Source organism: Streptomyces sp. NPDC107765, from assembly GCF_055657085.1.
Genome location: NZ_JBVKBL010000003.1, coordinates 112,027 through 221,795, shown reverse-complemented (window position 1 = coordinate 221,795; position 109,769 = coordinate 112,027). Strand labels below are relative to the sequence as shown.

Genomic DNA, 109,769 nt, shown 5'->3' with positions numbered 1-109,769 from the left:
GGGTTCTGTTCGAGCATCCCGTAGGGGTTCCCAGGTCCCCTTGCATGCCTCAACGCCCGCCCCCACCACCGCATTCCTTCTTCCACAACGGGAGGGGACGGGCCGGAGGGGCCGGTTGTGTGGGCTTCGCTTCCGAGGGCTCGATAAAGAGCGAAGGCGGAGCGCAGCGGAGCGTAAAGCGACAGCAGTCCACACAACCGGCCCCGGAGGCCCGTCACCGCACCCAACACCCACCCAGCCCGCCGCAGGCGCAACGGCGAGACGACCCGCGGCGGGACAGACAACTACGTGCGGGGGCGCCGCAAAGCGCAACGGCGAGCGAGCCCCGCGGCGGGACAGACAGGTACGTGGGAGGCACCGCCAAGCGCAGCAGACAACTACGTGGGCAAAACCGAAGTCGCCCCCGCCGTCACCGTTTCGTAGACCGCGAGGATGTCCGCGCCGACCGTGGACCAGTCGAAGCGGCGGACGTGGCGGGTGCCGCGGGTGCGGAGTTCGGCGAGGCGGGCCGGGTCGCCGAGGAGCCGGACCGCCGCGGTGGCGAGGGCGTCCGCGTCCTCGTTGGTGAAGAGTTCGCCGGCCTCGCCCTGGTCGAGGACCTGGGCGAACGCGTCGAGGTCGCTGGCCAGTACGGGGGCACCGGCGGACATGGCCTCCACGAGGATGATGCCGAAGGATTCGCCGCCCGTGTTGGGGGCGACGTAGAGGTCGACGCTGCGGAGCAGGCGGGCCTTGTCCTCGTCGCTGACCATGCCGAGGAATTCGACCCGGGAGCGGAGTTCGGCGGGGAGGGAGGCGACGGCCTCTTCCTCGTCGCCGCGGCCGGCGACGAGGAGGCGGGCGTCGGGGACCTCGGCGAGGATCTTGGGCAGGGCCTTCATCAGGACGGGCAGGCCCTTGCGGGGTTCGTCGATGCGGCCGATGAAGCCGATCGTGCCCCCCCGTCGGCCACCGCCGTCCTTGCCGGAGCTGCGCACCCCTTCCGATTGCCAGGCGGCCTTGGGTTCGGCGCGGGCGAAGAAGTCGACGTCGACGCCGTTGGGGATGACGACCGCGTCGCCGCCGAGGTGTTCGACCAGGGTGCGGCGGGCGTATTCGCTGACCGCGATGCGGGCGCTGATCTTCTCCAGGGCGGGCTGGAGGATCGGGTAGGCGGCGATCATCGCGCGGGAGCGCGGGTTGGAGGTGTGGAAGGTGGCCACGATCGGGCCCTGGGCGGCCCAGCAGGCGAGCAGGCCCAGGGAGGGTGAGGCCGGTTCGTGGATGTGGATGACGTCGAAGGCGCCGTTCTGCAGCCAGCGGCGGACCCGGGCAGCGGAGAGGAAGCCGAAGTTGAGGCGGGCGACCGAGCCGTTGTAGGGCACGGGTACGGCGCGGCCGGCGGAGACGACGTAGGGCGGGAGCGGGGTGTCGTCGTCGGAGGGGGCCAGGACGGAGACCTCGTGGCCGAGCCGGATGAGGTGCTCGGCCAGGTCGCGGATGTGGAACTGCACGCCGCCGGGGACGTCCCAGGCGTAGGGGCAGACGATGCCGATCTTCACGCCGTCTCCGTTCCGGGCTCGCGGGCCTCCAGGTCGGCGAGCCACAGGCGCTGGAGCATGTGCCAGTCCTCGGGGTGGTCGGCGATGCCGGAGGCGAAGGCGTCGGCGAGGGCCTGGGTCATCTGGGCGGCTTTCTCGGTGCGGGTGCCGGTCTCGGGGACTTCAATCTCGGGGTGGACCCGGCCGCGCATGACGGGGGTGTCGTCGTACCAGAGGGTGACGGGCAGCAGCATGGCGCCGGTCTGGAGGGCGAGCATCGCCGGGCCGGCGGGCATCTTGGTCTCCTCGCCGAAGAACTTGACCGGTATGCCGGAGCTGGAGAGGTCGCGGTCGGCGACCAGGCAGACCAGGCCGCCGGCCCGCAGGCGGTGGGCGAGGGTGCCGAAGGCGGCGCCGCCGGTGTGCGGCAGGACCTCCATGCCCAGGCCCTCGCGGTAGGCGACGAAGCGGTCGTAGAGGGATTCCGGCTTGAGGCGTTCGGCGACGGTGGTGAAGGGGGTGTTGAGCTTGGTGGTGACCCAGACGCCCGCGAGGTCGTAGTTGCCCATGTGGGGCAGGGCGAGGATGACGCCGCGGTCGCTCTTGAGGCCGTCGGTGAGGTGGTGGACGTCCTCGGGGACGAAGCCGTTCCTTATGCGGTCCTTGCTCCAGGCGGGGAGGCGGAAGGACTCCATCCAGTAGCGCATGTACGAGCGCATCCCGGCGCGGGAGAGCTCGGCCAGGCGCTGGGGGGAGGCGTCGGGGACGACCCGGGCGAGGTTCGTCTCCAGGCGGCGTACGCCCTTGCCGCGGCGCTTCCAGGCGGTGTCGGCGATCTGCCGGCCGAGGCGTACCGCGACGGCTTCGGGCAGCCGTTTGACGGTGCTCCAGCCCAGTCCGTAGAGCGCGTCGGTGAGTGTGCCGGTGTCGATCCGCGGCAGCCGCGGGCTCATGCGCTGTTCCCCCCTTGTGCGATGGCGTCGGCCTCGGCCGATTCGCGGCGTACCGTCACCACGCGCTGGCCGAGGGTGACGGTGCTGCCGATGGCGACGATCCACAGGGCGATCGGCAGCAGTGCTTCGACTCCGGGTACCCCGAATGTGTGCAGACCCGAGAGACCGCAGGCGACGAGGGTGATGACCAGTCGTTCGGCGCGTTCGACCAGGCCGTTGACGGCCACCGGCAGTCCGATGGCCTCGCCGCGGGCCTTGGTGTACGAGACCACCTGGCCGCTGGCCAGGCAGAAGATCGCGATGGCGCAGAGCGTCAGGCTGTTGCCGCCGCCGGCGTACCAGAGGGCCAGCCCGCCGAAGATCGCCGAGTCGGCGACCCGGTCGAGGGTGGAGTCGAGGAAGGCGCCCCAGCGGCTGGAGCGGCCCAGCTGCCGCGCCATGTTGCCGTCGACGAGGTCGGAGAAGACGAACAGCGTGATGACGACCGTTCCCCAGAAGAACTCGCCCTGCGGGTAGAAGATCAGCGCGCCGGCCACCACGCCGCCGGTGCCGATGAGGGTGACCGCGTCCGGGCTGATACCGAGGCGGATGAGCAGGGCGGCGAACGGCGTGAGAACACGCGTGAAGAAAGCACGCGCGTACTTGTTCAGCATGGCCTTCCCGAAGGTCGATACGGGCCGCGCGGTCAAGGGGCCACCGGCTGGCCCATCGTAGCCAGGAGGTCTGCGGCCACCACGAAGGCATCGCGGCGCAGGGTGCATCCCGCGGCTCGGGCCGGACGGCGTGCGCCTCCGGGCGCGCGTGCGGGCCCCTTCGACCCCTTGGGAGCACGGGGGCGCTGTGCCATCTATGGACGGCTGATGACCACGGTGGAAAGCTCGAATCACCGCAAAGTGTCGACCTGGAGGCGAGACACATGAGCGAGAAGACGAGTACACACCCGGGAGCCGCCGGAAGGGCGGTAACGGCCGGCCGGCCCACGGCCCTGCGGAACGTGGTGCTGGTCGGCCACAGCGGATCGGGAAAGACCACCCTGGTCGAGGCGCTCGCGCTGGCGTCCGGCGCGGTCAACCGGGCCGGGCGGGTCGAGGACGGCGGCTGTCTGTCGGACTACGACGAGATCGAGCACCGCCAGCAACGTTCGGTACAGCTGTCCCTGGTCCCGGTGGACTGGGGCGGAATCAAGATCAATATCCTGGACACCCCCGGATACGCCGATTTCGTCGGGGAACTCAGGGCCGGTCTGCGCGCAGCGGACGCGGCCCTTTTCGTTGTCTCGGCGGCCGACGGCGTGGCCGGCGCGACCCGCATGGTGTGGGACGAGTGCGCGGCGGTCGGGATGCCGCGGGCGCTGGTCATCACGCACCTGGAGGCGTCCCGGGCCGACTTCGACGAGATGACCGAGCTGTGCCGGACCACCTTCGGCGGGGAGGATCCGGACGCCGTGGTCCCGCTCTACCTGCCGCTGTACGGGACGCCGGGTGCCGACGGCCACGCCCCCGTACGCGGTCTGATCGGCCTGCTGTCCCAGCGGGTCTTCGACTACTCCTCCGGGGAGCGCACCGAGCGGGAGCCGACCGCCGAGGAGCTGCCGCTGATCGAGGAGGCCCGGGGCCGGCTCATCGAGGCGATCATCGCCGAGAGCGAGGACGAGTCCCTGATGGACCGCTATCTCGGTGGTGAGGACATCGACATCAAGACGCTCGTCGGGGACCTGGAGACGGCGGTGGCCCGTGGCACCTTCCACCCCGTGCTGGCCGCGGCTCCGGCCGCGGAGGGTTCGAAGCAGGGGCTGGGGACCGTCGAGCTGCTGGAGCTGATCACGGGCGGTTTCCCGACGCCCGCGGAGCGCGAGGCGCCCGCGGTGACCACTCCGGACGGCAGTCCGCGCCCGGTGCTCGCGTGCGATCCGGACGGTCCGCTGGCCGCGGAGGTGGTCAAGACCTCGTCCGACCCGTATGTCGGCCGGATCTCGCTGGTCCGGGTCTTCTCCGGCACGCTGCGTCCGGACGAGACGGTGCACGTCTCGGGCCACGGCCTCGCGGACCGGGGGCACGAGGACCACGATGTCGACGAGCGGGTGGGCGCGCTGTCCGCCCCGTTCGGCAAGCAGCAGCGTCCGCTGCCGCAGGCGATCGCCGGTGATCTGGCGTGCGTGGCGAAGCTGACCCGTGCCGAGACCGGCGACACCCTGTCCGCCAAGGACGATCCGCTGCTGATGGAGCCCTGGTCGATGCCGGACCCGCTGCTGCCGGTCGCCATCCAGGCGCACAGCAAGGCCGACGAGGACAAGCTGTCCCAGGGCCTGGCCCGTCTGGTCGCGGAGGATCCGACGATGCGGCTGGAGCACAACCAGGACACCCACCAGGTGGTGCTGTGGTGCCTGGGCGAGGCCCATGTGGACGTGGCGCTGGAGCGGCTGCGGGCGCGGTACGGCGTCCAGGTCGACACCGTGCCGCACAAGGTGCCGCTGCGGGAGACCTTCGGCGAGTCCGCCGCGGGCCGCGGCCGGCACGTCAAACAGTCCGGCGGGCACGGCCAGTTCGCGATCTGCGAGATCGAGGTCGAGCCGCTGCCGGGCGGCTCGGGCATCGAGTTCGTGGACAAGGTGGTGGGCGGTGCGGTGCCGCGGCAGTTCATCCCGTCCGTCGAGAAGGGGGTGCGCGCCCAGGCCGCGCGCGGGGTCGCCGCCGGGCATCCGCTGGTCGACATCCGCGTCACGCTGCTCGACGGCAAGGCGCACTCGGTCGACTCCTCGGACGCCGCGTTCCAGACGGCGGGTGCGCTGGCGCTGCGGGAGGCGGCCGCCGACGCCCGGATCGATCTGCTGGAGCCGTTCTGCGAGGTCAGTGTGATGGTTCCGGACGAGTACGTGGGGCCGGTGATGAGTGATCTGTCGGGGCGCCGCGGCCGGGTCGTGGGCACCGAGCAGTCCGGGGCCGGCCGCACCGTCGTCCGCGCCGAGGTGCCCGAGATCGAGGTCGGCCGGTACGCGGTCGACCTGCGGTCGCTCTCGCACGGCACCGGCCGGTTCTCCCGGGTGTACCTGCGGCACGAGCCGATGCCGCCGCAGCTCGCCGCGAAGGTGCGGGAAGCGGCGGGGAACGGCGGGTAGTTGACGCCGGGTCAGCCCTGGAAGCGCCCTGAAAGCGCCCTGAAAGGGTCCTGACACAGCCCGGAATCAGCCGTCGTCCGGCTCAACTCCCTTGGGGTGGACGGCGGCTGTACGCTGAGTTCCTGCCGCCGACCAGGGTGCCGGACACCTGTTCGGCGGCGGCGACGCAGGGTCACAGGTGTGCCGCCGGCGGAAGTCGGGAAGAGCCGCATCATCGGATGCGAGCGGTGTGGGGGGCGGTAGTGGCAGACGGCTTTGACTTCAGTCCTGGGGCGCAGGTGCCGCTCTCGGGGAGCGCCGGTCAGACGGCGGCGACCCAGGCACTGGCCTCGGCCGCCTACCGTGACGATCCGCTGGTCGCCATCAGCAAGGCCGACTCCGACACCGCCAAGTCCGAGATCAAGAAGCCGAAGCTGTCGCTGTTCGAGCCCAATCTGGGGGAGGCGTTCGCGCGGGCGGTGCAGGTGCGGATGCTCGGTGGCGGGCGCAAGCCGCTGATCCAGTCGTTCGGCATCGAGCCGCAGACCGTCGTCGAGCACTGCCTGTCGGCCACCCGCATCCGCAAGCAGCGGGACTCCAAGCTGACGGTGCTGATGGTGCTGTTCGGCGTGGTGTTCCTGCCCGGTGTGCTCCTGTGGCTGGGCGTCTTCCAGCTGCGCAAGATGCTCTCCAAGGACGGTGCGGGCAACGGCGTCTCGCTGCTCGGCGCGACGCTGCTGACCGTGCTGGCCGGTCTCGGGCTGTTCTTCATGATCAAGCTGCCGATGACCGGCTTCTGGCCGATGTACGCGCGGGCCATGGTGATCGTGCCGATGATCGGCTGGTGGTGGGCCAAGCAGATCTGCGAGAAGACCGCGGTGGCCATGCGGGAGTCCTGGAAGGGGCTGCTGGAGGGCGGCGGGGTGGCCGCGAAGATCCCCGAGGCGGTGCCGCAGGACCCGAACCAGACCGCGGCGGAGACCCTCCGTCAGAACCTCGCCATGATCACCGCCGAGCAGAACAGCAACGTGGTCTTCTACGCCGGTCCCAAGGGCATACTCGGCATGGGTACCCGCTGGGGCAGCTGGCAGCTGGCCGAGGAGCTCAAGCCGGTCCAGGAGGGCACGGAGATCCATCCGTTCCGCAGCTGGGACGTGATCCGGGCGATCCACGACAAGCTGCGGCTGCTGGAGCGCAGCCCGCTGCACACCGGCGGTTTCCCCACCCCGTCCGTGCGCCATTGGATCGTCTCCCCGGTCGGGGAGAAGGCCGCCGCCGTGGCCCGGCCCGAGGGCGCGCACGTGGAGGCGTACCAGATCCGCGGGCACGAGATAGAGCGGATCTGCAACGAGCAGCAGTTCGGCAGCGGCAACCGCCACTACCTCGGTGTGCAGTTCGTGCTGTGGGACGGCCAGCTGGTGATCACGCTGATGATCACCGTCACGGTGCTGCACGAGACGCTGCGCATCGAGGTGACCGGTCACGCCCTCGGTCCGGTGAACGGCCTGTTCACGACCAAGCCGGAGCCGAAGACCAAGGACGTCGCCAAGGTCGTCAAGTTCTGGGAGACCAAGACCCAGCACCTCCCGCTCATCGAGCCCAAGGAGGTGGTCCGGCTGGCCGCCCGGGCGCCGCTGACGTGGTTCCCGCCGGTGCTGGACTTCCTCGGCGGGAAGCTGACCCTGCCCGAGCCGTTCGGTCTGCGGCACGTCTGGGCGGACAAGCCCTGGCGGCACCGCTTCATGGCCGATGACGCGCTGCGCGCCGCGACCCCGGTCCTGCGCACGGTCCACGCCGCCGCCATGGGCGTCCTGGCGGAGCACGGCGTGGACACCGAGCGCTTCACCAACCGTTCGCTGGTGCTCAGCGGCATGATCCAGGGCGTGGAGCCGCAGAAGGCCGACGAGTACAACGCCTAGCCGGGTGCCGGGCCGTGGGGCCGGGCGGCCCCAGGTCACCGGAAGATGCCGGTGTGCCCCAGGGAGTACCGCCCGGGCTGCGGGTAGACGGCCAGGCCGTGCGGGCCCTGGCCGACCGGGATCTTGGCGAGGGTCTTGCCGGTCTTCGTGTCGAGCGCGTAGACCTCGGAGTTGTACCGGCCGGACAGCCACAGCACCTTGCCGTCGGTGGACAGTCCGCCCATGTCGGGGCTGCCGCCGCCGCGGATGTGCCACTTGTCGACGAGCTCCCCCGTCTTGAAGTCGAGCAGGGAGATCGAGCCCTCGCCGCGGTTGGAGATGTACATGTACCGCGAGTCGCGGCTGACGTAGAGGCCGTGGGCGCCCTTGCCGGTCGGCATGAGCCTGGGCCGGTCGAAGGTGTCGCCGTTCATGACCCAGATGCCGTCGGCCATCATGTCGGCGATGTACCAGGTCCTGCCGTCCGGGGAGATCTTCACGTCCTGCGGCATCGCCCCGTCGAACGGCAGTTTCTCCTGGCCGATGACCTTCATCTTCTCGGTGTCGACCTTGAGCAGTTCCCCGGAGAACTCGCAGGAGACGATGAAGTACCGGCCGTCCGGCGAGAAGTCGGCATGGTTGACGCCGGCGCAGTTGACCGGGAGGGTCTTGCGGATCTCCATGGTGTGCGGGTCGCGGAAGACCAGCTGCCGGTCCATCGAGGCCATCACGACGGCGTACCTGCCGTTGGGCGTGAAGTAGAGGTTGTACGGGTCGTGCACCTTGACCGGCTGGCCGGCCTTGCCGGTGGCCGGGTCGATCGGAGTCAGGTCGTGCCCCCGGTTGTTGTTGACCCAGAGCGTCTTCAGGTCCCAGGACGGCACGACGTGCTGCGGCTGGACGCCCACCGGGATGGTCTCGATGACCTTGTACGTCTTCGGGTCGATGACGCTGACGGTGTCGGAGCCGGTGTTGGGCACGTAGATCCGCGGCGGGAAGTCCTTGACCTCGGGCACCAGTCTGCCCGGCCGGTCGGCCGCGTACAGGTCGTGCTCGTCGAGCAGCGGCGGCATACCCGGCAGTCCCGGCTTGGCGGCCTTGACCGGTGCGCGTTCGACCGGCCGGGGGCTCTGCCCGGCCGGCTTGCCCTCCCCGCTGCAGGCCGCCGCCACCAGCGCGCAGGCCACGGCGAGCAGCGCGGACGCCCGGCGGCGGACGCGGGGGCTCTTTCGGTCGTGGGTACGGTTGCGGTCAGCCATCAGGTCACTAGCTCCGTTGTCGTCACCGCGCGCAGTCCGCGCCCGCGGAGGCCGTCGAGGATCGGGGGCAGCGCGGCCACCGTGCCGGCGTGCCCGAGGTGGAGGCTCACGACCGAGCCCGGCCGGACCGCGTCCAGGACCGTGCGCCGGACGGCGGGGGCACCGGGGTCGTTCGCGTCGAGGGAGTCCACGTCGTAGGAGAGGACGTGCGGATAGCCGGCCTTGCGGGCCAGCCGGGTCACCAGGTCGGTGGCGCGCCGGGTCTGTGAGGGGCGGAACCAGCTGCCGATGGTCCCGGTGAGCCGGCGGAGCCGGTCGGCGCAGCCGGTGATCTCGGCGTAGGCGTCGGCGGCCGGCAGGGCGCAGATGTCGCGGTGGTGCAGGGTGTGGTTGCCCAGCTCGTGGCCGCCGTCGAGGATGCGGCGGGCCATCTGCGGCTGGGCGTCGAGCCAGTCGCCGACGACGAGCACGGTGATCCGGGCGCCGGCCCGCTCGGCCTCGCCCAGCAGGGCGGTCGCCAGCTTCGGGTCGCCCCGGCCGTGGAAGGTGAGCGCGACCGCGCGGGCGTCGCGCGGGCCGTTCTCGATCTGTACGGGCAGGCCGGGCACCCGGGTGGGCGGGCGCGCGGCGTGGGCCGGCCGGTGGGTTCCCCGGCCCGCCGGGGACGGGCTCGGGCCGGCGGCCCGTACGGGGCCGTGCTCCTCGTCCCGGTGGGGGTCGCAGCCCGACATCAGCGCACCCGCGGCCGCGGCCGAGGCGGCCGCGCGCAGCACCGAGCGACGATCTGGGGAAGTCACCACCCCATTAGAGAGGCAACTAATCCGAATTAGGGCGATCTATCTGATTCGCCCTCGTACGTGTCGCCTCCGGGCCGGCCCCGGCGGGCCTCCCGGGCGGCGGGCAGGCGCCCTACGCGGGCCAGGCGGCGGCCAGCATCGCCCGGGTGTCGGCGAGGAGTTGCGGCAGCACCTTGGTGTGCCCGATGACCGGCATGAAGTTCGTGTCGCCGCCCCAGCGCGGGACCAGGTGCTGGTGCAGATGGGCCGCGATGCCCGCACCGGCCACCGAGCCCTGGTTCATCCCGATGTTGAAGCCGTGCGCCCCCGACGCGGTCCGCAGCGCGGTCATCGCCCGCTTGGTGAACTCCGCCAACTCCGCGGTCTCCGCCTCGTCCAGCTCGGTGTAGTCGGCCACGTGCCGGAACGGGACGACCATCAGGTGACCGCCGTTGTACGGGTACAGGTTCAGCACCGCGTAGACGCGCTCGCCGCGGGCGATCACCAGCCCGTCCTCGTCGGACTTCGCCGGGATCGTGCAGAACGGGCAGCCGTCGTCGGCCCCCGGGCCGCTCGGCTTGTTCTCGCCCTGGATGTAGGCCATCCGGTGGGGCGTCCACAGGCGCTGGAAGGCGTCCTGCGTCCCGACTCCGATCTGCTGCTCCGGCTCGCTTGTCATACGGGCCAGCATATGGCGTCGCCCATTGGCAGCGTGTCGTTGGGGCGCATCGCACCGGCCGCTGACCGATGCTGGGCCGGTGGACAGGGAAGCGCGGCGACGGGACTGGGAGCGGGCCGCCGGGCCGTACCTGCTCGCCGCCTCGCTGCTCTTCCTGGCCTCCTACGCGGTCCAGGTCCTGGTCCCCGGGCTCTCCCCCGGCTGGCGGGCCTTCTGGAGGCTGGTCACCGTCGTCACCTGGAGCCTGTTCGTCGTCGAATACCTGGCCCGGCTGCTGCTCAGCGACGACCGGCGGCACTTCGTCCGCACCCACTGGCTGGACCTGATCGTGACCGCCCTGCCGCTGCTCCGGCCGCTGCGGCTGGTCCAGACGCACGACCGGATGCAGCGCCGCCGGGACCGCCCCCGGCTCGCCCTGGAGGCCCGCGTGATGGCGTACGCGAGCCTGACCGCCCTGCTGCTCGGCTTCGCCGCGAGCCTCGCCGTCTACCACGACGAACGGCACGCCCCGGGCACCACCGTCCGCACCTTCGGCGACGCGGTGTGGTGGGCTTGCTCGACCCTGACCACCACCGGTTACGGCGACATCACCCCGGTCACCCCCCGCGGCCGGGTCACCGGCGCGGTCCTGATGTTCGTCGGCGTCGCCCTGGTCGGCGCGGTCGTGGGCACCTTCTCCTCCTGGCTGCTGCGCCGCTTCCGCCGGGAGGGCGAGACGTGAGAGGGCCCCGGGGAGCGGGTGCTCTCCCGGGGCCCTCCGGTCACGCTGTGGGCGTCACACCTGCACGCGGCGCTCCACCACGTCCAGCAGCTTGGCGATCGCCTGGTCGCGCGGAATGCCGTTCTCCTGCGACCCGTCGCGGTAGCGGAAGGACACCGCACCGTGCTCCATGTCCTCGTCGCCCGCGAGGATCATGAATGGCACCTTGCTGCGCTGGGCGTTCCTGATCTTCTTCTGCATCCGGTCCGAGGACGAGTCCACCTCGATCCGCAGCCCCTTGGCCTTCGCCTGCGCGGCGAACTCCTCCAGGTACGGCACGTGTGCGTCACCGATCGGGATGCAGGTCGCCTGCACCGGGGCCAGCCATGCCGGGAAGGCACCCGCGTAGTGCTCCAGCAGGACCGCGAAGAACCGCTCGATCGAGCCGAAGAGCGCACGGTGGATCATGACGGGCTGCTGCTTCGAGCCGTCCGCCGCGGTGTACTCCAGGCCGAAGCGGGCGGGCTGCTGGAAGTCGACCTGGATGGTCGACATCTGCCAGGACCTGCCGATGGCGTCCTTCGCCTGCACCGAGATCTTCGGGCCGTAGAAGGCGGCGCCGCCCGGGTCCGGCACCAGCGGCAGCCCCTGCTTCTCGGCCGCCTGGCGCAGCGCCTCGGTGGCCTCCTCCCACTCCGCGTCCTCGCCGATGAACTTGTCGGACTCCGGGTCGCGGGTGGAGAGCTCCAGCTCGAAGTCGGTCAGGCCGTAGTCACGCAGCAGATCGAGGACGAAGGTGAGCAGGTTGTCCAGCTCGTCCGCCATCTGCTCCTTGGTGCAGTAGATGTGCGAGTCGTCCTGGGTGAAGCCGCGCGCCCGGGTCAGGCCGTGCACCACGCCGGACTTCTCGTAGCGGTAGACGGTGCCGAACTCGAAGAGCCGGAGCGGCAGTTCGCGGTACGAGCGGCCGCGGGCCTTGAAGATCAGGTTGTGCATGGGGCAGTTCATCGCCTTGAGGCGGTAGTTCTGCCCGTCGAACTCCAGGGGCGGGAACATCGCCTCGCCGTAGTTCGGCAGATGCCCGGAGGTCTCGAAGAGACTCTCCTTGGTGATGTGCGGGGTGTTGACGAACTCGTAGTCCGCCAGCTCGTGCCGCTTGCGGGAGTAGTCCTCCATCACCCGGCGCACGACGCCGCCCTTGGGGTGGAAGACGGCGAGACCGGAGCCCAGCTCCTCCGGGATGGAGAACAGGTCCAGCTCCGCCCCGAGCTTGCGGTGGTCGCGCTTCTCGGCCTCGGCGAGGAACTCCAGGTACGCCTTGAGCTCGTCCTTGGTCGGCCAGGCGGTGCCGTAGATCCGCTGGAGCTGCGGGTTCTTCTCGCTGCCGCGCCAGTACGCGGCCGCCGAGCGCATCAGCTTGAACGCCGGGATGGCGCGGGTGCTGGGCAGGTGGGGACCGCGGCACAGGTCCTTCCAGCACAGCTCGCCGGTCTTCCCGTCGAGGTTGTCGTAGATGGTCAGCTGGCCGGCGCCGACCTCGGCGGAGGCACCCTCGGCGGCGTCCGCGGCGGAGCCCTTGAGGCCGATCAGTTCGAGCTTGTACGGCTCGTCGGCCAGCTCCTCGCGGGCGGCCTCGTCGCTGACCGCGCGGCGCGCGAACTTCTGCCCGCGCTTCTGGATCTCCTGCATCTTCTTCTCGATGCGCTTGAGATCGTCCGGGTGGAACGGGGTCTCGACGTCGAAGTCGTAGTAGAAGCCGTCCTTGATCGGCGGGCCGATGCCGAGCTTCGCCTCGGGGAACAGCTCCTGCACGGCCTGCGCCATCACGTGCGCGGTGGAGTGCCGCAGGATGTTCAGGCCGTCCTCGGAGGAGATCTCGACCGGCTCGACCTCGTCGCCGTCGGCGACCTCGTAGGCCAGGTCCTTCAGCTCCCCGGCGACCCGTGCGGCGACGACGCTGCGCTCACCCTGGAAGAGGTCGGCGGCCGTAGTGCCCGTGGTCACCACGCGTTCTTCCCGCTCGGAATCGCGTTGGACGGTCACACGGACGTCTGACACCGGTCTCTCCTGACTCATGTCTCTTTCGCGTCAGCGTTTGCTGCGCAGCCGAATCGTACCGAGCCGCCGCACCCGACCGCGAAACGGTTTCCCCGGCGCCCGGCTACTCCCCGTCCAGCGGCCCGCCGCACGCCTCCTCGAAGAAGTCGAGATTCTCCTGCAGCGACTTCAGCAGCCGGTCCCGCTCCGCCTCGTCGACCTGCACCGGCGTGACGTCGTGGCCTCCGGTGATCCGGCGGAAACCGCCCCGGCTCTCCAGTCTGCCGCTGACCCGGATCGGCAGCCCCACGAGGTGGGCGTGGCCCGCGATGCGGTAGTCCTCCTCCCCCAGCGCGACCCGCACCTGGACCACGTCGGCGCCGGTCAGCACCCGCAGCCGGACCGTGCCGGGGCCGCCGGGCCGCTCCCGGCGCAGCCGTACGACCGCGCCGGTCACCCGGACCGGCAGCGAGGGCTCGTCGCGGACGTAGCGGCGGGCGGCCTGCTCCAGCGCCGGGAGGTCGCCGGGCGAGAACTCGACCGGTTCCGGGCGGGCCGGGCAGCCGGCCGGCGGACCGGCCGCCGGTGACCACTCGACCGAGATCCGCACCCCCTCCGCGTCCCGTACGAGCGCGATCAGCGCCTGCACCAGCTCGTGGCAGACGCCCAGCTCGACGGCCGCGTCGTAGGCCTCCATGCCGCCGGTGGCGCGCTGGTAGTCGGTGGCGTCCCGGGCGGCGTGCAGGGCCCGCTGCAGCCCGGCGACCGCCGCGCGGCCGCCGTCGGCCGGGACGAAGGCGGTCAGCCGCCGGCCGGCGGTCGCGGGCCCGACCAGGACCTCGCCCAGGAACCCTTCGGCCTGCCGCTTGTGCCGGGCGCCGTAGTAGCCGGCCCGGCCGTACGTGCCCAGCGCCCCGGCGACCAGCATCGCGCGGGCCGCGCCGCGCAGCTGCTCCTGGGCGACCCAGCGCGCGGCGACCGAGCCGCCGTCGGGGACCTCGCGCTCCCAGCAGACCTCGTCGCTGGGCACCGCGAGCCCGGTCAGCACCTCGCGGGCGGAGGGCGCGGCGGACCGCGAGAGCGCCGCCAGGGCCTCGGCGAGCAGCTCCGCGCTGTCGGGGAAGCGGCGGTCGTGCGGGACCAGCAGGCTGGTCCCGCCCAGGCCGCCGGGCGGGGTCCACCGGGCGTAGTGGCCGGCGGCCCCGCCCCGGCGGCGCCAGCCGTGCCGGGCCAGCAGTGCGCTGAGGACGGCGGGGTCGAGCCGCGCGGGGTCCAGCGGCCGCGCAGGGGGTTCGTCGATCGGCCGGTACATCACGGTCTCCCTCCCGCCCCGACCCGGGTCATGATTTCGCAGAGCGCGCGGTCGTCGAAGATCCGCGTGGTCGGGATCCGCACAGTGGTCCTGCGCCGGCCGGTCACCGGATGGCCGGCCAGGTTGATCCAGTAGCAGCAGTGGCGCAGTTCGAGCCGGTCGTGGGAGGCCCGCAGCCACTCCTCCTGGGTCCGCGGGACGAGCATCACGACGAGGATCTTGTGCACCGACACGGGCGTGCGGGCCAGCTTCACCAGGTGGTCGTTGTCGAGGGTGAAGGCGAAGGTCGGGCCGGGCGGGCGCGGGGCGGTCTGGTAGGTGCACTTGAGCTGCACCTTGATGGTGACCTCGTCGTCGACGGTGTGGCCGGGTGCGCCGTGGCTGACGTGCCAGTCGATGCCGTTGTCCGGGAAGGGCTGGGCCAGCGAGCAGCCGGAGGCGGCCGCGACCGCGTGCAGATAGCCCACCTGGAGCGTCTCCATGCAGGCGGTCGTCGCGAGTCCGCCGCGCTGCGGTGTGGTGGCGGGCGGGGGGTACCTCCCGCTTGCGGGGGACAGCCCGCCCGGTTCGGGCTGCGCGATGGTCATCGCGGGCGTGCCTTCCGGGCTCGGTGGGTGCGCGCAGAGGAATGCGCCGGAGATGACGGGGAACCAGCGGATCGCGTGGCCCGTCCCTGTGGTTGTCTCCGCGTCAAGTGGTCCGCAAACAAGGACGGTTCGACCACCGGTGTGCTCGGGTATCACCTGCTCGGGTGGTATTGCGCCACCATCCCCCGTACGAGCGCGAGGAGTTGGGATGATGCCGTGCTGGTATGACGGCCCTCTTGCCGCCTTCGACACCGAGACGACGGGGATCGATGTCGAACGGGACCGCATCGTCTCCGCCGCGCTGGTGGTCCAGGAGACCCCGCGTTCGGCGCCCCGCATCACCCGCTGGCTGGTCAATCCCGGCGTCGAGATACCGGAAGCCGCCATCGCGGTGCACGGTCTCACGGCCGACCACCTCGCCCTGCACGGCCGCTGGCCGGCGCCGGTGGTGGAGGAGGTGGCGCGGGCCCTGGCCGCCCAGTCGGTGGCCGGCCGTCCGCTGGTGGTGATGAACGCCCCGTTCGATCTCACCCTGCTGGAACGCGAGTTGAAGCGGCACCGCGCCAGCTCGCTCAACGCTTACCTGGGCGCCCATCCGCTGCGCGTGCTGGACCCCCGGGTGCTGGACAAACATCTGGACCGCTATCGCAAGGGCCGCCGCACGCTCGCCGATCTGTGCGCGCAGTACGAGGTCGAGCTGACCGAGGCGCACGACGCGGCCGCGGACGCGCTGGCCGCGCTGCAGGTGGTGCGTGCGCTGGGGCACCGGTTCGCGGACCGCCTGGGGAACCTGCACCCGGCGGAGCTGCACACCCGGCAGGCGGTCTGGTACGCGGCCCAGGCCCGTGGGCTGCAGGCGTGGTTCGCGCGCAGCGGCAGTCCGGAATCGGTGGATCCGCACTGGCCGCTCCGTCCCGAACTCCCCGCCGCGGCCTGATTCGGCATCAGGAATTCCGCACGCCGACCGGCAACGGCCGACCGGCCCACCAAGAAAGAAACGGACGGAATTCCGTTTCCGGGTCGCTTCCCGTCGCGGCGGAACGCACCGGCAAGGAACTCCGCCGCACGGAACTCCCCACTACGAAACTCCGGCTCCGCTCGACTCGACGCAGCACTCAACAAAAAGAACCGGGCCACCTTTTGGTGGCCCGGTTCTTGATCCCGGTGGGCGATACTGGGTTCGAACCAGTGACCTCTTCGGTGTGAACGAAGCGCTCTCCCACTGAGCTAATCGCCCGGGTGTCCGGTGAGGTTTCCCTCGCGAACGACCTGAACAATACAGGCCGCGCGGGCCTTCCATCAAATTTCCTCAGGCCCGGGCCAGCCAGCGGGCCAGCCCGCGCCGCCCGGCCCGCATCATCAGGGCGTGATTGGCGCGGAACAGCGGCCGCGCCGGCAGCCCGACCCGGCGCATCAGCGGTTTGCAGACCTCGACGTCCTGCTCGAAGACGACGCGGGTGCCGCCGGCGCCGGGCACCACGGTCCAGCGCGCCCAGCCGGCCAGGTCGCCGCGCATCGCGATCTCCAGGACCCCCGCGCCGGGGTCCCGCACTTGCTCGGCGACCACCACCGTGAGGTCGTACGGCAGCAGGGAGCGGAAGCGGGCGGTCCCGCTCCGGTCGTCGATGCGGGTCACCTCGCGCACCTGCGGCCACCACTGCGGGTAGCTCTCGGCGCGCTCCAGGACGGCGTAGACGACGGCCGGCGGGGCGCGGAGCAGCCAGACGCTGCGGAAGCGGTAGCGGTGCAGCCGGCGGGACCAGTCGGGCATGATCCCAGTGTGCGCCCCGCACGGCCGTGGGCGCCCAACAACGGCGAGGGCCCGGGGACTTGGCATCCGGCGGGCCGCCGTGCGGGGGAACACGCAAAAGGGGCGGCGGGCCCCGCATTGCCTGCGAGTTTCCGCCGCCCCCTGTGACGTGGGCGATACTGGGTTCGAACCAGTGACCTCTTCGGTGTGAACGAAGCGCTCTCCCACTGAGCTAATCGCCCGGGCGCATCGCCAACATTACCCCACGTCGGCGGGCACTTGTGACCACGTTCCGGTCACTCGGTGACGTTCCAGGGCAGCACCAGGCCGAACTTCCACGCGTAGACCGCGACCCCGGCGGCGATGATCGTCACGCCGAGGACGGTCAGGATGATGTTGCGGCGCCGCACCTTGGGATCGAGCGCCTTCTGGGCGGCTTCGGTGACCTTGCGCTTGGTCCAGCGCAGGACCAGCTGGGCCCAGACGAATTCGGTCGCCCAGATCGCCATGCCGGCGAAGATCACCAGCCAGCCGGGGCCCGGCAACGGCAGCAGGACCACTCCGCCGGCGACCACCGCGAGACCGACGACGAAGACGCCGACCTGCCAGCTCAGGTGCAGCGGCCGGGAGCGCTTGATGAAATGCGGCGCTCGCGAGCCGAGCGGCTGCTCGGGCGACACGGCCTCCTCCTCGAGTACTCCCGTCCCCCCGTTACTCACCGTATTCATACGGTCAAACTTACCGGACGGGAGGGGTCCGCGGAATTACCGACGGGGACGATCTCGCAATCCGCCGTCAGAGGTACCTGAAGCCACCCAAAACCGTCAGAGGGGTTTACAACGGCACCGTAGGTGGCATGTCGATTTCGCCGACGTGCGAATCCCCGAGCGCACACTGAGCGAAAGGCCCTGGCGCTTATGAACACCACGGTCAGCTGCGAGCTGCACCTGCGCCTCGTTGTGTCGAGCGAGTCCTCACTGCCTGTACCCGCGGGCCTGCGGTATGACACGGCCGATCCCTATGCCGTGCATGCCACCTTCCATACCGGAGCCGAGGAGACCGTCGAGTGGGTGTTCGCCCGCGACCTCCTCGCCGAGGGCCTGCACCGGCCCACGGGCACCGGAGACGTCCGCGTATGGCCGTCCCGGAGTCACGGGCAGGGCGTGGTCTGCATCGCCCTGAGCTCCCCGGAAGGCGAAGCCCTGCTCGAAGCCCCCGCACGGGCTCTCGAGTCGTTTCTCAAAAGGACGGATGCCGCCGTACCGCCCGGTACGGAGCACCGGCATTTCGATCTCGACACAGAGCTGTCCCACATCCTCGCGGAAAGCTGAGACGCAGCACGGTTACCGAAAGCACCCATCCGCTCACACTTGCGCCCGTCCGACTCGGGGAGACGGCGCAGGACCGACAAGTTCATACGGCAGAGATCGGCGTCGTCGCCGCGGAGCCACCGCGGGGGACGGCGCCGACGCTTGTCCCAGGCGCTAGAGTCGGCGACCATTCGGCCACGACACCCGGGGGCGGTACCCGTCCGGCCCCACCCTGCCAGGGAGCGGAACCGTGATGATCACCCATGACACCCGGTGCGCGCTGGACGCGGTCGTCGATCTGCTGAACACCGCTCCGGAGGGCGAGGCGCCGGGCGCGCCGGACAGCCTGACCGCCGTCCCGGCCGTCGAGGACTTCGCGCGCCGCAACAACTTCAGCGACGTGGGCACGCTCGGGCCGGACGACCTGGCGGCGGTACGCAGCGTCCGGGCGCGGTTCGCCGAGGTCTTCGCCGCCGGGGACGACCGCACGGCGGCCGCGCGGCTCAACGCGCTGGTCGCCTCGGCGGGCACCACCCCGCAGCTGACCGACCACGACGGCTACGACTGGCACGTGCACTACTTCGCGCCGGGCGCCTCCGTGGCCGACCGGATGGCCGCGGACGGCGGGATGGCGCTCGCCTTCCTCGTCGTGGCCGGTGAGCGCGAGCGGCTGCGGCGCTGCGAGGCGCCGGACTGCCGGCACGCGTTCGTCGACCTCTCCCGCAACCGTTCGCGCCGCTACTGCGACAGCCGCACCTGCGGCAACCGGCTGCATGTCGCGGCGTACCGCGCGCGGCGCCGGGAGGCCGCGGGCTGACGGCCGGTGCGGACCGGCCGACGGCTGCCACGGTGGGTGCGGACGGGCCGTACGCCGGCCTCACAGGATGAAGAGGTCGTGTACGGCGCCGAGGAGGAGCAGGCAGCCGATGACGGCGAGGAAGAGCATCAGCGGCGGCTGGGACAGCGCGAAAAGGCAGCCGCGGGGTTCGGGGGACGGGGCGTCGTCTTGGGCGAGGGCGCACTCATCGTTCATCTCGCGCGCATCATGGCGCACGTGATCTTCCGAGGGCGCCCAAAGGGGGCCTCAGCAGCGGGAGTTCATCAGATCCCGTGCTTTTTCAGGATCGCTTCGATGTCCGAGAAGTCATCCTTGGGAGCGCTGCCGGCCTGCGGCGCCTTCCCCTTGCCGGCCGGCCGGTCCGCCGTACGTCCCGCGCCGAGGGACGGTATCGAGGCACCCGGAGCCACCGCGTCGGGCGTGGCGCCCCCGGCCGCCTTGCGGTCCTTGCGGGCTCCGATCCCGCCGCGGCGGCGCTCGACGGCCCGGCTGATCATGAAGAGCAGGAACGAGAGCGCGAGCAGGCCGAAGCCCGCCCAGACCGTGGGCTTGAAGACGATGTTGGTGACCCAGTCGATGACGCCGGTCATCACCAGGCCGATCGGGATCAGGGAAAAGGCGGCGATGCGGGTCGCGGCGAGGAATCGCTTGCGGTACGCCGTCAGCGCGGCGATGCCCAGGCCCGCTGCCGACACCGCGGCACAGACGGTCGAGGTCAGCATCCGGTCCTCCTGCCGATGGAAGGGCGAGCAGTCCCTCTGCTCCCCTCCATCCTGCCCTGTCCGGACCCGCCCGGGCCATGTTCCGGCACCGGCTTCAGGGTCTTCTCGGGGTCACTCTCCTCCCCAGGTCCGGGTTCGGCCACCCGGGGGCGGGCTGGAAGACTGGACCCATGAACGACGCCACCACCCCCGCCCCCGCCCTCCCCCAAGCTCTCGGCTTCGCTCAAGCAGGGGGTACCCCCATCGTCCTCGACGTGTGGTGCGAGCTGCAGTGCCCGGACTGCCACACCGCGCTGGCGGACCTGCGGGCGCTGCGCGAGCGCTACGGCGACCGGCTGGACATCCGGCTGCGCCACTTCCCCCTGGCGAAGCACAAGCACGCCTACGCCGCGGCCCAGGCCGCCGAGGAGGCGCTGGTGCAGGGGCAGGGCTGGCCGTACGCCGAGGCGGTGCTGGCGCGCACCGAGGAGCTCGCGGCGCGCGGCGAGAAGCTGCTGCTGGAGGTCGCCGGTGAGCTGGGGCTGGACGCCGAGGAGCTGGACACCGCGCTGATCGACGGGCGGCATCTGCTGATCGTGGACGCCGACGAGGCCGAGGGGAAGGCGATCGGCGTGACCGGTACCCCGACGTACGTGATCGGCGGGGAGCGGCTGGACGGCGGCAAGAGCCAGGAGGGGCTGCGCGCCCGGATCGAGGAGATCGCCGACCGCCTGCTGGCCGGCCAGGACTGAGCCGGGGCGGGAACGAGCCGGCCGGGACGCCAGGGAACTTCGGAGCGCGGCCGGCCGCCCTACAGGATCGGCTTCCACAACAGGTAGCCGGTGGGCCGGTAGCCCAGCGATCCGTAGAGGCCGAGGGCCGGTGCGTTGCCCGCGTAGACGTTGAGGCCGAGGGTGGTGCGGCCGGCCGCGAGGCTCTCGCGCTCGGCGATCAGCATCAGGGTGCGGCCGTGCCCCCGCCCCCGGTGGCCGGGGTCCACCCGCACGTCGACGACGTAGCCGCCCGGCTGCTCCGGCATCCGCAGGGCGAGCCAGAGGCTGCCGACGTCCGCGCCGTCGTGGGACAGGATCCGCAGGACCTGGTCGGGGGTCTCCGCCCCGTCCGGCAGCAGGGCGTGGTGGCCCTTCACCGCGGTGTCCTCGGCGCGGGCCGGGGACATCCCCTGGCCGGTCTGGGTACGGATGTACTCGGCGAGCGCGGCGTCCCGCCAGGCGGGGTACTCCGCCTCGCCCAGCGGCCGGTCGGTGACGTCCCCGGGCAGCCGCGGCGGCGTGTCGAGGGGTTTGGACAGGGTGCGGCTGCGCTCGGTGTAGCCCAGGGCCGCCGCGAGCCGCAGCGCGGCCTCCGCCTCGGCCGGGACGGTCACCTCGATCTGGCGGCATCCCCAGCCGCGCAGCACCTCCTCGGCGGCGAGCGCCGCGACCGTGGCCCGGCCGCGGTGCCGGTCCGGCGGGTCGATGGCCAGGTAGGTGATCCGGCCGGCCGTCGGGCCGAAACGGGCGTCGGTCGCCAGCCGGACCGTGCCGACCCGGCGGCTGTTGACGCAGACGTCGTACGGGCGGGCCCGGGTGCCGTCGTGGTGTTCCTCGGGTCCCGCGGGGCGCAGCGTAGTGGTCACGGGGACTTTCTACCCGCCCGTATACGGGCCCGTCATCACCCCGTACGGGGGCCGGTCGTCACCGCGGGTCGACGTCGGCGGCGGACTGCTCGTCGAAGATCCGCATGGCCTCGGCGGTCACCGGGCCCGGTACGTCGGGCAGTTGGCGGCCGTCGATCCGGGTCACGGCCTGCACGTCGCGGAGGGTGGACGTCAGGAAGATCTCGTCGGCCCGCTCCAGGACGTCCAGCGGCAGATCGGTCTCCTTCGCGCCGGCCCAGGCGACGGTCAGGGCGCGGGTGATGCCCGCCAGGCAGCCGGCGGAGAGCGGCGGGGTGTGGAGTTCGCCGTCCAGGACGACGAAGACGTTGGAGCCGGTGCCCTCGCAGAGCGCGCCGACGGTGTTGGCGAACAGCGCCTCGGTGGCGCCCTGTTCGTGGGCGCGCGCCAGGGCGACCACGTTCTCGCCGTACGAGGTGGTCTTCAGGCCGGCCAGCGCGCCGCGTTCGTTACGGGTCCAGGGGACGGTGACGGCGGCGGTGGTGTCGGGGCGGCGGGTGGTCGCGGAGAGCGCGACGACCAGCGTGGGGCCGGCGTCGCCGCGGTCCGAGCCGAGCGGGGACTCGCCGCCGGTGTAGGTGATGCGCATCCGGCCCAGCGGCACGGGGTTGGCCTCGAGGACGGCCTCGCAGCCGCGCCGCACCTCGTCGAGGTCGGGCTCGGGCAGGCCGAGGCCGCGGGCGGAGGTGGCGAGGCGCTCCAGGTGGCGGGTGAGGGCGAAGGCACGTCCGTGGTCCGCCTTGACGGTCTCGAAGACGCCGTCGCCGACCGTCAGCCCGTGGTCGAAGACCGAGACCCGGGCGTCGTCGGCGTTCCGCAGTGCTCCGTCCAGCCAGATCCTCATCGCTCTCCTCCGCTCGGCTCGTTGCGTCCCGACGCTACCGCGAGCAGCCGGCTCGCCTTCAGCTCGGTCTCCGCCCATTCCCGCTCGGGGTCGGAGTCCCAGATGATCCCGGCTCCGGCGCCGAAGCGGAGGAGCGGACCGTCGGCGGCGGTGCGGTCGATCCAGAAGGTCCGGATGCCGACCGCGAGCTCGCCGGTGCGGCGGTCGGCGTCGACCCAGCCGATGCCGCCGCAGTACGGCCCGCGGGGCGCGGTCTCCAGTTCGTCGATGATCCGCAGGGCGCTGGACTTGGGGGCGCCGGTGACCGAACCGGGCGGGAAGGTGGCGTCCAGCAGATCGGCCCAGGCGCTCTTCTCGTTGGCGAGGTCCAGCTCGCCGCGCACCGTGGAGACGAGGTGCACCAGGCCGGGGTGCTCCTCGACCGCGCAGAGTGCCGGGACGGTGACGGTTCCGGTGGCGCAGACCCGGCCGAGGTCGTTGCGGACCAGGTCCACGATCATCACGTTCTCCGCCCGGTCCTTGGCCGAGAGGTCCGCGGCGGTCCGTCCGGTGCCCTTGATGGGGCCGGACCACACGGCCCGGTCGTCCCGCCGCAGATAGAGCTCGGGGGAGGCGCTGGCGATCTCCACGCCGTGGCCGGGCAGCCGGATCGTGCCGGCGTACGGGGCGGGGTTGCCGCGGGCCAGTACGGCGGACAGCGCGTCGACGTCGGCCCGGTCCGGATCGGGAAGCGGGGCGCTCAGCACCCGGCAGAGGTTGACCTGGTAGACGTCGCCGGCCGCGATGTGTTCCCGGACCCGCCGTACGCCGCGGACATAGGCGTCGCGGTCCAGGGCGCTGGTCCAGGCGCTCCGCGCGGGGCCGTGCCAGGCGCCGGGGGCGGGGGCGTCGGCCGGGGTGGCGGGGCGTACGTCGGCGAAGCGGGCGCAGACCACCTGGCCCTCGAAGTCGGCGGCCACCGCCCACCAGCCCGTCGAGTCGAGGGCCGCGGGATCGCTGGTCACGTCCCGTAGATCGGTGGCTATCAGGCCGCCGAAGCGGGCCATGGGAGCGAAGTCGTGCACGTCAGCGAGTCTATGGCGGGGCCCCCGGGCGCGCCTGTGCCGGGCGAGCAGCGCAGCACGCTGCACAAACGCGTTTTTGTACTGGCCCCGGAATCCGCTAGAGTTCAACACGTCGCCGGGACGCGGAAGCGCCACGGGGGCCCGGTAGCTTCCCGGACGTAGTCTGGGAGAGTCACCTGCGGACGTAGCTCAGTTGGTAGAGCACCACCTTGCCAAGGTGGATGTCGCGAGTTCGAGTCTCGTCGTCCGCTCGATGTGGGGGATCTTCCCGACCCCCCTCACTCCTGGTGGAGTGGCCGAGAGGCGAGGCAACGGCCTGCAAAGCCGTCTACACGGGTTCAAATCCCGTCTCCACCTCCAAGGACGATTAGCTCAGCGGGAGAGCGCTTCCCTGACACGGAAGAGGTCACTGGTTCAATCCCAGTATCGTCCACTGGTCCGGCTCCACCCGGGCCCCCGCGCGATTAGCTCAGCGGGAGAGCGCTTCCCTGACACGGAAGAGGTCACTGGTTCAATCCCAGTATCGCGCACGCAACTGTGGGTCTTCGTGATCCATGGTCCCGAGGACGATTAGCTCAGCGGGAGAGCGCTTCCCTGACACGGAAGAGGTCACTGGTTCAATCCCAGTATCGTCCACACACAGCCCGAGGGCCGGAGCGTTTCGCTCCGGCCCTCGGCTTTTTGTGCCGTGCGCCGGTCACGGGCTCCGGTCGCCGGCCGGCCGGTTGTGGCCGTGCCGGCCGGACCGGGTGCGACGGTTCAGGACGAGAACAGCATGTGGCCGAGGCCCCGGTGATGACCGTGGTGTCCATGGTGGCCGTGGTGGCCGTGGTGCGGGGCGCCCCAGGCGGGCGCGGCGGGGTACGCCTGCGGGGCGGGCGGCGGCGGGGCCTGCTGGACCCACTGCGACTCCAGGCGGGTCAGCGCCTCCAGCTCCCCGTAGTCGAGGAAGATCCCCCGGCAGCCGGCGCACTGCTCGATCTGGACACCATTGCGGTTGTACGTGTGCATCGGTGCATGGCACTTGGGGCACTGCATCGTCGGCTCAACTCCTGTCGTTCGCTGCCGCTCGGCGCGGCGCCACCGGAACAGCCTTCCGGTGGCGTGGGGTTCAGCGTACGACGGGCCCGCCGGGTGCCAACTGCTGCGGCAGGGACACCATCCGGGCGCAGGCGTCGATGACGGCGGTCGCGGCCTCGTCCAGCGCCCGCTCCCCGGTGACGGCCTTGGCGACGGCGAGCGCGGCGGTCTGCACGGTCAGGGCGCGGGCGGGGACCTCCAGTTCGGCCCAGGGGTCCCCGTGCGGGGGCAGGGCCGGCCCGCCCGCCGCGCGGTAGGCGGTCAGGAAGCGCGTCCAGATGTCCGGGGAGAGCAGGCCGGTGGCGAACCAGGCGGCGGGACGGGCCAGGTCCCAGGCCGCGTCGCCGACGCCGAGGTCGTCGACGTCGATCAGCAGCCAGCGGCCGCCGGTGGCCGGGTGGCGGACCAGCTGGCCGAGGTGGAGGTCGCCGTGGCAGAGGGCTGCCGCACGCGGCGGCGGCACCTCGCCGCGGGCCCAGGGCGGCAGCCCGTACCAGGCCCGTTCGACGGCCGCGGCAGCCGCGCGCAGGGACCGCGGAACGGCGGTCGCAGGGCCGTCGTGGCCGTCGTCCAACGCGGCGCGCAGCCGGGTCAGGGCGCGGGCGGCCTTGGCGGGGCCGCGCATCGGCGGGACCGGGCCGGGGAATTGGCGCGGATCGACGGAGTGCAGCCGGGCCAGCAGGCGGGCGGCGTCCTCCCAGGGCGCCGCGTCGGGGTCGTCGGGCGCGACCGGGCTGCCATACGGCCAGCGGGTCAGCGCCCGGCCGTCGTCGGCGAGGAGGAGGAAGCCGCCGGGGGCGGTGAGCGGCAGCGGGGGCAGCAGGATTCCGTGCAGGAGGGGGTGCGCGGCGATCCGGAGGCGGGCGGCGAGGTCCTGCGGGTCGGCGTCCGGGGCGTGCGCCTTGGCGACCGCATGGCCACTGCGGACGACCGTGCCGTCCGGGCGGTCGGCGAGGACCTGGGGGTGGTCGGCGGGTGGGTGGGGATGACCTGCGGGAGTTTCAGGGGCCGGTGGTGCGGGTGGGGAGCCGTCGGGGACGGGGGATGCGGCGAGGGCGGCCAGGCGGACGGCCAGCGGCGTGGTCATGGCTCCCCTCCCCCGGGCCTGCGTCGGTGTGCGGCCTCGCCCGGTCGCTGGTCGGGCCCTAAGGGGATCGTACGCGGCGGGGGATCGTATGCGGCGGGGCAGGCGCGGCAGGCGGGGCGTCAGGCGGGCCGTGCGTATGCGGGAAGGGGCGGGGCGTGGCGGCGGCCCGCGGGGTGGCGGGGTGTGTGCGTACCGGGCAGGGGGCGGGGCGCGGGCGTACGCGGCCGGGGGCGCTCGGTGGAGTCGTGGTTCGGTGGGTGGGGGCGGAAGCTCGACGGCCGGGCATCTCCCCAGATGCCCGGCCGTTCGTGCCGTCCGCCGCACCCCCGTCCCCACGGGGTATTCAGCCGGAGGTCCCCGTCCCGGGCCGCTCTCCCGGGACCGGGGCGCCGCTCAGCGCCCCAGCATTCCGGCCACGGACGACGCCTGTGTGATGACGGCTTCCCAGCCGCCGAACACCACGGCGAGCAGGATCGCCAACGGCAGCACCATGGCCACCGCGACGAGCGGATGGCGGGTGCCCGAGGACTGGTGGCCGCCGAGCGCCGCGGCGGCCTTGCGCCCCTGCGCCCGAAGGGCCGTCCGTCCTGAGGTCCGATCCATCGTCCGCTCCCGTCGTCTCTGGAGCGGCGGGCGTCTGACCTCGGGGGACGAGCGCTGCGCCCGCCGCTTGATGACAACACTAGGCACGCGGCGCAGGACAGGCGTCATGCCGTCGTACCTATTGGGCGGCCTCCAGGAGGATGACGGGACCGGGCGTCACGTACTCCCCTGGGTGGAGAACACCCCTGAGGAACCCGGGACATCCCCCAGGGGTGCCCACCGGGACGCAGGTCCCGCCGGCCCGCATGGGTGACCTCGCTCACGTCGGCGGCTACGCCCCACCCCACCGTCCGGCAGCCGCATACGCCGCCGCCGTCCGCCGCCGGGAGCCGTGCCCCGCATCTCCGGCATTCGCCCTCGATCACCTTTCGTCGTGTCAATCCCCCTTATGTGCAAGATCATTGAGCGCGCGGGCGGAAACCCGGGACGCCCGCGCGCCCTTTTCCCCTCCCGCACTCCGAGGATCGCACCCGCCACCGACAATCCGGTTGCCGACGCATGCGCGGCCTCTCAGCACAGCGAGCCGTCAATCCGTAAGCTGTGCCACGTCAGACGGTTGGCAGCGGAGGGGCCTCCCACCGCAGGTAGGGGACGGACATGGCGATGATGCGGCTCCGGCGCGAGGACCCGCGTGTCGTCGGGACCTTCCGGTTGCACCGCCGGCTCGGCGCAGGCGGGATGGGCGTGGTCTACCTCGGCTCGGACAAGCGCGGTCAGCGGGTGGCGCTGAAGGTGATCCGGCCGGACCTGGCGGAAGATCAGGAATTCCGCTCGCGGTTCGCCCGCGAGGTCTCCGCCGCCCGCCGGATCCGCGGTGGCTGTACGGCGCGGCTGGTCGCGGCCGATCTGGACGCGGACCGCCCGTGGTTCGCCACCCAGTACGTCCCCGGCCCGTCGCTGCACGACAAGGTCAACGAGGAGGGGCCGCTCTCCCCCGCCCAGGTCGCCTCCGTCGGCGCGGCACTGTCCGAGGGGCTGCTGGCCGTCCATGACGCGGGCGTGGTGCACCGCGACCTGAAGCCGTCCAACATCCTGCTGTCGCCCAAGGGCCCGCGCATCATCGACTTCGGCATCGCCTGGGCGACCGGCGCCAGCACGCTCACGCACGTCGGTACGGCCGTCGGGTCGCCGGGCTTCCTGGCACCGGAACAGGTACGCGGGGCCGCGGTGACCCCGGCCACCGACATCTTCGCGCTGGGCGCCACGCTGGCGTACGCCTGCACCGCGGACTCCCCGTTCGGACAGGGCAGTTCGGAGGTCATGCTCTACCGGGTGGTGCACGAGGAGGCGCAGCTCGCCGGGGTGCCGGACGCGCTGGCGCCGCTGCTCGCGTCGTGCCTGGCCAAGGATCCGGCGGACCGGCCCAGCACCTTGTCGCTGTCGTTGCGGCTCAAGGAGATCGCGGCCCGTGAAGCGCACGGCCTGTCGGGCGGTCCGTCGGGTGGTGTGTCGGGCGGTCTGTCGGGCGGTCTTCTGCAGAACGGGCCCGGTAGCGGGGCCGGATGGAGCCGGGCGGAGCGCCGTCCGTCGGACCGGCCGACCGGGCAGCGGGCCGAGGAGTACGCGCGCCAGCGCACCGAGCGGCGGACGGCGGGCGGCTCCGCCCCGCGCCCGCACGCGTCGCGTCCGCCGGCGCCGCGGGACGGGGCCGGTGGGCGGCCCGGAGGACCGGCTTCCGGTGCGGGTACGGGCGCAGGCGCTGGTGCGGGCACCGGCGCGAGGAAGAATCCGCGTACCACGGGGCGGAACGCCCGACGCGGTCCGGCGGCCCGGCCGACGGGGCGAAACGGTTCGCGCACCCCGGTCCGTACGACCTCCGGCGGGCGCCGGCCCGGCCCCGACCGCCGGCTGCTGCGCCAGCGGGTCATCGTGTTCGTCGTGGTGACGTTGCTGGTCGCGCTGGGGATCGCGGCGGCCCAGGGCTGCCAGGGCCCGGCCCGCGGGATGGGGGCCGAGGGCTTGGAACGGCTGGCTCCGCTTGCTCCGGCCGGGAGCCCGGCCGCTCCGGGTGGAGGTCAGTGGGCGCCGGGCGGGGGCTCGGACGCTGGGGGCTCGGACGCCCGGTAGATGGGGCGTGCGGGCGGACGGTGGGCGGGCGGAAGGTGGGCGGGCCCTTAGGGGATAGGGGAACAGATCCCCTAAGGGTCGCGAGAGCCCCCTCGGGGCCGACAACGTGGCGGGGCTGGGCGGTATTCCCCGGGGGACGGCGTAACCACGCCGGGGGGACGGCGTAACCACCCCCGGGGGACGGCGTAACCACCCCCGGGGGACGGCGTAACCACCCCCCGGGGGACGGCGTAACCACCCCCGGGTGGGGACCGCGTGACCACGGGAGGAACACCACGGTGGGAACCGTGTGCGGTTCGGCCCGTATGACCCGTAGCCCCCTACCCCCTACCCCCTAAGCCGGTCGCCCCGACGTCACCGCGTAGAACGCCACCGCCGCGGCTGCGCCGACGTTGAGGGAGTCGACGCCGTGGGCCATCGGGATGCGGACCCATTCGTCGGCGGCGCGCAGGGCACCCGTGGTGAGGCCGCCGCCCTCCGCGCCCAGCATCAGGGCGACGCGGTCCAGCGTGTGCGGGGCGGCCTCGTCGATGGTGGAGGCCTTTTCGGCGGGGGTGAGGGCGAGCAGTTTGAAGCCCGCTTCCCGTACGACGGACAGGTCGCGGGGCCAGCTCTCCAGGCGGGCGTACGGGACGGAGAAGACCGCGCCCATGGAGACCTTCACCGAGCGGCGGTAGAGGGGGTCGGCGCAGTCCGGGGAGAGCAGCACCGCGTCCATGCCGAGGGCCGCCGCGCTGCGGAAGATCGCGCCGATGTTGGTGTGGTCGTTGACGGCCTCCATGACCACGATGCGGCGCGCCCCGGCGAGGAGTTCGGTGGCCGCGGGCAGCGGGGTGCGCTGCATGGAGGCGAGCGCGCCGCGGTGCACGTGATAGCCCGTCACCTGTTCCGCAAGGGCCGGGCTGACGGCGTAGACCGGGGCCGCGACCTCGTCGATGACGTCGCGCATGACGTCGACCCACTTCGAGGAGAGCAGCATCGAGCGCATCTCGTAGCCGGCGTGCCGGGCGCGCCGGATGACCTTCTCGCCCTCGGCGATGAAGAGTCCCTCCGCGGGCTCGCGCCGGCGCCGCAGTTCGACGTCGGTCAGGCCGGTGTAGTCGGCCAGCCGCGGGTCGTCCGGGTCGTCGACGGTGATGATTTCTGCCACGGGGAGATAGTGCCTTGTCGGTGTCGGGGTTCCAATGCCGGGGGAAGGCCCGGGGAAACGAATCAGCTAGCCGGCCGTGGTCGTCGCGCCGACGGTGACGACGGCGCCGATGACGATGACCGCCGGCGGCCGGACGCCCTCGGAGCGGACCGTCTCGCCGAGGGTGGCGAGGGTGGCGTCGACCCGGCGCTGGGTGGCGGTGGTGCCCTCCTGGATGACGGCGGCCGGGGTGTCGGCGGGGCGGCCGTGCTCGATGAGCTTGGCGGCGATGGCTCCGCTGTTCTCCACGCCCATGAGGACGACGAGGGTGCCGCGCAGCTTGGCGAGGGCGGGCCAGTCGACCAGGGAGCGCTCGTCGTCGGGGGCGACGTGGCCGCTGACGACGGTGAATTCGTGGGCGACGCCGCGGTGGGTGACGGGGATGCCGGCGGCGGCGGGCACCGAGATGGTGCTGGAGATGCCGGGCACGACCGTGCAGGGGATGCCGGCCTCGGCGAGTGCCTGGGCCTCCTCCATGCCGCGGCCGAAGACGAACGGGTCGCCGCCCTTGAGGCGGACCACGGCCTTGCCGGCCTTGGCGTGCTCGATCAGCGCGTTGTTGATCGCCTCCTGGGCCATGAACCGGCCGTAGGGGATCTTCGCGGCGTCGATGACCTCGACGTGCGGGGGCAACTCGGCCAGCAGGTCGCGGGGGCCGAGGCGGTCGGCGATGACGACGTCGGCCTCGGCGAGCAGACGGCGGCCGCGGACGGTGATCAGGTCGGGGTCGCCGGGGCCGCCGCCGACCAGCGCCACGCCGGGGGTGTGCGCGCGGCGGTGGTGCGGGGCGGCGATGCTGCCGTCGCGCAGGCCCTCCACGATGGCGTCGCGTACGGCGGCCGAACGGCGCGGGTCGCGGCCGGTGAGGACGGCTACGGTCACGCCCTCGCTGCGGCCGGTGGCCGGGGTCCAGGCGGTGGCCGCCTCGGCGTCGTCGGCGCGTACGCACCACACCCGCCGCTCCTCGGCCTCCTGGGAGGCGGCGGCGTTGGCCTCGGGGTCGTCGGTGGAGATCAGCGCGTACCAGGCCTCGGCGAGGTCACCGGCCCGGTAGCGGCGGCGCTCCCAGCGGATCTCGCCGGCGTCGGCCATCGCCTCGACGGAGGGGGTGGCGGACGGGGAGACGAGCACGACGTCCGCGCCCGCGGCGACGAGCGAGGGGAGGCGGCGCTGGGCGACCTGACCGGCTCCCAGGACGACCACCCGGCGGCCGGACAGCCGCAGTCCGACGGGGTAGGCAGCGTGTTCGGCGACGTGCTCGGCCATGGCGGGGCGGCTCCTTGTGCGGATGGTGCGAGTTCGAGACCGGATCGGTCGCTGCGGCTCTGGAGCGGCTGATCAGGGAGGATACGACGCTTGAGGGCGTACGGCCCCGGCCCACAGCCTAGGGGGCTGCGGGCCGGGGGTCATGCGGGGCGGCCGCGTTCCGGCCGCACCGCCTCAGCTCTTCTCCGTCACTCCGGCGGAGTCGAAGGTGGCGACCTCGTGCATGGCGCGGGCGGCGCTCTGCACGACGGGGAGGGCCAGCAGGGCGCCGGTGCCCTCGCCGAGGCGCAGGTCGAGGTCGATGAGCGGGCGCAGGCCGAGCTTGTTGAGGGCCGCGACGTGGCCGGGCTCGGCGCTGCGGTGGCCGGCGATGCAGGCGGCCAGCGCCTCGGGGGCGATGGCGCGGGCGACCAGGGCGGCGGCGCCGGCGCTGACGCCGTCGAGGATCACCGGCGTGCGCAGCGAGGCGCCGCCGAGGATCAGTCCGACCAGGGCCGCGTGCTCCAGGCCGCCGACCGCGGCGAGCACGCCGACCGGGTCGGACGGATCGGGCTGGTGGAGTTCCAGGGCGCGGCGGACCACGTCGACCTTGCGGGCGTGCGTCTCGTCGTTGATGCCGGTGCCGCGGCCGGTGACCTCGGCCGGGTCGACGCCGGTGTAAACGGCGATCAGCGCGGCGGAGGTGGTGGTGTTGGCGATCCCCATCTCGCCCGTGAGCAGGGCCTTGTTGCCGGCCGCGACGAGGTCGCGGGCGGTCTCGATGCCCACCTCGATGGCCTTGAGGACCTCCTCCTGGGTGAGCGCGGGGCCCTGGGTGAAGTCGGCGGTGCCGGGCCGGACCTTGCGGGGCAGCAGGCCGGGGGTGGCGGGGAGTTCGCTCGCCACGCCGACGTCCACGACGCAGACCTCAGCGCCGACCTGGTTGGCGAAGGCGTTGCAGACCGCGCCGCCGCCCAGGAAGTTGGCGACCATCTGGCCGGTGACCTCCTGCGGCCAGGGGGTGACGCCCTGGGCGTGCACGCCGTGGTCGCCGGCGAAGATCGCCACGGCGGCCGGCTCCGGGATCGGCGGCGGGCACTTGCGGGACAGGCCGCACAGCTGCGCGGAGATGATCTCCAGCATGCCGAGCGCGCCGGCGGGCTTGGTCATCCGCTTCTGGCGCTCCCACGCCTCGCCGAGCGCCTTGGCGTCCAGCGGGCGGATGCCCTGGAGGGTCTCCTGGAGGAGGTCGTGCGGGTTCTCCCCGGGCAGCGCGCGGCGGCCGTAGGTCTCCTCGTGGACGACCCAGGACAGCGGGCGGCGCTTGGACCAGCCGGCCTGCAGCAGCTCGGGCTCCTCGGGGAACTCGTCGACGTAGCCGACGCACAGGTAGGCGACGACTTCGAGGTGCTCGGGCAGGCCCAGTTCGCGGACCATCTCGCGCTCGTCGAAGAAGCTGACCCAGCCGACGCCGAGGCCTTCGGCGCGCGCCGCGAGCCAGAGGTTCTCGACGGCGAGCGCGGAGGAGTACGGGGCCATCTGCGGCTGGGTGTGCCGGCCGAGGGTGTGCCGGCCGCCGCGGGTGGGGTCCGCGGTGACGACGATGTTGACCGGTGTTTCGAGGATCGCCTCGATCTTCAGCTCGCGGAACTGCTTGGCGCGGGCCTTGGGCAGCGACTTGGCGTACGCGTCGCGCTGCTGCATCGCGAGCTGGTGCATCTTCTCGCGGGTCTCGGCGGACCGGATGACGACGAAGTCCCAGGGCTGGGAGTGGCCGACGCTGGGGGCGGTGTGGGCCGCCTCCAGGACGCGCAGCAGGACCTCGTTGGGGATCGGGTCGCTGCGGAAGCCGTTGCGGATGTCGCGGCGCTCGCGCATCACGCGGTGGACGGCGGCGCGCTCGGAGTCGTCGTAGCCGGCGGCCGGGGGCCTGGCCGGGACCTCTTCCGCCTCGGGGGCTGCGTCGGCGGCGTCGGTCTCCTCGGCGGCGGGCTGCTCGTCGGCCTGCTCGCCGGGTGTCTGCTGGTCAGCGGCCTGCGGCTGGTCGGCCGCCGGAACCGCGTCGAGCTCCTGCGGCTGGTCCTCGTCCGCGCCCTCACCAAGCTGGAGGAGCGCCTCGGCGTCCTGCTGGTGGGGGGCCTCGTCGGCGGTGGCCTCCTCGGGCACCTCCACGGCGGCCGGGGTGCCGGCGGGGTCCTGGGCCTGCGGAACGGTGTCGTCCGCGGCGGCCTGCGGCTGCGGTTCGACGGCCGGCTGCTGTTCGGCGGCCGGCTGCTCGGCGACTTGCTGGGCCGGGATGTGGACGGTGCCGGGCTGGGCCGCGGGGGTGCCCTCTGCGGGGGCGTCGGCCGGGGTGGCGGGCTGCTCGTCGGCGGCCTGCGGCTGCTCGGGCGCGGGGGCCGGGTCTGCTGCCTGCACCGGCTCCATTGCCTCTTCCCCTGCCACTGCTACCGCTTCTTCGGTGACGGCCGGTTCCGCGGCCTCTGCCGTTGCTGCCTGCTCTGCGCTCGCGGGGGCTGCCGAGGTCTCCGGGGTGGCTGCGGCGGGCTCCGGAGCCGGGGTGGCCTCGGGAGTCGCTGCGGCCTCGGGCGTCACTGCGGCCTCAGGTGTCACCGCGGCCTCGGGGGACGCGTCGGCAGGGGTGGCCGGCGTGGCGTCCGCGGCGGGTGCTGCGGACTCGGCGGCCGGGGTGGCCTCTCCCTCGGGAGCGGTGTCAGGGGTGACCGCCTCGGGCGGCTCTATGACGGCCTGCTCCTGCTCGACGGGGGCGACCGGCTGCTCGACGGGGACGCCGTCCTCGTCACCGGGCAGGGCGACGGGGCCCTGCGGCGTCGCGGCGGCCTCGGGGGCGACGGCTTCCGGCGCGGCGGCCTCGGGCTGCGGCTGGACGGCGGCGTCGGCCGTGACGTTGTCCTCCGTGCCCTCGGCCGCGCCCTGCTCGGAAACGTCCTGCTCGGAAACGGCCTGTACGGGCACTTCCTCTACGGGCACTTCCTGAGCGGGCACTTCCTGTACGGGCGCGTCCGGAGTCTGGGCGTCCGGGGCCGGTCCGTCCGGGATCTGGGCGGTCGGCGTCTGTTCGGTCGGCTGCTCCGCCGTCGGGGCCTCGACGGGCTCGGCCGGTACGGTCCCGTCCGCGGTGCCCTCCGCGGGCTGCGCCACCGGCTCGGGCTGCGCCTGCGGCTGGGGCTGTGCCTGCGCCACGGGCGGCTGTTCGGCGGCCTGCGGTTGTTCGGCGGGCAGTTCGGGGTCCTGGGCGACGGGCTGCGCGACCGGCTGCGCGGTTTCGTCAGCCGGCGCGGCGGGGGCCTCCGCGGGCGCGGCAGTCTCCGCCGCCGGTGCCGCGTCGACAACGGGGGCCGCTTCCGCGGCCGTTGCGGTCTCCTCGACCGGCGGCATCTGATCGGCCACCGGCGCCGGCGCCGGCGCGGCGACCGCGGCCGGCTCGGGAGCCGGTGCCGGCTCGGGGGCGGGGGCCGGTGCGGCCTGGGCCGTGGCGTCGTTCCAGGCCGGCATCTGGGCCGGGATCTCGCCGAGCTGCGGGCCCGGCAACGGGCCCTGGCCGGCGGCGCCGTAGGTCTGCTCGGGGGACAACTGCCCACCGTAGGACTGGCCGCCGTAGGACTGGCCGCCGTAGGACTGGCCGCCGTACGTCTGCTCGGCGTACGGCGCCGCCCCGGCCTGCGGCTGCGGTTCGGCGTACGCCTGGGCCGGGGCCGGCTGGGCGTCCTGGGGTGCGGCGGGGGCCTGCTGGACGGCCGCGGCGGCTTCCGGGGCCACGGGGGCCTGGGCGGGGGCGGCGGCGTCGAAGTATTCGGGGGCACCGGCGGGCGGGGCGGCGTGCCGGGCGGGGGCGTCTGCGGGGCCGCGGTCGGCGAGCGAGCGGACCACGCCGCCGGTCGCGTCGGGCACCGGCGGGCCCATGTGCAGCGGGCGGCGGTTGGGCGCGGCCGCGCGGGCCCGCTCCGGCTGCTGGGGCGCCGCGGGCTGCGGGATGCGGACCGCGCTCAGGTCGACGGAACCGGAGTCCCGGCCGCCGCTCTCGTGGTCGCCGGCCTGGGCGGGCATCGCCTCGTAGCCGGTGGCTCCCTGGGCGGCGGCGTCGAACGGCACGCCCGGCTGCGGCTGCCGGTCCGGGCCCTGGTGGGTCTCGTGCGGCAGCGGCTGGGCCGCGGACTGCTCGCTCCAGGCGCCCTGGGCGCCCGGCATGAGCAGCAGGTCGTCGTCCTCGACGCCGGGATCGGTCTGGTCGAGGTAGGGGTAGTCGCCCTGAGGGGTCACCATGCCCGGCAGCTCCGTGGGTCCGGCGTCGGCAGGGGAGGGAGCGGCCGCCGGCTGCGGCTGCCCGGGATGTCCGCCTGCGTTCTCCGGCTGTCCCTCGCCCGGGACCTGGCCGGTGTCGGTCATGCGTACCCCTCGCCCATTGGTAGTGCTCCTTCCAACCGCTCGTGCGACACGCTCGACCGGGGCGCCCCGACGCCCCGATAGCTAGAACGAGCGAGCACGCCTCGCGGCACGTCCACGCTCACAGCTTCATATTCGTCCAAAACCAGGGCATTTTCCGGATATTGGCGTATGAAGCCGAACGTGGAACGGCGGCGCAACGATCCGCCAGCCTACCTCGCGCGGGTTGCCTTCCTGGTCACGGGTGAGGAACGCGATACCCGCTGAGCAAAAACACCACGGACCGCTCGCGTTCGACCCAGACGGAGGTGTCCAGGTCCACGGACTGCAGCAGGGCGCACTCGACGTCGTACCCGCCGTCCGCCAGTGCGCGCCCCAGCAGCTCGGCCTCGTCGCGGGTGGCGGCGTGGGTGACGATCCGTTCGGGACGGCGGGCGGCGCAGGCGGTGACGACCTCCACTCCCCCGCCGCCGATCCGTACCACGTCGGGCTCGGGCAGGTCCTCCAGGATCTGCGGCGCCCGCCCGTGCACGACCTGGAGTTGGACGCCGTGCCGGCGGGCGACGGCGGCGGTGCGTCCGCAGGCGTCCGGGTCGGCGTCCACCGCGATGACCGCGGCGCCGAACCGCGCGGCCTCCACGGCGGCGGCTCCGCTGCCGGTGCCGATGTCCCAGACCAGGTCGCCCACCCGGGGCCCCAGGCGGGCGAGTTGGGCGGTGCGCAGCTGGACGGTCTCCCCCTCGGCGAGGGCTCCGCCGTAGGCGCGGTTGGGCAGTCCCCAGCCACGCGGTCCGGTCGGGTGGCCGACCTCGTGGCCGGCGATCCAGCCGGTGCCCTGGGCCGCGGCGCCGCCGGGCGAACCGCCGACGACGATGACGACGTTGGGGTCGCGCCAGACGTGGTCGGCGGCCTTGTCGGAGGTGAGGACCGTCACCTGCTCGCGTTCGGTGCCCAGTTCCTCGCAGATGACGAAGGTGCGGTGGACGCCGCCGAGCAGCAGGGCGAGTTCGGCGGGGCCGGCGCCGGGCGAGGTGAGCACCGCGACCTTGGTGTGGGCGCGGCAGACGTTGACCGCGCGGCGCAGGTCGCGGCTGTGGGCCACCACGATCTGGGCGTCGTCCCAGGGCATGCCGGCACGGGCGAAGGCGGCCGCGACGGAGGAGACGGCCGGGACGACCTCGACCTCCAGGCCGTGCTCGGGGGCCCGCAGGGTGCGGACGACGCCGAAGAAGCCGGGGTCGCCGTCGGCGAGGACGACGGCGGTGCCGCGGTGCTGGGCGATCCGGCGGGCGGCCAGGGTGACGCTGCCGAGCCGGATCCGCTCGGCGTGCGGCGGGACTTCGGGCAGTGCGAGGTGGTGGGCGGCGCCGGCCACCAGTGTGGCGGCGCCGAGGGCGGAGCGGGCGGCGGCGGTCAGCGGAGAGCCGTCCCATCCGATCACCGTGACCCGGTCGGCCATGCTCGTCAGTCTCCTGGGGCTGCTGTGGGTACGCGGGCGGTGGCGGCCGCGGGGCGACCGCGGGCCGGTGGCGCGCCGCTGTGGGGCGCCGGACGCAGGTCCGCGCTGGTCGCGCGGGTGCGCGGCAGGCCGAGGGTACCCCGAGAGGTACGGACCTGGGCGCGGGCGTGGGTCAGTTCCACTCGGGGTAGGTGAATCCGTTCGCGTCGGCCATCCGGCCGGGGACCCCGTCGAGGTCCTCGGGCAGCAGGCTCCAGACGATCTGATCCGTGCGGATGTCGGCCCAGCCGCCGTCCTCCGTACGGCTGCGGGCTATGCAGGCGTTGCGCAGCACGCCCTCGCTGATGCAGCCGATCTTCTGGGCGACCTGCTGGGAGGCGGTGTTGCCGGCGGCGGTGCGCAGTTCGAGGCGTTCGAACTGCTGGTCGTGGAAGAGCCACTGTGCGGTGGCGAGCGCCGCCTCGGAGGCGTAGCCCTCACCGCGGGCCCAGGAGGCGACGATGTACGAGAGCTCGGTGGCCCGCAGCCGCCAGTTGGTGTTGCCCAGCTGTACGACGCCGACCAGCCGCTGGGTGAGGAATTCGGTGACGGCGAAGTCGATGCCGCGTCCGGCGGCGCGTTCGGCGGGCGCGTACTCGGTGGCCCAGGTACGGGCGGCGGCCTCGGTGTAGGGCTGCGGTACGGCGGTCCAGGCGGCGACCAGTTCGTCGTTCATCATCGCGGCGAGGGCGGGGATGTCGGCCTCTTCGAAGGGGCGCAGCACCAGCCGGTCCGTGCTGAGGGAGATGTCCGGAAAGGTGGATGTCATGCCGCTGCTCCAACGCCGTTGACCGTGGGTGCTCCGGGACGTCGCGGGATGGTTCACCACGAGGTCACGGGCCGTCTGACCGTCTTGAATGCACCAGCATGCAGCATGGGCGGGTGGGTGTGCCACGCGCCCGGGCCCCGGCCGCGCGGGGTGCGCTGCCGGGGCCCGGTGGTGGCTTGGGGGGTCAGGCCTTGGCGGGACCGAAGGCGGGGATGACCGAGCCGTCCGTGTACTTGTCCTCGATGAACTTCTTGACCTCGGGGGAGTTCAGGAGCTTGGCCAGCTTCTTGATCCGCGGGTCGTTCTCGTTGCCCTTCTTGACGGCGAGGAAGTTGGCGTAGGGGTTGTCCTTGGCCTTCTCCAGCGCGAGGGCGTCCTTGGAGGGCTTGAGGTGGGCGCCGATGGCGAAGTTGCCGTTGATGATGGCGGCGTCGACGTCGTCGATGCGCGGCGCGGTCTGCGCGGCCTCCAGCTCGGTGATCTTGATGCCCTTGTCGTCCTTGACGTCGGTGAGCTTGGCGTCGGCGCCGACGCCGGGCTTGAGGGTGATCACGCCGTTGTCGGCGAGCAGCTTGAGCGCGCGGCCCTCGTTGGACGGGTCGTTGGGGACCGAGACGGTCGAGCCGGACTTGAGGTCCGAGAGCTTGTGGATCTTCTTGGAGTACAGGCCGAGGGGCTCGATGAGCACGTTCTGGACCGGCACGATGTGGGTGCCGTTCTCCTTGTTGAAGGTGTCCAGGAAGGGCTTGTGCTGGAAGAAGTTGGCGTCGACCTGGCCGTCGTCGGTGACCTTGTTGGGGATCTTGTAGTCGTTGAACGGCTTGACGACGAGCTTGAGGCCCTCCTTGGCCGCCAGCTTCTTCGCGACGAAGTCGAGGATGGTGGCGTGCGGGGTGGGGCTCGCGGCGACGACGAGGGGGGCGTTCTTGTCGCTCTTGTCGCTGCTGGCGGTGGTGTCGGAGGGTGCGGAGCAGGCGCTCGCGCCCAGGGCGACGGCGGAGGCGGCGGCGACGGCCACGGTGATCTTGACGGTGTTACGCACGAAGAGTGCCTCTTTCTTGTTGCCACACGGGGTGTCCGTGTGCTGTCCGCCCGGCAAAGGGTCCGGGCTCTTGGGTGGTGCGGGTGACGCGGGTGGCTTATGGGGTCAGGCGGCCTCGGTGACGGCCGCCGGCTCCTCGATGCGGGCGCGGCGCAGGCCGACGCGTACGGATGAGGAGGGTCGGGTGCCGCGGCCGGCGAGCCGGCGGACGATCAGGTCACCGAGCAGCTGGATGACGGTGACGATGACGATCAGCTCGACGACGGTGATGACCATCAGCCTGGTCTCGTACTGCAGGTAGCCGTAGTTGTAGGCGAGGGAGCCCAGTCCGCCGCCGCCGACCGCACCGGCGATCGCGGAGTAGCCGATCAGCGTGATGACGGTGGTGGTGACGGCCGCGACCAGCGCGGGCAGGGCCTGCGGCAGCAGCACCTTGAAGATGATGGTCCAGGTGCCGCCGCCCATGGCGTGGGCGGCCTCCACCAGGCCGTGGTCGACCTCGCGCAGCGCGGCCTCGACGAGGCGGGCGAAGAACGGGATCGCGGCGATGGCGAGCGGGACGACCGCGCCGGTGGGGCCGATGGAGGTGCCGACGACGAGCCGGGTGAAGGGCAGCAGCACGACGATCAAGATCAGGAACGGGAAGGACCGTCCGATGTTCACGATCGCGCCGAGGACCTTGTTCACCACGACGTTCTGCAGCAGGGCGCCGCGGTCGGTCAGATGCAGCAGGACACCGACGGGGATGCCGACCAGGACCGCGTAGAACGTCGACCACCACACCATGAAGAGGGTGTCGAGGGTCGCGTCGTACAGCAGCGGCTGCATCTCGGTCCAGCTCACTTGGCACCTTCCTTCAGGAGCGGGGCGGCGGCCGGCGCCGGGACGGCCGCGGCGGCGGTGGCGGGGGCGGTGTCGGCCACGTCAGCGACGTCAGCCACGTCAACCTGAAGGCCCTGCTCGCGCAGGAAGCCGATGGGGACGACGTTCTCCTCGAAGCGGCCGGGCAGCTCGATCCGCATCCGGCCGATCTGCTTGCCGCCGACGGTGTCCATGGCGGCGCCGAGGATCGAGATGTCGACGTTGTAGGTGCGCGCCAGCTCGGAGATCACCGGGCGGGTGGCGGCCGAGCCGTGGAAGGTGATGTCGACGACGGTGCGGTCGTCGGCCGAGGGCTCGCCGCCGACCGGGAAGAGCTCGCGGGCGAGTTCGGAGCCGGGGGTGGCGAGCAGTTCGGCGACGGTGCCCTGCTCGACGACGCGGCCGTTCTTCATCAGGGCGGCCGAGTCGCAGATGGTCTTGACGACGTCCATCTCGTGCGTGATGAGGACGACGGTCAGGCCGAGCTGGCGGTTGAGGTCGCGCAGCAGGGTCAGGATGGAGCGGGTGGTCTCCGGGTCGAGGGCGCTGGTGGCCTCGTCGGAGAGCAGCACCTTGGGGTCACCGGCCAGGGCGCGGGCGATGCCGACGCGCTGCTTCTGGCCGCCGGAGAGCTGGGCGGGGTACGCCGCGGCCTTGTCGGCGAGGCCGACCAGGTCCAGCAGTTCCAGGGCCTTGCGGGAGCGTTCGCGGCGGTCGACCTTGAGGATCTCCAGCGGCAGTTCGACGTTGTCCTGGACGGTGCGCGAGGACAGCAGGTTGAAGTGCTGGAAGACCATGCCGATGTGGCTGCGGGCGGCGCGCAGCGCTGCGCCTGCGCGCTGGCCCCGCCCGGCGAGGGCGGTCAGGTCCTGGCCGGCGACGGTGACCGTGCCGGAGGTGGGGCGCTCCAGGAGGTTGAGGCAGCGGATGAGGGTGGACTTGCCGGCGCCGCTCTGGCCGATGACACCGTACACCTCGCCCTCGCGGACGTGCAGGTCGACGCCGTCCAGGGCGGTGACGTCGCGGTCTCCTGAACGGTAGACCTTGGTCAGGCCCGTTGTGGTGATCACAGGGAATTCCGTCACTGTCGAGTGCTCGGCGGGGTCGCCGCCGGCACGGGGCATTCTTGCGAGTGCGGCAGGGGGGAACGGGAGCGGCGGCGGGCGCGGGGCCCGGCTCCTGGTTCCGGTGACGCGGGGCGGCCGTCGCGGTCGGGGACCGGTGCACGGCATGGGGTCTCGCTTCGGGGCGCGAGGCTCAGGCGGGGGCCCTCAGCGGTCACACATTCGACACATGCAACGAGCACCGGGCGTCAGGTACGCCTCGGTCGCAGGGGTGCGGTTGCTCGTCGTGGTCATGGCGGCAAGTAAACCAGACGGCTGTGCGGGCCGATCAAACGTGTCCGTATTGCGGACAGGACTGACCGGCCCGTGGACAGCGCCTCATCCGGCCAGGCTGATCTCCACCGCCCCGTCCGTGGCCTGCGCGGATACCGCCGACAGGTCGGGGACGACGAGGTCGGCGGAGAGCTCGGCGGCCGGGTGGGTTGTGGTCAACGCCACGGTCGTCATGCCGGCCGCGCGGCCGGCCGCCAGCCCGGCCGGGGCGTCCTCGAAGACGACGCAGCGGGCCGGGTCCACGCCGAGCCGGCGGGCGGCCAGCAGGAACGGCTCCGGGTCGGGCTTGCCGCGGGTGATGTCGTCGGCGGCTATCAGCTTCTTCGGCCGGATGCCGACCTCACCGAGGCGGGCCTCGGCCAGCCGCCGGGTGGCGGAGGTGACCACCGCCCACCGCTCGGGAGGCAGGCCCGCGAGGAGGGCGCGGGTGCCGGGCAGCAGGGTCACTCCCCCGGCGACGTCCTCGACCTCCAGCTGTTCGATCCGCGCCAGCGCACCGGGCACCTTCCCGGCCGGGAGCAGATCGGCGGCGATCTCGGCGGCCGGACGGCCGTGCAGCTCGACCCGGGCGAATTCCTCGGGGGCGATGCCGTACTCCTTTGCCCAGCGGGTCCAGCAGCGGTGGACGGAGTCGAGGGAGGAGATCAGGGTGCCGTCGTTGTCGAAGAGGAGTGCGTCCGCGTGGATCTTCATGGGGACCGAGCGTATGTGCGGTCCGGGGGCGGGCGCATCGGGTCTTTTGGCCCGTAATAGGGTCTCGGCATGCTTGATGCCCTGACGATCGCGACCGGTGTGGCCGCGCTCGCGCTCGCCGCCTGGTGCGGTTTCGCCGCCTACCGGGACCAGCGGACCATGGACTGGCATTTCCTCGGCATGGCCGTGGTGACGCTGCTCGCCGTGGTGCAGCTGGTCGTCGGCATCGTCCAGCTGGCGCGCGGCGAGAAGCCCGCACAGGGCACGGCGATCTTCGTGGCGTATCTGCTCGGCGCGTTCGCCTGTGTGCCCGCCGCGGGCTTCATGTCCCTTGCGGAGCGCAGTCGTTGGGGCTCGCTGACGGTCTCCGCCGGCGGCGTGGTGCTGGCCGTGCTCGAAGTGCGGCTGTTCGACATCTGGGGAGGCTGACATGACGGCGACCGGTGAGACCGACGTGGCGGCGACCGAGCGCACCGCCGAGGAGGGTGCGCCGGGCACCCGCCGGAAGCTGATCACCGGCCCGGGGATCCTGCTGGTCTGGCTGTACGGCGTGATGGTCGTCGGCGCCGTGTCGCGCTCGGTCTTCCAGATCGCCACGGACTTCGACCGGGCCCCGCTGGCGTACTCGCTCTCCGCGCTCGCCGGGGTGGTCTACGGCTTCATCACCTACTCGCTGGTCCGCGGCGGCGACCGGGCCCGCCGGGCGGCGCTGGTGTGCTGTGCGGCGGAGCTGGTCGGCGTGCTGACCGTGGGCACCTGGACGCTGGTGGCGCCGTCGGCGTTCCCCGACGCCACGGTCTGGTCGGACTACGGCATGGGCTACCTCTTCATCCCGGTCCTGCTGCCGGTCACCGGGATGCTGTGGCTGCGCCGGGCGCGCACGGCGTAACGGCCGCCCCGGGGCACGTGCGGCACCTCGCCGGTGGACGGGCCCGCCCTTGCGCGGGCCCGTTCCCCTGCCGCGACGTCCGCGACGCGCGAGGTGCGAGCCGCTACGCCTGGGCCACGAACTCCTCGGCGACGGCCTCCTTCTCCAGCGTGACCAGGCTCAGCCGCCGGCTGCGCTCCTCGGTGCCCACGGGCGCGTAGCCGTGGCTGCGGTACAGCCGCAGATTGCCCTCGCTGCGGTGGCCGGTGAAGAGGCGGAAACGGGTGGCCGAGCGCTCCTCGGCCAGCCGCTGCTCGACCGCGGCCAGCAGCCGGCCGCCGAGGCCGTGCCGCTGGAGCCGGGGGTGCACGATGAGCTTGGCTATCGCCGCGGTGCCCGAGGCGTCGACGGTGCCGCGCACGGATCCGACCACCTCGTCGCCGAGCCGGGCCACCAGCACGCAGCCCTCGCTCAGTTCGGCGCGCAGCGCGGCCAGCGTCTGGGTGAGCGGCTCGATGCCGTAGTCGTCGTACAGCGCGGCCTCGGACTGGTAACAGAGGTACTGCAGTTTGAGGATCTGCTCGGCGTCCTCGTCGGTCGCCGCAGAGATGGTCACGCTCGTGCCCATGCGCGTATGCCTCCCCTTATTCGGTTGGCCCGGGCGCGCGAGGGTGAGAGGGGTGTGCGCCCGGACGTGGTGCCCTGACTTCCGGACTCCCCGGAATGTGGCGGCGGCAATCGCCGCCGGGAGCATTCTGCGCAGGCAATTGGGGCAAGCGGAACGGACCGGCACCGAGCTCCTCTGTGACATTCCCAACTCAGATGAGAGTGCGGGAAGACCAGGGGCCCGGTGCCGGTACGCGGCCGGCCGGCCGGGCGGGCCGGTCAGGGGGTCCGGAACTCCGCGGCGGCCAGCAGCGCGGTGTCGGGGTTGTCGGAGAACAGCCCGTCGATGCCGGTGCCGAGGTACGCCTTGAAGACGCCGAGGGAGTCGCCGTAGGCGTTGGGGTCGGTGCCGCGGCGGAAGTCGGCCGGCAGGAACGTGTTCTCGTTACGGACCGTGTACGGGTGCAGGACCAGCCCCGCCGCGTGCGCGTCCTTGACGACGGAGGTGGGCGTGCCGAGCCTGCCGTCCTTGTCCCGCGGGATGATCACGGTCAGGTCCGGGCCGATGCCCTCGGCGAAGCCGGCGATCCACCCAAGGCCCTCGGGCGTGACCAGGTCGGCGACGGTGCGCGGGTCGCCCGCCTCGGTGAAGTCCCAGGGGCGGTCCTTGAGCGTGCCGAGCAGGACGACCTTGGGGCAGTCGACGAGCTCGCCGAGGCGCCGGATGCTGCTGGGCTCGAAGGACTGCAGGAAGTTCGGGGAGTTGCGGCGGTGCCGGCCGTGCGCGCGCAGGGCCTTGGCGAGGCGCTCCTCCAGGCCGAGGCCGAGCTTGCGGAAGTAGGTGGGGTGCTTGGTCTCGATGTGCAGCCAGACCCGGCGGCCGCGCTTGCGGCCCTCCCGCTCGGCCCACTGGAGGACCTCCTCGAAGGTGGGCACCTGCCACCGGCCGTCGTAGAGGGTGTTGTGCTGCCGGGTGCCCGGTATGCGCTCCTTGGCGCGCAGGGTCTTGAGTTCGGCGAGCGTGAAGTCCTCGGTGAACCAGCCGGTCAGCTGCTGTCCGTCGACGGTCTTGGTGGTCCTGCGGTCGGCGAACTCGGGGTGTGCGGAGACGTCGGTGGTGGCGGTGATGTCGTTCTCGTGCCGGCAGACCAGATGGCCGTCCTTGGTGGGGACGAGGTCCTGCTCGATGACGTCCGCGCCCATGTCGAGGGCGAGTTGGTAGGAGCCGAAGGTGTGCTCGGGGCGGTAGCCGCTGGCGCCGCGGTGGCCGACGATCAGCGGCACGGGAAGCTCCCGGCCCGCCGTGCCGCGCCCGGCGGCGCTCGCCTGCCCGGCCCCGCCGAGCACCGCCGCTCCCGCACCGAGGGCCGCCGCCCCCAGCACCGTCCGCCGTCCCGGCTGCTGCCGCTTCTGCATGCCCACGCTCCTTGTTGTGCGTCGTTTCGTGCGTTCCGGGTGTGCCCGGGCGCTCCGGTGCTTCCCGGTGCTTCAGTGCTTCCGGGTGCTTCCGGGTGCTTTCCGGCGTGCGTCAAGGCGTGTTGCCCGGGTACCCGGAGAACCGGGCCGATCGTAGGCACGGACGGGCCATGCCGGGGAGACGCACGACGACTCCGGGGGGAACATGGTGGTAACACACGTCAACCGTGAGTCAACTGTGCGTATCGACCTCATGAACCCGATGTGCGCGCGGGAATGACCCGCGAGTATCGTCCTGGGCTGCAGAGTTCTGCGCCCGCTTGACGCTGACCAGACAGCCACGACCCGGAGGACCCGTTGTCCCGCATTGTGCTCAAGGCGATTCTCGGATTCGTCATGCGTGTCCTTTACCGCCCGAAGGTCGAGGGTATGGAGCGCATTCCGGCGACCGGCCCGGTGATCCTGGCCGGTAACCACGTGACCTTCATCGACTCGCTGTTCCTGAGCCTGGTGGTCAAGCGGCCGGTGTACTTCATCGGCAAGGACGAGTACGTCACCGGCACCGGCATCAAGGGCCGCCTGATGGCCTGGTTCTTCACCAGCGCCGGCATGATCCCGGTGGACCGGGACGGCGGCCACGGCGGGGTGGCGGCCCTGATGACCGGCCGCCGCATCCTGGAGCAGGGCAAGGCGTTCGGCATCTACCCCGAGGGCACCCGCTCCCCCGACGGCCGCCTCTACCGCGGCCGTACCGGCATCGCCCGGCTCGCCCTGATGACCGGCGCGCCCGTCGTCCCGTTCGCGATGATCGGCACGGACAAGGTGCAGCCCGGCGGCAAGGGCCTGCCGCGGATCGCCCCGGTCACCATCCGCTTCGGTGAGGCGCTGGACTTCTCCCGGTACGACGGGATGGACCGCGACCGCTACGTGCTGCGGGCCGTCACCGACGAGGTGATGAGCGAGGTCATGGAGCTGTCCGGCCAGGAGTACGTCGACATCTACGCCACCAAGGCCAGGGCCGCCGCCTGAGCCGGTGGTCCGACCCGGCCTCACCGGGCCCCGTCCGCAGCTGCGGGCGGGGCCCTTCGTGTGTCAGCAGGGCACCCGGAAGCCGCCGTGGGCGCGCTGGCCCTGGGCGCCGCCGGTCAGCGCGGTGCGCAGCGCCGCCTCGGGGCGCGGCACCACGCTGCCGTCCTGAAGCAGTTGCTGGCGCAGGGTGACGGTGCCGGTGCGGGCGCCGCGCACGCCGGCGTTCTTGACCGCGACCCGGCCCAGCGGGGCGGGCACCAGCCGCTTCCTGGTCCGTACGAAGGCGATGAAGCTCTCGAAGTCGCGGGTGTGCCGGACCGGCGCGGTGAAGCCGGTGAAGGCGCTGAAGCCGTCCTGGTTGATCAGGGTGTAGGAGGGCGCGGCGAGGCGGTAGCTGCGCTTGAGGCCGAGGGGAGTGCCGTCGATGAGGACCTCGGCGGGGTCCACCCGGCGGCCGACCCTGCCGGCGGCGTCGAAGGTGTAGCGGACGTTGGCGGAGACCGCGAGGGGGGAGAAGCCGAGGCCGCCGCCGGGGATCGGCGCCCACTGTTCCTCCAGGGCGTCGTGGATCTGCCGGCCGGTGACGGTGACGGTGACGATCGGGTCGCCGAAGCCGACCGCGTTCCAGGCCTGGGCGAAGGTGACGGTGCCGTCCGACTCCTCGTCCAGGATCAGGTCCCCGGCGATGACCGCCTGGCCGACGCGCGGGGCGACCGCGATGACGGCGAGGTCGGCGGGGGTGTCGGGGTGCTCGGCGGGGTCGGCCGTCGGGCCGGGCGGCTGCCGGCCCGCCCACAGGGCCCAGTCGGCGACGAGGTTGCCCATCGTGGACTCCCCCAGCGCGTTGCGGCGCCGGGTGAAGGAGTCGGTCTGGGTGCCGATCTTGGTGCGGGCCCGCCGGCTGGCGTAGCCGGCCCAGTAGGAGGCGATCGACTTGAGCTCGGGATCGGGCGCCACGTCGCGGGTGTTGGGGTGGTTGACGGAGGTGGTCAGCTCCCGGACGACCGATCCGGTGTCGGGGTCGAGGCGCAGATTGATCTCGTTGATGAGCTGGCCGTAGCAGCCGGCCTCGACGAAGGGGCGGGGCTCGCCGTCGGGGTCGGGCAGCATCATGGTGAAGGCGCAGTGCCAGTGGCCGGTGACGATGGCGTCGATGTCCGGCGAGGCGCGCAGCGCCAGTTCGTAGGCGGGTCCGGAGGGGTTCTTGCCGCTGGAGAAGTCGCTGCCGGCCACCGCGCCGTCGTGCATGCTGAGCACGATCGCGTTGACGCCGCGTGACTTCAGCTCGGCGGCGCAGCGGTTGGCGGTCTCCAGTTCGTCCAGGGTGCGCAGGCCGGGCTGGTAGGAGCCGGGGAAGGACTCGGTGCCGATGGCGGTCAGGTGGATGAAGCCGATCGGCAGCCGGCGGCCGCCGCCGGCGTTCACGTGCACGATGTTGTACGGCGGCAGGACGCGTTCGCCGGTGGCGTTCCACACCATGTTGGCGCTGTAGTACGGGAAGTCCGCACCGCGGAAGCGGCGTCCGGTGGAGTCCTTGAAGTCGTCGTCGCGGCCGGCGGTCGGGAAGGCGTCGCCGTCCTCCATGTGCGAGGTCAGGAAGCGGGCGGATTTGTCGAATTCGTGGTTGCCGGCGGAGGCGAAGTCCAGGCCCATGGCGTTGAGCGCCTCGATGGTGGGCTCGTCGGCGAAGGCGGCCGCGTCGAACTCCCACCCGGAGAAGAGGTCGCCCGGGGCGAAGAACAGGGAGTTGGAGCGGCCGTCGCGCAGCCGCTCCAGGTGGGCGGCCATATAGGCGACGCCGCCCACGGTGTAGCGCTTCCCGCCGGCTCCGGTGATGACGGAGTGGGCGCCCGGGGCGCCCTGAAGATAGCCGTGCAGGTCGGTGATGTTGAGGAGCTGGACGTCGACGTATTCGTCGGCGGTGGCCGCGTCGCGGGCGTGGCCGGTGGCGTAGGCGTTGCTCCCGATGGCGCTCGCGGTGGCCAGGGCCCCCGCGGCGGTGAAGAAGGACCGTCGTCCGATGTCGCGCACTGCGTCACTCTCCTGAGCGGGCCGTCCGTAGGGGGACGACCGGAGAGTCGAACGAGCCGCGCCTGACGGCCGGTCACCAGCGCGCGTACCGGGCGTGAACGGGCGGGGGACTCTCGCCCCCAGGGCGTGTCCTGTGGATCATCGCGGGTGCGGGGCGGGGTGATCCATCAGACACGCCCTGGGGCGGGGGTGCGCCCGCCGTCCGGCGGAGCGTGGGCGTGCGGCGGGGTTACCTGCTGTCGGCGAGTTCCTGGCCGCGGAGCAGGAACCAGGCGGCGACCGCCGCGGCGAGCAGCACGGCGGAGCCGACCGCGGCGGCGGAGTCCACGCCGGCCACGAAGGAGTGCTGAGCCGCCCTCATCAGGGCCGCGCCCTGGTGGGAGGGGAGGTGGACGGCGGTCTCGACGGCGCCGCCGAGCGATTCGCGGGCCGCGCCGACGACGTGCTCGGGGACGCCCTCCGGGGTGGGGAAGCCCCGGTAGATGCTGGTGACGATGGAGCCGAGCAGGGCGATGCCGAGCGCGGCGCCCAGTTCGTAGGCGGTCTCGGAGACCGCGGAGGCGGCGCCGGCCTCCTCCTTGGGCACGCTGGAGAGGATCACGTCGGCGGTGACGGTGAAGGAGAAGCCGGCACCGACGCCGACGACGAAGAGGATGACGCACAGCGCGAGGGTGCCGGTGTCGCCGTGCAGGGTGGTGCAGCCGGCCAGTGCGAGCCCGACGACGGCCAGGCCGCCGGCCACCACGATCCGTACGGACAGCTTGCGGGCGACCCAGCCGGCGGCGAGCCCGGCGCCCACCGCACCGACCGCGGCCGGCAGTTCGACCAGGCCGGCGTTGAGGGGCGAGCGCAGCTGCACCATCTGGAGGAACTGGGAGAGGAAGAAGACCAGGCCGGACAGTCCGAGGATGGTCAGCAGGTCGGCGAGGACGGCCCCCGAGAAGCCCCGGTGGTGGAAGAGCTTCATGTTGAGCAGCGGGGATTCCAGGGTGAGCTGCCGGCGGACGAACACGACCAGGGCGAGGACGCCGAGGACGGCGGTCAGCGCGACGTCCCAGCGGTAGCCGTCCACCGCGACTTCCTTGACGGCATAGACCAGACCGACGATGCCCACCAGGGCCAGCAGCACGCTGGGGAGGTCCCAGGGGCCGGGGTCGGGGTTGCGGGACTCGGGGATCACCTTGGCGCCGACGACGACCAGCAGCAGCATCACCGGCAGGTTGATCAGGAAGACCGAGCCCCACCAGAAGTGGCCCAGCAGGAAGCCGCCGAGGACCGGGCCGACGGCCATGCCGGCCGACGCCATGGCGCCCCAGATGCCGATGGCCAGGCTGCGTTCCCTGGGGTCGTGGAAGAGGTTGCGGATCAGCGCGAGGGTGGCCGGCATCAGGGTGGCGCCGGCGACGCCCTGCAGTGCCCGGGCGGCGATCATCATTTCCGGGCTGGTGGCGTAGGCGGCGAGCACCGACATCGCGCCGAACGCGACCGAGCCCGTCAGCAGCAGCTTCTTGCGGCCGATGCGGTCGCCGAGGCTGCCCATGGAGACCAGCAGGCCGGCGATGACGAAGGAGTAGATGTCGCCGATCCACAGCAGTTGGGTGCCGGACGGGCGGAGGTCCTCGCTGAGGAAGGGGGTGGCGAGGCCGAGGACCGTGGCGTCGACGCCGACCAGCAGGACGGCCAGCACCAGGACGGCCAGCGCGAGCCAGCGTCCCGGGCGGGGCTGGTCGTCCACATGGGCCGAACCGGCCCGGCCTGACGCTATGGTCTCGGTCATTTCTCCATGCTCCGTCGGATGCCACCGAGCAGCAGCTCGGCGATCGAGTGGGTGAGGTCGTTGCGGGCGACCCGTCCTTCGTGGACGGACCAGGCGCCGGCGCCGAGCAGGCCGTAGAACGCCTCGGTGAACCAGGCGGCGCTCAGGTCGAGGCGGAAGTCGCCGTCCTCCTGGCCGCGGCGGAAGAGGGCGGTGATGCGGGCGTCGAGCTCCGCCCAGCCGGCGTTGATCTCGCCGTCCTCGAAGAGCTGGTTCTCGGTGAAGAGGAACCCGAGGACGGCGGCGACCGGTTCGGCCTCCCGGATCAGCCGGCGCAGCGCGGCGGGGGCGTCGCCCTCGTCGAGCCGGGCGGTGTCCATCGCCTGCGCGAACCGGGCGATCCCGTGCTCTTCGAGCGCTCTGATGAGGGCGTCCCGGCCGGCGAAGTGCCGGTGCAGGGTGGCGCGGCTGATGCCGGCGGCGCGGGCGATCTCGTCCATCGACGTCGACGCCCGGCGCGTCAGCAGCGCGGCGGCTTCCTTGAGTACCCGTTCACGATCCACGGCCATGAGACACAGGATAGCCGAATGAGACATTCATGTCTCACACGAGACGTTCCTTCTCTCATGCCGACGGCCCGTATCCGGGGTCTGTTCCGGATACGGGCCGCCAGTACGGGTCCGTCGTCGCCTACCGCGGCTGCTTGGCCGCCGCCCACTCCTGCTGCCGCACCAGGTCGGCGCGCATCTCCGCGAGCTGGACCGCCACCGCCGAGGGCGCGGTGCCGCCGCGGCCGCTGCGCGCGGCGAGCGCGCCGGGCACGTTGAGCACCTCGCGGACCTCGGGGGTCAGATGCGGCGAGATCTTGGCGAACTGCTCGTCGGTGAGCTCGTCCAGCTCGATGCCGTGCGCCTCGCACTCCTTGACGCAACTGCCGGCGACCTCGTGCGCCACCCGGAACGGCACGCCCTGCTTGACCAGCCACTCGGCGATGTCGGTGGCGAGCGAGAACCCGGCCGGTGCCAGCTCCTCCATCCGCTCGCGGTGGACGGTCAGGGTGGCCATCATGCCGGTGAACGCCGGGAGCAGCACCTCCAGTTGGTCGCAGGAGTCGAAGACCGGCTCCTTGTCCTCCTGGAGGTCGCGGTTGTACGCGAGCGGCAGCGCCTTGAGCGTCGCCATCAGGCCGGTCAGGTTGCCGATGAGGCGGCCCGACTTGCCGCGGGCCAGCTCCGCGATGTCCGGGTTCTTCTTCTGCGGCATGATCGACGAGCCGGTGGAGAAGGCGTCGTGGAGGGTGACGAAGGAGAACTCCTTCGTGTTCCAGATGATGATCTCTTCCGCGATCCGGGAGAGGTTCACCCCGATCATCGCGGTGATGAAGGCGAATTCGGCGACGAAGTCGCGGGAGGCGGTGCCGTCGATGGAGTTGCCGGCGCTGCCGTGCTCGAAGCCGAGGTCGCGGGCCACGGCCTCGGGGTCGAGTCCGAGGGACGAGCCGGCCAGCGCGCCCGAGCCGTACGGCGAGACGGCGGTCCGCTCGTCCCACTGCCGCAGCCGCTCGGCGTCCCGGGACAGCGACTGCACGTGCGCCAGTACGTGGTGCGCGAACAGCACCGGCTGGGCGTGCTGCAGATGCGTACGGCCCGGCATCGCCACGTCCGGGTGGGCCTCGGCCAGGCCGATCAGCGCCTCCTGGAGGTCGGCGATCAGGCCGCCGATGATCCGGGCGTGGTCGCGCAGGTACATCCGGAAGAGGGTGGCGACCTGGTCGTTGCGGGACCGGCCGGCCCGCAGCTTGCCGCCCAGGTCCGGGCCGAGCCGCTCCAGCAGCCCGCGCTCCAGGGCGCTGTGCACGTCCTCGTCGGCGACGGTGCCGGTGAACGAGCCGTCGGCGACGTCCGCCTCCAGCCGGTCGAGCCCGGCGAGCATGCGCGCCAGCTCGTCCTCGCTGAGCAGCCCGGCCTGGTGCAGGACCCGGGCGTGCGCCCTCGACCCGGCGATGTCGTACGGCGCGAGGCGCCAGTCGAAGTGGACGGACGCCGACAGCTGGGCCAGGGCCTCGGCGGGACCGTCGGCGAACCGGCCGCCCCAGAGCCGGACGTCACCGCTGTTGCTGCTCAACTCTGCTCCTCGCAAGGGATGGGATGTGCGGCCGCCTCCCCACCGCTGGGCGGGGAGGCGGCCGTGGTACGAACTGTCGCCGGGCCAACGAGCCGGGCCCGGCCGGGTCGCGTCGGGCTAGGCCCGCAGTTGACGTTGTGCCGCGATCTTGCTCGACATGCCGAAGATCTCGATGAAGCCCTTCGAGAGCGACTGGTCGAAGGTGTCGCCGGTGTCGTACGTCGCCAGGTTGAAGTCGTACAGCGACCGGTCGGACCTCCGGCCGGTGACCACGGCGCGGCCGCCGTGCAGCGTCATCCGGATCTCACCGGACACGTGCTGGTTGGCCTCGTCGATGAAGCCGTCCAGCGCCCGCTTGAGCGGTGAGAACCACAGGCCGTCGTAGACCAGCTCGCCCCAGCGCTGCTCGACCTGGCGCTTGTAGCGGGCGAGTTCGCGCTCGACGGTGACGTTCTCCAGCTCCTGGTGGGCGGTGATCAGCGCGATCGCGCCGGGCGCCTCGTACACCTCGCGGGACTTGATGCCGACGAGGCGGTCCTCGACCAGGTCGATCCGGCCGATGCCCTGGGCGCCGGCCCGCTTGTTGAGCTCCTGGACGGCCTGCAGGACGGTGACGGGCCTGCCGTCGAGGGCGACCGGCACGCCCTCGTGGAAGGTGATGACGACCTCGTCCGCCTCGCGCGGGGTGGCGGGGTTCTGGGTGTACTCGTAGACGTCCTCGATGGGCGCGTTCCAGATGTCCTCCAGGAAGCCGGTCTCCACGGCCCGCCCGAAGACGTTCTGGTCGATGGAGTACGGCGACTTCTTGGTGGTGGCGATCGGGAGGTTCTTCTCCTCGCAGAAGGCGATCGCCCTGTCCCGGGTCATGGCGTAGTCACGGACCGGGGCGATGCACTTCAGGTCGGGGGCGAGGGAGGAGATGCCGGTCTCGAAGCGGACCTGGTCGTTGCCCTTGCCGGTGCAGCCGTGGGCGACGGTGGTGGCGCCGTGCTTCTTGGCGGCGGCCACCAGGTGCTTGACGATCGCCGGCCGGGAGAGCGCCGAGACCAGCGGGTACCGGTCCATGTACAGCGCGTTGGCCTTGATCGCCGGGAGGCAGTACTCGTCGGCGAATTCGTCCCTGGCGTCCGCGATCTCGGCCTCGACCGCGCCGCAGGAGAGCGCCCGCTTGCGGATGACGTCCAGGTCCTCGCCGCCCTGACCGACGTCCACGGCGACGGCGATGACCTCGGCGCCCGTCTCCTCGGCGATCCAGCCGATGCAGACGGAGGTGTCCAGGCCGCCCGAGTAGGCGAGTACGACGCGCTCGGTCACGGGTCTCTCCTTACGTGCATTCCTCGATAGGCATAAGTATGCACTCCACCGTATGTTTCGTCAATGGACCGGGAAAATGCCCAGGTCAGCGCCGTCAGGTCAGCGACAGGTCGGACGCATCGACCGCACATCGGTCCCTTCAGAGCCCCTTCTCCAGCACCTCGACCAGCACGGCGACATGACTGAGCGGCACCTCTTTCGTCGCCGTCAGCAGCGTCAGCGGCCCCTCGTCGGCGAGCCCCCGCAGCCGCTCCAGCGCCTCCCCGGCCGCCTCCTCCTGCGCCAGCTCCGCGCGGTACCGCTCGGCGAACCGCTCGAACCGCTCCTCCTCGTGCCCGTACCAGCGCCGCAGCTCCGAGGAGGGCGCCACCTCCTTGCACCACTCCGTCAGCCGGGCGCCCTCCTTGGACAGCCCGCGCGGCCACAGCCGGTCCACCAGCACCCGCGCCCCGTCCGCCTTCTCGGCCGGCTCGTACACCCGCCGCACCCGGATCCCCGCACCGTCGGACATTTCAGCCATATCCCCATCGAAACACGGAAGCCACCGCCCCGCCGCGAGACCGGGAAGCGCCCGTCGGGGACCCCGCTTTGGATTCGCGGCCCGGGACAGGGTATTTTTCTTCTGCACGCCCCGGCCGGATCTCCTCCGGCCGGCCGCAGCACCGGGACGTGGCGCAGCTTGGTAGCGCACTTGACTGGGGGTCAAGGGGTCGCAGGTTCAAATCCTGTCGTCCCGACGGTGCAAAGGGCCCATGGCCCGCTTGGAGGCCCCGCCGCACTTCGGTGCGGCGGGGCCTTCGGCATTCCTGCGCGCGGGGCGGGACACGCTCCGGTCCCGGACTCGGCGGGATCCCTGGCGGCGGCGCGGGATCGGCCACCGTCCGCGCGGGCCGCTACGACGGCACGCCGGTCCCCCGTGGGCCGGCGGGCGGGAAGCGCTGACCCGCGCCCAGCCGTCCCGTGGTCCGGTCGGGACGGCGGTGCAGGGGGTCAGCGGGCCTTCTGGGCCAGGCGGAGCAGGTGGTCGGCGAGGGCCTGGCCGCCGAGCGGGTCGCGGCTGATGAGCATCAGGGTGTCGTCGCCGGCGATGGTGCCGAGGATGTCGTGCAGCTCCGCCTGGTCGATGGCGGAGGCCAGGAACTGGGCGGCGCCGGGCGGGGTGCGCAGGACGACGAGGTTGGCGGACGCCTCGGCGGAGATCAGGAGTTCGCCGGAGAGGCGGCGCATCCGCTCCTCCTTGGCGGACTCGCCCAGCGGGGCGCGCGGCTTGCGGTCGCCGCCCTCGCTGGGCACCGCGTAGATCAGCTCGCCACCGGTGTTGCGGATCTTCACCGCGCCCAGTTCGTCCAGGTCGCGGGAGAGCGTCGCCTGGGTGACGGACAGGCCGTCGTCGGCGAGCAGCTTCGCGAGCTGGCTCTGGGAGCGGACCGGCAGCCGGTTGAGGATGTCCACGATCCGGCGGTGGCGGGCGGTGCGGGTCTGCGGTACGGCCTGGCCGTTGTGCACCTCGTTGTCCTGCGGCTCGCTCATCGGTTTCGTCAGTCTCCGGATCGTTGTTCCCCGTCGGCCCCTTGGCGGACCGTGTTGAGGACGGCGGGGAGCCTCCGCAGGAACGTGTCCGCCTCGTCGTCGGAGACGATCAGCGGCGGGGCGAGCCGGACGACGTCCGGCGCGACCGCGTTCACCAGGAGACCCGCGTCCTGAGCCGCCTGCTGCACACGTGGCGCGAGCGGCTCCGTCAAGACGATACCGAGGAGCAGGCCCGCACCGCGGACCTGGCCGACCATTGGGTCGCCCAGCGCCTCGATCCCGTCCCGCAGCCGCTCGCCGACACGCTTGACGTTCGCGAGCACGCCGTCCGCCTCGATGGTGTCGAGAACGGCGAGGGCACCGGCGCAGACGACCGGGTTGCCGCTGAAGGTCGAGCCGTGCGACCCGGGGGTGAGCAGGGCGGCGGCGGGGCCGAAGGCGAGCGTGGCGCCGATCGGCAGGCCGCCGCCGAGGCCCTTGGCGAGGGTGATGACGTCCGCCTCGACGCCCTGCGCCTGGGATTCCAGCCAGTGGCCGGTCCGGCCGATGCCGGTCTGGATCTCGTCCAGGACCAGCAGGGTGCCGGTGGCGGCGGTGATCTCCCGGGCGGCGCGGAGGTAGCCGGGCGGCGGCACGACCACGCCGTTCTCGCCCTGGATCGGCTCCAGGACGACGAGGGCGGTGTCGGTGGTGACGGCGGCCCGGAGCGCCTCCACGTCCCCGTACGGGACGTGGGTGACGTCTCCGGGGAGCGGGGCGAACGGGGCCTGCTTGGCGGGCTGGCCGGTGAGCGCGAGGGCGCCCATGGTGCGGCCGTGGAAGCCGCCCTCGGTGGCGACCATGTGGGTGCGCCCGGTCAGCCGGCCGATCTTGAAGGCGGCCTCGTTGGCCTCGGCGCCGGAGTTGGAGAAGTAGACCCGGCCGGGGCGTCCGCCGGCCAGCGCGAGCAGCCGCTCGGCGAGTGCCACGGTGGGCTCGGCGACGAAGAAGTTCGAGACGTGGCCGAGGGTGGCGACCTGGTCGGAGACCGCGCGGACCACGGCGGGGTGGGCGTGCCCGAGGGCGTTGACCGCGATTCCGCCGAGAAAGTCGAGGTATTCCTTGCCGTCGGCGTCCCACACCTTGACGCCCTCGCCGCGGACGAGGGGGACGCGCGGGGTGCCGAAGTTGTCCATCATGGCGCCCTGCCAGCGCCGGGTGAGGCCCTCGTTGGTCGCCGGCCCCTGATCGTGTGCCTCCTGGCTCATGACTCCCCCTCGGTTTCCGCGTCCGGCACGACCATCGTGCCGATCCCTTCGTCGGTGAAGATCTCCAGCAGGATCGAGTGCTGGACCCGCCCGTCGATGACCCGGGCGGTGTGCACGCCGTTGCGCACGGCGTGCAGGCAGCCCTGCATCTTCGGGACCATGCCGCTGGCCAGGTCGGGCAGCAGCTTCTCCAGTTGGCCGGCGGTGAGGCGGGAGATCACCTCGTCGCTGTGCGGCCAGTCCTCGTAGAGGCCCTCGACGTCGGTGAGGACCATCAGCGTCTCGGCGCCGAGGGCGGCGGCCAGGGCGGCGGCCGCGGTGTCGGCGTTGACGTTGAAGACACCCGAGGCGCCGGACTGCACGTCGTCCTCGTCGTTGCTGCGGGCGATGGAGGAGATGACCGGGATCCGGCCGTCGTCCAGCAGCGCCTGGACCGCGCCGGGGTCGATGGCGGTGATCTCGCCGACCCGGCCGATGTCCACCCGCTCGCCGTCGATGTCGGCGTAGTGCTTGGTGGCGGTCATCAGATGGGCGTCCTCGCCGGTCATGCCGACGGCGAGCGGGCCGTGCTCGTTGAGCAGCCCGACGAGCTCGCGCTGGACCTGGCCGGCCAGCACCATCCGGACCACGTTCATCGCCTCGGGCGTGGTGACCCGCAGGCCGCCCTTGAACTCCGACGGCAGGCCCAGCAGGTCCAGATGGGCGCTGATCTGCGGGCCGCCGCCGTGCACGACGACGGGGCGCAGTCCGGCGTGCCGGAGGAAGACCACGTCCTGGGCGAAGGCGCGCTTGAGCTCCTCGTCGACCATGGCGTTGCCGCCGAACTTGATGACGACGGTCTTGCCGTGGTGGCGGGTCAGCCAGGGCAGCGCCTCGATGAGCGTGCGGGCCTTGGGCAGCGCGGTGTGCTTGCGGGTGGTGGTCATGAGGAGTACGCGCTGTTCTCGTGGACGTAGTCGGCGGTGAGGTCGTTGGTCCAGATGACCGCGGACTCGGTGCCGGCGGCGAGGTCGGCGGTGATCCGCACCTCCCGGTAGCGCATGTCGACCTGGTCGCGGTCCTCCCCCACCGAACCGTTCTTGCAGACCCAGACGCCGTTGATGGCGACGTTCAGCTGGTCCGGCTCGAAGGCCGCGGTGGTGGTGCCGATGGCGGAGAGCACCCGGCCCCAGTTCGGGTCCTCGCCGTGGATGGCGCACTTGAGGAGGTTGTTGCGGGCGATGGAGCGGCCGACCTCGACGGCGTCCGCCTCGCTCGCCGCGTTGATCACCTCGACCTTGATGTCCTTGCTGGCGCCCTCGGCGTCCCGGATGAGCTGCTGGCCCAGGTCGTCGCAGACGGCCCGTACCGCCTCGGCGAACTCCGCGTACCCGGGCGTGACCCGGGAGGCACCGGAGGCGAGCAGCAGCACGGTGTCGTTGGTGGACATGCAGCCGTCGGAGTCGACCCGGTCGAAGGTGACCTTGGTGGCGTCCCGCAGGGCCCGGTCCAGGACGTCGCCGTCGAGGTCGGCGTCCGTGGTGAGCACGACGAGCATGGTGGCGAGGCCGGGCGCGAGCATGCCGGCGCCCTTGGCCATACCGCCGACGGTCCAGCCGTCGCCCTCGTGGACGGCGGTCTTGTGGACGGTGTCGGTGGTCTTGATGGCGATGGCGGCCTTCTCACCGCCGTGCTCGGAGAGCTGCGCGGCGGCGGTCCCGATGCCCGGGAGCAGCTTGTCCATGGGGAGCAGGACGCCGATCAGCCCGGTGGACGCGACGGCCACCTCGCCCGCGTTCAGGTCGAGGACCTCGGCGACCTTCTCGGCGGTGGCGTGGGTGTCCTGGAAGCCCTTGGGGCCCGTACAGGCGTTGGCGCCGCCGGAGTTGAGGACGACGGCGGAGACCGTGCCGCCCTTGAGGACCTGCTCGGACCACAGGACGGGGGCGGCCTTGACGCGGTTGGAGGTGAAGACGCCCGCGGCGGCCTGGCGGGGCCCGTTGTTGACCACGAGGGCCAGGTCCGGGTTCCCGCTGTCCTTGATCCCGGCGGCGATACCCGCCGCCGTGAATCCCTTGGCTGCCGTCACACTCACGGCGCGACTCCGATCGTCGAGAGCCCCGTCGTCTCGTCGAGACCGAGGGCGATGTTCATGGACTGGACGGCACCGCCGGCGGTGCCCTTGGTGAGGTTGTCGAGGGCGCTGATCACGATGATGCGGCCGGCGGCCTCGTCGTGCGCGACCTGGAGCTGTACGGCGTTGGAACCGTGGACGGCGGCCGTGGCCGGCCACCGGCCCTCGGGCAGCAGGTGGACGAAGGGCTCGTCCGCGAGCGCCTTCTCGTACGCGGCACGGACGGTCTCGGCGGTGACGCCGGGCTTCGCCTTGGCGCTGCACGTGGCGAGGATGCCGCGCGGCATGGGCGCGAGCGTGGGCGTGAAGGAGACCGAGACCCGCTCCCCCGCGACCGCGCTGAGGTTCTGGATCATCTCGGGGGTGTGCCGGTGCCCGCCGCCGACACCGTACGGGGACATGGAGCCCATGACCTCCGAGCCCAGCAGGTGCGGCTTGGGGGCCTTGCCGGCGCCGGAGGTGCCGGAGGCGGCGACGATCACGGCCTCGTTCTCGGCGAGCCCCGCGGCGTACGCCGGGAAGAGGGCCAGCGAGACGGCCGTCGGGTAGCAACCGGGCACCGCGATGCGCTTGGACCCCTCCAACGCCGCGCGGGCACCCGGCAGTTCGGGGAGCCCGTAGGGCCAGGTCCCGGCGTGCTCGCTGCCGTAGAACTTCTGCCAGTCGCCGGCGTCCGCGAGCCGGAAGTCGGCGCCCATGTCGACGACGAGGACGTCCGGGCCGAGCTGCTCGGCGACGGCCGCGGACTGGCCGTGCGGCAGCGCCAGGAAGACCACGTTGTGGCCGGCGAGGACCTCCGGGGTGGTCTCCGCGAGGACCCGGTCGGCCAGCGGGAACAGGTGGGGCTGGAGTGCGCCCAGGCGCTGCCCGGCGTTGGAGTTGGCCGTCAGCGCGCCGATCTCCACGTCCGGGTGGGCGAGCAGCAGGCGCAGGACTTCACCGCCCGCGTATCCGCTCGCACCGGCCACTGCCGCTCGTACCGTCATGGACCCTCCTCGTCGATGGCATGACTATACGGACTGCAACAGTTTTATGCAACGCGGGTCCCTCCACCTGCCTTCCGGTCTGCGTGCATTCCGGCCTCCTGCGGATGCCGTGGCAAGCGGGCACATAGGATCGCCGGCATGGCACTGCGACCCGTCCAGGTGAACATCAAGGCTCTTGATCACTCGGCGGTCGGCCGGTTCTGGGCGGAGGCGCTCGGCTGGCGTGCCTACAGCCCCGGGGTGACCACCTACGCCGGACCTGGCGGCGGGCTCGTCTGGCCGGAGCCGGTCGGCCTCGGCATCGACGTCGTCCCCGTCCCGGAGCCCAAGACGGCCACGAAGAACCGTGTGCACCTCGACCTCGCCACCACCTCCGCGGCCCATCAGGCGGAGTTGGTCGCGCGCCTGAAGGCTCTCGGTGCGACGCCCGCCGACGTGGGGCAGGGCGACGTGCCGTGGACGGTCCTCGCCGACCCCGAGGGCAACGAGTTCTGCGTGCTGGAGCCCCGGGAGGTCTACCGGGACACCGGGCCGATCGCCGCGGTGGTGGTCGACTGCGCGGATCCGCGGGCGATGGCCCGGTTCTGGGGTGAGGCGATGGACTGGACCCTGCACGAGGTGACCGACGAGCGTGCGGTGCTGCGCTCCGCCAAGAGTGTCGGCCCGTATCTGGAGTTCCTCCGCACGCCCGGCGTGCAGAACGTGCCGGACCGCGTCCATCTCGACCTCCTGCCGTACCCGGGTGACGACAAAGCGGCGGAGGTGGCTCGGCTGCGGGCCCTCGGCGCCACGGACCTCGACCTCGGCCAGGGCGACGTCCCGTGGACGTGCCTGACCGACCCGGAGGGCCACGAGTTCTGCGTCCTCGCCCCGTGAGGCGCTGAGTCACACCGCGCTCGCCTCCTGCCGTACGTACGTACGGCCGCCGCCGCACGTACGGCCGCCGCCCCGTCCTGCGGGGCGGCTGAGAACCTCGACTTTCCCCCGGCGGCCGGATGGGCGCCGCGGGCTCAGGCGGGCTGGGGCATCTCGTTCTTCAGGGATTCCCGGATCTGGTCCCGCAGCTCGGGGCTGTCGGTGTGGCCGTGGACGGAGATGGCGTGCTCGGTGGCCGCGCGCACCACTTCCTCCTCCTCGCCGGAGATCACGAGGGAGCAGTTCATCTCGCTCGGGTAGTCACGGCAGTCGATCTTCTTGCGCATGGCGCACCTCCTCCCTTCCAGTGTCGGCGGGCGCCCGGGGCCCGCCGTATACGGCGAATCCCGTATGGCGCGCGGAGCGGCGGGGCTGGTGGAGTGGAAGACGATCTGGTGGCCGTACGGAGGCGACGGGAGGTGCGGGACGTGGCGACTTCGACCTCCGCCGGCGCCCCCTCCGGCGCCGTGGACCAGGAGCGGGTGCAGCGGTTCCTGGAGAAGGTGATCACCGACGGCGGGGCCGCGGTGGCGGGGCTGTGCACCTCGCTCGGCGACCGGCTGGGCCTGTACACGGCCATGGCCGGCGCCGGTCCGCTCACCTCCGCCCGGCTCGCCGCCCGCACCGGCCTGGTCGAGCGCTACGTCCGCGAATGGCTCGACGCCCAGGTGGCCGGCGAGTACGTGACGTACGCCCCGGGGACCGACACCTACCGGCTGCCCGACGAGCACGCCGCCGTACTGGCGGACCCGGACCGGAGCACCTACGCCGCCGGGTTCTTCACCATGCTGCAGGCCGTGTACGCCACCGAGGACAGCCTGATGGACGCCTTCCGCACCGGCGAGGGGGTCGGCTGGGAGGAGCACGGACCGGCGCTGTTCGCCGGCACCGCGAAGTTCTTCCGCCCCGGCTACACGGCCGCGCTGGTACCGGAGTGGCTGACCGCGCTGGACGGTGTGGTGGAGAAGCTGGAGCGCGGGGCGCGGGTCGCCGACGTCGGATGCGGCTACGGCTACTCCACGACGCTGATGGCCCGGGCCTTCCCCCGGTCGTACTTCCGGGGCTTCGACTTCCACCGCCCGTCCGTCGAGGCCGCCCGCGGCATCGCGGCCGAGCGGGGACTGGCCGACCGGGTCAGCTTCGACGTCGCCACCGCACAGGACTTCCCGGGCGAGGGCTTCGACCTGATCACGTTCTTCGACTGCCTGCACGACATCGGCGACCCGGGCGGCGCGCTGCGGCACGCCGAGCACGCGCTGGCCGACGGCGGCACCTGCATGATCGTCGAGCCGAACGCGTCGGGCCACGCCCAGGAGAACACCAACCCCGTCGGCCGGGCGCTGACCGCCGCCTCGGTCGCCGTCTGCCTGCCGTCCGCGCTGGCCCAGCACGGACCGCAGGCACTGGGGAACCACGCGGGTGAGGAGGCGATGCGCAAGATCGCCGACGACGCCGGGCTCCACCACTGGCGGCTCGCCGCCGAGAGCCCGGTCAACCGCGTCTATGCCGTCGGGCGTTAACCGCGCCTGACGCGCCCGGCCGGTCTTCCCCCGGCCGGCCGGGTGGCACCCGGGGGCCGGGCGGACCTGCCTTGACGGGCCCCGGCCCCCTCGGCAGGCTGGGTACATGACCCCGGCCGCGGAGGTCGGCCTGCGGCGGATCCTCGCCGTGGTGGACCTCCTGATGGATGCCGTCATCGATGCCGTCGACGAGGAAACCCTCGTTCCGGTGCTGCTCCCGCTGCTGCTCGGGGCGGTCCCCGGCGACAGCATCGTCTGGTCGCCGCACGCCGGGAATACGGAGCACCCGTTCACCGTCCCCACCGGCCTGCTGAGCCAGGACGTCCGCGACGCCTTCGACCGCGAGGCGGCCTCCGACCCCCTCGTCCTGCACACCACCGTCGGCCCCGGCACCCCGATGCGCCGCTCGACGCTGCAGACCCGCCGCGAGTTCCACGCGCTGGCCGCCTACCCGGACGTCTACCGGCCGCTCGGCGCCGAACACCAGCTGGCGATGTCGTTCCCGGCCGGCCGCGCCGACGAGCCGCCGCGCAAGGTGTGCGTGGCGGTCAGCCGGGACGGCAGCGACTTCTCCGACGACGACGTGGCCACCGCCGCGCTGCTCCGCAGCCGGCTCACCCGGGTCCTCACCCGGCTCGCCCCGGCACTGCCCGCCCCGCCGCCGGTCACCCACCGGGAGTCCGCCGTACTCACCCTGCTGGCCCGCGGCCTGACGAACCAGCAGATCGCACACCGGCTGGCGATCAGTCCGCGCACGGTCGACAAGCACCTGGAGCACGTCTACGCGAAGCTGCGGGTCGGCAGCCGCGTCGAGGCGGCGAACGCGTGGCTGACGCGGGACGCGGCGGTGGCACGGCCGGTCCGGTAGCGGCGGTGGCGCGTCCGGTCCGATAGCGGCGATTGCCCATCCGGCCGCCCGGGAGCGGCGGTTGCGCGTTCGGCGCCGTCGTCCTCCTCAGTCGTCCAGCCGGTCCGGGTCGGCGGCCACCGACTCCCAGAACTCCGCGTGGGCGCGCTCGTGCAGCACCCCGAGGCGCAGCAACCGGGCCCGGGAGCGCTGCCGGGAGTCCTCGGCCGGATCGAGGGCCGCGCGCAGCGACTCGTAGTGGGCGAGCCATCCGCGGTGCCGTTCGGCCTGCCGGGTGGCCAGCGCGACGATGTCCGCGGCGGCGCCGAGATCGGCGAAGAACAGTTTCAGCTGGGCCGGATCGCGGGTCTCCGCCTCGGGGGTGTCGGGGTCGGCCAGCCAGCGTTCCAGGGCGGCGCGGCCCTCGGCCGTGAGGTGGAAGATCCGCCGGCGGCGGCCCGCCGTCTCGGTCTCCTCACGCAGCAGACCGGCCCCCGCCAGCTCCGCCGGGATGCGGTACAGCTGCGCATGCAGGATCGGCCAGAACGGCTGGATGTCGTCCTCCACACGGGACTTGAGCTCGTACGGCGTCATCGCCCCGTGCCGGGCGATCAGTCCGAGCACGACGTATCTCGCCGGGCTGTACTCCGCCATCCTCCGCCTCCCACTCACCTTGACACCATCTCATTGAGACCATACCTTCCCTCTCATCGAGACCTTCTCAATGAGAGGGTTGCGATGGATGTCATGTCCCAGCCATATGCACACAGAAACGGGGAACCCCATGCCCGGCCGCACCACCACGACCGCCGTCCGTCCGCATCCCGAACTGGCCGCGGTCCTCGGCCAGTTGCCACCGCGACCCGCCGACCCGTACGCCGACATCGAGGCGCTGCGCAGCGGTTTCCGGCAGCTCATGGCACCGCTGATGCCGGCCCACGACCCGCGGGTGACCGTGCGGGAGACGACCCTCCCGGGGCCGGACGGGAACCGCCTCGACGTACAGGTGCTGCGCCCCGCCGGCGCCGAGGGGGTGCTGCCCGGCGTCCTCTACCTGCACGGCGGCGGCTTCGCGTACGGGGAGCTGGACGGGCCCAGCCCGATGGCGCGCCAGGCCTGTGTCGCCGCGGGGGCCGTGGTGGTCAACGTCCATTACCGGCTGGCCCCCGAGCACCGCTACCCGGCCGGGGTCGAGGACTGCTACGCCACGCTGGAATGGATGGTCGCGGCGGCGGACGAACTCGGTATCGACCGCGAGCGGATCGCCGTCACCGGGGCCTCCGCCGGCGGCAATCTGAGCGCCGCCGTCTGCCTGATGGCCCGCGACCGCCAGGGGCCGCGGATCGCCTTCCAGTGCCTGCTGATCCCCTGCCTGGACGACCGGGACCGGACCGCCTCCCGACGGCGGATCGACGACCCGCGGATCATCAACGCCACCGGCATCGCCCGCACCTGGGACACCTACCTCGGCCCCGGCCGCGGCCCCGACACCCCCGCCTACGCGGCCCCCGCCCGGGCCACCGACCTCGCCGGGCTGCCGCCCGCGTACGTCCTGACCTGCGGCCTCGACCCGCTCCGCGACGAGGGGCTGGAGTACGCCCGGCGCCTGACGGAGGCGGACGTACCGGTCGAGGTCAGGGACGTCCCCGGCGCCTGGCACTTCTTCGAGGCGTACGCCCCGGAATCCGACCTGGCCCGCCGCACCACCGCCCACTGGCTGGCCGCGCTGCGCACCGCCCTCCACTGAAGGGGCCGGGTCCCCCACGGCCGGCGGTTGCCTGCCCGTCGGGGACTCAGTGCGGAACGGAACGGCGTCGGTAGGTCACCTTGTTGTCGTGGACGCGGGTGACCTCGACGGTCAGGTGGCGGTACCGGCCGAGCGGGAAGTGCGCCGTACAGCGCACCGCGGCGGACCGCACCGGCCGCAGATCGCCCGAGCAGTGCACCGCGTCCGGTCCGCTGCGGAACGGGAGGGTGAGCTGGCCGCTGAGGGTGCGGGCGATCTCGGTGCGCAGCACGGTGTGCGTGCCGTCGTCGACCTCGCTGGTCGCGTCCCGGCCGTACAGCGCGGGGACGACGAGCACGAGGAGGACGGTGCCGGCCGCGAGGAGGGCGGTGAGCAGGCCGAGGAGCAGCCCGCGGCGGGGCGGTGGCTGACCGGTCACCGCCGTCAGCCCTGGGCCCGGCGGGCGTGCCGGAGGCGGGCCGAGGCTCCCCAGCCGGCCGCGCCGAGCAGCGCCAGTCCGCCGAGCACCGCCGCCGTCCGGTCACCGCCGTGGCCGGCCGCGCCGCCGAGACCGGTGTGCGAACCGCCCTGCGGGACATACCGGCCGGAGTCGTCGGAGAGCCCGGAATCGTCGGGCCCGGACCGGTCGGAGAGCCCCTCGTCCGCCTGGGCGCCGTCCTCGGCCGCCGAGCCGCCGGAGAACGTCCCGGTGCCGTCGGAGACCGGGCTGGCCAGGAGCGCGCCGTCCGTGACGGTCAGGGTGCCGGTGGCGGCCTTCACCGCCTTCGGTCCGCCGCCGTCCTCCTGCCCGGCGCGGGCCGCCCGGTACACCGCGTGGTGCGGCCTGGTGCCCGTAGCGCCACCGCAGACGACGGTGACCCGGTACGTGCCCGGGGTGACGCCCTGCGGCAGGACCGCGGTGGCGCCCGCCTGGTCGGCCATCGCGGACAGCCGCAGGACCGGGATGGCCGGGTTGTCGAAGCGGGCCTCGGCGGACCCGCCCGCGCAGACGCCGCCGTCGTACACCGAGAAGGCCCCGCCGGGCGCCACCCGCTCGGGCCGGACGGTCACCGCACCGGAGGCGGCCGGCACGGGCCCGGAGGCGGCCTTGGACGCGGCGCCGCCCACCGCCTCGCTCACCGCGTCGGTGGCGGCGTCCGCACCGTCCCCGTCACCGAAGAGCAGGACGGACACCGCCAGACCACCGGCCGCCAGCGCATAGAGAGGAATGTGGCTTATGTGCATACCCCACAGAGAAGCGCCCCGCCCGGCGGCCCGCACCTCGATGGGAACCGCGGCCGCCGCCCGCGACCAGGGTCAACGCCGCGACCGACAGCGTTCGCGCAGGTCAGGCCGGGTGTGCATGCCCCGGACAGCGGAACGCGCGGGCTGGGCTTTCCGGGTGGTGACGGTCCGTGACCGTGCGTGAGGAGCGGAACCGCCTGCCGCGGCCCGTCACGCCTCCAGCCGGAGGTCCCACTTGCCGGAGCGGCCGGTGAGCGTCACCACCGACAGCGGCCGGACGTCGATGCGCCAGTACGCGTGCGGCGGCGCCTGGAGGGCGTAGACCAGGGCGGCCCGGACCACGCCGGGTTCGGCGACCGCGAGCAGCCCGGCGGCGTCCTCGACCGGCCGGGTGTCCAGCCAGCCTCCGACCCGGGTGATGAAGGCCAGCAGGGATTCCCCGCCGTGCGGGGCCGAGCGGGGGTCGGCCAGCCAGGTCTCGACCGCCGCCGGCTCGGCCGCCGCGACCTCCCCCAGGGTGCGGCCGCGCCAGCGCCCCATGTCGCAGTCGCGCAGCGCCGGCTGGGGCAGCGGGCGCAGGCCCAGCCCTTCCCCGGTCTCCCGGCAGCGCGCGGACGGCGAGCAGTAGCGCAGCTCGGCGGCGGCGAGCCGGCACAGCACGGGCGCGGCCCGCTCGACCTCCTGCCAGCCCACCGCGTCGAGCGGGCGGTCGTCGTCGAACTGCGTCGCGAGCAGCGCGGAGCTGCGGGCCGCGGCCACCAGCGAGAGTCGAACGCTCATTCGCCGATGGTAAGAGGAGGACCGGCCGGCGGGACCTCGCTTGCGCAGATCGCGAGCACCCCGGCCTCAGATCCCGAGCGGGCCCGGGTCGATCAGCCCGAGGGTCATCCACTGCTCGGGCGCCACCAGCGGCCGGAAGCCGACCTTCTGGTAGACGCCGTGGGCGTCCTTGGTGGCGAGGGTGAGCCGGTTCAGCCCGCTGGTCGCCAGGTGGTCGGCGATGGCCTCGACCAGGGCCGTGCCCAGTCCCTTGCCGCGGTCGTCGCGGCAGACGTAGACGTCGCAGAGCCAGGCGAAGGTGGCGTGATCGGTCACGACCCGGGCGTACGCCACCTGGCGGCCGGAACCGGACGCGTACAGGCCGAAGTTGAGCGAGCCCGCGACGGCGCGGTCGTGCAGGGCCCGGGGCCGGTCCAGCGCCCAGTAGGCGTCGGTGGCGAGCCAGTCGTGGACCAGGTCGGCGTCCAGGCGGGCCGGGTCGGTGGAGATCTCGTAGCCGTCGAGGGCGTGCGCGTTCATGCCGGGAGATTCCCAGAAGGACGGCGGCGGCGTCGAACCGGTGTGCCCCCGGGCGCCGTCATTCGACGGCCACCCCCAGTTCGTCGCAGGCCGTGCGCAGCCGGCGGACGCCCTCGGTGATCTCGGCCGGGCCGGCCGCGGCCGCGAAGCTCAGCCGGAGGTGCCCGGCCGGCGGCTCGGCGGCGAAGTACGGGCGGCCGGCCGCGACCGCGACCCCGGCCCGCAGCGCCGCACCCGTCAGCGCGGCCTCGTCGGCGCCGTCCGGCAGCCGCAGCCAGAGCTGGTAGCCGCCGCACGGTACGTACGGGCCGCCGTCCCGGCCGGGAATGCCGCCGTACCCGGCGCCGGACCCGGCGAGGGCCGGCAGCCGGCCCGCGAGCGCCGCGGTCAGCGCGTTCCGGCGGACGGTCAACTCGCTTGCGATGAACCGGAGATGGCGTCCCCAGGCGGGCGATCCGACCAGTTCCAGGGCGGTCTCCTGGAGCGGTTGGGGCACGAAGAAGTTGTCGACGACCTGGATGGCGCGCAGCCGGTCGCGGACCGGGCCGCGGGCGGCCAGTGCGGCCACCCGGAGGTTGGGCGAGGTGGCCTTGGTCAGGGACCGGATGTGCACGACGGTGCCGTCCCGGTCGTCCGCCATCAGGGTCGGCGGCAGCGCGGCCGCGTCGTCGTGGACCAGCAGCCGGGCGAAGTCGTCCTCGATCACGAAGGCGCCGGCCGCCCGGGCCACCCGGAGCACCTCGCGCCGCCGCTCGGCGGACAGCACCGCCCCGGTCGGGTTCTGGAACAGCGGCTGGCACACGAAGAGCCGGGCGCCGCTGGCCCGGAAGGCGTCGGCCAGCAGGTCCGTCCGTACGCCGTCCGCGTCCACCGGGACCGGCACCGGGCGCAGTCCGGAGGCGCGGGCGACGGCGAGCATGCCGGGGTACGTCGGCGATTCGACGAGGACGGGTGCGCCGGGCGCGGCGAGCGCGCGCAGGGCGGCGGTCAGCGCGTTCTGGCCGCCCGCGGTGATCTGCACATCGCTCGCGGCGAGCGCGCCCCCGGGGCCGCCGATCTCCCGGGCGAACCATGCGCGCAGCTCCGGCACGCCGTCGACCGGGGGCCGCGCCCAGGCACCCGGCCGGCGGCCGGCCCGGGCCAGGGCGGCGGCGAGGGCGCGTTCGGGCTGCAGGTCGGGGTGCAGATACCCGCCGTTGAGTTCGATGACGCCGGGGGCCGGGCGGGCGAGGGTGGCCACCACGCCGGACGCGTCGACGCTGCGCGGCACCTGGTCGCCGGCCGGTTCGGCGCTGAGCGCGATCTCCTGCCACGAGGTGTCGACCGGCCGGGCGGCCGCTGCCGGGGGCTCGGCCCGGAAGGCGCCGGCGCCGGGCCGGGTGGTGACGAGGCCCTCGGCGACGAGTTCGGCGAGGGCCCGGGAGACGGTCACGGGGCTCACGCGATGCCGCTCCACGAGGGCCCGACTCGATGGCAGCTTCTCCCCGGGAGAGTAGCGGTTCAGCTCGTTCCTCAGGCTCGCGGCCAGCTCAGCCACACTGCTACGCTCTTGCATGAGAGTCAACGATAGCGCTACTACCGCCACGGCGATAGCGGTGAACGCCCCCGCCGCATCCTCCGCAACCGCCGTCCCCGGTGCCGCCCCCGCCGTCCCGGAGACCGCCGCGCCGGCCGGCCGCGGGGTGCTGCTCGCCGGCCTGGGCGTGGCGTCCTTCTCCCTCACCTTCCCCGGGACCGCCTGGGCGCTGGAGGGCATGGGGCCCTGGACGGTGGTGATGCTGCGCAGCGTGCTGGCCGCCGTCCTGGCCGGCAGCGCGCTGGCCGTCCTCCGGGTGCGCCTCCCCGAGCGCCGCCACTGGGCCGGGATCGCGGTCGTGGCGGGCGGCGTGGTGCTCGGGTTCCCGCTGCTGACGACCCTGGCGCTGCAGACCTCCACCACCTCCCACGCGGCCGTCGTGGTCGGCCTGCTGCCGCTGACCACCGCCGCCTGCTCGGCCCTGCGCACCGGTGCCCGCCCGTCCCGCACCTTCTGGGTGGCGTCCCTGGCCGGCGCCGCCGTCGTCCTCGGCTTCGCGGTGCAGCAGAGCGGCGGCGCCCCGGGCCGCGGTGATCTGCTGCTGTTCGCGGCGCTGCTGGTGTGCGCGGCCGGCTACACCGAGGGCGGCCGGCTGGCCCGCCACATGCCGGGCTGGCAGGTGATCGGCTGGGCGCTGGTGCTGTGCCTGCCGGTGACGGTGGTGGGTGCGGCGGTCGCGCTGTCCACCGAGCCGCTGCGGCTGACCGCCCACGCGGTCACCGGGCTGCTGTGGCTGGCGGCCGGTTCGCAGTTCCTGGGGCTGGTGGTCTGGTACCGCGGGATGGCCGTGATCGGCGTCTCCAAGGCGAGCCAGCTCCAGCTCGCCCAGCCGCTGCTGACCCTGGTGTGGTCGGTGCTGCTGCTCGGCGAACGGCTGCCGCCGGCCGCGCCCGTCACGGCGCTGGCGGTCCTGGCCTGCATCGCGGTCACCCAGCGGGCCCGCGGGTGACCGGCCCGGGCGCGGTGCCCGTGGGCCCGGCCGCCGGTTCCGGAGGGACCGGCGGCCCGCTCCCCGGGTGCGCCCCGCCCCCGCGGACGTAAACTTGCCGCGATGGCGGATAGCGCGCCGTCCGGGCCGCGGCAGGCCCGCAACCCCTTAAACCGTTGGCCGTTCAACCGCTCGGCCGTCCCCTCGTCGGCCGTTCGGGTCGCATGGCCGCCCGAAGCGGGGAGGACCCTGATGCACGCGACCAAGGGCGACCGGCTGGTGGTGCACGGCAGGACCGTCGGGCACCACGACCGGGTCGTGGAAATCGTCGAAGTACTGGGGACGAACGGCGATCCGCCCTACCGCGTCCGCGCGGAGGACGGACACGAGGCGATCGTGTCGCCCGGGCCCGACTCGGTCGTCCGGCACGCCAAGACCTCCGACGTCGAACCCGGCCGCTGACACCCCTCGGCCGACCGGCCGAGCACCCACCGGGGCCACCCGGCCCCGCCACCCGACCCGCGCCGCGCGGACCGGCCCGGGGCGAGAGCCCTAGGACCGTGCCGCGCTGCCGTAGTGGTCGCGCACGACCCGGGCCAGTGCGCCCATCCGGTCCCTGGCCACCTCCTTCGCCGAGAAGTAGACGTGCCCGCCGACCTGGGGGTAGTCGCGGGCGAAGGTGAGATGACGGGAGAGTTCGGCCGGGTTCTTCCAGGCCGCCGGCTGGCTGTCGCCCGCCTTGTAGAGCGCCTCGCCGATGTAGAGGTCGACGCCGGTGCCGTCGACCGTCCGTGACCACCACGGCACCAGTTCGGCGTAGTCGGCGGCCTTGGTGCCGATCGGCCAGTAGACCTGCGGCACGATGTAGTCGAGCCAGCCCTCGCGCACCCAGCGGCGGGTGTCGGCGTAGAGGTCGTCGTACGTCTCCACCCCCGCCTGGGTCCGGGAGCCGTTCTTGTCCGTGGCCTGGTTGCGCCAGACCGCGAACGGGCTGACGCCGAACCGCACCCGGCGGCCCTCCTGTTGGCCGCCCTCGCCGAGCCGCTGCGCCATCTCGTACACCAGCCGGTCGATGTTGTCCCGCCGCCAGTCGGCCCGGTTGTCGAAGTCGCCGCCGTAGGTGTCGTAGGCCTCGTCGTCGTCGAAGCTCTTGCCGGCGACCGGATACGGATAGAAGTAGTCGTCGAAGTGCACCCCGTCGACGGAGTAGTGCTCCACCGCGTCGAGCATCGCGTCCTGGACGAACGTGCGGACCTCGGGCAGGCCGGGGTTGTAGTACAGCTTGCCGCCGTAGGGCACGATCCACTCGGGATGCCGGCGGGCCGGGTGGTCGGCGGTCAGCCGGCCCGGGTCGGTGTGGTTGGCGACCCGGTACGGGTTGCACCAGGCGTGCAGTTCGAGGCCGCGCCGGTGCGCCTCGCGGACCGCGAAGTCGAGCGGGTCCCAGCCCGGATCGCCGCCCTGCCGCCCGGTCAGCGACTCGGCCCAGGGCTCGTACGGGGACGGCCAGAGCGCGTCCGCGGCGGCCCGCACCTGGAAGAACACCGTGTTGAGCTTGTGCGCGACCGCCGCGTCGAAGTGGGCGCGCAGTTCGCGCTGCTGCTCGGCGGCGGTCAGCTTCGTACGCGAGGGCCAGTCGAGATTGCCGACGGTGGCCAGCCACACCCCGCGCATCTCGCGCCGCGCCGCTCCCCCGGCCGGTCCGGCCGCCGCCACCCCGAGCACCGAGCCCGCCATGCCGATCGCCGCCCTGCCGAACACCCTGCGTGTGATCCGTTGCATCAAAAATCCCCAACTTGTCCGGTTCATCCCGTCCTGCGGCCTCAGAATGCCCGCCCCGGAAGCCATGACCCAGCACCGTGCGGAGTAACGTCGGGGCCGAGGCGGCCGCCGGACCCTTACGGCGCACCGCCGGTCCTGAAGATCAGCGAAAGGCACGAGGTGACGGACATCGAACGCGTCGGAGTGGTCGGTTGCGGCCAGATGGGCGCAGGCATCGCCGAGGTGTGCGCCCGCGCCGGGCTGGACGTCATGGTCGCCGAGACCACCGGCGAGGCCCTGGAGCTGGGGCGCACCCGCCTGACCAACTCCCTCGGCAAGGCCGCCGAACGCGGCAAGATCACCCCCGAGGAACGCGACGCGACGCTCGACCGGCTCAGCTTCACCACCGACCTCGGGGAGTTCGCCGACCGCGACCTCGTCATCGAGGCCGTGGTGGAGAACGAGCAGGTCAAGACCGAGATCTTCCAGGTTCTCGACCAGGTCGTCAGCCGCCCGGACGCGATCCTGGCGTCCAACACCTCCTCGATCCCGCTGGTGAAGCTGGCGGTGGCCACCTCCCGCCCGGACCAGGTCATCGGCATCCACTTCTTCAACCCGGCGCCGGTGCAGAAGCTGGTGGAGCTCATCCCGGCACTGACCACCGGCGAGGAGACCATCAAGCGCTCCGAGGCGCTGGTCCAGAACGTGCTGGACAAGCACGCCATCCGCGCCCAGGACCGCTCCGGCTTCGTGGTCAACGCGCTGCTCATCCCGTACCTGCTCTCCGCGATCCGGATGTTCGAGTCGGGCATCGCCAGCCGCGAGGACATCGACAACGGCATGGAGCTGGGCTGCGCCCACCCGATGGGTCCGCTCAAGCTGTCCGACCTGATCGGCCTGGACACCGTCGCCTCGGTCGCCGCCTCCATGTACGAGGAGTACAAGGAGCCCCTGTACGCCGCTCCCCCGCTGCTCCAGCGGATGGTCGACGCGGGGCGGCTGGGCCGGAAGTCGGGGTCGGGGTTCTACCCGTACTGAATCCGGACCCCGCGGATCCCAGGGCCGGCGGAGCTCGTTCGCCGGCCCTTCGCCGTTCACCGGGCAGGCCACGTGGGCGCCGACCTCGCCACGTCCCTCAACCGCTCCGCCCGTGGAGGGTGGTGAAGCCCGGTTCCCACGGGGTGTGCATGTCCGTGGCGGGGAGTGGTACGGCCGGATCGTGGCCCGTGCCGTCCGCGCAGAGCAGCACGAGCGCGACGTCGTCCGACAGCCGCCCGCCCGCATGCCGCAGCAGCGCCTCCCGTACGTCGTCCACCACCCCGGCCGGTGCGGGCCCGGGCGTTCCGGCGGTCGTCGCCACGCTGCTGTACAGCCGCTGCGCCAGCGGGAAGAACTCCCCGGTCCGGTCCCGGGCCTCCACCGCACCGTCGGTGTGCAGGAAGAGCCCCTCCCCGGGCCGCAGCCGCCCGCAGCACAGCGGCGCCGCGTCCGCCGGGAGCGGGAACAGCCCGAGCGGCGGCATCGGCTCGCCCGGGGCGAGCGGCGCCACCGGGTCCACCGCCCGCCACACGAGGCGATACGGCCACGGATGCCCGCAGTTGAGCGCCGTCACCGAGCCGTCCGGGGCGATCTGCACCAGCAGCAGCGTCACGAACTCCTCCGCGGCCGGGCTCGCCGCACCGACGTCCGCCGGGTCCGCCCGGCGCGCCCGCTCCCCGAGATGCCGCTGGTGGGCCCGCTCCAACCGCCGCAGCACACCGGCGAGTTCGGGCTCGTCGTGCGCGGCCTCGCGGAAGCTGCCGAGCATCGCCCCGACCGTGCCTATGGCCGCGAGGCCGTGCCCGCGGACGTCGCCGATCACCGCCCGGACGCCGTACCGGGTGCCGACGACCTCGTAGAGGTCCCCGCCCACCACCGCGCCCTCACTCGCGGAGAGGTGGTCGGCCGCCAGGACCAGCCCGCCGATCCGCGGCGGCAGCGGCCGCAGCAGGACCCGCTGGGCGGCCGTGGCGACCTCGCGGGTGCGCTCCAGCTCCCGCAGCAGCCGCTTCCTGCGGCCGGCCGTCAGATAGCTGGCGCCGACCACCGCGAGGACCGCCCCGCAGGTCATCACCCGGGTACCCGGGCCGGGGCCGGCGTCGCCCGCGCCGAACGGGACCAGGGCGGCCAGGGCGCACACCCCGCCGAGCAGGACGCACTGCCGGCGGCCGGTGCCCGCGCAGGCGATGGCCGGCGCCGCGGCGAGGAGTTGCAGCAGCCGGCCGCCGGTCGGCTCGCAGAGCTCCCAGGTGACCACGCCCAGCACCCAGAGTCCGGGCAGCACGAGGACGAGACCGCGCCGGGCACGGCTCGCCCGGTCGCGTGCGCCTGTCCTCGCCCAGGCTCGGATCATGCCGATGGTCCCCCCAGCCGGTGGTCTGGCTCGACCGGATCGATTCTCGCGACGTTCCGTATCCGTTCCGCGACGAAACGTACATCACCACCCGATTGGGTGATGGTGTATGGATCGGATCGTCGACAAAACGGCGCGGCATGCGAAGAGGGCGTGGACGGCCGTGCCGTCCACGCCCTCCACCGGGCTCGTGCGCGGGTCAGCCGCGCAGCACCGCTCCGGTCCGCTCCACGGCCGACGCTACCGCCGCGTCCCGGGCGGCCGACGCCTCCTCCGCGGTCAGCGTGCGGTCCGCGGCGCGGAAGCGCAGCGCGTACGCCAGCGACTTCTTGCCGGCCCCGAGCTGCTCACCGGTGAAGATGTCGAACAGCCGCAGCGCCTCCAGGAGTTCACCGGCCCCGTCGCGCAGCGCGGCCTCGACGTCCGCCGCCGGGACGCTGTCGTCGACGACGAGCGCCACGTCCTGGGTGGCGACCGGGAACGAGGAGATCGAGGGCGCCTTCAGCGGGCCGGCGCCGGCCCGCTCCAGACGGTCCAGGTCGATCTCCATCGCGCAGGTGCGCTCCGGCAGGGACAGCGTCTTGATGACCCGCGGGTGCAGCTCACCGGCGTTGCCGACGAGGACCTCCTCGCCGTCGACGACGGCGAGCAGCGCCGCGCACCGGCCCGGGTGGAACGGCGCGTGCTGGTCCTGACGGATGATCAGCTCGACGCCCGCCTCCCGGGCGACCGTACGGCCGGCCTCGATGGCGTCCGCCCAGTCGGACGGACGACCGCCGCCCCACCAGCCGGGCTGCTCGCGGTGGCCGGCGAGGACCACCGCGGCGCGCCGCGGCTGCTGCGGCAGCGAGGCGTCCAGCGAGGCGATCTCGTCGTCGGTCGGCCGGCGGTCGACGACCAGCCGGCTGGCCGGCTTCTCGTCACCGCTCGCCCGGAAGACCGGACCGGTCTCGAAGAGCGCGAGGTCGTGCGTGCCCCGGCCGTAGTTGCGGCGGAGCGCGCCCAGCAGCCCGGGGATGAGCGTCGTGCGGAGGTCGGGCTCCTCGTCGGAGAGCGGGTTGACGAGGGTGACCGCCGAACGGCGCGGGTCGTCCGCCTCGATGCCGAGCTGGTCCAGGACGTGCGAGCCGGTGAACGGGTAGTTCAGCGCCTCGACGTAGCCCGCACCGGCCAGCGCCCGGCCGACCCTGCGGTGCAGTCGCTGGCGCTCCGTCAGGCCCCGGCCGGCCGGCGGCTTCGGCAGGGTGGAGGGCAGGTTCTCGTAGCCCTCCAGGCGGATGACCTCTTCGGCCAGGTCGTTGGGGTCCGAGAGGTCCGGCCGCCAGGACGGCACGGTGACGACCAACTCGTCCTGGCCGTAGACATCGCAGCCGACCTGCTGGAGGCGGCGGACGACGGTCTCCCGGCCGTAGGTGACACCGGCGACCTTGTCCGGGTGGTTCGCCGGGATGGTGATCGTGCGCGGCCCGCGGGGCGAGACGACCTCGGTGACACCTTCCCCGGCGGTACCGCCGGCGAGCAGCACCAGCAGGTCGACGGTGCGCTGCGCCGCCGCCGACGCCGCCTCCGGGTCCACCCCGCGCTCGAAGCGCTTGGCCGCCTCGGAGGACAGCTTGTGCCGGCGCGCCGTACGGGCGATGGCGATCGCGTCGAAGTGCGCGGCCTCGATCACGACGTCGGTGGTGCCGCGCAGCTCACCGGTCTCCGGGTCGGTGACCGGGGCGGCGATCTCGGTGTTGGCGCCGCCCATGACACCGGCGAGCCCGATGGGGCCGCGGTTGTCGGTGATGACCAGGTCCCCGGCGTCCAGCGCGCGCTTGGTGCCGTCCAGGGTGGTCAGCTTCTCGCCGGGGGTGGCACGGCGGACGCCGATCGGGCCGTCGACCGTGGTGCGGTCGTAGGCGTGCAGCGGCTGGCCGAGCTCCAGCATCACGTAGTTGGTGATGTCGACGGCGAGCGAGATCGGGCGCATGCCGGCCTTCTGCAGCCGGCGCTGCATCCACAGCGGGGTGCGGGCGCCGGGCTCCAGGCCGGTGACCGTCCGCGCGGTGAAGCGGTCGCAGCCGATCGGGTCGGCGACCTGCACCGGGTAGCCGGCGGCGTTCGGCGGCGGGACGTCCAGCAGCGCCGGGTCGCGCAGCGGCAGCCCGTAGGCGATGGCGGTCTCGCGGGCCACGCCGCGCATCGACAGGCAGTAGCCGCGGTCCGGGGTGACGGCGATGTCCAGCACCTCGTCGACGAGCTCCAGCAGCTCGATGGCGTCGGTGCCGACCTCGTACTCCGGCGGCAGCACGATGATGCCGTGCGTACCGTCGTCGCCCATGCCGAGCTCGTCGCCGGAGCAGATCATGCCGTGCGACTTCTTGCCGTAGGTCTTCCGGGCGGCGATCTTGAAACCGCCGGGCAGCTCGGCGCCGGGGAGGACAACGACGACCTTGTCGCCGACGGCGAAGTTACGGGCGCCGCAGACGATCTCCTGCGGCTCACCGGTGCCGTTGGCCCGGCCGACGTCGACGGTGCAGAAGCGGATCGGCTTCTTGAAGCCCTCCAGCTCCTCGATGGTCAGCACCTGGCCGACGACGAGCGGGCCCTTGAGGTCCGCGCCGAGGCGCTCGACGGTCTCGACCTCCAGGCCGACCGCGATGAGCTTTTCCTGTACGTCCCGGCCGGTCTCCGTCGCCGGCAGGTCGACGTACTCCCGCAGCCAAGAAAGCGGGACCCGCATCAGATCTCCATCCCGAACGGCCGGGTGAACCGGACGTCGCCCTCGAACATGTCGCGCATGTCTTCCACGTTGTGCCGGAACATCAGCATCCGGTCGATTCCGAACCCGAAGGCGAAGCCGCTGTACTTCTCCGGGTCGACGCCGCAGGCGATGAGCACCTTGGGGTTGACCATCCCGCAGCCGCCCAGCTCGATCCACCCCTCGCTGGAGCACGTACGGCACGGCCGGTCGGGGTTGCCCACGGACTCGCCACGGCAGACGTAGCAGACCATGTCCATCTCGGCGGACGGCTCGGTGAACGGGAAGTAGTTCGGCCGCAGCCGGGTCTTCATGTCGGGGCCGAACAGCGCCCGGACCATGTGGTCGAGGGTGCCCTTGAGGTCGGCCATGGTCAGGCCCTCGTCGACGGCGAGCAGCTCGATCTGGTGGAAGACCGGGGAGTGCGTGGCGTCCAGCTCGTCGGTGCGGTAGACCCGCCCCGGGCAGACGACGTAGACCGGCGGCTCGCGGTCGACCAGGGTGCGGGCCTGGACCGGCGAGGTGTGGGTGCGCAGCACGACACCGGACTCATCGCCCTGGGCGCCTCCCCCAGACTCCGTCCGGGAGGTGCCCCCAGCCTTGACGAAGAAGGTGTCCTGCATCTGGCGCGCCGGGTGGTCCGGCACGAAGTTCAGGGCGTCGAAGTTGAACCACTCCGCCTCGACCTCGGGGCCTTCGGCGATCTCGTAGCCCATCGCGACGAAGACGTCCGCGACCCGCTCCATGAAGGTGGTGAGCGGGTGCCGGGCGCCGGCCGGGACGCGGTCGTAGGGCAGCGTGACGTCCACCGCCTCCTCGACCAGCACCCGCGCGTCGCGCTCCGCCTCCAGCTCTTCCTGGCGGGCCTTGAGCGCCTGGTTGACGCGGCCGCGGGCCTGGCCGACGCGCTTGCCGGCGTCCGCCTTGGCGTGCGGCGGCAGGGCACCGATCTCCCGGTTGGCGAGGGCGAGCGGCGAGCGGTCGCCGGCGTGGGCGGCCTTCACCTCGCGCAGCTGCTCCAGATCGGCCGCGGCGGCGACGGCGGCCAGCGCCTCGTCCAGCCGGGCGGCGATCTCTTCCGGTTTCAGGGCTTCGACCTCGACAGGGTCGTACGACTTATTGGGTGCGGACATCTCTTCCCGTGCTTCCGGTGGACTGGCTTGGCTTGGCTCGCTTCGCCTCGGCTCTTCGATCACATGGGTCGTATGGGCCGAGCCCGCGCTGCGCCCGCGATGCCTGTGCGCCAAAGGTGCCAAAGGTCAAGTCTAAGGGGGACGGGTGGCGCGGCCGGCCCGAGCCCCTGGGGGACGCCCGGCGCGCACTCCCTCAGGCCCGACCGTCGCCCGCCACCACCCTTGCACGACGCTGCGCTCTAATTCATAAAGGCCGGGGTCGCGACGGGCAGGCTGAATCGGAACTGGGCGCCGCCGGTGGACGCCCGGCCGACCGTGATCGTGCCGCCGTGGGCCTCGACGATGCCCTTGACGATGTAGAGGCCCAGGCCGGTGCCACCGCGCTTGCTGCCCCGCCAGAAGCGGGTGAACACGCGGCTCATCGACTCCTCCGGGATGCCGGGGCCCTCGTCGCTCACGGTGACGCTCGTCCCTTCCGTGCTGGTGGCGTCCGTTGTCGGTCCGACCTCGATGGTGACCGTTCCCTCGCCGTGGCGCACCGCATTTTCCAGGAGATTGCCGAGCACCTGGTCCACCTTGTCCGGGTCCGCCCACAGATCGGGCAGGGGTTCCCGCATCCGGATCAGAAAGCGGTCCGGCCGCTGGCCGGCGGTGGTCTGCGCCTGGACGTGCCGGCGCACCGCGGCGATCATGTCGACCCGCTGCCGGCGCACCTCCAGCCGCCCGGAGTCGATCCGGGAGATGTCGAGCAGTTCGGCGATCAGCCGGGTGACGCGGTTGGCGTCGGCGTCGACCGTCTCCAGCATCAGCCGCTTCTGGTCGTCGGTGAAGCGTTCCCACTTCTGGAGGAGGGTGGCGGTGAAGCCCTTGACGGAGGTCAGGGGCGAGCGGAGCTCGTGGGCGACGGTGGCGATCAGTTCGGCGTGGCTGAGCTCGGTACGGCGCCGGGCTTCGGTGCCGCGCAGCGCGATCACCAGCCGCTCGACCGGCCCGCCCGGGCGGCCGCGGACGTAGCGGGCGGAGACCAGCACCTCGCGGCCGCCGAGCAGGAGGTTGCGCTCGGGCTGGCCGCGGCGGATGGCCAGGCCGCCGTAGGGGTCGGTCAGCCGCCACCAGCGGCGGCCCTCGATGTCCTGGAGCGGCAGGGCCTCCTCCAGGGGGCGGCCGAGCGCGTCCTCGGGGGCGAGGCCGGTGATCCTGGCGGCCGCGGCGTTGAAGCAGCTGACCCGGCCGGTCGCGTCGGCGACCACCAGGCCGTCCGGAAGGTCGTCGGGGTCGAGCCCGGTGTCCGGGGCGGTGGACGCCACCGCGCGGGCCGGCGGCGGGCGGCCGGCCGGTCCGTCGGACGGGCTGCCGTCGGCGCGTGCTGTGATGCCGGAAGTCCTCACACTCATCCCCGTTACCCCCTTCCGGGCCCCCGGGCACGCAACACTACTAGCTCGCCTCGGATGTGCCGGGTGTTCCGGTGGACGCCCCTCAGGCGGGTGACGCGGAGCGGCAGCCACCGGGGCCGCGCTGGGCCCGGGCCGAGGCGTAGAGGCAGACCGCGGCGGCGGTGGCGAGGTTGAGGCTCTCGGCCCTGCCGTGGATGGGGACGCGTACGACGGCGTCGGCGAGCGCCCGGGTCTCCTCGGGCAGGCCCCACGCCTCGTTGCCGAAGACCCAGGCGGTGGGCCCGCCCATGGATCCGGTGTCCAGCTCGGCGTCCAGGTCCCGGTCGCCGGCGCCGTCCGCGGCGAGGATCCGTGCGCCGGCACCCTTGAGCCCGGACACCACCTGCTCGACCGGTACGCCGACCGCGACCGGGAGATGGAAGAGGGAACCGACCGACGCCCGTACGGACTTGGGGTTGTACAGGTCGACGGAGGCGTCGGTGAGCACCACGGCGTCCGCGCCGGCGGCGTCCGCGCAGCGCAGGACCGTACCGGCGTTGCCGGGGTCGCGGACGTGGGCGAGCACCGCGACCAGCTTCGGGCGGGCGGCGAGGATCTCCTCGAACGGCGAGTCGAGGAAGCGGCAGACGCCGAGCAGGCCCTGCGGGGTGACCGTCTGGGAGATGTCCCCGATGGTCCGGTCGTCGGCGAGGTGCACCCGGACCCCGGCCGCGCGGGCCGCCCCGACGATCTCGTGGTGGCGCTCGGCGGCCTCGACGGTGGCGAACAGCTCGATGAGCGTGGCGGCGCCGTCCGTGCGGTGCGCGATGGCCTCCCGTACGGCCTGCGGGCCCTCGGCGATGAACCGGCGCTCCTTGCCGCGGAAAGCGCGGCGGGCCAGCCGCCGGGCGGCGGTGACGCGCGGGGAACGCGGGGAGATCAGCTCGGGGGTGCCCATGGGCGGCGGCTCGCTTCTGTGGTTCGGTGCGGGGGCCCGGCCGGGCCGGGCGGGCCTGGGCCGGAAAAGCGGCGGACCCGCAGGCCCGGGGCCTACGGGTCCGATCGCGACGGCGTCACGACCGCGTCGGTCGTGACGGCCACGTCGTCAGGCTGGCGTTCAGGCAGCCTTCGGGGCGTTGACGTCGCTCGGCAGGGCCTTCTGGGCCACCTCGACGAGCGCGGCGAACGCGTTGCTGTCGTTGACCGCGAGGTCGGCCAGGATCTTGCGGTCCACCTCGATGTTGGCGGCCTTCAGACCCTGGATGAAGCGGTTGTACGTCATGCCGTTGGCGCGGGCAGCGGCGTTGATGCGCTGGATCCACAGCTGACGGAAGTCGCCCTTGCGCTTCTTGCGGTCGTTGTAGTTGTAGACGAGGGAGTGGGTGACCTGCTCCTTCGCCTTGCGGTACAGGCGGGAGCGCTGGCCGCGGTAGCCGCTGGCCTGCTCGAGGATCGCCCGGCGCTTCTTGTGGGCGTTGACTGCCCGCTTGACGCGTGCCACTTGTTAACTCCTTGTAGCGGGGCCGTGGTTGTCGTCACACGGCCCGAATCGATTGGGTCCCGGTCCGCGTCGCGCACCCCGCTGGGTCAGCGGGGCGCGGCGACTCACTTGCCGAGAAGCTTCTTGATCTTCGCGGCGTCGCCCGGGGCCATCTCGGCGTTGCCGGTGAGGCGACGCGTCACGCGGGACGACTTGTGCTCGAGCAGGTGGCGCTTGCCGGCGCGCTCGCGCAGCACCTTGCCGGAGCCGGTGACCTTGAAGCGCTTGCTGGCACCGCTGTGCGTCTTGTTCTTCGGCATGCGCCGTTCTCTCCTCGTCAGTGGCGCTCCCACCGGCACGGGCCGGCTGGCGGGAGCGTCAGATGTATCGGTTGGTGTCCGGGGCGGGTTGCCCCGGCATGAATCCGGGGCTCTCGCCCATGGATCACGCCTCGGCGGGCTCCCCGGCGGGCTCCTCCACAGGAGCACCACCCTGGCGCTCCGCCTTGCGGGCGGCCTGCGCCTCACGGGCCTCGGCCATCGCCTCGGTCTTCTTCTTGTGCGGACCGAGGACCATGATCATGTTGCGGCCGTCCTGCTTCGGGTTCGACTCGATGAAGCCGAGCTCCTGGACGTCCTCCGCGAGCCGCTGCAGCAGTCGGAAGCCCAGCTCGGGGCGGGACTGCTCGCGACCACGGAACATGATCGTGATCTTGACCTTGTCACCCTGCTTGAGGAACCGGACGACGTGACCCTTCTTGGTGTCATAGTCGTGCGGGTCGATCTTCGGCCGGAGCTTCATCTCCTTGATGACCGTGTGCGCCTGGTTCTTGCGCGCCTCACGGGCCTTCATGGCCGACTCGTACTTGAACTTTCCGTAGTCCATGAGCTTGCAGACCGGCGGACGGGCGTTCGCCGCCACCTCGACCAGGTCGAGGTCGTACTCCTGCGCAAGCTCCAGGGCCTTGGCAAGCGGCACAATGCCGACCTGCTCGCCACTGGGACCGACGAGTCGCACCTCGGGGACGCGAATCCGGTCGTTGATGCGGGGCTCGGCGCTGATGGATCCTCCTCGGTAGCACCACGCGACGGCCTGGCGGACTGCCGCGTAACGTCTGTTCGGTGTGACCAACCGCGCCGGTACATGAAAAATGCCCCGGACGGGACACAGGCGGGGCTCCACATAGATCTGGAGCACCGCCGCGAAGTCTCCGCGGGGCGCAGCCGGACCGTTGACCCGCCAACCTGAGGTCGGCCGGGTGGGAGAACGGAGCCTCCACTTGTGGGCCGGTCACATGAGTGTCCGGCCGGTCGGAACACCAGAATACACGAGTCAAGCCCCGGCCCCCACTCGTACGCCGCTGTGCGGGCGCCGCCCGTCAAGGGGACAGTCCCGGACGCCGGGCCCGCGGAGGCGGGCCATAGGCTGGAGCGGACCCCTCTTTCAGGAAGAAGCCCTTAAGACATGAGCGACCAGACCCCGCAGCCGTCCGACGCGCCCGAGCCGTCCGGCACCCCGCACGCGGCGAGCCCCGACTTCGACGCCATGACCCGGGACATCGCGGACGTCCCGGCGGTCGAGGTGATCACCACCGTCGCGGTGCATCTGATGAGCTCGGCGGCGGTCAACCTGGGGCTCGCCGAGGACGGCGAGGCGCACAAGGACCTCGACGAGGCGCGCAAGCTCATCCAGGCGCTGGCCGGTCTGGTCACCGCCAGCGCCACCGAGATCGGCTCGTACCACGCGGCACCGCTGCGGGACGGCCTGAAGTCGCTGCAGCTGGCCTTCCGCGAGGCCTCGGTCGTGCCGGACGAGCCGGGTCAGGGCCCCGGGGAGAAGTTCACCGGGCCGGTCTACGGCTAGTCCGCACCCTCTGGTCCGCACCCTTGCGACTTTGCGCGAGACGACGAGCCCCGGCCGATGCGGCCGGGGCTCGTGTGATGTCGGAAGGAAGAGAAGGAAGAGAAGGAAGAGAAGGGGTCGCCGGACCCGTGGTCCGTACCCGTGACCCGTGATCCGTGAGCCGTGGGGTCAGACCCGTTCGTCGGGGCCCGCGCTCGGCTCGCGCGGCGAGACCTGGTCGGCGACGAGCACCGGCTCCTGCGGCGGGTGGGTGACCTGGTGGACCACCGCGGCGATCGCCCCGCCGATCAGGGGCGCCACGATGAAGAGCCACAGCTGGGTGATGGCGGCGCCGCCCGCGAACAACGCGGGACCGATGGAGCGGGCCGGGTTCACGGAGGTGCCGTCCAGCGGGATGCCGATGAGGTGGACGGTGGCCAGTGCCAGACCGATCGGCAGGCCGTCGAAGCCGATCACGGCCACCCGGTGGGTGACCGCCAGGAAGACGAAGACGTAGAGGAAGGTCATCACCATCTCGGCGACGAAGGCACCGCCGAGGTTGAGGTGCACCGCCGAACGGTCGCCCCAGCCGTTCGTGCCGAAGGCGGCATGGGTCTGCAGGCCGGGGACCTGCTTGGCGACCAGGAAGAGCAGCGCGGCCCCCACGATGGCGCCGAGGATCTGGGCGATCCAGTACTCGACGGCCGTACGGAGGGTGATCCGGCGGGACAGCAGCATGCCCAGGGTCACCGCGGGGTTGAGGTGGCTGCCCGAGATCGGCCCGAGCGCGTAGGCCAGGGCCAGCATGGTGAAGCCGAAGGCCAGGGCGATGCCGAAGGTGCCGATGTACTCGCCGGCCAGCACCGCCGAGCCGACGGCGAAGAAGACCAGGAGCAGCGTGCCGAGGAATTCGGACACGACGGTGCGGGTCACGACCGAGGGGGTCTCCGTTGTCTCCATGTGGGCTCTCCTCGCGTGGATCTTGAGCTCTCCTCGCATTGTGCGGCCCGGAGGACGAACCCGCCCGTCGGCGATCTTCCCGGGGCCGCCGTGGCACGGCCCGGGGAAGCATCCGCCGCGGGTCTCGTCAGCGCTGGTAGAGCGGTTCCCCGGCGGTCGCCGCACCGGGCGGCAGGAGCGCCAGGTCCAGGCCCCGTACGAGCCGGGCGCGCAGGACCTCGTCGGCGGCCAGCGCCTGCGCCAGCCGCTGGGCGACCTCGGCGGTGGGGGCGTCGGCGGCCAGGCCCAGGGCAAGGGTCCCGTCGGTCTCGCCGGACGGCACCAGCCGGGCGGCGAGGACGGCCGGCTCGGCGGCGAGGAGGGCGCGCAGGGCCTCGGTGACGGCCGGGTCGGCGAGCGGGTCGGCGGTCGTACGCCCCTCGGCGAGGGCGCGCAGCGCGGGCCCGGTGAGCTGGTAGGTGACCGGGCCCGCCAGGTCGATCACGACGGTGTCGGCCTGCTCGTGCGAGGCGGCCAGCAGTGCCTGCTGGAGCGGGACGGCCACCGGCCGGGCGTCCGGGCGCCAGCGGTGCAGGGTCTCCGTGCTGGTGAAGGCGGGGAGGGCACGCCGCCCGTCCGGGGCCTGGAGGGTGGGCACGGCCATGTCACTGGTCTTCTCGCGACGCAGGCCGTCGGGTCCCGTCTCGACCTCACCGAGGATCGCGACGACGGGTACGAGGAGCCGGGCGCCGGCCAGGGCGGTCAGCAGCGCGGGCTCGGTGGACCGGTCCTCCTGGTACGCCGCCAGAGCTGCGGCGAGGGCGGGATCGGCGGACCCGTCGTCGTCGGAAAAGGGCGAGTCGGGAATGTTCTTCTGCACGGGCCCGAGCGTATCGGGGGCTCGGCGTACGTTGTCGGCTGGCCCGCGGTTGCGCTTTGCGGTGCCTCCCACGTAGCTGGCTTTCCCGCCGTCGGGGTTGCTCGCCGTTGCGCTTGGCGGCGCCCCCGTACGTACCCGTCTGCGGCGCCGCGGTTGTTTCTCTCCGTTGCGCCTGCGGCGGGCTGGGGTTGTTGGGGTGCGGTGACGGGCCTCCGGGGCCGGTGTTTGGGACTGCTGTCGCTTTACGTCCCAAACACCGGCCCCTCCGGCCCGTCCCCTCCCGTTGGGGGAGGGGGGAAGGGCGGTGGGGGCTGGGGTGGTTCAGGGGCGGGTTCGCCAGAGGAGGAGGGCTGCCGACATCAAGGCCACGCCGGTGGCTCCGGCTGCCCAGGGGAGCCAGTTGGTGGGGGTGTCCTCGGGGGCGTCCTCGGTGGGGCCGGGGCCGAAGTATGTGTGGTGGTAGGCCGCGGAGGACGGTTTCTGGGGGGCGGGGCGCAGGTCGTCGGCGGCCTGGAGGGCGGCGGCGGGGTCGATCAGGCCGGCGCCGTAGTCGTCGTCGCGGCCGCCCTGGGGCGTGTCCTGGGCGGTCGACGTGAGCAGGTGGCGGATCTGGGCGGGGCTCAGGTGGGGGTGGGCCGAGCGGATCAGGGCGATGGCGCCGGAGGTGAAGGCCGCGGCGGGGCTGGTGCCCCAGCCGGAGAGGTAGCCGTCGTCGTTGCCGGCCATGAGGATGTCCTCGCCGGGGGCGCTGACCGTGGCGTACCAGTGGCGGGTGGAGAAGTGGGCGCGGTCGCCCTGGTGGGTGACGGCCGTGGTGGCGATGACGCCCGGGTACGCGGCGGGGTAGGACACGTGGTTGCCCTTGTCGCCGCCGTTGCCCGCGGAGGCGACGACGGGGATGCCCTTGCCGAGGGCGTACTGGATGGCGGCGTCCTCGCGCGGCTCGGGATGGGCGGACTCGCTGTCGTCGCCCAGGGACATGCTGATGACGTCGGCGCCGTGGTCGGCGGCCCAGCGGATGCCGTCGGCGAGTGCGCCGGCCTTCTCCGTGCGGGCGCGTTCGCGCTGCGGGTCGTTGTCCTCCAGGATCACCCGGACCGGGAGGATCTTGGCGGCGGGGGCGATGCCGAGCACGCCGTCCTGGCGGCCGGCGCCGTGGCCGTGGCCCGCTATGACGCTGGCCATGCCGGTGCCGTGCCGGGCCCAGGCCGCGTCGCCCGGGCCGGCGCCGAAGCCGACCAGGTCCTTCTCGGGCAGGACCTGGCCCTGGAGGTCGGGGTGGTTGGCGTCGACGCCGGTGTCCAGGACGGCGACCGTGACGCCCTCGCCCTTGGTGGTGCGCCAGGCCTGCTGGGCGTGGACCGCCTGCAGGCCCCATTCCTGGGCGCGGATGGCGTCGGCCCTGGCGGGTACGGCGGGCAGGACGGTGAGCGCGGCGGCGGCCAGGGCGAGGGCGGCCGCGCGCAGCGGGGTCTGCGTCATGGCGCGTCCTCCCTGGGCTGGGTGGGGGTGCCGGCGGCCTTGCGGAAGTCGTTCTCGATGCGGTCGGCGAGGTCCTTGGCGTCGTGGCCGAGGCCGGATTCGGCGGGGGCGGTGGTGGCGCCGGGGCGGACCGCGGCCTCGGCGGGCTGCGGCTCGGTGACGGCGCGGCCGTCGGCGAAGCCGGAGACGGCGTAGACGATCACCGGGACGTCGGTGAGCACCCGGACGGTCCAGCTGGCCCGCTGGGCGCGCCCGAAGCCCTCGGCGGCGGTGCCCTTGGGGGCGTACGGCACCGGCATCAGGTCGGTGCGGTCGGCCAGGCTCTTGGTGCTGAAGCGGGTGTTGAGGGCGAGCATGCCGGCCGGGTCGGTCCGGGTGGTCTGGGCGCCGACGGTGATGACGCTGGAGCGGGTGGCGTCGAGGTACGTGGCGCGCAGCAGGCGGACGCAGCCGGCCCCGGCGAGGGCCTGGGTGAGCTTGTGGTCGTAGGCGCCGGTGCAGTCGCTGTCGGGGGCGACCGCGATCCGGGTCCAGGTCCGGTCGGCGCCGCCGGGGCCGACGCCCAGGCCCTCGACGGTGCGGGGGAAGAGGGTGTCGACCGGGGTGTTGCGCCAGGCGTCGCGGCCCTTGGTGAAGGTGGCCGCGGCGGTGGGCGGGGCGTCCTCGGGGTCGTCGGTGAGCCAGCTGCCGGCCGCGGCGCCGCCGAGCAGGCCGATGCCCAGGACGAGGCAGGCCGCGGCGGCGAGCACCCGGCCGGTGGGGCGGCGGCCCGCGGGGAACCGGCGGGTGGGTGCCGGGCCGGTGGCAACTCCCTGCGGCGGGCGGGGAGTTGTGGGCCAGGGCTGCCGGCCGGGCGGGGTGGTCGTCGGGCGGGCGGCGGGTTCCTGGGGGCCGTTCCACAGGTTCTGGCTGTTGGCCAGGTGGAAGGCGGCGGTGTCGCGGAACGCGGCCGGACGCCCGGCCGGGTGCGGCGGCGCGGCGGGGGTGGGCGGCGTCCCGGTGTGGGGCGGTCGGGGCGCGCCGGCGGCGGGTGGCTGCGCGGGGGGCGGGGGCGGCGGGGCGGCGGGGCGCGGCGGTACGCCGGGGGCCGCCGGGGGTGCCTGCGGGGGGACGGACGGCTCGGCCGGGAACTGTCGGCGCAGGACGGTCGTGCGCGGGTCGTCGTCCGGCTCCGGTGTCGCGGCCGCCGCGGGCTGCCGGGGCGGCCGCGGGGGTATGGGCGGGACGTGCCGCGGATCGACGAAATCTGCGTCGGTGCTCACCCGCGCTCCCCCTTGCGCCGTGATCCCCGGCCCCCGATCCGCAATCGGGGCAGGGAGGTTGGTATTCGGACAACACGCCGCTGACCTGCTGGTCGCGGTGTCGGGCCACTCTACGGGCTGGCGCCGCCGGTGCTCCATCCCTCCCCCGGGCTCGGAAGGAACTGGGGGTACCCACCCGGCCGCTGCCCTGTCCGCTCTGTCGGGATCTCACCCCTACCCAGTGGTAAGAGGGTCTGGCAGGCTGCGGCCATGTCCCAGCTGAGAGTCGATGCGTACGGCGACAAAGCCGCTTATGACCGGGCGACCGCCCATCTCGACGCGCCGCTGGCCGTCGTCGACCTGCGGGCGTTCGACGCCAACGCGGCCGATCTGGTGCGCCGGGCGAAGGGGAAGCCGATCCGGGTGGCGAGCAAGTCGGTGCGCTGCCGGGCCCTGCTGGAGCGGGTGCTGGCGCGGGAGGGCTTCGCCGGGATCATGAGTTTCACACTGGCCGAGTCGCTGTGGCTGGCGCGTTCGGGCTTCGCGGACGTCCTGCTCGCGTACCCGTCGGCGGACCGGGCGGGGTTCGCCGAGCTGACCGCCGATCCGAAGCTCGCGACGGCGGTGACGGTGATGGTCGACGATCCGGCGCAGCTGGATCTGATCGACGCGGCCCGGCCCGCGGGGCACGGCGGCGAGGAGGTCCGGGTGTGCCTGGAGCTGGACACCTCGTACCGGCTGCTGGGCGGGAAGGTGCGCTTCGGTGCCCGGCGCTCACCGCTGCGGGAGCCGTCCCAACTGGCCGCGCTGGCCCGGACGGTGGCGCGCCGCCCCGGTTTCCGGCTGGTGGGCCTGATGGCGTACGAGGGGCATGTGGCGGGGGTGGGTGACGAGGTCGACGGCAAGCCGGTGTTCTCGCGGACGGTGCGGATGATGCAGGCGGCGGCGCGCCGGGAGCTGGCGCAGCGGCGCTGGGAGGCCGTACGGGCGGTGCGGGCGGTGGCACCGCGGCTGGAGTTCGTCAACGGCGGCGGGACCGGCAGTGTGCAGCACACGGCGGCGGAGGCGGCGGTCACCGAGGTCGCGGCGGGTTCGGGGCTGTACGTGCCGCGGCTGTTCGACAACTTCCGTTCGTTCAGCGGCCGTCCGGCGGCGCTGTTCGCCCAGCCGGTGGTGCGCCGGCCGGGGCCGGGGGTGGTGACGGTGCTGGGCGGTGGCTATCCGGCGTCGGGGGTGGCGGGCGCGGACCGGCTGCCGGTGCCGTATCTGCCGGCCGGGTTGCGCTACGACCCCCAGGAGGGCCCGGGTGAGGTGCAGACGCCGTTGCTGGGGGCGGCCGCGGACGGGCTGGCGATCGGCGACAAGGTGTGGTTCCGGCACGCCAAGGCCGGGGAGCTGTGCGAGCGGTTCGACGCGCTGCGGCTGATCGACGGGGACCGGGTGGTGGACACCGTGCCGACGTACCGCGGGGAGGGCCGCACCTTCCTCTGAGCGGTGCGGCCCTCCCGTGCGGTGACGTTCACCGGGTCAGTAGACGGTGTCCTGCTGGTCCGGGACGACCGAGCCGTCGGCGCGGTGGACGGGCCCGAGGGTGCCGTCGGGCCGGGTGTAGCCGGTGCTCGCGCACGGGTACGGGTCGGCCTTGCGCTGCTTGGGCTCGATGAACATCGGGTTGACGATCCAGCGGTGGTCGGCGTTGTCGTACGCCCGGCACATCAGCTCGGTCTTGTTGCGGTTGATGGCCAGGTGTCCGGCGGTGGCGTCGCCGACGAAGGTCACGTCGGTCTCGGCGTCGCCGGCCGCGAAGGCGGGGCGGTGCGCCCGGTCCTGCTGCTGCCAGGCCTTGGCGCCCTTGACGTGGAAGATCTCCTGGTTGATCCAGCAGCGCTTGCCGTCCATGTACGTCAGGACCTCGCCGTTGGTGTCCTTGACGTCACCACAGCCCTCGACGCCGGTGGTGAGCTTGCCGTCGCGGACGAGGTTGCGGATGCCGATGATGTGCTCGCGGTCGATGCCCACACCGGGTGCCCAGGCGCGGACCAGCGGCTCGGCGGAGGCGGAGACGATGTAGACGTCGAAGCCGGCCTTCTTGAGGGTGCCGATGAGGTCGCGCTGCTGGTCGTAGTAGCGAACGTAGCCGGCCCACTTGTGCGTGCCGACCGTCTGCTCGGTGCCGATCGGCGCGGCGAGGTTCTGCTTGCGGGCCTCGGCGGCGTACGAGGTCAGGGTGGCCGGGCTGTGGCCGGCGAACAGCTGGGTGATCCAGACGTAGGAGGGGACCGTGCGCCGGTGGTTCCACTCCCCCGCGAACGCCTCCTTGCCGCCGGAGGTCTTCTCGTCGTTGTAGACGTCGAGGATCTCGTCGGTGCAGTCGGTGTCGGTCGACGTCGGCAGCGGGTGGCCGGCGGGCACGGAGGTGCCGCATGCCTTGGTGAGCGCGTCGGCGGCGGCGTCGGTCAGCCACTTGTTGGTGGCCTTCCAGCTCGCCGGGCGCAGCACCTTGTCGTGCCGGAGCATCCAGGCCAGCGTGGCGTCGGAGATGTCGTTCTTGACGACGGTGTTGTCCCAGTCGAAGGTCGCGACCGGCCGCGCGCCCCCGGATCCCGAGCAGCTTCCGCGCTCGTCGATCATCTTCTGCAGCTTGGCGTGGTTGTCGCCGTACCAGCCCTTGGAGATGTGGAGGGTGGGACAGCGGTGCGGGGCCGGCTGTGCGGTGGCCGTCTGCGCGACCGCGACGCCGCCTCCGACGACCGCGAGGGCAGCACCCGCTGCCAGCCAGCGACGCTTGGTGAGCATGGATGTAACTCCTGTCGAACGAAGGATCGAAGGCGGACGCTAGCGTACGGCGGCCGGACGTCGTGCGACATCCGGCCGCCGGGGCGCTTACGCGGAAGTGAACAACGCGCGCTCACACCGGTGTGACGTACGCTCCCGCGATGCCTCCGTCGACCAGGAATTCGGCGGCGTTGACGAATGACGAGTCGTCACTGGCGAGGAAGGCGACCGCGGAGGCGATCTCCTCGGGCTCGGCGAACCGGCCGACCGGGACGTGCACCAGGCGGCGCGCGGCGCGCTCGGGGTCCTTGGCGAACAGCTCCTTGAGCAGCGGGGTGTTGACCGGCCCGGGGCACAGGGCGTTGACCCGGATGCCCTCCCGGGCGAACTGCACGCCCAGTTCGCGGGACATCGCGAGCACGCCGCCCTTGGAGGCGGTGTAGCTGATCTGGGAGGTGGCCGCGCCCATGACGGCCACGAAGGAGGCGGTGTTGATGATGGAGCCGCCGCGACCGGTCTCGGCGAACTGCCGCTGCATGTAGGGCAGGGCGTGCTTGCAGCAGAGGTAGACCGAGGTGAGGTTGACCTCCTGGACGCGCTTCCAGGCGTCCAGGCCGGTGGTGAGGATGGAGTCGTCGTCGGGCGGCGAGATGCCGGCGTTGTTGAAGGTGATGTCGACCGAGCCGTAGGTGTCGAAGGCGGCCTTGTAGAGCGCCTCGACCTGCTCGGAGTCGGTCACGTCGACCTGGACGAAGAGGCCGCCGACCTCTTCGGCAGCGGCCTTGCCGGCCGCCTCGTCGATGTCGGCGCAGACGACGTGGGCGCCTTCGGAGGCCAGTCGGCGGGCGGTGGCCAGGCCGATGCCGCTGCCGGCTCCGGTGATCACGGCGGTACGGCCGACGAGGCGGCGGCACACTGCGGTCTGGTCGGTCACGGGGACTCCTCGCTGGGCTCGGTGCTGATGAAGATGTTCTTGGTCTCGGTGAAGGCGGCCAGCGCGTCCGGGCCGAGCTCGCGCCCGAGGCCGGACTGCTTGAACCCGCCGAAGGGGGTCCAATAGCGCACGCTGCTGTGGGAGTTGACGGAGAGGTTGCCGGCCGCGACGGCCCGCGAGACGCGCAGCGCGCGGCCCACGTCGCGGGTCCAGAGGGAGCCGGAGAGGCCGTAGTCGGTGGCGTTGGCGATCCGGACCGCGTCGGCCTCGTCCTCGAAGGGGATGGCGACCGCGACCGGGCCGAAGATCTCGTCGACGGCCGTACGGTCCTCGGGTCGGCCCTCCAGGACGGTGGCGGGGTACCAGAAGCCCTTGCCCGTGGGGGCCTCGCCGCGGATGGCGGCCGGGGCGTCCTCGGGGACGTAGGACCGTACGCGCTCGCGCTGGGCGGCGGAGATCAGCGGGCCCATCTGCGTGGCGGGATCGGCCGGGTCACCGACGGTGAACGCCTTGACCGCGGGTTCCAGGAGTTCCAGGAAGCGGTCGTAGACGCTCCGCTGGACGAGGATGCGGCTGCGGGCGCAGCAGTCCTGGCCGGTGTTGTCGAGGAAGGAGCCGGGGGCGGCGGCCGCGGCGGCCTCGATGTCGGCGTCGGCGAAGATGATGTTGGGGCTCTTGCCGCCGAGTTCGAGGGTGAGCCGCTTGGTCTGCGCGGCGCAGCGGGCGGCGATCTGCCGGCCGGTGGCGGTGGAGCCGGTGAAGACGACCTTGGCGACGCCGGGGTGGTCGACGAGTGCGGTGCCGGTGACCGGGCCCTCGCCGGGCAGGACCTGGAAGAGGTTCTGGGGGAGACCTGCCTCCAGGGCGAGTTCGGCGAGCTTGAGGGCGGTGAGCGGGGTGGTCTCGGCGGGCTTCAGCAGGACCGCGTTGCCGGCCGCGAGGGCCGGGGCGGTGCCCCAGGCGGCGATCGGCATCGGGAAGTTCCAGGGGGCGATCACGGCGACCACGCCGAGCGGTTCCTGGACGGTGATGTTGAGGCCGCCGGCGACCGGGATCTGGGTGCCGGTCAGCCGCTCCACTCCCCCGGCGGCGTAGTGCAGCAGATCGCGGACGTTGCCCGCCTCCCACTGCGCGTTGCCCAGGGGGTGGCCGGCCTCGGTCCGTTCCAGTTCGGCGAGCTCGGGGATGCGGGCGTCGACGACGTCGGCGAAGCGGCGCAGGAGGCGGGCGCGGTCGCCGGGGGCCACCGCGGCCCAGGCCTCCTGGGCGGCCGCGGCCCGGCGGACCGCGGCGTCGACCTCTGCGGGAGAGGTGGTGGGGACGGTGGCCACCACTTCCTCGGTGGCCGGGTTGAGGATCTTCAACTCGTGCGGACCATTGGACACAGCGTGGTTCCTTACATGCGCTCGAAGGAGCGGAAGCGCTCCCAGTCCGTGACGGCGGCGTCGTAGGCGTCCTGTTCGACGCGGGCCATGTGGCGGTAGTGGTCGACGACCTCGTCGCCGAAGGCCTCCCGGGCGATGGCGCTGCGTTCCCACAGGTCGGCGGCCTCGCGCAGGGTGGTGGGGACGTGGGCGGCGTCGCCCGCGTAGGCGTTGCCGGTGGTGGCGTCGGGGAGTTCCAGCTCGTGCTCGATGCCGTACAGGCCGGCCGCGACCATGCCGGCGACCGCGAGGTAGGGGTTGACGTCGCCGCCGGGGAGGCGGTTCTCCAGGCGGTGGGCGCGGCCGTGGCCGACGACACGCAGGGCGCAGGTGCGGTTGTCGGGGCCCCAGGCGACGGCGGTGGGCGCGAAGGAGCCGGGGCGGAAGCGCTTGTAGGAGTTGATGTTGGGGGCGTAGAAGAGCGTGAAGTCGCGCATCGCGGCGAGCTGGCCGGCGAGGAAGTGCCGCATGGTCTGCGACATGCCGTACGGGCCGCTGTCGTCGGCGAGTACGGGGTGGCCCGCTTCGTCCTGGAGCGAGAGGTGGATGTGGCAGGAGTTGCCCTCGCGCTCGTCGTACTTGGCCATGAAGGTGAGTGCCATGCCCTCCTGGGCGGCGATCTCCTTGGCGCCGGTCTTGTAGATCGAGTGCTGGTCGCAGGTGGTGAGCGCCTCGTCGTAGACGAACACGATCTCGTGCTGGCCGAGGTTGCACTCGCCCTTGGCGGACTCGACGGTCATCCCGGCGGCGCCCATCTCGTTGCGGATGCGCCGCAGGACGGGCTCGACGCGGCCGGTGCCGAGGACGGAGTAGTCGCCGTTCCACTGGTTGGCGGGGTTCATGTCGCGGTAGCCGCGTGACCAGGCGTCCTCGTAGGAGTCCTTGAAGAGCATGAACTCCAGCTCGGTCCCGGCGAAGGCGCGCCAGCCGCGCTCGGCGAGCCGGTCCAGCTGGCGGCGCAGGATCTGCCGGGGTGAGGCGGCGACCGGGGAGCCGTCGTGCCAGGCGAGGTCGGCGGTGATCAGGGCGGTGCCGGGGTTCCAGGGGGTGCGGCGCAGGGTGCCGGGGTCGCCGTGCATGGCGAAGTCGCCGTAGCCGCGTTCCCAGGACGACATCGCGTAGCCGTCGACGGTGTTGAGGTCGACGTCGACGGCGAGGAGGTAGTTGCAGCCCTCCGTGCCGTGGTCGAGGACGGTGTCGAGGAAGTAGCGGGCCGCGAACCGCTTGCCCTGGAGCCTGCCTTGCATATCGGTGAAGGCGAGGACGACAGTGTCGATCTCCCCGGCGTCGACGAGGGCTCTGAGCTCCTCGACGGAGAGTGGGGGCGTGCGGTCTGCCACGGTAATGCCTCCTGTCACTGCATCCGGAGGTCATAAGGTAGGCACACGAACCATTGATTGGGAAGGGGTGTCGATGGACGGGACGGACGACCGGCTGGCGCCGGTGCTGCGGCCGGTGCGCGCGGGCAACGGCTTCGAGGAGGCGCTGGAGCAGATACTCCAGATCGTCCGGCTCGGCCTGGTCCAGCAGGGCGAACGGCTGCCCGCGGAACGGGAGTTGGCCGAGCGGCTGCAGATCAGCCGGGTCACCCTGCGCGAGGTGCTGAAGGTGCTCCAGGACGAGGGCCTGGTGGAGAGCCGGCGCGGGCGGTACGGCGGCACGTTCGTCCGGGTGCGCGCCGAGAACCACGGCGAGGCCGAGCTGCGCCGCCGGATCGAGAAGATCGACGTCGAGGACACCCTGCGGTTCCGGGAGGTGCTGGAGGTGGGCGCGGCCGGGCTGTGCGCGGCGCACGGGCTGACCGACGAGCAGGCCGGCCGGCTGCGCGAGGCGCTGGCCGCGACGCAGGACGCGCCGCTCGCGGACTACCGCCGGCGCGACACCCTGTTCCACCTCACCCTCGCCGAGCTGTCCGGATCGGTGTCGCTGGCCGCGCAGTACGCCGCCGTCCGGGCGAACGTCAACGACCTGCTGGACTGCATCCCGCTGCTGGTCCGCAACCTGGAGCATTCGCAGACCCAGCACGCGGCGCTGGTGGAGGCCGTACTGGAGGGCGATGCGGACGGCGCGCGCGAGGTGATGCGGGAGCACTGCTGCGGCACCGCGGCGCTGCTCCGGGGCTTCCTTTCGTGACGCTTGCGCCACTCGTGAGGCCCGGAAACCCGCCCGTTACAAGATTTTCCCGCCGGGGTCTTGCGCTCAGCCGACCCGAAGACAAAGGTATCGCCCCATACCTTTATTGCGGGGCTGGTAGCGGTACGGCCGTACCCGCCGCGGATCATCGAGGCCCTCGGAGGCGTGGTGTCCATCAACGAGCACGCGACGAACCCAGAGCAGGAACAACAATCCCCTCAGCTGTCCAGCGATGAACAGCGCCTCCACGAGCTCGGCTACGCCCAGGAGCTGGCCCGCTCGATGTCGGCGTTCTCGAACTTCGCCGTCTCGTTCACGATCATCTCGGTCCTCTCCGGCTGTCTGACGCTGTACGGCTTCGGCATGAACACCGGCGGGCCCGCCCTGATCACCTGGGGCTGGCCGCTGGTCGGCCTGATGACGCTGTTCGTGGGCCTGGCGATGGCCGAGGTCTGTTCCAGCTACCCGACGGCGGGCGGCCTGTACTACTGGGCGGCGAAGCTGGCGCCCTCGCACGGCCCGGCGTGGTCCTGGTTCACCGGCTGGTTCAACTTCCTCGGCCAGGTCGCGGTGACCGCGGGGGTCGACTTCGGCGCCGCGTCCTTCTCGAACGCGCTGCTGGACCTGCAGTTCGGTTTCGCCGCCACCCCGGCGCACACGATCATGCTGTTCGGCGTCGTGCTGCTGGTCCACGGCCTGCTGAACACCTTCGGCGTGAAGCTGGCCTCCTTCCTCAGCAACGTCAGCGTGTGGTGGCACATCCTCGGCGTGCTGGTGATCGTGGGCGCCCTGGTCGTGGTGCCCTCGAAGCACCAGTCCGCCTCCTTCGTCTTCACCCACTTCACCAACAACACCGGCTGGCACTCCAGCCTCTACGTCGGACTGCTGGGGCTGCTGCTCGCGCAGTACACCTTCACCGGCTACGACGCCTCGGCGCACATGACCGAGGAGACGCACGACGCGGCCAAGGCCGGCCCCCGCGGCATCGTGATGTCGATCCTGGTCTCCCTGGTCGCCGGCTGGGTGCTGCTGGTCGGCATCACCTTCGCCATCCAGAACTACGACGGCGCGCTGGCCAGCAAGACCGGTGTGCCCCCGGCGCAGATCTTCATCGACGCGCTGGGCGCCACCGGCGGCAAGCTGCTGCTCCTGGTCGCCATCGGTGCCCAGTTCTTCTGCGGCATGTCGTCGGTCACCGCCAACTCGCGCATGATCTACGCCTTCTCGCGGGACGGCGCGCTGCCCGGCTCGCAGCTCTGGCACCGCATCAACAAGCGGACCAAGACCCCGACCAACGCGGTGTGGCTGGCCGCCGGCGGCGCCTTCCTGCTGGGGCTGCCGTACCTGTGGAACGCCACGGCGTACGCGGCCGTCACCTCGATCGCCGTGATCGGCCTCTACATCGCCTACGTCCTGCCGGTCATCCTCCGCCTGCTGCAGGGCGACCGCTTCCAGCGCGGGCCCTGGCACCTCGGCCGCTGGAGCAAGCCCGTCGGCATCATCGCCGTCGGCTGGACGCTGGTCATCTCCGTCCTCTTCATGCTCCCGACCACCAGCCCGGTCACGGCGGAGACCTTCAACTACACCCCGCTCGCCGTCCTCCTGGTCCTCGGCTTCGCCGGCACCTGGTGGCTGGTGTCGGCCCGCAAGTGGTTCACCGGCCCAAAGGTCCAGGGCACGGCGGAGGAGCTGGCCGCCATCGAGCACGAACTGGAATTCTGAAAAAGCCCGGCCGTTGACGCCCCAGCACCCCGTCGGAGGATCCGTGTCCCAGCCGCTCATCGGCATCAGCACCTACCAGCAGGAGGCCAGCTGGGGGGTGTGGACGCTGCCGGCCGCGCTGGTGCCCGCCGGGTACCCGCGGCTGGTGCAGCGCTCGGGCGGGCTGGCCGCGCTGCTGCCGCCGGACGATCCGGCGGCCGCGGCCTCGACGGTGGCCCGGCTGGACGGGCTGGTGATCGCCGGTGGCGCGGACGTGCAGCCGGCGCGGTACGGCGCGGAGCCCGATCCGCGCACCGGGCCGCCCTCGCTCGACCGGGACGCCTGGGAACTCGCCCTGATCGAGGCCGCGTTGGCGGCCGGGGTGCCGCTGCTGGGGATCTGCCGCGGGCTGCAGCTGCTGAACGTGGCGCTGGGCGGCACGCTCGTACAGCACCTCGACGGGCACGCCGGGCCGCCCGGGGTCTTCGAGCGGCACGAGATCACGCCGGTCCCCGGGACGCTGCTGGCCCGGGCGCTGCCCGAGCCGGTCTCCGTACCGACCTACCACCATCAGGCCGTGGACCGGCTCGGCAGCGGGCTGCTGGTCTCGGCGCACGCCGCGGACGGCACCGTGGAGGCGCTGGAGCTGCCGGACGGGCCGGGCTTCGCGCTGGCGGTGCAGTGGCACCCGGAGGCGGGGGACGACACGCGCGTCATGGACGCCCTGGTGGCGGCGGCCCGCGGGTCGTCCCCCCGGGAGTGACCGGCCGGGTCAGACCCGCCGGCTCCCGCAAGCGCCGGGAATCCAGCCGGTGTTGCCCCGGAACGTGATCTTCAGCCAGTCGTTGCCCGAGCGGCCGCAGAGGTGGTAGCTCTGCCCCGTGCCCCGGCCGGTGATGCAGGTGGTCGCACCCTTGGTGAAGAGCCCCACCGCGGTGCTGTTCAGCTTCCGCTCCTTGCGGATCCGCACGTTCTCCTGCGCCTGCGCGTTGACGCACGCGGTCCGGGCGGTGGCCATGGCGGCGGGCGCCTTCCCGGGCGTGGCGGCGATGGCGGTCCCGCTGGTCAGTGCGGTGCCGAGCGCGGCCACGGCGATGACGGCGGGAGCCGTCAGCTTCAGCCTCATGTGTCCCCCTCAAGATCGATGAAGCGTTCGCACAGATTATCGATGCGGAAAGTCGTCCGCCACCCCGACCAGGACGACCCGGGTGCCCGAAGTCGGCGCGCGCCGGCGGTGGGTGACCCCGCCGGAGCAGTCGTGCTGTCCGCGCTGTTCGCCCGCTGGGGCCGGGCCGGGCCGGCGCCGCCCGGCTCAGGACGCGCCGCGGGTCAGCCCCAGCAGCTGACGGGCCGGGCCCGCCGGCCGCTGTCCGGTGGGCCACACCGCCCGCAGATCACGGCCGAGCCGCAGGTCGCGCACCGGGACCGCCACCAGGCGGCGGGCGGTGAGTTCCTCGCCGACCGCCAGTTCGCTGAGCACCGACGGCGCGGCCCCGCTGAGCACGGCGGCCTTCAGGGCGGTGGTCGAGGCGAGTTCGAGCAGCGGCTCGGCCGGCCCGCCGTGCCCGGCGAGCGCCGCCTCGACCACCTGGCGGGTGCCCGAGCCGCGCTCCCGGAGGATCAGCGGGGTCGCGGCCAGCTCGGCGGCGGTCGGTCCGGTACGCCGCCGGGCCCACGGATGGGACGGGGCGGCGACGACCACCAGCCGGTCGTGCCCGATGACCGCGCCGTCCAGCCCGGCCGGGACGTCCAGCCCCTCGACGAACCCCAGGTCCGCCTCGCCCGCCAGCAGCCGTTCGGCCACCACCTTGGAGTTGCCGGTCAGCAGGGACACCGCGGTGCCGGGCAGCTCGGCGCGCAGCGCGATCAGCCAGCCGGGCAGCAGGTACTCGGCGATCGTCATGCTCGCCGCGACCCGCAGCCGGGAGTCGCGCCGGCCGCGCAGCGCCTGGGCCCCCGCGTCGAACGCCTCGGCCGCCTCGACGATCCGGCGCGCCCAGTCCGTCACCAGCACCCCGGCCTCGGTCAGCCGGGAGCCGCGCGGCGACCGCTCGACCAGCGCCACGCCCAACTGCCGCTCCATCGACCGGATCCGGCTGCTGGCCGCGGGCTGGCTGATGCCGCAGGCCCGGGCGGCCCGTCCCAGACTCCCCAGCCGGGCGACCGCGAGCAGCAGCTCCAGCGCGCCGAGATCCGGCACCCGGTGTGCCAGCGGGACGGCCGGGACCTCACCCGACCCGTCCCCACCCCCGGCACCGGCCGCGTTCGCGTCACTCATCGCTCCCCCGGTCCCCTGCTCATAACCCCAGCTTATGCCCCCATAGACACGACGTCCCTGGTGGCGGCGGCAGCGACCACCGACGCTTCCTCCATGGCAACCCTCGCGCACGCACCTTCAGGCCCCGCCGCTCCGCCCCGCCCCTCGGACCCGGCCGGCCCCTCGCGCCCGCTCCGCCACCTCGGCCCCAACTGGTACGCCACCGTGATGGGCACGGCGATCGTCGCCAACGCCGGCGCGGCCCTGCCGCTCGCCGCCCCGGGGCTGCGCACCGCCTACCAGCTCGTCTGGGCGCTGTCGGGTCTGCTGCTGGTCACCCTGCTGGCCGCCCGTACCGTCCACTGGCTCCGCCACACCGACCAGGCCCGCCGGCATCTCCTCGACCCGGCCGTGGCGCCGTTCTACGGGTGTCTGTCGATGGCCCTGCTGGCGGTGGGCGGCGGCACGCTGACGGTGGGCCGGGACGTCATCGGCGGGCCGGCCGCGGTCGCCGCCGACGCCGTGCTGTGGAGCCTGGGCACCCTCGTGGGGGTGGTCGGGGCCGCCGCGATCCCGTACCTGATGGTGACCCGCCACCGCATCGAGCCGGGCAGTGCGACCCCGGTCTGGCTGCTGCCGCTGGTGGCGCCGATGGTCTCGGCGGCCCTCGGCCCGGGCCTGCTGCCCCATCTGCCGGCCGGTCAGTGGCGGCAGGCGATGCTGGTGGGCTGCTACGCGCTGTTCGGGATGTCGCTGCTGGCGACGCTGCTGGTGCTGCCCCTCGTGGTGTCCCGGCTGATCCACCACGGGCCGCTGCCGCTCGCCCTCACCCCCACGCTGTTCCTCGTCCTCGGCCCGCTCGGCCAGTCCACCACCGCGACCGGAAACCTGGCCGACGTGGCGCCGGGCGTCGTCGACGCCCCGACCGCCCACGCGATGGGCGCCTTCGCGGTCCTGTACGGGATCCCGGTGACGGGGTTCGCCCTGCTGTGGCTGGCGCTCGCGACGGCGCTGGTGGTCCGCGCCGTCCGCAACGGCATGCCGTTCGCGATGACCTGGTGGGGCTTCACCTTCCCGCTCGGCACCTGCGTCACCGGGGCGGCGGGCCTGGCCCGGCACACCGGGCTGACCGCCTTCACCTGGCTGGCCGTGGCGCTGTTCGCCCTCCTGGTGGCCGCGGTCGCGGTGGCCGCCGCCCGCACCGCGAGCGGCCTGGCCCACGGCCGGCTGCTCACGCCTGTGCCGCCGGCCCGGTAGCCGGCCCCGCCGTACGGCTCAGCCCGCCCCGGCCAGCGCCGTGGCGAGGGCTGCCGGGGCGGTCACCAACGACGGGCCGTACCAGGTCAGATCGCGCCCGCTGACCAGCGCGGCGGGCAGGGCGGGGAACGCCTCGGGCCCGTCGTCGGCGGTGAAGCGGTAGGGCTCGTCGGGCAGCACGACGAGGTCGGCGCCGGCGGCGTTGAGCGCGTCCAGGGCGATCCGCGGATAGCGGTCCGGGTGGCCGGCGTAGACGTTGCGTACGCCGAGGCGGGCCAGCAGGTCGCCGGCGAAGGTGTCCCGGCCCAGCACCCTCCACGGCCGCCGCCAGATGGGCACCACCGCGGTCCGCTCCCCCGCCGGCCGGGCCGCGTCGCGCCAGGCGGCCTCGGCGGCGTCCAGCCACCCGGACCGGGCCAGCCGGCAGCCGGCGACCAGCACCCGGTGCAGCTCCCGGAACCCCTGCTCCAGCGTCCGCACCTCGGTGACCAGCACGTCCAGCCCGGCGGCGCGCAGGGCGGCCAGATCGGCCGGGCGGTTCTCCTCCTCGTTGGCGAGCACCAGATCGGGCGCCAGCGCGGCGATCCGGGCGGTGTCGGGGTTCTTGGTGCCGCCGATCCGCACCACGTCGAGGTCCGCCGGACGACTGCACCAGTCGGTCCCCCCACCAGCAGCCCGGGCGCGCTGACGGCCACGGCTTCGGTGAGGGACGGCACCAGGGACACCACGCGACGGGTCATGGGCCCAGGCTAGGGGCCGGGCCGACGAAGGAGCGCACCCCGCCGTCCCCGGCTAACGGCGGACACTGCGCCGCAGCAGGTACGCCGCGCCCCCGGCGAGCAGCAGCAGGGCCAGCCCGCCCGCCGCCTGGGTCGCCGTCAGACCCTCCACCCGCCCGGCCCGTACGGTCACCAGCTCGGTGAAGCGCTCGCCGCCCGGCGTGCACTCGATGATCACCCGGTAGCGGCCCGGGGCCGCGCCGTCGGCGACCCTGGCGTGGCCGGTCAGGCCGTCCGCGCCCGGGCGCAGCGCCACCGGCCCGAACAGCTTCGAGGCGGCCCGGGCGCCGTGCACCGCGCCGCACTCCTGCTCGTCGTTGATCCGCACCCGCTGCCCGGCCACCATCGGGTCCGGGTCGACCTCGGCCGCGGCGGCCGGCGCGGCGATGCCCAGACCGGCGGCGCCGATCAGTGCGGCGGCGGCGAGGTGCGCAGGGTTCACGTGCCCAGCGAACCATCCCGCACCGGGGTCCGCGGCGCATCCGCCGCCGGTCAGGTGAACCGGACACGTCGCGGGCCCCGCCGCCCGGCGACTGCCGGGGAACGGGGCCCGCTGCGGCCTTGGGAGAAGACCCGCCTACTTGACCGGCGCCATCTTGTCCACCACTCCCGGGTGGTCGTCGATCCACTTCTCGACGCCCTTGTTCTCATGTCCCTTTCCGGCGTCCTGGATGTCCTTCTCCAGGCTGCCGAGTTCCTCGGGGCTCATCTTCCAGTTCTTCAGCCAGCCGTAGAACTCCGGGAATTTCTTCGCCAGGCTCTTGTTGCCGAGCGTCTTGATCTGGTTGTTGGCACCCCAGGTGCCCTTGGGGTCGGCGAGCTTGGTCAGGTGGTACTTGCTGTACGCCCAGTGCGGCGACCACAGCACGACCGCGATCGGCTCGTGCTTGTGGTAGGCGCGGTCCAGCTCGGCGAGCATGGCGCTGGTGCCGGCCGAGGTGACGTCGAAGTCCTGGAGCCCGTAGGCCGGGGCCACGGTGTCCTTGAGCCGCTTCATCTCACCCGTGCCGGGCTCGATCCCGATGATCTTGCCCTTGAATTCGTCCTTGTGCGTCCGCAGGTCGTCGAGCGTCTTGACGCCCTTGACGTACGACGGCACGGCGATCTCCAGGGACGTCTTGTCGTACCAGGCGCCGACGTCGACGAGATCGTGTCGGTACTTGTCCCAGTACTGCTTCTGCGCCACCGGCAGCCAGCCGTCCGTCTCCACGTCGATCTGGCCGGTGGACAGGCCGGTCCACATCGGCCCGATGTCGAGGTTGCGGATGTTCGGCCGGTAGCCGCGCTTCTCCAGGACGTTCTTCCAGAGGTACGTGGTGGCGATGCCCTCGTCCCACGCCGGGTAGCCGATGTCGGGCGCCTTGCCCGCGTCCTTGCCCTTGGCGTAGGTGGCGTGGGCGGACGGCGCGAACTTCTCGACCAGGCCCGGGTTCTTCTTCAGCCAGGCGCGCACGCCGTCCTGCTCATGGCCCTCGCCGGCGTTCTTGACGTCGTTCTCCAGGCTGGTGAGCTGCTTCTCGTCCAGGTGGAAGTTCTTCATCCACCTGGCGACCTCGGGCTCGTCCTTCGCGAAGCCCTTGCGGCCCAGCAGGTGCAGGCTGTCACCCGAGCCGAACGATCCCTTGGGGTCCTTCAGCTTGGTGAGCGGGTACTTGTCGTACGCCCAGTGCGGCGACCAGAGCGTGACCGCGATCGGCTTCTTCCGGTGGACCGAGCGGTCCAGCTCGCTGAGCATCGACGCGGTGCTGGACTCCTGCACCTTGTACGTACCGCTCAGGCCGTAGTCCTTGAGGACCTTGTCCTTGAGGATCTTCATCTCGCCGGCGCCGGGCTCGATGCCGGTGATCTTGCCACCGAACTCGCCGGCCTTGCCCTTGAGGTCATCCAGGGTCTTGACGCCCTTGACGTACGACGGCACCGCGATCTCCAGCGACGTCTTGTCGTACCAGGCGCCGAGGTCCTCCAGCTGGTGCCGGTACTTCTTCCAGTACGAGGCGTGGGTGGTCGGCAGCCAGGCGTTGGTCTGCACGTCGATGTCCCCGCGGGCCTGCCCGGCGAACAGCGGACCGGCCTCCAGGGCCTGGACCTTGGGCTTGTAGCCGCGCTCCTCCAGGATCTCCTTCCAGAGGTACGTGGTGGCCTTGCCCTCGTCCCAGTTGACGTAACCGAGGCTGATCGGGCGGCCGTTGCCGCCGCCCTGGCCGGCGTTCTTGCCGAACATGCCCATGCCGCCGGCGATCAGCGCGAGCACGACCACGCCGACCGTGGCCACGGACGTGGCGGGCCGCCACTGCAGGAACTTCAGGCCGCCCAGCGACGCCTGCGCCTTGGCCAGCGCGCGCCGGCCGAGCGGGGAGACCCGCTGGTTGAGCGCGCCGGTCATCCGGTCCAGGTACATGGCGAGGATGACCACCGCGAGGCCGGCCTCGGCGCCCAGCGCCACGTTGACCGAGCTGATCGCGTTGTAGACGGACGAGCCGAGACCGCCGCCGCCGACCATGCCGGCGATGACGACCATGGACAGCGCCAGCATGATGACCTGGTTGATGCCGGCCATGATCGTGGGCAGCGCGAGCGGCAGCTGGACGCGGAAGAGGGTGCGTCGCGGATGGGTGCCGAACGCCTCGGCGGCCTCGACCAGTTCCTCGTCGACCTGCCGGATGCCCAGCTCCGTCATGCGGACCGCGGGCGGCATGGAGAAGACGATGGTGGCGACGATGCCGGGGACGACACCGAGGCCGAAGAAGAGGATGCCGGGGATCAGGTAGACCATCGCCGGCATGGTCTGCATCAGGTCCAGGACCGGGCGCAGCGCTCCGCCGACGACCCGGCTGCGGGCCGCCCAGATGCCGAGCGGCACCGCGACCACGACGGTGATCAGGCAGGCCACCAGCACCAGCGAGAGCGATTCGACGGTCGGGCCCCACTGTTCGACCGAGTCGATCAGGGCGAACCCGAGGAAGGTGAGCACGGCGGCCGGCAGTCCGCGCAGCCACCAGGCGAGCACCGCGAAGATGCCGGCCAGCAGCAGCGGTTCGGGCCCGGCGAGGACCGTGTGGATCGCGTCGTAGAGCCCGTTCAGCACCTTCGTGATGAGGGTGAAGAGCCAGTCGAGGTTGTCGCGCAGCCAGTTGACGGCGTCGTTGGCCCAGCTGCCTATCGGGATCCTAGGCACCGGCGATCACCTTGCCCTCGGCGTCGCCGTCACCGGGTTCGTCCTCGCCCGTCTCCGCGGCGGTCTTCGCCGTACCCACGTCCGTCTTCGCCGTCTTCGCGAGGGTCTTCACCGCGGGCTGGGCGGGGACGCCGGGAGCCGTCGCCGGCGCCTGGTCCGCGCCCTGTTCGGCGGGCTCGCCGAGCACCGCGAGCAGCCGCTCGGCCGGTACGGCACCGATCACGGCGCCCGTGGCGTCGGTCACCGCGACGGGCACGCTGCTGGCCGAGCACGGCGTGAACAGCTCCACCAGCGGGGTGTCGACGTCCACGGTGGCCGGCGCCGCGGCACGGAACTCCGCGGCCGTACCGAGCGTGCCGCCCTCCGGCGTGCTGCCGCCGAGCACCGTGCCGACCTCGGCCATGACCGCGCCGGCGGTCAGCACCCGGCTGCGGTCCACGTCCTGGATGAAGGAGGCGACGTAGTCGTTGGCGGGGCGCACGAGGATGTCCTCGGCGCTGCCGGTCTGCACGATCCGGCCGTCCCGCATCACCGCGATCCGGTCGCCGAGGCGCATCGCCTCGTTGAGGTCGTGGGTGATGAAGACGATGGTCTTCTTGAGCGTCTTCTGCAGTTCCAGCAGCTGGTCCTGCATGTCGCGCCGGATCAGCGGGTCCAGCGCGCTGAACGACTCGTCCATCAGCAGCAGATCGGCGTCGGTGGCCAGCGCCCGGGCCAGGCCCACCCGCTGCTGCATACCGCCGGACAGCTCGTCGGGCCAGGACTTCTCCCAGCCCTTCAGGCCGGTGAGTTCCAGTGCCTCGGTGGCCCGCCGCTCGCGCTCGGCGCGCGGCACACCCTGGACCTCCAGCCCGTAGGCGGCGTTCTCCAGGACGCTGCGGTGCGGGAAGAGCGCGAAGTGCTGGAAGACCATGGAGATCTTCCGGGAGCGGACCGCGCGCAGTTCCTTGTCGCTGAGGGAGGTGAGGTCCTGGCCGTCGATCCGCACGGTTCCGGCGGTCGGCTCCAGCAGGCCGTTGAGCATGCGCAGCAGCGTGGACTTGCCGGACCCGGACAGACCCATGACGACGAAGATCTGACCCTCGTCCACCTCGATCGACGCGTCGATCACGGCGGCGGTGGTGCCTTCGCCCCGCAACTCGTCCCGGCTCGCGCCGGCTTCGAGTCTGCGTACCGCGTCCTCGGGTCGTCTGCCGAACACCTTGTACAGGTGCTCGGCTTGCAGCCTGGACACATATGCCTCTCTTGTCGCACGAGAAACGACCTGCCACCCCCGCCGGCAGGTCGTGGTGCGGGACGGGGTCCGCCCGTTGTCAACCGGTGGAAATGTTGAATCTCCACCGGGTCCGCTCCGGCTGCGCGTCTGCCCGTCTTTATCCGGCGCAAACACATCGGTGTGCCAGATCACATCGCGGCGACGATTGGGGCATACGGCATCATGCGGGGTGTGACTCGACGCCTGATGCTCCTCGACACCGCCTCGCTGTACTTCCGCGCCTATTTCGGGGTACCGGAATCGGTCAGGGCCCCGGACGGTACGCCGGTGAACGCGGTGCGCGGTCTGCTGGACTTCATCGCCCGGCTCGTCCAGGACCACCACCCCGACGACCTGGTCGCCTGCATGGACTTCGACTGGCGTCCCCAGTGGCGGGTCGATCTGATCCCCTCCTACAAGGCGCACCGGGTCGCCGAGGAGGCCCCGGCCGGCTCCCCCGAGCCCGACGAGGAGCAGGTCCCCGACACCCTCTCGCCGCAGGTCCCGATCATCGAGGAGGTGCTGGACGCGCTCGGCATCGCCCGGATCGGCGCCGCCGGTTACGAGGCCGACGACATCATCGGCACGCTCGCGACGCGGGCGCCGGGCCCGGTGGACATCGTCACCGGCGACCGGGACCTCTACCAGCTCGTCGACGACCGGCGCGGCATCCGCGTCCTGTACCCCCTCAAGGGCGTCGGCACCCTCCAGGTCACCGACGAGGCGTGGCTGCGCGAGAAGTACGGCGTGGACGGCCCGGGGTACGCCGATCTGGCACTGCTGCGCGGCGACCCCAGCGACGGTCTCCCCGGCGTCCCGGGGATCGGCGAGAAGACCGCGGCGAAGCTGCTGGCCACCTACGGCGACCTCGCCGGGATCATGGCCGCCGCGGAGGACCCCGCCTCGAAGGTGACCCCGGCGCAGCGCGCGCGTCTGCTGGCGGCCCGCCCGTACGTCGCGGTCGCCCCGAAGGTGATCAAGGTGGCCACCGACGTGCCCGTCCCGGACGCGGACCTCGCGCTGCCGGCGGAGCCGGCCGACCCCGAGCGCCTGGAGGCGCTGGCCGCGCAGTGGGGCCTGGGCGGCGCCCTGCACCGGCTGCTCGTCACCCTCAGCCGGTGAACTACTGTTAGGTTAGGTATACCTAACCTTGGCGGGTCCGGTTGCTCCGGGCCCGCCGTCCACCACCGCGCAGGGGAGATTGCCGTGGCTGCAGCCGCAACGGAGCGTCCGTCCCGCAAGAAGCCCACACTGCACCGCGCCCGGGTGCGGCGCACCGAGCGGCTCACCCCCCACATGGTCCGGGTGGTGTTCGACGGCGAGGGACTGGCGGAGTTCGCCGCGGGCGAGTACTCCGACCACTACGTCAAGCTGCTCTTCCCGGTCCCCGGCGTGCACTACCCGGAGCCCTTCGACATCGCACAGATCCGCGCCGAGTTCCCGCGCGACCGCTGGCCCCGGACCCGTACGTACACCGTCCGCGCCTGGGACCCGGAGAGCCGCGAGCTGACCGTGGACTTCGTGGTGCACGGCGACGAGGGCCTGGCCGGCCCCTGGGCGGCGGCCGCGGAGCCGGGCGACGAGATCTTCCTGCTCGGGCCCGGCGGCGGCTACGCCCCGGACCCGGCCGCAGACTGGCACCTCCTGGCCGGCGACGAGAGCGCCCTGCCGGCCATCGCGGCGTCCCTGGCGCGGATTCCGGCGGGCGCCGTGGTGCATGCGTTCATCGAGGTCGCCGGGCCCGGGGAACGTCAGGAGCTGACCGCTCCGGCCGGTGCCCGGATCACCTGGATCCACCGCGGCGACGCCCCGGTCGGCCGCCAACTGGTCGAAGCCGTACGGGACTTGACGTTCCCGGCCGGCCGGGTCCAGGCGTTCGTGCACGGCGAGGCGGGCTTCGTGAAGGAGCTGCGCCGACTGCTCCGCGTCGAGCGCCAGGTCCCGCGCGAGGACCTGTCCATCTCCGGCTACTGGCGCACCGGCCACGACGAGGACGGCTGGCAGGCGGCCAAGCGCGACTGGAACCAGCAGGTCGAGGCGGAGCAGGAAGCCACCTCCGCGGCCGCTTCCTGACCCCGCGTCAGCCCGTCACCACTCCCGCCCCAACGGCGGGCCCGCAACCGGACGTCCGCCACCGGACGCCTCCGCCCCCGGGCCCGCCGGCCACCCCTCAGACCGCCTCCCCGCCCTCGAACCTGCGGGCCGAGGCGTCCACATGCGCCAGCCGGCGCATCGCACTCAGGACCGCGTCCCCGACCACGGTCCCCACCACCACGCTCTCCACCAGGCGGTCGACCTCCGCGTTGCGGCCCACCCACGCCAGATCGGCGGCGGCCACCCGCTCGCAGGCGTCGGCATAGTCGTCGAGAAGCTCGCCGAAATCGCCGTGCCCGAGGCCCTGGAGGGTGGCCAGTGCGGCCGCCAGCGCCTCGACGGACGGATTCTCCGGGGCGACCCGCCAGCCCCGCCGGCGGATCAGTCCGGCGACCGCGCGCCGCGCCTCCTCCATGCCGTCCGGCGCCGCGACCTGCGGCGGGGCGATCGCCACCTGCGCCGCTCCGAGGACCTTGTGCACCGGCTCCTCGGGTGAGTCGACGGCGGCCAGCACCTCCCGCACCTTCGCGACGGAGAGCCCGCCGACGTCCATCAGCCCCCGGATCAACCGCAGCCGCCGGACGTGACCCTCGTCGTAACGCGCCTGATTGGGGCTGGTCAGCCGGCCCGCGGGCAGCAGCCCCTCGCGGACGTAGTACTTGATGGTCGGCACCGCGACCCCGCTCGCCCGACTCAGCTCCCCGATGCGCATCCGCACCCGCCGCCCTTTCCCGCGCCGGGGTCCCGCCCCGCCGCCCTGTCCCCGGGCCCCCGCACACCCGGCCTTGCCAATGCCGCCCCCATCATAGATAGTCCAGCTATCAGATAGCGGCGAGCACCACTATCCATTCTGGCAGCCGCCGCACTCAGCACCCATCTGTGCCATTCCTGGGGGACCCGTATGTCCAGATACCGTTCACTGCTCGCCTTCTCCTGGGCGATGGCCGCGCTCGCGGTCGTCGCCGCGGCCGGGCTGATCGTCGACGACCGCGTCGTGCTCGGGGCGCCGGTCTGGTTCAAGCCGTTCAAGTTCGCGGTGTCGTTCGCCGCCTACGGGCTGACCCTGGCCTGGATGCTCTCCCGGCGCCCCTCGCCCGGCCGGCTGGGCGAGGGGGCGGCCCATGTGGCCGTGGTGTCCGGGCTGATCGAAATGGCCATCATCACCGGCCAGGCCCTCCGCGGCCGGCGCAGCCACTTCAACATCGAAACCCCGCTGGACCAGGGCCTGTTCGTCGCCATGGGACTCACCATCGTCGCCCTGTGGACCGCCACCCTGGTCATCGCGGTCCTGCTCTTCCGGGCCCGGCTCGGCGACCGGGCCACCACCTGGGCGATCCGCCTCGGCGTGCTGATCGCGCTGGCCGGACTGCTGCTCGGCGGGCTGATGCTGATGCCCACACCGGAGCAGCAGGCTGACGGGCTGCGCACCGCCGTCGGCGCGCACAGCGTCGGCGTCCCCGACGGCGGTCCGGCCATGCCGGTGACCGGCTGGAACACCACCGGCGGCGATCTGCGCATCCCGCACTTCGTCGGCATGCACGCCCTCCAGGCGCTGCCGCTGTTCCTCTACGGGATCGAGGCGCTGGCCGGACGGTTCGCCCGGCTGCGCGACGCACGGGTGCGGCTGCGGCTGGTGCTGGTCGCCGCCGGTTTCCTCACCGGCCTGCTGGCCCTGGTCACCTGGCAGGCACTGCGCGGCCAGGCCCTCATCCACCCGGACACGGCCACGCTGAGCGCGCTCGCCGCCCTCGCCGCAGCCACCGGCCTCGCCACGTACGCGGCCCTCCGCCGCCACCCCGCGCCCCCGGCCCACGACCTCCCCGCCCCCTCCGCCACCACCGTCCCCTCCCTCACCACGGAGTCCCCCGCATGACCTCCAGCGCCCTGTTCGACCTGGCCTTCGTCCTCGCCGCGCCCTTCTGGGCGCTGCTGATCCTGGCCCCCGGCCGGCGCTGGACCGACCGCATCGCCGCCTCGCCACTCCCCATGGTCCCGGTCCTGGCGGTCTACCTCGCCCTGGCCGTCCCGGTGTTCCCGCAGCTCTGGGCGGCCGTCAGCCACCCCGACCTGACCGGCTTCCAGGACCTGCTGCGCCTCGGCGGCGGGGCCGGCGCCATCTGGGCACAGGTGATCGCCTGGGACCTGTTCCTCGGCCAGTGGATGTACCGCGAGGCCCGCACCCTGCACCTCCACCCCCTCCTGGTGGGCCCCCTGCTCCTCCTGACCATCCTCCTCTCCCCGATCGGCGTGCTGATCTTCCTTGCGATCCGGGCGACGGCGCGGCGGCGGAAGGGAAGGGGGCCGGAGGGCCGGGCCCCCGCCCCGCACGGCTGAAGACGACGGGCGCGGCGAGACGCACGCTGGCGGCGGCTGGGAGCGCGGCGAGGCCACGGCGCGGTCTGGCCGTGCCGGGGCTCACCGGCGCCCTCGCCGGCGCCGTCCACGGCACCGCCGCCCTCCCGGACCTCTGGCTCCGCCCCCTCGCCCGACCGGCGAGCTGAACACCGTCCCCGCAGGCGCCCCCCAACGCCCGTGTCACGCACTGCATTTGGTTGACGGTGCATGCATCTTCTGTTCCACTGAGCGCATGCGTCCTCACACGCGGCTGGTCACCCGTGACCACATCGACTTCGGTCGGGTGTGGTCCGCCTCCTGTTGCCGCTGACTTCTCCGTGGCGCGGACCTTCCCCCGCGATTCCCGGCGCCCGGCGCGCCCGACCTACGAGAAGACGAGGCCCTACCCATGCCTGTCGAGTTCCTCGGCATTGCCGCAACCCACGACGGTTCCGAAGTCACCCCCCGCTCCGGTGCGTCCTTCGACAAGGACTACACCCTCAAGCTGGCCCGCGCCCATGAGCAGTACGGCTGGGACCGGGTGCTGTTCGCCTACGGCTCCGGCTCCCCCGACCCCTCCCCGGCCGCCGCCTACGTCGCCGCCCGTACCGACACCCTGCAGATCCTGGTGGCGCACCGCCCCAACGTCTCGTACCCGACCTTCGCCGCGAAGACCTTCGCCACGCTCGACCGGATCAGCGACGGCCGGCTCGCGGTGCACTTCATCACCGGCGGCAACGACCACGAGCAGCGGCGCGAGGGCGACACCCTGACCAAGGACGAGCGCTACGACCGCACCCGGGAGTACATCCGCATCGTCAAGAAGGTCTGGACCACCCACGAGCCCTTCGACCACGAGGGCGCCCACTACCGCTTCCACGACTTCGTCTCCGACACCTTCCCCCTCCAACAGCCGCATCCACAGGTGTCGTTCGGGGGTTCGTCGCCGGCGGCGTACGCGGCGGGCGGTGCCGAGGCGGACATCTACTGCCTGTGGGGCGAACCGCTGGCGCAGACCGCCGAGCAGATCGCCTCGGTGCGGGCGGCGGCGCGGGCGGCCGGCCGCAGCGACGTCCCCCGGATCCAGGTCGCCTTCCGGCCGATCATCGCGCCCACGGAGGAACTGGCCTGGGAGAAGGCGCACCGCACCCTGGACCGGATCAGGGCGCGCAAGGCGGGCGGTGCGCTCAGCCGCCGCCATCCGCTGACCGACCCGCAGAACGCCGGCTCCCAGCGGCTGCTGGCGGTGGCGGCCGAGGGCGAACGGCACGACCGGGCACTGTGGACGCCGACCGCGGCGGAGACCGGCGGCGCGGGGAACTCCACCGCCCTGGTCGGCACACCGGAGACCGTCGCCCAGGCCCTGCTCGACTACTACGACCTGGGCGTGGACATCCTCTCCGCGCGCGGCTACGACCTGCTCGACGACGCCATCGACTTCGGCCGGTACGTCATCCCGCTCGTGCGCGAGGAGGTCGCCAAGCGCGACGCCGAGCGGGCGGCGGCGGACGCACGGCAGGCGTCGTAACCGCGCCGGACCGGCCCACGGCGACGGCGCCGCACCCCCCGCCGAGGGGAACGCGGCGCCGTCGCCGTGCGGTTCGCCGTCGCGCTCTACGGCCCGTCAGCCCACCGAGGAGTACGCGACCACGCCGCGCAGCACACCGTCCATGGCCCGGCGGGCGTTCTTCGCCACCGAACTGCCGGCCGGGGCGGCGGCCGCGATCTGGCCGAGGATGTCGACCAGTTGCTTGCACCAGCGGACGAAGTCGCCGGCCGGCATCTCCGCCTCGCGGAGCACCTCGTCCAGGCCGAAGCCGGCCGCCCAGCGATAGGCGGCCCAGGCGAAGCCGAGGTCCGGTTCGCGCTGGCCGACGCCCTCCGCCTGATTGATCCGGTGGTCCTCCTCCAGGGCGTCCAGCCGGCCCCAGATGCGGACCATCTCGCCCAGCGCGTCCCGCGCCTTGCCGGCCGGCAGCTTGGGGGCCACCGCGTCGTCCGCCTGCCGGGCCTCGTACACCAACGCGGAGACGCAGGCGGCGAGTTCGGCCGGACCGAGGTCCTCCCAGACACCGTCCCGCAGGCACTCGCTGGCCAGCAGGTCCAGCTCGCCGTAGAGCCGGGCGAGCCGGCGGCCCTCGTCGGTGACCTCGTCGCCTTCGAGGTAGCCCAGCTCGGTCAGCAGCGCACAGATCCGGTCGAAGGTGCGGGCGATGGTGTTCGTCCGGCCCTCGATGCGGCGCTCCAGCTGGCGGGTGTCCCGCAGCAGGCGGTGGTAGCGCTCCGCCCAGCGTGCGTGGTCCTCGCGCTCGTCGCAGCCGTGGCAGGGATGTGCGCGGATCGCGGTGCGCAGCCGGGAGATCTCGCGGTCGTC

The 109,769-nt window shown here is 72.8% G+C and carries 101 protein-coding genes, 8 tRNA genes and 1 pseudogene (1 of these 110 running past the window's edge); 35 read left to right on the top strand and 75 right to left on the bottom strand.

Going from position 1 to position 109,769, the window contains the following annotated elements:
• Positions 1-377 precede the first annotated feature (377 nt).
• Genes ACZ7MX_RS09670 through pgsA form a run of 3 tightly spaced genes read right to left on the bottom strand, consistent with a single transcriptional unit; the run spans position 378 to position 3,126 of the window.
• Complete coding sequence (locus ACZ7MX_RS09670) at positions 378-1,541, bottom strand: glycosyltransferase family 4 protein (protein ID WP_472130945.1); 1,164 nt, start codon at positions 1,539-1,541, stop codon at positions 378-380.
• Entirely contained in the window at positions 1,538-2,473 is a 936-nt protein-coding gene (locus ACZ7MX_RS09665; RefSeq protein ID WP_472130943.1) for a phosphatidylinositol mannoside acyltransferase, read from the bottom strand. Before ACZ7MX_RS09665 ends, ACZ7MX_RS09670 begins: the two co-directional genes overlap by 4 nt.
• Positions 2,470-3,126 (bottom strand): phosphatidylinositol phosphate synthase, encoded by a 657-nt coding sequence (gene pgsA, locus ACZ7MX_RS09660; protein WP_472130941.1) that lies wholly within the window; start codon positions 3,124-3,126, stop codon positions 2,470-2,472. Before pgsA ends, ACZ7MX_RS09665 begins: the two co-directional genes overlap by 4 nt.
• 263 nt (positions 3,127-3,389) lie before the next feature.
• Between pgsA and ACZ7MX_RS09655 the strand changes: the two genes are divergently transcribed.
• Entirely contained in the window at positions 3,390-5,588 is a 2,199-nt protein-coding gene (locus tag ACZ7MX_RS09655) for an elongation factor G-like protein EF-G2 (protein ID WP_472130939.1), read from the top strand.
• 218 nt (positions 5,589-5,806) lie between these two features.
• Positions 5,807-7,486, top strand: a complete 1,680-nt coding sequence (locus ACZ7MX_RS09650) for a hypothetical protein (RefSeq protein WP_472130937.1) — start codon at positions 5,807-5,809, stop codon at positions 7,484-7,486.
• Positions 7,487-7,521: 35 nt separating this feature from the next.
• On the opposite strand, the gene ACZ7MX_RS09645 is transcribed toward ACZ7MX_RS09650, so the two are convergent.
• From ACZ7MX_RS09645 to ACZ7MX_RS09635, 3 genes are all read right to left on the bottom strand, one after another.
• On the bottom strand, positions 7,522-8,724 hold the full coding sequence (locus tag ACZ7MX_RS09645) for a YncE family protein (protein ID WP_472130935.1): 1,203 nt from the start codon (positions 8,722-8,724) through the stop codon (positions 7,522-7,524).
• On the bottom strand, positions 8,724-9,497 hold the full coding sequence (locus ACZ7MX_RS09640) for a polysaccharide deacetylase family protein (RefSeq protein WP_472131364.1): 774 nt from the start codon (positions 9,495-9,497) through the stop codon (positions 8,724-8,726). Before ACZ7MX_RS09640 ends, ACZ7MX_RS09645 begins: the two co-directional genes overlap by 1 nt.
• Positions 9,498-9,633: 136 nt before the next feature.
• Positions 9,634-10,191: an HIT family protein gene (locus tag ACZ7MX_RS09635; RefSeq protein ID WP_472130933.1), complete on the bottom strand. Its 558-nt coding sequence runs from the start codon at positions 10,189-10,191 to the stop codon at positions 9,634-9,636.
• A 67-nt stretch (positions 10,192-10,258) separates the two neighbouring features.
• Here ACZ7MX_RS09635 and ACZ7MX_RS09630 point away from each other — a divergent pair, with 67 nt between their 5' ends.
• A complete protein-coding gene (locus ACZ7MX_RS09630; RefSeq protein ID WP_472130931.1) occupies positions 10,259-10,900 on the top strand; it encodes a potassium channel family protein in 642 nt (213 codons plus the stop codon).
• Between the two features lie 54 nt (positions 10,901-10,954).
• Here the strand turns inward: ACZ7MX_RS09630 and thrS are convergent, their stop codons facing one another.
• The 3 genes from thrS to ACZ7MX_RS09615 form a co-directional block, all read right to left on the bottom strand.
• Positions 10,955-12,937 (bottom strand): threonine--tRNA ligase, encoded by a 1,983-nt coding sequence (gene thrS, locus ACZ7MX_RS09625; RefSeq protein WP_472130930.1) that lies wholly within the window; start codon positions 12,935-12,937, stop codon positions 10,955-10,957.
• 103 nt (positions 12,938-13,040) lie between these two features.
• Positions 13,041-14,228: a hypothetical protein gene (locus ACZ7MX_RS09620; protein WP_472130928.1), complete on the bottom strand. Its 1,188-nt coding sequence runs from the start codon at positions 14,226-14,228 to the stop codon at positions 13,041-13,043.
• A complete protein-coding gene (locus ACZ7MX_RS09615; RefSeq protein ID WP_030415300.1) occupies positions 14,228-14,815 on the bottom strand; it encodes a DUF4365 domain-containing protein in 588 nt (195 codons plus the stop codon). The genes ACZ7MX_RS09620 and ACZ7MX_RS09615 overlap by 1 nt, the downstream gene beginning before the upstream one ends.
• Positions 14,816-15,026: 211 nt before the next feature.
• Between ACZ7MX_RS09615 and ACZ7MX_RS09610 the strand changes: the two genes are divergently transcribed.
• A complete protein-coding gene (locus ACZ7MX_RS09610; RefSeq protein WP_472131363.1) occupies positions 15,027-15,752 on the top strand; it encodes an exonuclease domain-containing protein in 726 nt (241 codons plus the stop codon).
• A gap of 228 nt (positions 15,753-15,980) precedes the next feature.
• Here ACZ7MX_RS09610 and ACZ7MX_RS09605 read toward each other — a convergent pair.
• The 4 genes from ACZ7MX_RS09605 to ACZ7MX_RS09590 form a co-directional block, all read right to left on the bottom strand.
• Positions 15,981-16,052, bottom strand: a tRNA-Val gene (locus ACZ7MX_RS09605).
• 72 nt (positions 16,053-16,124) lie between these two features.
• Entirely contained in the window at positions 16,125-16,586 is a 462-nt protein-coding gene (locus tag ACZ7MX_RS09600; protein WP_472130926.1) for an SRPBCC family protein, read from the bottom strand.
• Positions 16,587-16,735: 149 nt separating this feature from the next.
• A tRNA-Val gene (locus tag ACZ7MX_RS09595) sits at positions 16,736-16,807 on the bottom strand.
• A 54-nt stretch (positions 16,808-16,861) separates the two neighbouring features.
• Positions 16,862-17,293 (bottom strand): TIGR02611 family protein, encoded by a 432-nt coding sequence (locus tag ACZ7MX_RS09590; protein WP_472130924.1) that lies wholly within the window; start codon positions 17,291-17,293, stop codon positions 16,862-16,864.
• Positions 17,294-17,482: 189 nt separating this feature from the next.
• Here ACZ7MX_RS09590 and ACZ7MX_RS09585 point away from each other — a divergent pair, with 189 nt between their 5' ends.
• Both ACZ7MX_RS09585 and ACZ7MX_RS09580 read left to right on the top strand, forming a co-directional pair.
• Positions 17,483-17,896, top strand: coding sequence for an SsgA family sporulation/cell division regulator (locus tag ACZ7MX_RS09585; protein WP_003959770.1), 414 nt, complete (start codon positions 17,483-17,485; stop codon positions 17,894-17,896).
• 229 nt (positions 17,897-18,125) lie between these two features.
• Entirely contained in the window at positions 18,126-18,692 is a 567-nt protein-coding gene (locus ACZ7MX_RS09580; RefSeq protein ID WP_472130922.1) for a CGNR zinc finger domain-containing protein, read from the top strand.
• Between the two features lie 60 nt (positions 18,693-18,752).
• On the opposite strand, the gene ACZ7MX_RS09575 is transcribed toward ACZ7MX_RS09580, so the two are convergent.
• Entirely contained in the window at positions 18,753-18,908 is a 156-nt protein-coding gene (locus tag ACZ7MX_RS09575; protein WP_199812568.1) for a hypothetical protein, read from the bottom strand.
• 68 nt (positions 18,909-18,976) lie between these two features.
• Entirely contained in the window at positions 18,977-19,435 is a 459-nt protein-coding gene (locus ACZ7MX_RS09570) for a hypothetical protein (protein WP_472130920.1), read from the bottom strand.
• Positions 19,436-19,605: 170 nt separating this feature from the next.
• On the opposite strand from ACZ7MX_RS09570, the gene ACZ7MX_RS09565 reads away from it, so the two are divergent.
• Positions 19,606-20,166, top strand: coding sequence for a DsbA family protein (locus ACZ7MX_RS09565; RefSeq protein ID WP_472130918.1), 561 nt, complete (start codon positions 19,606-19,608; stop codon positions 20,164-20,166).
• A 59-nt stretch (positions 20,167-20,225) separates the two neighbouring features.
• On the opposite strand, the gene ACZ7MX_RS09560 is transcribed toward ACZ7MX_RS09565, so the two are convergent.
• From ACZ7MX_RS09560 to ACZ7MX_RS09550, 3 genes are read right to left on the bottom strand one after another with little or no spacing between them, the layout of a single operon-like run.
• Entirely contained in the window at positions 20,226-21,053 is an 828-nt protein-coding gene (locus ACZ7MX_RS09560) for a GNAT family N-acetyltransferase (RefSeq protein WP_472130916.1), read from the bottom strand.
• Positions 21,054-21,111: 58 nt separating this feature from the next.
• Positions 21,112-21,936 carry an aminotransferase class IV gene (locus ACZ7MX_RS09555; protein ID WP_472130914.1) on the bottom strand — a complete coding sequence of 275 codons (825 nt, stop codon included), beginning with the start codon at positions 21,934-21,936 and terminating at the stop codon, positions 21,112-21,114.
• The gene (locus ACZ7MX_RS09550; protein WP_472131362.1) at positions 21,933-22,982 is read right to left on the bottom strand and encodes a chorismate-binding protein; all 1,050 of its coding nucleotides are present in this window, start codon (positions 22,980-22,982) and stop codon (positions 21,933-21,935) included. Before ACZ7MX_RS09550 ends, ACZ7MX_RS09555 begins: the two co-directional genes overlap by 4 nt.
• A 196-nt stretch (positions 22,983-23,178) precedes the next feature.
• On the opposite strand from ACZ7MX_RS09550, the gene ACZ7MX_RS09545 reads away from it, so the two are divergent.
• From ACZ7MX_RS09545 to ACZ7MX_RS09525, 5 genes are all read left to right on the top strand, one after another.
• Positions 23,179-23,251 (top strand) — tRNA-Gly (locus tag ACZ7MX_RS09545).
• Positions 23,252-23,286: 35 nt separating this feature from the next.
• Positions 23,287-23,360: transfer RNA gene (locus ACZ7MX_RS09540), tRNA-Cys, on the top strand.
• Between the two features lies 1 nt (position 23,361).
• Positions 23,362-23,433 (top strand) — tRNA-Val (locus ACZ7MX_RS09535).
• A 25-nt stretch (positions 23,434-23,458) separates the two neighbouring features.
• Positions 23,459-23,530 (top strand) — tRNA-Val (locus tag ACZ7MX_RS09530).
• A 34-nt stretch (positions 23,531-23,564) separates the two neighbouring features.
• Positions 23,565-23,636: transfer RNA gene (locus tag ACZ7MX_RS09525), tRNA-Val, on the top strand.
• 123 nt (positions 23,637-23,759) lie between these two features.
• On the opposite strand, the gene ACZ7MX_RS09520 is transcribed toward ACZ7MX_RS09525, so the two are convergent.
• The 3 genes from ACZ7MX_RS09520 to ACZ7MX_RS09510 all read right to left on the bottom strand — a co-directional run bounded on the left by ACZ7MX_RS09520 (position 23,760) and on the right by ACZ7MX_RS09510 (position 25,770).
• Positions 23,760-24,038, bottom strand: coding sequence for a TFIIB-type zinc ribbon-containing protein (locus ACZ7MX_RS09520; RefSeq protein ID WP_030813535.1), 279 nt, complete (start codon positions 24,036-24,038; stop codon positions 23,760-23,762).
• 73 nt (positions 24,039-24,111) lie between these two features.
• Positions 24,112-25,167: a phosphotransferase family protein gene (locus ACZ7MX_RS09515; RefSeq protein WP_472130912.1), complete on the bottom strand. Its 1,056-nt coding sequence runs from the start codon at positions 25,165-25,167 to the stop codon at positions 24,112-24,114.
• A 393-nt stretch (positions 25,168-25,560) separates the two neighbouring features.
• Positions 25,561-25,770: a hypothetical protein gene (locus tag ACZ7MX_RS09510; protein WP_030813541.1), complete on the bottom strand. Its 210-nt coding sequence runs from the start codon at positions 25,768-25,770 to the stop codon at positions 25,561-25,563.
• A gap of 597 nt (positions 25,771-26,367) precedes the next feature.
• On the opposite strand from ACZ7MX_RS09510, the gene ACZ7MX_RS09505 reads away from it, so the two are divergent.
• Positions 26,368-27,837, top strand: a complete 1,470-nt coding sequence (locus ACZ7MX_RS09505) for a serine/threonine-protein kinase (protein WP_472130910.1) — start codon at positions 26,368-26,370, stop codon at positions 27,835-27,837.
• A 334-nt stretch (positions 27,838-28,171) separates the two neighbouring features.
• On the opposite strand, the gene ACZ7MX_RS09500 is transcribed toward ACZ7MX_RS09505, so the two are convergent.
• The 9 genes from ACZ7MX_RS09500 to ACZ7MX_RS09460 all read right to left on the bottom strand — a co-directional run bounded on the left by ACZ7MX_RS09500 (position 28,172) and on the right by ACZ7MX_RS09460 (position 40,935).
• Positions 28,172-28,987 (bottom strand): TrmH family RNA methyltransferase, encoded by an 816-nt coding sequence (locus tag ACZ7MX_RS09500; protein ID WP_472130908.1) that lies wholly within the window; start codon positions 28,985-28,987, stop codon positions 28,172-28,174.
• Between the two features lie 66 nt (positions 28,988-29,053).
• Entirely contained in the window at positions 29,054-30,292 is a 1,239-nt protein-coding gene (gene cobA / locus ACZ7MX_RS09495; RefSeq protein ID WP_472130906.1) for a uroporphyrinogen-III C-methyltransferase, read from the bottom strand.
• 174 nt (positions 30,293-30,466) lie between these two features.
• The gene (gene cobT / locus ACZ7MX_RS09490; protein ID WP_472130904.1) at positions 30,467-34,678 is read right to left on the bottom strand and encodes a nicotinate-nucleotide--dimethylbenzimidazole phosphoribosyltransferase; all 4,212 of its coding nucleotides are present in this window, start codon (positions 34,676-34,678) and stop codon (positions 30,467-30,469) included.
• Positions 34,679-34,913: 235 nt separating this feature from the next.
• The gene (gene cbiE, locus ACZ7MX_RS09485) at positions 34,914-36,134 is read right to left on the bottom strand and encodes a precorrin-6y C5,15-methyltransferase (decarboxylating) subunit CbiE (protein ID WP_030808840.1); all 1,221 of its coding nucleotides are present in this window, start codon (positions 36,132-36,134) and stop codon (positions 34,914-34,916) included.
• Between the two features lie 172 nt (positions 36,135-36,306).
• Entirely contained in the window at positions 36,307-36,942 is a 636-nt protein-coding gene (locus tag ACZ7MX_RS09480; RefSeq protein WP_472130902.1) for a GNAT family N-acetyltransferase, read from the bottom strand.
• Positions 36,943-37,126: 184 nt separating this feature from the next.
• The gene (locus ACZ7MX_RS09475) at positions 37,127-37,984 is read right to left on the bottom strand and encodes a MetQ/NlpA family ABC transporter substrate-binding protein (RefSeq protein WP_472130900.1); all 858 of its coding nucleotides are present in this window, start codon (positions 37,982-37,984) and stop codon (positions 37,127-37,129) included.
• 105 nt (positions 37,985-38,089) lie between these two features.
• Positions 38,090-38,827 (bottom strand): methionine ABC transporter permease, encoded by a 738-nt coding sequence (locus ACZ7MX_RS09470; protein WP_472130899.1) that lies wholly within the window; start codon positions 38,825-38,827, stop codon positions 38,090-38,092.
• A complete protein-coding gene (locus tag ACZ7MX_RS09465) occupies positions 38,824-39,915 on the bottom strand; it encodes a methionine ABC transporter ATP-binding protein (RefSeq protein WP_472130897.1) in 1,092 nt (363 codons plus the stop codon). Before ACZ7MX_RS09465 ends, ACZ7MX_RS09470 begins: the two co-directional genes overlap by 4 nt.
• Before the next feature lie 372 nt (positions 39,916-40,287).
• Positions 40,288-40,935 carry an HAD-IA family hydrolase gene (locus ACZ7MX_RS09460; RefSeq protein ID WP_472130895.1) on the bottom strand — a complete coding sequence of 216 codons (648 nt, stop codon included), beginning with the start codon at positions 40,933-40,935 and terminating at the stop codon, positions 40,288-40,290.
• A gap of 69 nt (positions 40,936-41,004) precedes the next feature.
• On the opposite strand from ACZ7MX_RS09460, the gene ACZ7MX_RS09455 reads away from it, so the two are divergent.
• Both ACZ7MX_RS09455 and ACZ7MX_RS09450 read left to right on the top strand, forming a co-directional pair.
• Positions 41,005-41,364, top strand: a complete 360-nt coding sequence (locus tag ACZ7MX_RS09455) for a hypothetical protein (RefSeq protein WP_472130893.1) — start codon at positions 41,005-41,007, stop codon at positions 41,362-41,364.
• Position 41,365: 1 nt separating this feature from the next.
• The gene (locus tag ACZ7MX_RS09450) at positions 41,366-41,824 is read left to right on the top strand and encodes a hypothetical protein (RefSeq protein ID WP_472130891.1); all 459 of its coding nucleotides are present in this window, start codon (positions 41,366-41,368) and stop codon (positions 41,822-41,824) included.
• A 103-nt stretch (positions 41,825-41,927) separates the two neighbouring features.
• Here ACZ7MX_RS09450 and ACZ7MX_RS09445 read toward each other — a convergent pair whose 3' ends face one another.
• Both ACZ7MX_RS09445 and ACZ7MX_RS09440 read right to left on the bottom strand, forming a co-directional pair.
• Complete coding sequence (locus ACZ7MX_RS09445; RefSeq protein WP_472130888.1) at positions 41,928-42,431, bottom strand: GNAT family N-acetyltransferase; 504 nt, start codon at positions 42,429-42,431, stop codon at positions 41,928-41,930.
• Between the two features lie 257 nt (positions 42,432-42,688).
• Positions 42,689-43,825: a glycerophosphodiester phosphodiesterase gene (locus ACZ7MX_RS09440; protein WP_472130887.1), complete on the bottom strand. Its 1,137-nt coding sequence runs from the start codon at positions 43,823-43,825 to the stop codon at positions 42,689-42,691.
• Positions 43,826-44,182: 357 nt separating this feature from the next.
• Here ACZ7MX_RS09440 and ACZ7MX_RS09435 point away from each other — a divergent pair, with 357 nt between their 5' ends.
• Entirely contained in the window at positions 44,183-44,854 is a 672-nt protein-coding gene (locus ACZ7MX_RS09435) for a lysophospholipid acyltransferase family protein (protein WP_261952507.1), read from the top strand.
• Positions 44,855-44,917: 63 nt separating this feature from the next.
• Here ACZ7MX_RS09435 and ACZ7MX_RS09430 read toward each other — a convergent pair whose 3' ends face one another.
• The 6 genes from ACZ7MX_RS09430 to ACZ7MX_RS09405 all read right to left on the bottom strand — a co-directional run bounded on the left by ACZ7MX_RS09430 (position 44,918) and on the right by ACZ7MX_RS09405 (position 52,590).
• The gene (locus ACZ7MX_RS09430) at positions 44,918-46,885 is read right to left on the bottom strand and encodes a bifunctional metallophosphatase/5'-nucleotidase (protein ID WP_472130885.1); all 1,968 of its coding nucleotides are present in this window, start codon (positions 46,883-46,885) and stop codon (positions 44,918-44,920) included.
• A gap of 229 nt (positions 46,886-47,114) precedes the next feature.
• Positions 47,115-48,662: an MFS transporter gene (locus ACZ7MX_RS09425; protein WP_472130883.1), complete on the bottom strand. Its 1,548-nt coding sequence runs from the start codon at positions 48,660-48,662 to the stop codon at positions 47,115-47,117.
• A complete protein-coding gene (locus ACZ7MX_RS09420) occupies positions 48,659-49,210 on the bottom strand; it encodes a TetR/AcrR family transcriptional regulator (protein ID WP_201802514.1) in 552 nt (183 codons plus the stop codon). The genes ACZ7MX_RS09425 and ACZ7MX_RS09420 overlap by 4 nt, the downstream gene beginning before the upstream one ends.
• A gap of 121 nt (positions 49,211-49,331) precedes the next feature.
• Positions 49,332-50,765, bottom strand: coding sequence for an argininosuccinate lyase (gene argH / locus ACZ7MX_RS09415; RefSeq protein WP_472130881.1), 1,434 nt, complete (start codon positions 50,763-50,765; stop codon positions 49,332-49,334).
• Positions 50,766-50,882: 117 nt separating this feature from the next.
• Positions 50,883-52,079, bottom strand: coding sequence for an argininosuccinate synthase (locus ACZ7MX_RS09410; protein ID WP_472130879.1), 1,197 nt, complete (start codon positions 52,077-52,079; stop codon positions 50,883-50,885).
• 139 nt (positions 52,080-52,218) lie between these two features.
• The gene (locus ACZ7MX_RS09405; RefSeq protein ID WP_472131361.1) at positions 52,219-52,590 is read right to left on the bottom strand and encodes a DUF488 domain-containing protein; all 372 of its coding nucleotides are present in this window, start codon (positions 52,588-52,590) and stop codon (positions 52,219-52,221) included.
• 152 nt (positions 52,591-52,742) lie between these two features.
• Here ACZ7MX_RS09405 and ACZ7MX_RS09400 point away from each other — a divergent pair.
• Positions 52,743-52,816, top strand: a tRNA-Pro gene (locus tag ACZ7MX_RS09400).
• A 253-nt stretch (positions 52,817-53,069) separates the two neighbouring features.
• On the opposite strand, the gene ACZ7MX_RS09395 is transcribed toward ACZ7MX_RS09400, so the two are convergent.
• Genes ACZ7MX_RS09395 through argC form a run of 5 tightly spaced genes read right to left on the bottom strand, consistent with a single transcriptional unit; the run spans position 53,070 to position 57,955 of the window.
• Complete coding sequence (locus ACZ7MX_RS09395) at positions 53,070-53,609, bottom strand: arginine repressor (protein WP_030413081.1); 540 nt, start codon at positions 53,607-53,609, stop codon at positions 53,070-53,072.
• Positions 53,610-53,617: 8 nt separating this feature from the next.
• Positions 53,618-54,856, bottom strand: coding sequence for an acetylornithine transaminase (locus tag ACZ7MX_RS09390; protein WP_472130877.1), 1,239 nt, complete (start codon positions 54,854-54,856; stop codon positions 53,618-53,620).
• The gene (gene argB / locus ACZ7MX_RS09385; RefSeq protein WP_472130875.1) at positions 54,853-55,782 is read right to left on the bottom strand and encodes an acetylglutamate kinase; all 930 of its coding nucleotides are present in this window, start codon (positions 55,780-55,782) and stop codon (positions 54,853-54,855) included. Before argB ends, ACZ7MX_RS09390 begins: the two co-directional genes overlap by 4 nt.
• Complete coding sequence (gene argJ, locus ACZ7MX_RS09380) at positions 55,779-56,930, bottom strand: bifunctional glutamate N-acetyltransferase/amino-acid acetyltransferase ArgJ (protein WP_472130873.1); 1,152 nt, start codon at positions 56,928-56,930, stop codon at positions 55,779-55,781. The genes argB and argJ overlap by 4 nt, the downstream gene beginning before the upstream one ends.
• The gene (gene argC / locus ACZ7MX_RS09375) at positions 56,927-57,955 is read right to left on the bottom strand and encodes an N-acetyl-gamma-glutamyl-phosphate reductase (RefSeq protein WP_472130871.1); all 1,029 of its coding nucleotides are present in this window, start codon (positions 57,953-57,955) and stop codon (positions 56,927-56,929) included. The genes argJ and argC overlap by 4 nt, the downstream gene beginning before the upstream one ends.
• Positions 57,956-58,093: 138 nt before the next feature.
• On the opposite strand from argC, the gene ACZ7MX_RS09370 reads away from it, so the two are divergent.
• Positions 58,094-58,831, top strand: coding sequence for a VOC family protein (locus ACZ7MX_RS09370; protein WP_472130869.1), 738 nt, complete (start codon positions 58,094-58,096; stop codon positions 58,829-58,831).
• Between the two features lie 134 nt (positions 58,832-58,965).
• On the opposite strand, the gene ACZ7MX_RS09365 is transcribed toward ACZ7MX_RS09370, so the two are convergent.
• Entirely contained in the window at positions 58,966-59,157 is a 192-nt protein-coding gene (locus ACZ7MX_RS09365) for a DUF1059 domain-containing protein (protein ID WP_030808766.1), read from the bottom strand.
• A 141-nt stretch (positions 59,158-59,298) separates the two neighbouring features.
• Between ACZ7MX_RS09365 and ACZ7MX_RS09360 the strand changes: the two genes are divergently transcribed.
• Positions 59,299-60,390 (top strand): class I SAM-dependent methyltransferase, encoded by a 1,092-nt coding sequence (locus tag ACZ7MX_RS09360; protein ID WP_472130867.1) that lies wholly within the window; start codon positions 59,299-59,301, stop codon positions 60,388-60,390.
• A gap of 106 nt (positions 60,391-60,496) precedes the next feature.
• Entirely contained in the window at positions 60,497-61,258 is a 762-nt protein-coding gene (locus ACZ7MX_RS09355; protein WP_472130866.1) for a helix-turn-helix transcriptional regulator, read from the top strand.
• 87 nt (positions 61,259-61,345) lie between these two features.
• On the opposite strand, the gene ACZ7MX_RS09350 is transcribed toward ACZ7MX_RS09355, so the two are convergent.
• The gene (locus tag ACZ7MX_RS09350; RefSeq protein ID WP_472130864.1) at positions 61,346-61,891 is read right to left on the bottom strand and encodes a PadR family transcriptional regulator; all 546 of its coding nucleotides are present in this window, start codon (positions 61,889-61,891) and stop codon (positions 61,346-61,348) included.
• A gap of 130 nt (positions 61,892-62,021) precedes the next feature.
• Here ACZ7MX_RS09350 and ACZ7MX_RS09345 point away from each other — a divergent pair, with 130 nt between their 5' ends.
• A complete protein-coding gene (locus tag ACZ7MX_RS09345) occupies positions 62,022-62,984 on the top strand; it encodes an alpha/beta hydrolase (RefSeq protein ID WP_472130862.1) in 963 nt (320 codons plus the stop codon).
• Between the two features lie 46 nt (positions 62,985-63,030).
• Here the strand turns inward: ACZ7MX_RS09345 and ACZ7MX_RS09340 are convergent, their stop codons facing one another.
• The 5 genes from ACZ7MX_RS09340 to ACZ7MX_RS09320 all read right to left on the bottom strand — a co-directional run bounded on the left by ACZ7MX_RS09340 (position 63,031) and on the right by ACZ7MX_RS09320 (position 67,062).
• Positions 63,031-63,402 (bottom strand): DUF4333 domain-containing protein, encoded by a 372-nt coding sequence (locus ACZ7MX_RS09340; RefSeq protein WP_472130860.1) that lies wholly within the window; start codon positions 63,400-63,402, stop codon positions 63,031-63,033.
• A 5-nt stretch (positions 63,403-63,407) separates the two neighbouring features.
• Positions 63,408-64,208 (bottom strand): hypothetical protein, encoded by an 801-nt coding sequence (locus ACZ7MX_RS09335; RefSeq protein ID WP_472130859.1) that lies wholly within the window; start codon positions 64,206-64,208, stop codon positions 63,408-63,410.
• A gap of 210 nt (positions 64,209-64,418) precedes the next feature.
• The gene (locus ACZ7MX_RS09330; protein WP_472130858.1) at positions 64,419-64,988 is read right to left on the bottom strand and encodes a histidine phosphatase family protein; all 570 of its coding nucleotides are present in this window, start codon (positions 64,986-64,988) and stop codon (positions 64,419-64,421) included.
• A gap of 66 nt (positions 64,989-65,054) precedes the next feature.
• Positions 65,055-65,507, bottom strand: a complete 453-nt coding sequence (locus ACZ7MX_RS09325; protein ID WP_472130856.1) for a GNAT family N-acetyltransferase — start codon at positions 65,505-65,507, stop codon at positions 65,055-65,057.
• Between the two features lie 58 nt (positions 65,508-65,565).
• Entirely contained in the window at positions 65,566-67,062 is a 1,497-nt protein-coding gene (locus ACZ7MX_RS09320; RefSeq protein ID WP_472130854.1) for an aminotransferase-like domain-containing protein, read from the bottom strand.
• On the opposite strand from ACZ7MX_RS09320, the gene ACZ7MX_RS09315 reads away from it, so the two are divergent.
• Together ACZ7MX_RS09315 and ACZ7MX_RS09310 are read left to right on the top strand one after the other, a co-directional pair.
• Positions 67,061-68,032 carry a DMT family transporter gene (locus tag ACZ7MX_RS09315; RefSeq protein ID WP_472130852.1) on the top strand — a complete coding sequence of 324 codons (972 nt, stop codon included), beginning with the start codon at positions 67,061-67,063 and terminating at the stop codon, positions 68,030-68,032. The genes ACZ7MX_RS09320 and ACZ7MX_RS09315 overlap by 2 nt on opposite strands.
• Positions 68,033-68,263: 231 nt before the next feature.
• Positions 68,264-68,473, top strand: coding sequence for a DUF1918 domain-containing protein (locus tag ACZ7MX_RS09310; RefSeq protein WP_030413065.1), 210 nt, complete (start codon positions 68,264-68,266; stop codon positions 68,471-68,473).
• A gap of 90 nt (positions 68,474-68,563) precedes the next feature.
• Here ACZ7MX_RS09310 and ACZ7MX_RS09305 read toward each other — a convergent pair whose 3' ends face one another.
• Complete coding sequence (locus tag ACZ7MX_RS09305; protein ID WP_472130850.1) at positions 68,564-69,793, bottom strand: glycoside hydrolase family 10-like protein; 1,230 nt, start codon at positions 69,791-69,793, stop codon at positions 68,564-68,566.
• 159 nt (positions 69,794-69,952) lie between these two features.
• Here ACZ7MX_RS09305 and ACZ7MX_RS09300 point away from each other — a divergent pair, with 159 nt between their 5' ends.
• Positions 69,953-70,810, top strand: a complete 858-nt coding sequence (locus tag ACZ7MX_RS09300) for a 3-hydroxybutyryl-CoA dehydrogenase (protein WP_030413063.1) — start codon at positions 69,953-69,955, stop codon at positions 70,808-70,810.
• A 97-nt stretch (positions 70,811-70,907) separates the two neighbouring features.
• Here ACZ7MX_RS09300 and ACZ7MX_RS09295 read toward each other — a convergent pair whose 3' ends face one another.
• The 8 genes from ACZ7MX_RS09295 to infC form a co-directional block, all read right to left on the bottom strand.
• Positions 70,908-72,164 (bottom strand): PP2C family protein-serine/threonine phosphatase, encoded by a 1,257-nt coding sequence (locus tag ACZ7MX_RS09295; RefSeq protein WP_472130849.1) that lies wholly within the window; start codon positions 72,162-72,164, stop codon positions 70,908-70,910.
• Positions 72,165-72,363: 199 nt separating this feature from the next.
• The gene (gene pheT, locus ACZ7MX_RS09290; RefSeq protein WP_472130847.1) at positions 72,364-74,889 is read right to left on the bottom strand and encodes a phenylalanine--tRNA ligase subunit beta; all 2,526 of its coding nucleotides are present in this window, start codon (positions 74,887-74,889) and stop codon (positions 72,364-72,366) included.
• Positions 74,889-76,040: a phenylalanine--tRNA ligase subunit alpha gene (gene pheS, locus ACZ7MX_RS09285; protein ID WP_472130846.1), complete on the bottom strand. Its 1,152-nt coding sequence runs from the start codon at positions 76,038-76,040 to the stop codon at positions 74,889-74,891. Before pheS ends, pheT begins: the two co-directional genes overlap by 1 nt.
• Positions 76,041-76,279: 239 nt before the next feature.
• On the bottom strand, positions 76,280-77,434 hold the full coding sequence (locus tag ACZ7MX_RS09280; protein WP_472130844.1) for a sensor histidine kinase: 1,155 nt from the start codon (positions 77,432-77,434) through the stop codon (positions 76,280-76,282).
• Positions 77,435-77,516: 82 nt separating this feature from the next.
• A complete protein-coding gene (locus ACZ7MX_RS09275; protein WP_472130842.1) occupies positions 77,517-78,371 on the bottom strand; it encodes a TrmH family RNA methyltransferase in 855 nt (284 codons plus the stop codon).
• 159 nt (positions 78,372-78,530) lie between these two features.
• Positions 78,531-78,914 (bottom strand): 50S ribosomal protein L20, encoded by a 384-nt coding sequence (rplT, locus tag ACZ7MX_RS09270; protein WP_030413047.1) that lies wholly within the window; start codon positions 78,912-78,914, stop codon positions 78,531-78,533.
• 104 nt (positions 78,915-79,018) lie between these two features.
• Positions 79,019-79,213 (bottom strand): 50S ribosomal protein L35, encoded by a 195-nt coding sequence (gene rpmI / locus ACZ7MX_RS09265; protein ID WP_016576627.1) that lies wholly within the window; start codon positions 79,211-79,213, stop codon positions 79,019-79,021.
• A 124-nt stretch (positions 79,214-79,337) separates the two neighbouring features.
• Entirely contained in the window at positions 79,338-80,024 is a 687-nt protein-coding gene (infC, locus tag ACZ7MX_RS09260; protein ID WP_385863066.1) for a translation initiation factor IF-3, read from the bottom strand.
• Positions 80,025-80,357: 333 nt separating this feature from the next.
• On the opposite strand from infC, the gene ACZ7MX_RS09255 reads away from it, so the two are divergent.
• The gene (locus ACZ7MX_RS09255) at positions 80,358-80,756 is read left to right on the top strand and encodes a DUF1844 domain-containing protein (protein ID WP_472130839.1); all 399 of its coding nucleotides are present in this window, start codon (positions 80,358-80,360) and stop codon (positions 80,754-80,756) included.
• Positions 80,757-80,924: 168 nt separating this feature from the next.
• Here ACZ7MX_RS09255 and ACZ7MX_RS09250 read toward each other — a convergent pair whose 3' ends face one another.
• The 4 genes from ACZ7MX_RS09250 to ACZ7MX_RS09235 all read right to left on the bottom strand — a co-directional run bounded on the left by ACZ7MX_RS09250 (position 80,925) and on the right by ACZ7MX_RS09235 (position 85,298).
• A complete protein-coding gene (locus ACZ7MX_RS09250; RefSeq protein WP_472130837.1) occupies positions 80,925-81,695 on the bottom strand; it encodes an MIP family channel protein in 771 nt (256 codons plus the stop codon).
• A 127-nt stretch (positions 81,696-81,822) separates the two neighbouring features.
• Positions 81,823-82,554: an SseB family protein gene (locus tag ACZ7MX_RS09245; protein WP_472130835.1), complete on the bottom strand. Its 732-nt coding sequence runs from the start codon at positions 82,552-82,554 to the stop codon at positions 81,823-81,825.
• A gap of 321 nt (positions 82,555-82,875) precedes the next feature.
• Complete coding sequence (gene mycP, locus ACZ7MX_RS09240; RefSeq protein WP_472130833.1) at positions 82,876-84,036, bottom strand: type VII secretion-associated serine protease mycosin; 1,161 nt, start codon at positions 84,034-84,036, stop codon at positions 82,876-82,878.
• Positions 84,033-85,298 (bottom strand): hypothetical protein, encoded by a 1,266-nt coding sequence (locus ACZ7MX_RS09235; protein ID WP_472130831.1) that lies wholly within the window; start codon positions 85,296-85,298, stop codon positions 84,033-84,035. The genes mycP and ACZ7MX_RS09235 overlap by 4 nt, the downstream gene beginning before the upstream one ends.
• Before the next feature lie 249 nt (positions 85,299-85,547).
• Between ACZ7MX_RS09235 and ACZ7MX_RS09230 the strand changes: the two genes are divergently transcribed.
• Positions 85,548-86,768, top strand: coding sequence for an amino acid deaminase/aldolase (locus tag ACZ7MX_RS09230; RefSeq protein ID WP_472130829.1), 1,221 nt, complete (start codon positions 85,548-85,550; stop codon positions 86,766-86,768).
• Between the two features lie 36 nt (positions 86,769-86,804).
• Here ACZ7MX_RS09230 and ACZ7MX_RS09225 read toward each other — a convergent pair whose 3' ends face one another.
• From ACZ7MX_RS09225 to ACZ7MX_RS09210, 4 genes are all read right to left on the bottom strand, one after another.
• The gene (locus tag ACZ7MX_RS09225; protein WP_472130827.1) at positions 86,805-88,073 is read right to left on the bottom strand and encodes an HAD family hydrolase; all 1,269 of its coding nucleotides are present in this window, start codon (positions 88,071-88,073) and stop codon (positions 86,805-86,807) included.
• Between the two features lie 112 nt (positions 88,074-88,185).
• Positions 88,186-88,986, bottom strand: coding sequence for a 3-oxoacyl-ACP reductase (locus tag ACZ7MX_RS09220; protein WP_472130825.1), 801 nt, complete (start codon positions 88,984-88,986; stop codon positions 88,186-88,188).
• Positions 88,983-90,371: an aldehyde dehydrogenase family protein gene (locus tag ACZ7MX_RS09215; RefSeq protein WP_472130823.1), complete on the bottom strand. Its 1,389-nt coding sequence runs from the start codon at positions 90,369-90,371 to the stop codon at positions 88,983-88,985. The genes ACZ7MX_RS09220 and ACZ7MX_RS09215 overlap by 4 nt, the downstream gene beginning before the upstream one ends.
• Before the next feature lie 11 nt (positions 90,372-90,382).
• Positions 90,383-91,750 carry a glutamine synthetase family protein gene (locus ACZ7MX_RS09210; protein WP_472130821.1) on the bottom strand — a complete coding sequence of 456 codons (1,368 nt, stop codon included), beginning with the start codon at positions 91,748-91,750 and terminating at the stop codon, positions 90,383-90,385.
• Positions 91,751-91,823: 73 nt separating this feature from the next.
• Between ACZ7MX_RS09210 and ACZ7MX_RS09205 the strand changes: the two genes are divergently transcribed.
• The 3 genes from ACZ7MX_RS09205 (at position 91,824) to ACZ7MX_RS09195 (ending at position 95,007) form a co-directional block, all read left to right on the top strand.
• Positions 91,824-92,543, top strand: a complete 720-nt coding sequence (locus ACZ7MX_RS09205; protein ID WP_030414275.1) for a FadR/GntR family transcriptional regulator — start codon at positions 91,824-91,826, stop codon at positions 92,541-92,543.
• A 168-nt stretch (positions 92,544-92,711) separates the two neighbouring features.
• Complete coding sequence (locus ACZ7MX_RS09200; protein ID WP_472130819.1) at positions 92,712-94,265, top strand: amino acid permease; 1,554 nt, start codon at positions 92,712-92,714, stop codon at positions 94,263-94,265.
• A 43-nt stretch (positions 94,266-94,308) separates the two neighbouring features.
• Positions 94,309-95,007: a gamma-glutamyl-gamma-aminobutyrate hydrolase family protein gene (locus ACZ7MX_RS09195; RefSeq protein ID WP_472130817.1), complete on the top strand. Its 699-nt coding sequence runs from the start codon at positions 94,309-94,311 to the stop codon at positions 95,005-95,007.
• Positions 95,008-95,016: 9 nt separating this feature from the next.
• Here ACZ7MX_RS09195 and ACZ7MX_RS09190 read toward each other — a convergent pair whose 3' ends face one another.
• Both ACZ7MX_RS09190 and ACZ7MX_RS09185 read right to left on the bottom strand, forming a co-directional pair.
• Positions 95,017-95,370 carry an SH3 domain-containing protein gene (locus tag ACZ7MX_RS09190; RefSeq protein ID WP_472130815.1) on the bottom strand — a complete coding sequence of 118 codons (354 nt, stop codon included), beginning with the start codon at positions 95,368-95,370 and terminating at the stop codon, positions 95,017-95,019.
• Between the two features lie 186 nt (positions 95,371-95,556).
• Positions 95,557-96,522: a LysR family transcriptional regulator gene (locus ACZ7MX_RS09185; protein ID WP_472130813.1), complete on the bottom strand. Its 966-nt coding sequence runs from the start codon at positions 96,520-96,522 to the stop codon at positions 95,557-95,559.
• A 93-nt stretch (positions 96,523-96,615) separates the two neighbouring features.
• Here ACZ7MX_RS09185 and ACZ7MX_RS09180 point away from each other — a divergent pair, with 93 nt between their 5' ends.
• Positions 96,616-97,758: a TDT family transporter gene (locus tag ACZ7MX_RS09180; RefSeq protein WP_472130811.1), complete on the top strand. Its 1,143-nt coding sequence runs from the start codon at positions 96,616-96,618 to the stop codon at positions 97,756-97,758.
• Between the two features lie 18 nt (positions 97,759-97,776).
• Here ACZ7MX_RS09180 and ACZ7MX_RS09175 read toward each other — a convergent pair.
• From ACZ7MX_RS09175 to ACZ7MX_RS09160, 4 genes and pseudogenes are all read right to left on the bottom strand, one after another.
• Positions 97,777-98,498 (bottom strand): annotated as a pseudogene (locus ACZ7MX_RS09175) (helical backbone metal receptor).
• A gap of 52 nt (positions 98,499-98,550) precedes the next feature.
• On the bottom strand, positions 98,551-98,979 hold the full coding sequence (locus ACZ7MX_RS09170) for a hypothetical protein (protein ID WP_472130810.1): 429 nt from the start codon (positions 98,977-98,979) through the stop codon (positions 98,551-98,553).
• A gap of 135 nt (positions 98,980-99,114) precedes the next feature.
• Complete coding sequence (locus tag ACZ7MX_RS09165) at positions 99,115-101,712, bottom strand: ABC transporter permease/substrate binding protein (RefSeq protein WP_472130808.1); 2,598 nt, start codon at positions 101,710-101,712, stop codon at positions 99,115-99,117.
• Entirely contained in the window at positions 101,705-102,946 is a 1,242-nt protein-coding gene (locus ACZ7MX_RS09160; RefSeq protein WP_472130807.1) for a quaternary amine ABC transporter ATP-binding protein, read from the bottom strand. The genes ACZ7MX_RS09165 and ACZ7MX_RS09160 overlap by 8 nt, the downstream gene beginning before the upstream one ends.
• A gap of 228 nt (positions 102,947-103,174) precedes the next feature.
• Here ACZ7MX_RS09160 and ACZ7MX_RS09155 point away from each other — a divergent pair, with 228 nt between their 5' ends.
• The gene (locus ACZ7MX_RS09155) at positions 103,175-104,089 is read left to right on the top strand and encodes a 5'-3' exonuclease (protein WP_472131360.1); all 915 of its coding nucleotides are present in this window, start codon (positions 103,175-103,177) and stop codon (positions 104,087-104,089) included.
• Positions 104,090-104,173: 84 nt separating this feature from the next.
• Entirely contained in the window at positions 104,174-105,040 is an 867-nt protein-coding gene (locus tag ACZ7MX_RS09150) for a siderophore-interacting protein (protein WP_472130805.1), read from the top strand.
• A 97-nt stretch (positions 105,041-105,137) separates the two neighbouring features.
• Here ACZ7MX_RS09150 and ACZ7MX_RS09145 read toward each other — a convergent pair whose 3' ends face one another.
• Positions 105,138-105,773, bottom strand: a complete 636-nt coding sequence (locus ACZ7MX_RS09145) for a MerR family transcriptional regulator (RefSeq protein ID WP_472131359.1) — start codon at positions 105,771-105,773, stop codon at positions 105,138-105,140.
• 228 nt (positions 105,774-106,001) lie between these two features.
• Between ACZ7MX_RS09145 and ACZ7MX_RS09140 the strand changes: the two genes are divergently transcribed.
• The 3 genes from ACZ7MX_RS09140 to ACZ7MX_RS09130 all read left to right on the top strand — a co-directional run bounded on the left by ACZ7MX_RS09140 (position 106,002) and on the right by ACZ7MX_RS09130 (position 108,923).
• Positions 106,002-106,934, top strand: a complete 933-nt coding sequence (locus tag ACZ7MX_RS09140; RefSeq protein WP_472131358.1) for a hypothetical protein — start codon at positions 106,002-106,004, stop codon at positions 106,932-106,934.
• Positions 106,931-107,395 (top strand): ABA4-like family protein, encoded by a 465-nt coding sequence (locus tag ACZ7MX_RS09135; RefSeq protein WP_472130803.1) that lies wholly within the window; start codon positions 106,931-106,933, stop codon positions 107,393-107,395. Before ACZ7MX_RS09140 ends, ACZ7MX_RS09135 begins: the two co-directional genes overlap by 4 nt.
• A 409-nt stretch (positions 107,396-107,804) precedes the next feature.
• Complete coding sequence (locus ACZ7MX_RS09130; RefSeq protein WP_472130801.1) at positions 107,805-108,923, top strand: LLM class flavin-dependent oxidoreductase; 1,119 nt, start codon at positions 107,805-107,807, stop codon at positions 108,921-108,923.
• 96 nt (positions 108,924-109,019) lie between these two features.
• Here the strand turns inward: ACZ7MX_RS09130 and ACZ7MX_RS09125 are convergent, their stop codons facing one another.
• Positions 109,020-109,769, bottom strand: partial view of a DEAD/DEAH box helicase gene (locus tag ACZ7MX_RS09125; protein WP_472130799.1) — the 3' portion only. The gene runs 2,067 nt beyond the window's last position; only the last 750 of its 2,817 coding nucleotides appear in the window; its start codon lies off the right edge, out of view — the gene reads right to left on this strand; it ends in the stop codon at positions 109,020-109,022.

Excerpts from the sequence above, each read along its gene's own strand:
- ACZ7MX_RS09445 (WP_472130888.1), bottom strand. The coding sequence starts at position 42,431 with ATGGGCACGAGCGTGACCATCTCTGCGGCGACCGACGAGGACGCCGAG.
- ACZ7MX_RS09480 (WP_472130902.1), bottom strand. The coding sequence starts at position 36,942 with ATGACATCCACCTTTCCGGACATCTCCCTCAGCACGGACCGGCTGGTG.
- ACZ7MX_RS09420 (WP_201802514.1), bottom strand. The coding sequence starts at position 49,210 with ATGGCCGTGGATCGTGAACGGGTACTCAAGGAAGCCGCCGCGCTGCTG.
- ACZ7MX_RS09655 (WP_472130939.1), top strand. The coding sequence starts at position 3,390 with ATGAGCGAGAAGACGAGTACACACCCGGGAGCCGCCGGAAGGGCGGTA.
- ACZ7MX_RS09155 (WP_472131360.1), top strand. The coding sequence starts at position 103,175 with ATGCTCCTCGACACCGCCTCGCTGTACTTCCGCGCCTATTTCGGGGTA.
- ACZ7MX_RS09350 (WP_472130864.1), bottom strand. The coding sequence starts at position 61,891 with ATGGCGGAGTACAGCCCGGCGAGATACGTCGTGCTCGGACTGATCGCC.
- ACZ7MX_RS09275 (WP_472130842.1), bottom strand. The coding sequence starts at position 78,371 with ATGGGCACCCCCGAGCTGATCTCCCCGCGTTCCCCGCGCGTCACCGCC.
- ACZ7MX_RS09330 (WP_472130858.1), bottom strand. The coding sequence starts at position 64,988 with ATGAGCGTTCGACTCTCGCTGGTGGCCGCGGCCCGCAGCTCCGCGCTG.
- cobT (WP_472130904.1), bottom strand. The coding sequence starts at position 34,678 with ATGACCGACACCGGCCAGGTCCCGGGCGAGGGACAGCCGGAGAACGCA.
- ACZ7MX_RS09600 (WP_472130926.1), bottom strand. The coding sequence starts at position 16,586 with ATGCCCGACTGGTCCCGCCGGCTGCACCGCTACCGCTTCCGCAGCGTC.
- ACZ7MX_RS09550 (WP_472131362.1), bottom strand. The coding sequence starts at position 22,982 with ATGGCCCGCTTCGGCGGCCTGATAGCCACCGATCTACGGGACGTGACC.
- ACZ7MX_RS09565 (WP_472130918.1), top strand. The coding sequence starts at position 19,606 with ATGAACGACGCCACCACCCCCGCCCCCGCCCTCCCCCAAGCTCTCGGC.
- ACZ7MX_RS09570 (WP_472130920.1), bottom strand. The coding sequence starts at position 19,435 with ATGCTGACCTCGACCGTCTGTGCCGCGGTGTCGGCAGCGGGCCTGGGC.
- ACZ7MX_RS09345 (WP_472130862.1), top strand. The coding sequence starts at position 62,022 with ATGCCCGGCCGCACCACCACGACCGCCGTCCGTCCGCATCCCGAACTG.
- ACZ7MX_RS09255 (WP_472130839.1), top strand. The coding sequence starts at position 80,358 with ATGAGCGACCAGACCCCGCAGCCGTCCGACGCGCCCGAGCCGTCCGGC.
- argC (WP_472130871.1), bottom strand. The coding sequence starts at position 57,955 with ATGACGGTACGAGCGGCAGTGGCCGGTGCGAGCGGATACGCGGGCGGT.
- ACZ7MX_RS09450 (WP_472130891.1), top strand. The coding sequence starts at position 41,366 with ATGACGGCGACCGGTGAGACCGACGTGGCGGCGACCGAGCGCACCGCC.
- ACZ7MX_RS09315 (WP_472130852.1), top strand. The coding sequence starts at position 67,061 with ATGAGAGTCAACGATAGCGCTACTACCGCCACGGCGATAGCGGTGAAC.
- ACZ7MX_RS09295 (WP_472130849.1), bottom strand. The coding sequence starts at position 72,164 with ATGATCCGAGCCTGGGCGAGGACAGGCGCACGCGACCGGGCGAGCCGT.
- ACZ7MX_RS09310 (WP_030413065.1), top strand. The coding sequence starts at position 68,264 with ATGCACGCGACCAAGGGCGACCGGCTGGTGGTGCACGGCAGGACCGTC.
- ACZ7MX_RS09390 (WP_472130877.1), bottom strand. The coding sequence starts at position 54,856 with ATGAGCCAGGAGGCACACGATCAGGGGCCGGCGACCAACGAGGGCCTC.
- ACZ7MX_RS09230 (WP_472130829.1), top strand. The coding sequence starts at position 85,548 with ATGTCCCAGCTGAGAGTCGATGCGTACGGCGACAAAGCCGCTTATGAC.
- ACZ7MX_RS09190 (WP_472130815.1), bottom strand. The coding sequence starts at position 95,370 with ATGAGGCTGAAGCTGACGGCTCCCGCCGTCATCGCCGTGGCCGCGCTC.
- ACZ7MX_RS09590 (WP_472130924.1), bottom strand. The coding sequence starts at position 17,293 with ATGAATACGGTGAGTAACGGGGGGACGGGAGTACTCGAGGAGGAGGCC.
- cobA (WP_472130906.1), bottom strand. The coding sequence starts at position 30,292 with ATGGCCGAGCACGTCGCCGAACACGCTGCCTACCCCGTCGGACTGCGG.
- ACZ7MX_RS09335 (WP_472130859.1), bottom strand. The coding sequence starts at position 64,208 with ATGCACATAAGCCACATTCCTCTCTATGCGCTGGCGGCCGGTGGTCTG.
- ACZ7MX_RS09460 (WP_472130895.1), bottom strand. The coding sequence starts at position 40,935 with ATGAAGATCCACGCGGACGCACTCCTCTTCGACAACGACGGCACCCTG.
- ACZ7MX_RS09325 (WP_472130856.1), bottom strand. The coding sequence starts at position 65,507 with ATGAACGCGCACGCCCTCGACGGCTACGAGATCTCCACCGACCCGGCC.
- ACZ7MX_RS09575 (WP_199812568.1), bottom strand. The coding sequence starts at position 18,908 with ATGAACGATGAGTGCGCCCTCGCCCAAGACGACGCCCCGTCCCCCGAA.
- pheT (WP_472130847.1), bottom strand. The coding sequence starts at position 74,889 with ATGCGGGTCCCGCTTTCTTGGCTGCGGGAGTACGTCGACCTGCCGGCG.
- ACZ7MX_RS09585 (WP_003959770.1), top strand. The coding sequence starts at position 17,483 with ATGAACACCACGGTCAGCTGCGAGCTGCACCTGCGCCTCGTTGTGTCG.
- ACZ7MX_RS09320 (WP_472130854.1), bottom strand. The coding sequence starts at position 67,062 with ATGCAAGAGCGTAGCAGTGTGGCTGAGCTGGCCGCGAGCCTGAGGAAC.
- ACZ7MX_RS09280 (WP_472130844.1), bottom strand. The coding sequence starts at position 77,434 with ATGAGTGTGAGGACTTCCGGCATCACAGCACGCGCCGACGGCAGCCCG.
- ACZ7MX_RS09425 (WP_472130883.1), bottom strand. The coding sequence starts at position 48,662 with ATGACCGAGACCATAGCGTCAGGCCGGGCCGGTTCGGCCCATGTGGAC.
- ACZ7MX_RS09225 (WP_472130827.1), bottom strand. The coding sequence starts at position 88,073 with ATGCTCACCAAGCGTCGCTGGCTGGCAGCGGGTGCTGCCCTCGCGGTC.
- mycP (WP_472130833.1), bottom strand. The coding sequence starts at position 84,036 with ATGACGCAGACCCCGCTGCGCGCGGCCGCCCTCGCCCTGGCCGCCGCC.
- ACZ7MX_RS09180 (WP_472130811.1), top strand. The coding sequence starts at position 96,616 with ATGGCAACCCTCGCGCACGCACCTTCAGGCCCCGCCGCTCCGCCCCGC.
- argB (WP_472130875.1), bottom strand. The coding sequence starts at position 55,782 with ATGACCACCACCCGCAAGCACACCGCGCTGCCCAAGGCCCGCACGCTC.
- rpmI (WP_016576627.1), bottom strand. The coding sequence starts at position 79,213 with ATGCCGAAGAACAAGACGCACAGCGGTGCCAGCAAGCGCTTCAAGGTC.
- ACZ7MX_RS09440 (WP_472130887.1), bottom strand. The coding sequence starts at position 43,825 with ATGCAGAAGCGGCAGCAGCCGGGACGGCGGACGGTGCTGGGGGCGGCG.
- cbiE (WP_030808840.1), bottom strand. The coding sequence starts at position 36,134 with ATGGCCGACCGGGTCACGGTGATCGGATGGGACGGCTCTCCGCTGACC.
- ACZ7MX_RS09405 (WP_472131361.1), bottom strand. The coding sequence starts at position 52,590 with ATGTCCGACGGTGCGGGGATCCGGGTGCGGCGGGTGTACGAGCCGGCC.
- ACZ7MX_RS09305 (WP_472130850.1), bottom strand. The coding sequence starts at position 69,793 with ATGCAACGGATCACACGCAGGGTGTTCGGCAGGGCGGCGATCGGCATG.
- ACZ7MX_RS09250 (WP_472130837.1), bottom strand. The coding sequence starts at position 81,695 with ATGGAGACAACGGAGACCCCCTCGGTCGTGACCCGCACCGTCGTGTCC.
- ACZ7MX_RS09130 (WP_472130801.1), top strand. The coding sequence starts at position 107,805 with ATGCCTGTCGAGTTCCTCGGCATTGCCGCAACCCACGACGGTTCCGAA.
- ACZ7MX_RS09395 (WP_030413081.1), bottom strand. The coding sequence starts at position 53,609 with ATGAGCGAGCCGCAGGACAACGAGGTGCACAACGGCCAGGCCGTACCG.
- pheS (WP_472130846.1), bottom strand. The coding sequence starts at position 76,040 with ATGTCCGCACCCAATAAGTCGTACGACCCTGTCGAGGTCGAAGCCCTG.
- ACZ7MX_RS09515 (WP_472130912.1), bottom strand. The coding sequence starts at position 25,167 with ATGACCACGCCGCTGGCCGTCCGCCTGGCCGCCCTCGCCGCATCCCCC.
- ACZ7MX_RS09555 (WP_472130914.1), bottom strand. The coding sequence starts at position 21,936 with ATGAGGATCTGGCTGGACGGAGCACTGCGGAACGCCGACGACGCCCGG.
- ACZ7MX_RS09185 (WP_472130813.1), bottom strand. The coding sequence starts at position 96,522 with ATGAGTGACGCGAACGCGGCCGGTGCCGGGGGTGGGGACGGGTCGGGT.
- ACZ7MX_RS09455 (WP_472130893.1), top strand. The coding sequence starts at position 41,005 with ATGCTTGATGCCCTGACGATCGCGACCGGTGTGGCCGCGCTCGCGCTC.
- ACZ7MX_RS09145 (WP_472131359.1), bottom strand. The coding sequence starts at position 105,773 with ATGCGCATCGGGGAGCTGAGTCGGGCGAGCGGGGTCGCGGTGCCGACC.
- ACZ7MX_RS09505 (WP_472130910.1), top strand. The coding sequence starts at position 26,368 with ATGGCGATGATGCGGCTCCGGCGCGAGGACCCGCGTGTCGTCGGGACC.
- ACZ7MX_RS09620 (WP_472130928.1), bottom strand. The coding sequence starts at position 14,228 with ATGTACCGGCCGATCGACGAACCCCCTGCGCGGCCGCTGGACCCCGCG.
- ACZ7MX_RS09510 (WP_030813541.1), bottom strand. The coding sequence starts at position 25,770 with ATGGATCGGACCTCAGGACGGACGGCCCTTCGGGCGCAGGGGCGCAAG.
- ACZ7MX_RS09135 (WP_472130803.1), top strand. The coding sequence starts at position 106,931 with ATGACCTCCAGCGCCCTGTTCGACCTGGCCTTCGTCCTCGCCGCGCCC.
- ACZ7MX_RS09650 (WP_472130937.1), top strand. The coding sequence starts at position 5,807 with ATGCGAGCGGTGTGGGGGGCGGTAGTGGCAGACGGCTTTGACTTCAGT.
- ACZ7MX_RS09635 (WP_472130933.1), bottom strand. The coding sequence starts at position 10,191 with ATGCTGGCCCGTATGACAAGCGAGCCGGAGCAGCAGATCGGAGTCGGG.
- ACZ7MX_RS09665 (WP_472130943.1), bottom strand. The coding sequence starts at position 2,473 with ATGAGCCCGCGGCTGCCGCGGATCGACACCGGCACACTCACCGACGCG.
- pgsA (WP_472130941.1), bottom strand. The coding sequence starts at position 3,126 with ATGCTGAACAAGTACGCGCGTGCTTTCTTCACGCGTGTTCTCACGCCG.
- ACZ7MX_RS09205 (WP_030414275.1), top strand. The coding sequence starts at position 91,824 with ATGGACGGGACGGACGACCGGCTGGCGCCGGTGCTGCGGCCGGTGCGC.
- ACZ7MX_RS09615 (WP_030415300.1), bottom strand. The coding sequence starts at position 14,815 with ATGACCATCGCGCAGCCCGAACCGGGCGGGCTGTCCCCCGCAAGCGGG.
- ACZ7MX_RS09610 (WP_472131363.1), top strand. The coding sequence starts at position 15,027 with ATGCCGTGCTGGTATGACGGCCCTCTTGCCGCCTTCGACACCGAGACG.
- ACZ7MX_RS09645 (WP_472130935.1), bottom strand. The coding sequence starts at position 8,724 with ATGGCTGACCGCAACCGTACCCACGACCGAAAGAGCCCCCGCGTCCGC.
- ACZ7MX_RS09365 (WP_030808766.1), bottom strand. The coding sequence starts at position 59,157 with ATGCGCAAGAAGATCGACTGCCGTGACTACCCGAGCGAGATGAACTGC.
- ACZ7MX_RS09355 (WP_472130866.1), top strand. The coding sequence starts at position 60,497 with ATGACCCCGGCCGCGGAGGTCGGCCTGCGGCGGATCCTCGCCGTGGTG.
- ACZ7MX_RS09140 (WP_472131358.1), top strand. The coding sequence starts at position 106,002 with ATGGCCGCGCTCGCGGTCGTCGCCGCGGCCGGGCTGATCGTCGACGAC.
- ACZ7MX_RS09520 (WP_030813535.1), bottom strand. The coding sequence starts at position 24,038 with ATGCAGTGCCCCAAGTGCCATGCACCGATGCACACGTACAACCGCAAT.
- ACZ7MX_RS09370 (WP_472130869.1), top strand. The coding sequence starts at position 58,094 with ATGGCACTGCGACCCGTCCAGGTGAACATCAAGGCTCTTGATCACTCG.